This window comes from Geobacillus lituanicus, assembly GCF_050994965.1.
In the GTDB taxonomy this organism is placed as follows: domain Bacteria; phylum Bacillota; class Bacilli; order Bacillales; family Anoxybacillaceae; genus Geobacillus; species Geobacillus stearothermophilus.
On record NZ_CP194773.1, the window covers coordinates 1,290,041 to 1,402,910 of the forward strand.

A 112,870-nucleotide genomic window follows, 5' to 3' on the forward strand; every position below is an offset into this window, starting at 1 on the left:
AAAAAACGTTTAAAGTCGTTTCTGATTCCGGCATCCACGCTCGTCCGGCGACGATTTTGGTGCAAACGGCGAGCAAATTCAACAGCGAAATCCAGCTTGAGTACAACGGCAAAACAGTGAACTTAAAATCGATCATGGGCGTCATGTCGTTAGGCATTCCGAAAGGGGCAACGATCAAAATCACGGCAGAAGGGGCCGATGCGGCGGAAGCAATGGCGGCGTTAACGGATACGTTGGCGAAAGAAGGTCTTGCAGAATAATGGGAAACGCAATCCGTGAAAAAACGATCCATGGGATTGCTGCATCGAGCGGTATTGCCATCGCGAAGGCATACCGCTTAGAAACCCCTGATTTGGCAGCCGAAAAACGGGCTGTTGCCGATGTTGAAGCGGAAGTAGCGCGGCTTGAGGCGGCGGTGGCGAAAGCGAAAGAAGAGCTGGAAGCCATCAAGCAGCATGCCTTGGAAAAGCTTGGCGAAGATAAAGCGGCCATTTTTGCCGCCCACTTGCTTGTGCTTGACGACCCAGAATTGTTGAACCCGATTAAAGAAAAAATCCAAACGGAGCGCGTCAATGCCGAGTACGCTCTCGATGAAACCGCCTCGTTTTTCATCTCGATGTTCGAGGCGATGGACAATGAATATATGAAAGAACGGGCCGCTGACATCCGCGATGTGACAAAGCGCGTCCTCGCCCATCTGCTTGGCGTCACAATCTCGAACCCGAGCCTCATTTCTGAGGAAGTCGTGATCATCGCGGAAGACTTGACGCCATCCGATACGGCGCAGCTGAACCGCCAATATGTGAAAGGATTTGCCACCGACATCGGCGGGCGGACGTCGCATTCAGCAATTATGGCCCGTTCGCTCGAAATCCCTGCCGTCGTCGGCACGAAGACGGTGACGGCGGAAGTAAAAAACGGCGACATCGTCATTGTCGATGGGCTCGACGGCCAAGTAATCATCAATCCATCGCCGGAGTTGCTCGCCCAATATGAACAAAAACGGGCCCGCTATGAGGCGCAAAAGGCAGAATGGGCGAAACTCGTTCACGAGGCGACCGTGACGGCTGACGGCATTCATGTCGAGCTGGCCGCCAACATCGGCACGCCAGACGATGTAAAAGGAGCGTTGGCGAACGGAGCGGAAGGAATCGGATTGTATCGCACAGAATTTCTATACATGGGACGCTCGGAGCTGCCGACGGAAGACGAACAGTTTGCGGCTTACAAAACGGTGCTGGAACAAATGAATGGCAAACCGGTCGTTGTGCGGACGCTTGACATTGGCGGCGACAAAGAGCTGCCGTATTTGCAGCTGCCGAAAGAAATGAATCCGTTCTTAGGGTTCCGGGCGATCCGCCTTTGCCTTGAGATGCAAGACATGTTTCGGACGCAGCTGCGCGCCTTGTTGCGGGCGAGTGTGTACGGCAATTTGAAAATCATGTTCCCGATGATTGCGACGCTCGATGAATTCCGCCAAGCGAAAGCCATTTTGCTTGAAGAAAAAGAGGCGCTCCTCCGCCAAGGGGTTGCCGTTGCGGATGGAATTGAAGTCGGCATGATGGTGGAAATCCCGGCAGCTGCCGTCATGGCGGACCAGTTTGCGAAAGAAGTCGATTTCTTCAGCATTGGAACGAACGACCTGATCCAATATACGATGGCGGCCGATCGGATGAATGAGCGGGTTGCGTATTTGTACCAGCCGTACAACCCGGCGATTTTGCGGCTCATCAGCCACGTGATCGATGCCGCCCATCGCGAAGGAAAATGGGTCGGGATGTGCGGAGAAATGGCCGGCGACCCGATCGCGATTCCGATTTTGCTTGCCCTTGGCCTTGATGAGTTCAGCATGAGCGCCACCTCGATTTTGCCGGCGCGCGCTCAGTTGAAACAATTGTCGAAAGAAGAGGCGGCTCGCATCAAAGAGACGGTGTTGTCGCTCGGCACGGCTGAGGAAGTCGTGTCGTTTGTCAAACGAACATTTTCACTTGCCTGAATGAAAGCGCGGCGACGTTTACGTTCGCCGCGCTTTTTTCGTTTTGCGTTATGCCAACAGCGGCGTCGACGATTCATAGCCATACCGCTGCCGGACCGTAAGCGAAAGGCCGATAGCGATAACTTTCGCCATTTGGTAAACTATGTGCAAATTCGTATACGGAAGCGCGCTTACATCGGCCGTGTCCTCCATCATGACTCCCATGACGCTGATGTCTCCGACCGGTGGCAGCGATTTGCCGAGCGCCGTGCCAGGGGAAAGGGCGCCAGGGCGGATGGCGATCGTATGGACAAACGGCTGCGGCCCGACAATGCTGTCGATTGCCACCACATACGCTCCGCGCTCGTGTTGCAGCTGCTCGGAAACACGATGGATGTTCGTTGCATCGACAGGCTTCCTAAGTGTACCGATGACGGTCAAATGATCCGGATAAGCGTTTTCCAGCAGCGTGCCGACGAACGGCCCTAAGCTGTCGCCGTTGATGCGATTGCTGCCGATGCAAACGACGGTCAGATGCCGGATGTGCGCCGGCAGCAAGGAAAACAGTTCGTTGCGAATGAGCAAAGGAGCGAGCGGATCGCTGTAGGAAATCGTCCTCATCGATCGCGATTCCTTTCTGTCGATAGTCTCCTTTTCTTATTCGCGGCCGCTGCCGGCGATTCCTTTCTTTTCAGGGTTGCAAATTTTTCCTTATGTTTGCTTAAACGGGTTGCGCCATTCCATTAACACGGCATGGTTGAGCGATTCTTCGTCTTCTAAATAATTACGGACAACCGCAAGCGGCGTTCGCCCGCAACGGAGCAAAAATGTAATGACCGGATCGTTCAGCTCGCCGGCGACGACTTTGTCGATGTAGGCTTCCGGCGTCAGCTCGCTCGCATAACGGTGGTAGCCAGGCATCCGCCCGCCGCCGAGCAGCCGGTCAAGGCCGAGATGGACGACGACTTCATACATCGACTGCATGAGCCACTTGCCGAGGCCGAGCTTCCGGTATGGCGGCGAGACGCAAATGTCGACGACATACAGCGTGTTGCCATCCGGGCGGTGGTTGCGGATGTAGCCGCCGTCGGTGATCTCTTCCCATGTATGATCGGCATGGGCTGGATCAAAATCAACGATCAAGCCGGTCATCGATCCGACGATGCGCCCTTCGACTTCGACGCAAAGCGCTCCTTCGGGAAACAAGGTGACATGGTTGGTTAATTGTTCCTCGTTCCACCACAACTCCGATGGAAACGGGGGCGGAAAACTTTCTTGCTGCACGCGGATGAGATCAGCAAAGTCGTCTGTCGTATAGTTGCGGATGACCGCTTCGCGCGGAGTGTTGCCGTCAAAGACGTATAAACGTTTATCGTACATGCCGATCCCCCTTGCTTTTTTACCTTCATCATAACGGAAAACGCGAAAAAATGGAAAGAAAAACCCCCGACAACTAACAGCGGCCGGAGGTTTTTTGCTCGACATACTCGCTCACAAGCGCTTCAATTTGCTGTTCATCGGGCTTTTCGCCGCAAAATGCAAACTCAATTTCCTCAATCAATTCACCGTCGCGATAAACGTGCAGCGCCCCTTTTTGCAGCAAGACGCTGTATTCGATCTCAAATATATAGCCCTCATGTTCAATCGCGCCCATTGTGGTTCACCTGCCTACGTTTAATGTCCCACAGGCGCGGCTCTCTATGTATGAATAAGAAGCCCATCCTATAGACGTAGGACGATTGTCCTTTTATAATGGACGTGGTTCGACAAAAAGAGGAAACAGAGGGGAGAAATAGAGAGTGTTCCGGACATTGCGCAGTAAATTGATCGTCTTGATGGCTTTATTGTTAGTGATTTCATTGGCAGCGACACAACTCGTTGGGGTTGTGCAAATGCGGAAGATGGTGGATGCTGACGTGAAACAGCGGGCGCAGACGGCGCTTGACGGACTGCTTGGCGATATTCGCGACAGTTTTCAAAGTGAGGAGAATAGCTTAGTGCAATTCAGTGAATCGCCGTTGGCTTTGCAAATGGTTCAAGATGAAAAAATGTGGCTGCAGCTTGAGAAACAGTTCCGCACGTTTTTGCGCCTGCATGAGAATGTGCAATTCATCTATATTGGCACGGAGCAGAAGAAAATGTACATATCGCCGATGACAGAGCTCCCGGATGGATACGATCCGACAAGCCGCCCGTGGTATAAAGAAGCGATGAAGCGTCCGGATGAAGTGGTGTGGACCGAACCGTACGTCGATGCGATTACCGGCAAGCACGTTGTGACGTTGGCCAAAGCGGTGAGCGAAAACGGCCGCATTGCGGCGGTCATCGGCATCGATATGACGCTCGATGCGGTGACAAGAATCGTCAATGCGAGCGACGTCGGCTATCACGGCTATCCGGTGCTGTTTGACACGAAGGGAACGGCGGTTGTTCATCCGGAAGATAAAGGGAAAAATATGGCGAACAATGCGACAGTCCGCTACATGCTCGAGCATGAAAAAGGAATGCACGAATATGAGCAAGACGGCGAACGGCGGGTGATTTACTTCACTACGATTCCAGAGCTTGGCTGGAAAGTCGGCGCCGTCTATAAAGAAAAAGACTTATCAGTGATGAGCCGCTCGCTCGGAGCAACCATGCTTGTCATTACGGTGATTGCGTTCATCATCGCTTTGGTCGTCGTTTATTTCTTAGCGCGCTCGATCACCAAGCCGATTGTGGCGCTGCAAGAGCAAGTCGAAAAGGCGGCGGGCGGTGATTTGACCGTGCAAGTGCGCACCGCCAGCAAAGATGAAATCGGCCGCCTCGCTCGCCATTTTAACGAGATGATCGATCATATGCGCGCGCTGATCGGCGAAGTGAACCGATCGGTCAACGAGCTGGCCGCCTCGGCTGATCATTTAAGCGCCGTCTCAGAGGAAACGATGGCGACAAGCGAACAAGTGGCGAAAGCGATCGGCGAAATCGCCAAAGGAACAACCGATCAAGCAGGCAGCCTTGATACGATCAATGAGCGGACAACAGCGCTGTCGCAGCAAATCGAAGCGGTCACAGGAGCGACCGCTTCGATGGAATCGTTGTCAAATGAAACGAAAACGGCGAGCTACGATGGCTTGGAGCATTTAAATGTTCTGCAGCAAAAATCCGAAGAGGCGAACAACGAGCTGTCCGCCGTTGAAAACGTCATTAGCGACCTTGTGAGAAAAATGGGGGAAATCGATGACGTCATTCAAACGATTACCGCCATTTCCGGGCAGACGAACTTGCTCGCGTTAAACGCCAGCATTGAGGCGGCGCGCGCCGGCGAGCACGGCAAAGGGTTCGCCGTTGTCGCGGACGAAGTGCGGAAGCTGGCGGAACAATCGGCGAAAGCGACGGAAATGATCCGCGCAACGATCGCCGCGATTCAGCAGCAGGCCGGACTGGCGATCGAGGCGGTCGGCCGCTCGAAAGACGCTTACAACGAGCAACGGAAAGCGGTGCACACGACCGGCGATTCGTTCGTGAAAATTACGGGCATGATGGAGCAGTTGACCGACGCGCTCGCGAACATCATGGAAGAGGCGAAGCGAATGAACAGCGGCAAGGATGATGTGATCGGCGCCATGCAAAACATCGCCGCCATCGCTCAACAGTCGGCGGCAGCGGCGGAAGAAGTGGCCGCTTCCGCTGATGACCAGCTGCAGGCGCTGGCAACGGTGACCGAATCGGCGGAAACGTTAAGTGAGATGAGCCGGCAGTTGAAACAACTGGTGGAGAAGTTCAAAATTTCATAAAAGGCAGAGGACGCCCTGATGGCAGCGGGGTGTTCTTTTTATCGCCTCCAGCCGAGTGTATTCGTACAGTGATAATAAGTGAAATTTTTTCAGTTTCTTCGTCGATTTTAGTGAGCGATAGTGCTAAAATAAATAGTGAAAACGTTTATACCGTTATTTTGTTGTCCGTTCGGGCATAATGGCAGCTAAGCAGACAGTTGTCTATTGCGAGGAAACAAGCTGTCAACTCGAGGGAAACGAAAACTAGTTGGAGGTTTTTTCACGATGGCAAAACAGACAAACTACGCTCAACCGTGGAGCCAGTTTTACGGGCCGAACCTCGGTTATGTCATCGACATGTATGAACAGTATCTCGATGACCCGGACAGTGTCGACCCGGAACTGAAACGATTATTCGAACAGTGGGGGACGCCGGTTGTCGAAGAGCCGGTTTCACCGGCAGACGGCGGTGTGGCACAAACACACCAAACATTTCGGCTGCCGGAAACGCCGAACGCCTTCAGCAAGCTTGTCGCCGCTGTCAAGCTGGCGGACAGCATTCGCCATTATGGCCATCTGGCTGCCGACACGAATCCGCTCGTCAAAGAAGAGAAAAAGCTGCGCCGTCTCGAGCTTGACGAGTACGATTTGACGGAAGAGGACTTAAAGCGCATTCCAGTTGCGTTCCTTTGCCCGCATGCTCCGGCCCATGTTCAAAACGGCTGGGATGCCATCTTGCACTTGCGCAAAGTTTATACCGATAAAATCGCGTTTGAATTCTCGCAAGTACATAATCTAGAAGAAAGGAACTGGCTCATCCAGCAAATTGAGTCCGGAGCGTACTATCCGAGCCTGGCGAACAAAGAGCGGGTCGCCTTGTTGCGCCGCTTGACGGAAGTCGAAGGGTTTGAAAAATTCATCCATCGGACGTACGTCGGGCAAAAGCGGTTTTCGATTGAGGGGCTTGACGCCATGGTGCCGCTTTTGGATGAGCTTGTCAGGCAGGCGATCGAACATGAAATCGATGCCGTCAACATCGGCATGGCGCACCGCGGCCGGCTGAATGTGCTGGCTCACGTGCTCGGCAAGCCGTACGAAATGATTTTTGCCGAGTTTCAGCATGCAGAGAGCAAAAACTTTATTCCATCTGAAGGAGCGGTGGCCATCACCTACGGCTGGACGGGCGACGTGAAATACCATTTGGGGGCGGCGCGCCGTCTGCGCAATAAGAGCGCGCATACGATGCGGATCACGCTCGCCAACAACCCGAGCCACCTTGAAGTGGTCAACCCGGTTGTGCTTGGCTACACGCGCGCCGCGCAAGAGGATCGGACGAAACCGGGCGTGCCGGAACAAAAGACAGATGCTTCTTTTGCCATTTTAATTCATGGCGACGCCGCTTTCCCGGGGCAAGGCATTGTCGCCGAGACGTTCAACTTAAGCCAGCTGCGCGGTTATACGACCGGCGGGACGATCCATATCATCGCCAACAACATGATTGGCTTTACGACGGAAAGCTACGATTCACGCTCGACGACGTATGCTTCCGATATGGCGAAAGGGTTTGAGGTGCCGATTGTGCACGTCAATGCCGACGATCCGGAGGCTTGTTTGGCGGCCGCATGCTTGGCGTTTGCCTACCGCCAGCGGTTTAAAAAAGACTTTGTCATTGACCTAATCGGTTACCGCCGTTTCGGTCATAATGAAATGGATGAACCGATGGCGACGAATCCGACGATGTACGCGATCATCAACCAACATCCGACTGTGCGCAAGCTGTATGCGCAAAAATTGATGGAAAAAGGGATCATCACCGAGCGGGAAGTCGACGAAATGGAGCAAGAGGTGGCGGAACGGCTGAAAATCGCCTACGAGCGGGTGCCGAAAAACGAAGACGAGCTTGATTTCATCATGGATCCGCCCAAACCGGTCGTCGATCGGCTACCGGAAGTGAAAACAAGCGTGGCGAAAGACGTGCTCCATCGTGTGAACGAAGAATTGTTGCAGTTTCCGGACGGATTCAACGTCTTTAACAAGCTTGAGCGCATTTTAAAACGGCGAAGCGGCGTGTTTGCGCAAAACGGCAAAGTCGATTGGGCGCACGCGGAAATTTTGGCGTTCGCCACGATTTTGCAAGACGGGGTGCCGATCCGTCTGACTGGTCAAGATTCGCAGCGCGGCACGTTCGCACAGCGCCATTTAGTGCTGCATGACGTCAAAACCGGCAAAGAGTATGTGCCGCTTCACCATATCAGCGGCGCCAAAGCGTCATTTGTCGTGTACAACAGCCCGCTGACGGAAGCAGCCGTGCTCGGCTATGAATACGGATACAACGTGTACGCGCCGGAGACGCTCGTGCTGTGGGAAGCGCAATTTGGCGACTTCGCCAACATGGCGCAAGTAATGTTTGATCAATTCATTTCATCCGGCCGGGCGAAATGGGGGCAAAAATCTGGGCTTGTCATGCTCTTGCCGCACGGCTACGAAGGGCAGGGCCCGGAACATTCAAGCGGCCGCGTCGAGCGCTTTTTGCAGCTGGCGGCGGAAAACAACTGGACGGTCGCCAACTTATCGACGGCCGCGCAATATTTCCATATTTTGCGGCGGCAGGCGGCGCTGTTGACAAGGGAAGAAGTTCGCCCGCTCATCATTATGACGCCGAAAAGTTTGCTCCGCCATCCGCTGGCGGCATCGGATGCGGAAGCGTTCGTTGACGGTGCGTTCTCGCCGGTGCTGGAACAGCCGGGATTGGGCGCTGACGCTGGCAAAGTGGAACGCATCGTGTTTGGCACCGGCAAATTGATGATCGATTTAGCCGAACAGATCGGCAAAACCGAAGGGCTCGATTGGCTACACGTCGTGCGCATTGAAGAGCTGTACCCATTCCCGGAAGAAGCAGTGAGAGACATCATCGCCCGCTATCCGAACGTCAAAGAGCTCGTCTGGGTGCAGGAAGAACCGAAAAACATGGGCGCGTGGACGTATATGGAGCCGCACCTGCGTGCCGTTGCCCCAGACGGTGTCGATGTCAGCTATATCGGGCGGCGCCGGCGGGCGAGCCCGGCGGAAGGCGATCCGGTCGTCCACCGAAAAGAGCAGGAGCGCATCATCCGCTGTGCATTGACGAAGCATGAATGATGACTACGGAACATTTGAGGAGGGCATCAACGTGGCTGAGATCAAAGTCCCAGAGTTAGCAGAATCCATCACGGAGGGAACGATCGCCCAATGGCTGAAAAAACCGGGCGACTACGTGGAAAAAGGAGAATCGATTTGCGAGCTGGAAACGGATAAAGTGAACGTGGAAATTATGGCGGAAGAGTCGGGCGTTTTGCAACAGCTGCTTGCCAATGAAGGCGATACGGTTGCGGTCGGTCAAGCGATCGCCATTATCGGAGAAGGAGCGGCGTCGGCACCGCCTGCACCAGAGAAGGCGCCGCAGCTGGCCGAGGAGCCAAAACCGGCTGTGCCGGTCGACCGTGCTGAGCAGCCAGCGCCGCAGCCGGTTGCGGTTGCCCAAGCGCCAGGCCAACGACCGATTGCTTCGCCGGCTGCTCGGAAAATGGCGCGTGAAAAAGGGATCGACTTGACGCAAGTGCCGACCGTTGATCCGCTTGGACGCGTGCGCAAACAAGACGTCGCCTCGTTTGCCGCCCAGCCGGCCGCCGCTCCGCAGCCGGCGCCGCAAGCCGCGCCGACGTCGACGCCGGCCGCCGTTCCAACCGCTGAGGCCGGCAAGCCGGTCATCCGCGAAAAAATGTCGCGCCGTCGGCAAACGATCGCCAAACGGCTGCTGGAAGTGACGCAAACGACCGCGATGTTGACGACATTTAACGAAATTGACATGTCGGCGGTCATCGATTTGCGCAAGCGGAAAAAAGATAAATTTTTCGAAGATCATGACGTCCGCCTTGGCTTTATGTCGTTTTTCGTCAAAGCGGCTGTCGCGGCGCTGAAAAAATATCCGTACGTCAACGCGGAGATCCAAGGCGATGAGATTTTGCTGAAAAAATATTACGATATCGGCGTTGCCGTATCGACGGATGAAGGGCTTGTCGTTCCGGTTGTGCGCGACTGCGACCGGAAAAACTTCGCCGAAATTGAGCGCGACATTGCCGAATTGGCGGCGAAAGCACGCAGCAATAAGTTGTCGCTTGCCGATTTGCAAGGCGGCACGTTTACGATCACAAACGGCGGCGTCTTCGGCTCGCTTCTGTCGACTCCGCTTCTCAACGGCCCGCAAGTCGGCATTTTAGGGATGCATTCGATCAAACTGCGCCCGGTCGCCATCGACGAAGAGCGGATCGAAAACCGGCCGATGATGTACGTTGCTTTGTCGTACGACCATCGCATTATCGATGGCAAAGAGGCCGTCGGGTTCTTGAAAACGGTGAAAGACTTGATCGAAAATCCGGAAGACTTATTGTTGGAAAGCTAACCAAGGCAGGAACGGGGGGTGTCCCAAAAGGATCGGGACACCCTCTTTCGTTTCTATATATACACCGACCGCTTCTTCCGCACTATATTTTGTGTCTATACTGAAGACAGACAGCCTTTTGGGTCAGCCCCTTTTTTGGAAAAGAACAAAAAGAAAAGTGCAGTCACCTGTTTTTGAAGGAAAGCGCGATTCGGAACCGAAAAGGCATGATTGCGCGATGCGGTGGTACACTACAAGCAAAAAGGAGGGAACCATTGATGCCGGAACGCGGACGAAACGACCATCCACATTCCTTTCACCGTGACGGCGCCCGCGAAAGCATCATCAACGATGCAACTGCCGACGGCGCCAAGGCAATCGGTGTACGGATTGACGCCGATCCGATGCGGGCGGCCAACCCCGACCCGTTTCACGTCGACTCCCTTGCTGTCGAGGAAGGAATGAAGCGGTTTCGCTCTCTCATGGAAGGAAAAAAGTGATTCGCCCAGCGGCTCGCTTTTTTCGTGAACGAAAAAAGAAGGAAAACGGCGAACAAACGCGAATATTGTTTACTTGATATGACTATTTTTCGGGGGGGATGGCAATGGAGTACGGATTAGCCGGAAAAACGGCGCTGGTCGCCGCCTCAAGCCAAGGGCTCGGCAAAGCGGTCGCCCGGGCGCTTGTGCTCGAAGGAGCAAACGTGATGATCACGAGCCGGAACGAAGAAAAGCTGCAGGAAGCAGCCGAGGAGTTGAATGGGCTGCATAAGGGACGCGTCGCCTACACGCGTGCAGATGTGACGAAGGCGGAAGACATCCGCCAGCTGGTCGCCAAAACGGTCGAAACGTTTGGGACGATCGATTTGCTCGTCAACAACGCCGGCGGCCCTCCGGCGGGAACGTTTGAAACGGTGAGCGACGAAGACTGGCAATATGCGTTTGAGCTCAATTTATTGAGCTACATTCGGCTGATTCGTGAAGCGCTGCCATATTTAAAGAAAAACGGCGGCAAAATTGTCAACATCGCTTCGTCATCGATCAAAGAACCGATTCCGGGCTTGATTTTGTCGAACACGTTTCGCACCGGGATTGTCGGGCTGACGAAAACGTTGGCGACGGAATTCGCGCGGGACAACATTTTGATCAACACCGTCGCTCCCGGGCGGATTGCGACAGAACGCGTCGCCTTTTTAGATAAGGTGAACGCCGAAAAGCTTGGCATTACAAAAGAGGAAATGGAAGCGCGCATGAAAAGCGCCATTCCGCTCGGCCGCTACGGGACGCCGGAAGAATTTGCGAACGTCGTCGTCTTTCTATTGTCCGAAGCGAACTCGTACGTCACCGGACAAGCGTTGATCGTCGACGGCGGCATGGTCAAAGCGATTTAACGATTTTCGAAAGAAGCCTCCGCTGCTAAGCGAAGCGCAGGTGGTGGGCAGATCGCTGGGCGCTTGCGGCCAAACGGACAAGAAGGGAGAGGACAGCGTTGAAAACGATCGGGTTTATCGGCCTTGGCGTCATGGGAAAAAGCATGGCGCGCCATTTGCTGAAGGCGGGCTATCCGCTTCTCGTCTATACACGCACAAAAGAAAAGGCGGAAGACTTGCTTCAGGAAGGGGCGGTTTGGAAGGAAACGGTCGCTGATTTGGCGCGGGAGGCGGATGTCGTCATCACGATGGTCGGCTATCCTCACGATGTCGAGCAAGTGTATTTCGGCGAAGGCGGCATTTTGGAGAATGCGCGGCCGGGAACGTATGTCATCGATATGACGACGTCAACGCCGACGCTTGCAAAGTCCATTTATGAAGCAGCCAAGCAAAAAGGGATTCACGCGTTGGACGCCCCGGTGTCCGGCGGTGACATCGGTGCGCGCGAAGGAACGTTGACGATTATGGTCGGCGGTGATGAGGACGTCTTTTTGGCGTGCAAGCCGATTCTCGAGCGGCTTGGCACGAACATCGTGCGGCAAGGAGGAGCTGGAGCCGGCCAGCATACGAAAATGTGCAACCAAATTGCCATCGCCACCAATATGATCGGCGTTTGCGAGGCCATGGCGTATGCGAAGCGGGCTGGTCTTGATCCATTCAAAGTGTTGGAAAGCATCGCCAAAGGGGCGGCGGGCAGCTGGTCGCTGAGCAACTTGGCGCCGCGCATGTTGTCAGGCGATTTTGCTCCGGGGTTTTACATCAAGCATTTCATTAAAGATATGAAAATTGCGCTTGAAGAAGCAGAGCGCATGAACTTGCCGCTGCCAGGGCTGGCGCTCGCCAAACAAATGTATGAGGAGCTGGCGCAAGCCGGTGAGGAAAACAGCGGCACGCAAGCATTGTACAAACGCTATATCAGACAGTGACATGGGGGGGCGGATTCGTCCTCTCTTTTTTTGAATGTGAGATATATTTATCAAAAAATATTGAATATTTCTTTTGGTCGAGGTATAGTAGAAATAAAGGGCACATACTAACCGGTTAGTATACAGGGAGGGTATGACATGGACTTTTCCTATTCGCCGAAAGTCCAAGAGTTGATCAAAAAATTAAGCGCTTTCATGGAAGAGTACATTTATCCGAACGAAAGGGTGTATGAGGAGCAGCTGAACGCCCAAGAGTCAAGATGGTCAGGGGTGCCGCCCATCATCGAAGAGCTGAAGGAAAAAGCGAAAAAAGAAGGGCTCTGGAACTTGTTTTTGCCGGACAGCGAATACGGAGCCGGCTTAACGAACGTCGAATACGCGCCGCTTTGCGAAATTATGGGCCGTTCGCTCATCGCTCCGGAAGTGTTCAACTGCAATGCGCCGGATACCGGCAACATGGAAGTACTCGTCCGCTATGGAACAGAAGAACAAAAGCGGAAATGGCTCATCCCGCTCTTGAACGGAGAAATCCGCTCCTGCTTTTCGATGACCGAACCGGACGTCGCGTCAAGCGATGCGACGAACATTCGCGCTTCCATCGTCCGCGACGGGGACGAATACGTCATCAACGGGCGGAAATGGTGGTCGTCCGGCGCCGGCGACCCGCGCTGCAAAGTCGCCATTGTGATGGGGAAAACGAATCCGGATGCCCCGAAGCATGAGCAGCAGTCGATGATCATCGTTCCGCTTGATACGCCGGGGGTGAAAATCGAACGGATGCTGCCGGTGTTCGGCTTTGACCATGCGCCGCACGGGCATGCGGAGATTACGTATGACAACGTGCGGGTGCCGAAAGAGAACATCATTTGGGGAGAAGGGAAAGGATTTGCCATCGCCCAAGGGCGGCTCGGTCCGGGGCGGATCCATCATTGCATGCGCTTGATTGGAGCGGCGGAGCGGGCGCTTGAGCTTATGTGCCGGCGCGTGCAGTCGCGGGTCGCGTTCGGCAAGCGGCTTGCGGACCATGGCGTCATTCGCGATTGGATCGCTCAGTCGCGCATTGAGATCGAGCAAGCGCGCCTGTTGACAATGAAGGCAGCGTACATGATGGATACGGTCGGCAACAAAGCGGCGCGCAAAGAAATTGCCATGATTAAAGTTGTCGCTCCGAATGTCGCCTTAAAAGTGATCGACCGCGCCATTCAGGCGTTCGGAGCCGCCGGGGTGAGCAACGATTTTCCGCTTGCTGCCATGTGGGCGAACTCGCGCACGCTTCGGTTGGCCGACGGGCCGGATGAGGTGCATAAAGAGCAAGTAGCCAAGCTTGAGTTGCGTCCATATGAACAATAAAGGGAGAGGAAGTGGCGTTTATGCATGTGTTGGACTTGTTTAAAATCGAAGGAAAAACCGCCATCGTCACCGGCGGCGGGCGCGGGCTCGGCGAGCAAATCGCCGTCGGCCTCGCCGAAGCGGGGGCGAACGTTGTCGTCTGCTCGCGCAAAGTGGAGGCGTGCGAGCAAGTGAAAGAAAAGTTGGAACAGCTGGGCGTCCGTTCATTGGCGCTAAAGTGTGATGTGACGAACCCGGATGATGTCCAACATGTCGTCGAAACGACGGTGAAGGAGTTTGGCGGCATCGATATTTTGGTGAACAACAGCGGAGCGACGTGGGGAGCGCCGGTCGAAGAGATGCCGCTTGAAGCATGGCAAAAGGTGATGAACGTCAATGTAACCGGCACGTTTCTCATGAGCCAGGCGGCCGGCAAGGTGATGATTGAGAAGCAAACGGGCGGCGCCATCATCAACATCGCTTCCGTCGCCGGCCTCGGCGGCACGCACCCGGACATTTTAAATACGATCGGCTACAACACGAGCAAAGGGGCGGTCATTACGTTTACGAGGGACCTAGCAGCAAAATGGGGGAAGCACGGCATTCGCGTCAATGCGGTGGCGCCGGGCTTTTTCCCGACGAAAATGTCAAGAGTTGTCCTCGAGCAAGTGGGGCAAAAAGTGCTCGAGCATACGCCGCTTGGCCGCTTTGGCGGCGAGGATGACTTAAAAGGCGCCGTTCTGTTTCTCGCCTCGCCGGCGTCTGCGTTTGTCACCGGTGCGCTGTTAGTCGTTGACGGCGGCAGCCATGCGACCGGCATTTAACGAGAAAAGGGGGAGACGAAATGAGCGAAAAACGGGCTTTGCCTTTTTATCCGGAGCATGTGTCGTTTTACATCGATATTCCAGACAAAACGGTATGCGATGTGCTCCAAGAACGGGCGGGGGAATTCGGCTCCCAGCCGGCGTTGACATTTTACGATAAGACGATCACCTATGCCGAGCTCGCGGCCGCGGTCAACCGCTTTGCCTCAAGCCTGCAGGCGCGCGGCGTACAAAAAGGGGACCGCGTCGCGATTATGCTGCCGAACTGCCCGCAATATGTCATCGCCTATTACGGCATTTTGCAGGCGGGCGCTATCGTCACCCAAGTGAACCCGATGCTTGTTGAGCGCGAACTTGCCTATTTGCTCAAAGATTCCGGCGCCAAGATGATCGTCATTTATGAACCGCTTTATCCGCGCCTCGCCGCCGTCAGAGGGGAAACAGCCGTCGAGCAGGCGGTCACCGTCAGCCTTGGCGCGCCGCCGTCCGTTGCGCTCGCGGAAGGAGATGTCACGTTTGACAAATTTCTTGCCGCAGGAAGCGGAGTGGTGCGCCCGGTGCCGATCGAGCCGATGCACGACGTCGCTGTATTGCAATATACGGGTGGGACGACGGGGCGCTCCAAAGGGGCGATGCTCACCCACCGCAACATTTTCGCCAACGTCCTGCAATGCGCCGAGTTTTTCAAAGGAACGTTTGAGCTCGGCAAAGAGCGGTATTTAACCGTCATCCCGTTGTTCCATGTGTTCGCGATGACGTCGGGAATGAACTTGGCCATTTACCAGGGGGCGGAAAACATTTTGCTGCCGCGCTTTGAGCTGAAAGAAGTGCTCGAGACGATCCGCGACAAACAGCCGACCGTGTTTCCGGGAGTGCCGACGATGTACGTCGCGATTACCAATACGCCGGGCGTCGAACAGTACGGCATCAGCAGCATCAAAACGTGCAACAGCGGCAGCGCGCCGATGCCGCTTGAATTGATGCGCGATTTTGAATCGAAAACTGGGGCGGTCGTCCTTGAAGGGTACGGCTTGTCCGAAGCGTCGCCGGTGACGCATTGCAATCCGCCATTTGCGGCGCGCAAGCCAGGTACGGTCGGCATCGGCATGCCGTTGACGGAGTACAAAGTCGTCGACGTGGCGACCGGCACGCAGGAATTGCCGCCAGGAGAAGTCGGCGAGCTCATCATCCGTGGACCGCAAGTGATGAAAGGCTATTGGAACATGCCCGAGGAAACGGCGGCGGTGCTGCGCGATGGCTGGCTGTACACTGGCGATTTGGCTTCGATTGACGAGGAAGGGTATGTGACGATTGTCGACCGGAAAAAAGATTTGATCATCGCCGGCGGTTATAACATTTATCCGCGTGAAATTGAAGAGGTGTTGTACGAACATCCAGCGGTGAGAGAGGCGGCGGCGATCGGTGTGCCGGATCCATACCGGGGTGAAACGGTGAAGGCGATCATTGTGTTAAAAGACGGACAACAGGCGAGTGAAGAAGACATTCTCGCCCACTGCCGGAAAAACTTAGCGGCGTACAAAGTGCCGCGCATCATCGAGTTCCGCACTGAACTGCCGAAAACGAACGTCGGCAAAATTTTGCGCCGCGCGCTGCGTGAAGAGGCGTCGCGCCCGCAGTGACAGAGGAGGCTTGCGGCCAAGTCCCGAGCAGGCTTGGCCGTTTTATGATAAAATAGCTGGCAGTGATGACATTGAACATAAGAGGTGCAGATCGTGAAAGAAAAGATTATGACTGCCAGCGTCGAACTGTTTGAACGAAACGGATTCAGTGAAACATCGATCCAAGATATTGTGGACGCCCTCGGGGTGACAAAGGGGACGTTTTACTACTATTTTACAAGCAAAGAAGAACTGTTGATGGATATTCACCTTCGCTATATTGAATGGCTGCTGGACGAAGAGGAACGGATTATAAGCGATACACAGCGCTCGGTGCGGGAACGACTGTATGACATCGTCTTCATGCTTATCCATAATGTTGAACGGCAGGGACGGGAAGCGCGTATTTTTTTTCGTGAAATGAAGCATTTGAATGAAGAACATTTACAAAAGGTAAAAGAAAAGCGCGATTTGTTCCGCTATCGGCTGCAGTCGTTGATTGAGGAAGGAATGAAAAGCGGTGAACTGCGCTGCGATTTGTCGCCATCGATCGCCACGCTTACCGTTCTTGGGGCAGCCAACTGGAGCTATCAATGGTTTCGCCCGGATGGCGAGCTGACGGATGCCGAGGTGGCGAAGCAAATGGTGACTATTTTGCTTGATGGAATGAGCGGGCCGCGCGTCTCGAAAGCCGAGTGAAAAGAGAGACAAACAAGTTTGATCCGAGGTGTGTCGATGGATGCTGTTCGTGCGGCGGCAATGGCGCGCTTGAATTGTTGACCAAGGGGGAGAGGGAGATGACTGCCATCATTCCAGTGCGCAAGGGGGAAGAACTGCCGGCAGGGAAGCTGGCCAAGTTTTTGCGCACGGTGCTGCCGGACATGCCGGACGGGGAGCTTGAGATTCAGCAGTTTTCTGCCGGCCGGTCGAATTTGACCTATTTGCTTCGCTGTGGGGAGTGGGAGGCGGTGCTGCGCCGCCCGCCGTTCGGCCCGGTGCCGCCGAAAGCGCACGACATGAAGCGGGAGAGCACGTGGCTTGCGGAAATTCATCCGCTCTTCCCGCTAGCGCCGAAGCCGTTTTATTTTTGTGAAGATGAGTCTGTGATTGGCAGCCCGTTTTTCGTCATGGAACGGCGCCATGGTGTTGTGATTGACAGTGATTTTCCAGATGACATTCATCCGACGGAAGACGTCTGCCGCGGCATTTCCGAGACGATGGTCGAAACGCTTGTACAAATTCATCAAATTGACTATACGAAAACACGGCTCGTGCAGATGGTGAAACCGCAAGGATTTATGGAGCGGCAAGTGCACGGCTGGATCCAACGTTACGAACGGGCGAAAACGGATGATATCCCGGAGGCCGAAGCGCTTATGAAATGGCTGGCGTCCCATATTCCGCCGCAGCGAGAGGCGACGGTCATCCATTACGACTTTAAGCTGAACAACGCTTTGTTTGCCAAAGACGATGTGACGAAAATGGTCGGCTTGTTCGATTGGGAAATGTCGACCGTTGGCGATCCGCTGGCCGATTTGGCGGTGGCGATGAGCTATTGGATTGAGGAGGATGATCCGCCGCTTGTCAAACACGGGTTTGGCCGTGCGCCGGTCACCGTTCGGCCTGGTTTTTACACGCGCGAACAGTTTATTGAGGCATATGCCAAAAAAAGTGGACGTGATGTGTCCGATATACACGTTTATTTAACGTTTGCTTACTTTAAATTAGCGGTCATTTGCCAGCAAATTTATTACCGCTATCGCCGCGGCCAGACGAACGACGAGCGGTTTCGCTATTTCAACCAGTTTGTCGAGGCGCTCATTCAGCATGCATGGCAGCTGGCGGGGCGGGGAGGCGCATGATGACGAAAGTGCATGTCGTGCTGCGCAAAGAAGACATTGATGAGATGGCGCTTGCTGATCGAAAGGTGGCTGTCGTGTTCGATGTTTTGCTTGCCACCTCGTCGATTACAGCAGTTCTCGCTGCCGGCGCTCGTTCGGTGATCCCGGTGCGCGATGCCGAGGAGGCCAAGGAGATCGCGCTTCGCTTGCCAGAGGGCAGCTATGAGCTCGTCGGCGAATACGAAGGGCGGACGATCGCCGGCTTTCATCCGCCCGCGCCGCTGTTTTTGCAGACGGTATGCCCGGAGAAAACGGTCGTTTTGTCGACGACAAACGGCACCGTGGCGCTCCGCAAGGCAATGCCGGCCCGCGCGGTCTATGCGGCGAGCTTGCTGAACAGCCCGGCGGTCAGCGAACATATTGGCCGTTCGCACAAAGAAGAGACCGTTATCGCCATTTGCGCCGGTTCATCCGGGCGTTTTTGCCTGGAGGACTTTTATGGCGCCGGATATTTTGTCCATTGTCTAGTCGAGCAGGGGGTCGCCGCGGCGGAGCTGTCCGACAGCGCGATGGCTGCTTGGCTGTTTTACCGGCAATACGCAAGCGAGGAGAAGGCAAAAGAAGTGTTGTCCGCCTCGCGGGTCGGACGTTGGATGGCGGCTTATGGCCTCGAAAAGGAGATCGACTACATCAACCGGCACGGAGCGCTTTCCGTCATTCCGAAACTCGAGCCCGGGCCGTTGGCGGCGGAAGTGCGCGATATCGTGCAAATGAAGATGACGAAAGAGGGGAATGAGCGGTGAAAATCGTGCAATTTGCTGAGTACGGCGGTCCGGAAGTGCTGCAAGTAAAAGAGGCTGAGCGCCCGTTGCCATCGGGACGGCAAGTGGTGATTGAAGCTGAGGCGATCGGTGTGAACTACGCCGATACAGCGAGGCGGGAAGGGCGCTACGTTGTGCCGACGCCGCTTCCGTTCGTGCCCGGCACCGAGGTGGCCGGCATCGTCCGCGAAGTCGGTCCGGATGTGGAAGCCATCCGCCCGGGCCAGCGGGTTGTCGCGTTGATTGAATCAGGCGGCTACGCTGAGTTTGTCGCTGTCGATGAACGGGCGGTCGTGCCGCTTCCGGATGGAATGGATGCCCGCCAGGCGGCGGCCTTGCCGGTGCAAGGGCTAAGCGCCTACCATATTCTCAAAACGATGGGCCGCTTGGAAGAAGGGGAGACGGTGCTCGTTCATGCCGCAGCCGGCGGCGTTGGGACGATTGCCGTCCAATTGGCGAAACGGTTCGGGGCGAAAACGGTGATCGCCACCGCCAGCACGGAGGAAAAGCGAGCGTTGGCCGCGCGGCTCGGCGCCGACGTCACGATCGATTATACAAAGGACGGCTGGGCGGCGGAAGTGATGGAGGCAACAGATGGACGCGGCGTCGATGTCGCCTTGGAAATGGCGGGCGGCGATGTGTTCCATCAAACGCTCGACTGCCTTGCCCCGTTCGGCCGCTTGGTTGTATACGGGGCGGCGAGCGGGGAGATGACGCGCCTCAATCCGGTCCGTTTGATGGCGAAAAACTGGTCGGTCGTTGGCTTTTTCTTGCCGCAAGTCATGCGAAAACGGGCGCTATATGAACGAAGCTTGCGCGATCTGCTCGCTTGGGTGCGGGATGGAAGCCTTGAGTTGACCATCGGGGGCGTCTATCCGCTCGAGCGCGCGGCCGAGGTGCACCGCCTGCTGCAAGGGCGAAAAACGAGCGGCAAACTGCTGTTGGTGCCGTGAGCAACAAGGGGCTGACCCGAAAACACACTCTTGTTTTCGGTCAGCCCCCATAGCCATCAAGTGAAGCCTTGGAGCGAGTAGCTCCAAGGCTTCACTTTTCATCTTTGGAGGCTGTGACCGTGAGAATATATAAAGATAGGCATGCCAAATACACCTTCCCTATAGAAGGTTTTTTTCATGGTATATGAGGCGGGAATTTCTTATGACACCGGCATGATGACCAAACTCTCGATAATGTCTAAAGCGCTCTTTTTTGTATAACGCCTTGATTTTTTTCCGTGTTGAGCGATGATGTCACACAGTTTTAAAAGGAGTTGGACAACTAACTCCTCAGAACACCATAAGGCTTGAAAGAAATCCATACCGAACTCCTTGATCATACTCATCGCCTTATATTCGCTCAATTCCTTTTTCTGTTTTCGATAGAGCCATTCCCGCATTTTAAACATGACAGTGGAGCTGATCAATAAGGCAATCAACGTTCCATACAGGTGGCACTGAAAGCGAGCCCCTTTCATCGGTTTGAATCGATGAATGTGAAACAGGGATTTCCATGTCTTAAATACCACTTCAATTTGCCAGCGAAGAGAATACAGCGTATGAATTTCGTGCAAAGAGGTATAAATCGCTGGAATATTGGTGATATATACATATATTGAGTGGGGGCGTCGCGTCACGTACGCGGCCCCTTTTCGTTTCGCCTTCTGTTTCCATTGTCCTTCCTTCTGTCGCTCCTGTTCTTCGGTCAGCCGATACACAATGAGCCGCGGTTGATAAACTTTCTTTCCACTGACATACGCATGTTCCAGTTCCATGGTTTCTCCGGGTTGTAACACCGCAAGGAAATCCTCTGGTTCCCATTTTCGAAATCGGTCTCCTTCTTTTTGGTAAATCCCTACATTGTGTTTGAGCCGGGAAATATAAAAGGCTCCGGCGTCATGAATGGCTTGCAATCCCTCAAGCGAAAAATAGCCTAAGTCTTTCAAACAAAGGTCTCCCTCTTGGATGGTCGATAGAAGGGACGCTCCGTAGGCGGCGTCGTGATGACGGGCATCTTCGACATCCGCATGGAGAAACTTCCCTTCTAGCCATTCATATTCTAGCTGAATTTTCACCCCAGGCCCCGTACATCCCTCGTAAATCCCCCGGATTTCAGGAGGCAGTTGAAACGACGTGGAATCGAGAATGCGAATCCGGCGAAACAGTGAATGTCTTTGACATAAGTGACGGGCTTCCTGAGTCTGATGAATGAGCAGTTTTTCAAACACCGCTTTGAGGAAACTCACCGCTTTTTCATTAAACCGTTGATTGAGCCCTTCCGCACTCAGAAAGGTGTTTTGCTTGAGAGCTAGAGCACTGCAAAGCTGCACCAATGATTTTTGACCGCCTCCTTCCTGGAGAAATGTGCAAAGTGCCACAAAATCATGGGCGCGTAATTTCCCCTTTCGTTGAATAAATTGATGATCTCGGGCCATATGTTCAAGTTCTTCGCACGATAACACGCTTCTTAATCCGTCTAAAAAACAATGCCATTCTTCTCGGAGAGATAAGGACGTCTTCAAAAAAACCACCCTTTCTAAGACATTATGAGGTCTTCAAAAGGATGGTCAAATCAGGCATATATTTATTCCTGTTTTCTTAACTTGATGGCTATGCGGTCAGCCCCTTTTTCAATCTTGTATTTTACGGAAGGACAGACGGCTTTTGAGTTAACCCGGCGCAAAAAAGCGAAAGCCTGTCTTGCTCCGGTCTTAAGGGGCGCCATCAGCGTGCACTTGCCGCCTTTTTGTCGATATACCGCTCAAGACGGTCAAGCCCTTCTTTCAGGACATCGAGCGAATAAGCATACGACAGGCGGACATGGCCTTCGCCGTATTCGGAGAAGGCGCTGCCGGGGACGAGGGCGACACCGGCTTTTTCAACGACATCGAGGGCAAAGTCAAACGATGGCATGCCAAAGGCGGCGATTGATGGAAACAAGTAAAATGCCCCGTCCGGTTTTTCGACCGGCAGCCCCATCGCGGTTAGGCGGTTGTAAGCGTACTCGAGCCGTTCCGCATAGGCGGCGCGCATTGCCTCGGCGTCATGTTTGCCGGCGGTCAGCGCCTCAATGGCCGCCTTTTGACTGATCGACGAGGTGCATGAGACGCTGTATTGGTGCACCTTCACCATCTGTTCAATCACAAACGACGGGGCGAAGACAAATCCGATGCGCCAGCCGGTCATCGAGTGCGATTTGCTTAAGCCGTTGATGACGATCGTCTGCTCGGGCAGCCATTCGGCGATCGAACGATGGCGGCCGCGATAGACGAGTTCGCTGTAAATTTCGTCGGATACGATCCAAATTGGCTGCCCTTTCATGAGTGCCGCGATCTCTTCGAGCGTTTCGCCCGGCAGCGTCGTTCCTGTCGGATTGGACGGATACGGCAACACGAGGCAGCGCGTCCTGTCTGTTATATAAGGCGCGATCAGCTCGGCCGACAGACGAAAGCCGTTTTGTTTTGTGTCAATATACACCGGCCTCGCCCCGCACAGGCGGATGAGCGGTTCATAGCCGGGGTAGACCGGCGCGGGAAGGAGCACCTCTGTTCCTTCCTCTAAAATGGTGCGAAACGCAATATCAAGCGCCTGGCTGGCGCCGACGGTGGCGATGACTTCGTCCGGCGTGTAACGAAGGCCGTACTTGTCAGCGACGAATTGGCAAGCCGCCTGGCGCAGTTCCAGCAGGCCGGCGTTCGCTGTATACGTCGTGAAATCGGCGGCGATCGCCTCCTGAGCGGCTGCTTTCACATGTTCGGGTGTTGGAAAATCCGGCTGGCCGATCGTCAAGGAAACAAGTCCCGGCCGGTCGGCGACAAGGTTGAAAAATTGGCGGATGCCTGATAACTGAATGGCTTGAACACGTGGTTGAATGAGGTGTTTCACGGTTGTCCACCTTTCTTTTTTGTTTCTATTGTACCATTGGCGAGGAAAACGAAAAAACAAAAATGAGCCCCTTTCCGTCCGGATTGTTCCCACAAACGGAAATGGGGCTCACTTGGTCATCGACGATTCACTTTCCAACTTCGTTCGCTCCTTTTACGCGCCGTATTTTTTCAACAGGTCGTTATATTGGGCGGAAAGCTTGAAAAACAACGGCTTGTTGCCGGCTGCGAGCGCTTCATCAATTTGTTCCATCAGTTTTTTTCTTTGAAACTGGAAGATCGCTTCTTTCAGCACTTGTTCGGCCATCGGCCCGTAGCTGCTTTTTTCTTCCGGCTGGTTGAACAAAACGGCGCCTTCATTCGGGTATTGTTTTTCGTACATGATTCAGTCCCTCCCATATGGGAACGAAACAGTTCCCTTTCTTATATTATCGTCGTTTTTGATGCTAATGTAAAGAAAATTTAGATAAATATTTTTTGTCAATTTTTTCTCTACATGATTTTTATACCCGTTTTTTATTGGGACTTAACAGTTTTTCGGTTATGATAAGAGGAGAACAAGGCAAAGGTGATGGCGATGATTCGCACGTGTGTCGTGACAAAAGAATTTGAGATTTTGTATGATGTTGACGTAACGCTTGTCAACAGCCCGGACGTCTCATGGTATTGGGTTGACTTTCATGAGCCGACGGATGAGGAATCGGCGCTGCTCGCCTCCTTTTTCCGTTTTCACCCACTGGCGATTGAAGACTGTCTCGAATATGTGCAGCGGCCGAAGCTCGATTTTTATGACCGCTACTTGTTTGTTGTGCTTCATGCCATTGCCGGGATGACGCTGGAGGCTGAGGAAGTCGATTTGTTTGTCGGGCAAAATTTCATCGTTTCGTTTCATAAGTCGGCCATTCACGCGGTCGATGAGGTGTGGGAGCGATTGAAGCATGAAGAAGATGTTCAGCAGGGGCCGTTTCACGTCATGTACCGGCTGATCGACAAGCTTGTGGATGATTATTTTCCACCGCTTTACCATATTGAAGACGTGCTGAACGATTTAGAGGAGAATACGAACAATGAACCGATTCACGACATTATCGAAAAGGTGTTTGATATCCGCAGCGATTTGTCGAAGCTGCGCCGGACGATCGTGCCGATGCGCGATTTGTTGTACCGCATCATCCACTCCGATCGCCTGCAGCGCATGAAAGAACGACAGTTGTATTTTCACGACATTTACGACCATTTATTGAAGCTGTCGGAAATGATCGAGACCAACCGCGAGATTACAGCAGATATCCGCGACAGCTATTTGTCGCTGAACTCGAATCGAATGAACAACATTATGATGACGTTTACGGCCATTACGACGATTTTCATGCCGCTCTCCTTTATTGCCGGCATTTATGGGATGAACTTTGATTATATGCCTGAATTGCACTGGAAGTACGGATACTTTGTTGTATTGGCTGCCATGGCGGTGATCGGCATGACGATGTTTGTTTGGTTTAAGCGCAACGGCTGGTTTCAGTTGTTGAAAGGCGACTGGGCGAAGGAGGAACGGAAGCGCCGCCGGTAGCCGTATAAAACAAGCGCTCCCCCTCATATACATAACTATGGCAGCGTGACCGCAAAGGAGGGGGAAGGATGGTAAGAGGCATTTGGGGAGTCGATTCCGCGCAGGTGGTCACGGATCAGCTGTTTCAGTGCGTGCGAACCGAGCTCGGCTACCCGAAGTTTTGGGGCCGCTATTTGGTCGAGGTGCCGAACGTATCGGAAGGATTGACGCGGGAGGAGATCGCCCGCATCCGCAGCTATGGGGTGAAGGTGCTGCCGATCTACAACGCCTTCCGAGAGGCGGTCGGCTATGCAAACGGACAGGTGGCGGCGCGCAACGCGGTGTTCCATGCGCGGCGGCTTGGCATTCCGAAAAATAAACTGCTGTTTGCCAACATCGAAGACTTTTTCGCTGTGGATGCCGCTTGGATCGCTGCTTGGGTGGAAACGCTCTATCCGACCGGATACCGGCCGGGGCTGTACGCGGACCCGACGAAAGGGGATTTCGCCGTTGCCTATTGCGAGGCGGTCAGCCGGAACAACCAAGTGGCGGTGCAGGCGGTCATTTGGAGCGCCGCACCAAGGCCGGGAACGACGAAAGAGCAGAAAGCGCCGCGCTATCAGCCGGCTGCCCCGCCTTGCAGCGCGAATGTCTGGGTGTGGCAGTACGGGCGTGATGCAGAAGTCTGCCCGGTTGACACGAATTTAGCTGACCGACGCCTATTGGACTTTTTGTATTGAACAAAGCCGTTGCAAAAAGGCAGCGGCTTTTTTATGCGGCTGGGAAATTGTTGGCTGTTGCGCGTCTTTTCTTTTAATTTTTTTGCGGCTCTTCACCACAAGTTGTACTTGAGATTTTAAGAGTCAAACGAACAGACGAAATCATATCGTGCATTTTATCCCCTTATTCAAATGGGAAAATGGAGGGAACAAATAACAAGATCAAGCTGATGAAACGTCGGGGATACGGATACAGAAATATCCAGCGTTTTGCATGGCGGGTCCGTCTAGAAACAGCTAACATACTTTCATGACAGGCGCAAGTACAACTTTTGGTGATGAACCTTTTTTGCTTGGATCGATTATATTAGTAATAGGAAAAAAGGAGGATGTCAGTCGGTTGGGGAAAACGGAACGATGATCGAAAGGAGAGGGAATATGGATCGACCTGTCGCCTCACTGTTGGACCGCATCCATGAACAATACGAACGATGGAGGACGGAACCGCCGCTTGACGGTGTGGAATTGGCCCGATTTTTCAATGCTGTCGGCCGGACGGCGGCGGTGATTGGCCTTAGCGACATCGCTGCTGAAGCAGAGCGGCTCATTCACCGGTTGAACGGCCAAACGGAACGGCAATGGACAGCGGAGGAGGCGCTGATGGAGATGGTTCCTCTCCTTCGCTGCTTCTATGAAGCCGGGGAAGTGGCTTCTGCCACCATTCCCTCTTCGCACCGCCAAGGGCCGAAAGCAGCTATTCTCCTCTGTGGAAATGATCCCCTGTTTTTTGCTTACGTCCGCGGCGCCCTGCAAACCGTGCCATGGCGTTTCACGACGATTCCCTCCCTTGAGCAGGCGGCCGCGTCGATGTTTCGTCTCAGCCCGGATTGCATCATCGTCAGCGTGAAGGAGGGAGAGTGGGAGAATCCGGACTTGACGGTTTTGCTTGAGCGCGCCGGACAGCGCCCCTATCTTCCTGTTGTCATTGTGAGGAGAGACGAGGGCAAAGAGGGGCGGTTGAAAGGTTATGAGCTTGGCGCGGATGATGTCATCACCACCCCAGCGGCAGATGAGCTGTTCGTTCGCGTTCGCCGGCTCATTGAAAAAAAACGAAAAATCGATGACCTTGTGCTCATTGACGAATTGACAGGTGTGTATAACCGGAAGTATTTGCCGCGGGTATACGCCCGCCTTCGGAGCGACCTCGAGCGTTACGGAGCGCCAAGCTGTTTGGCGTTGCTTGATTTGGACCATTTCAAACAAGTCAATGACCGTTTCGGCCACCTTGCAGGCGATGCGGTATTGCAAAAGCTGGCTGCCTTTTTGCGCCAACATACACGTGGAGTGGATACCGTCGTTCGCTTTGGGGGCGAAGAGTTTGTCGTTTGGCTGGCCAAAACGTCCAAAAGCGAGGCTCGTGCAGTGCTTGAGCGGCTGCAACGCCAGTTCGCCGCCGAAAAAATCGCGGCGGATGGCGCACTTCTATCATGTACGTTTTCCGCCGGCCTGGTTGAGTGTGATGAACCGGATCGGCCGCTTGACTATTGGCTGCGTCTGGCCGACAAGGCGCTGTATGCGGCGAAACGAGGCGGTGGCAATCGGATCGAAGAGGCGGCGCGTGAGAAAAGCGGTTCTTCGGATGAGGCCCCAAGCCAAGCATCAACGGATCGGCGGCGATGGGCGATTGCCATCGTAGACGACGATGAACTCGTGCGGATGATGATTGCTCATCTTGTCCGCAAGCTCGTCAATGAGCAGGGGGGGAAAGCGGACATTTACGAGTTTGGCGACGGCCTTTCGTTTCTCGAATCTCCGTTTTATCAAAGCGGGCGGCAATCTGTCGTCATTTTGGATCGGGTGATGCCAAAAATGGACGGCCTTGAGGTGTTGAACCGCCTCCGTCAAGAGCGAAAGCCATACAAGGTGATGATGCTGACGTCGCGCCAAGATGAGCGGGATATTGCCCATGCGCTGAACCGAGGAGCGGACGAATATGTGACAAAGCCGTTTAAATGGCTTGAGCTTGAGGCGCGGCTGCGCCGGTTGTTGAAGGAGCTGGAGGAGTGATGGCGCTTTTTTCCGCCTTAGCCGCAACGATTGTTTTCCTTGCACTGTTAGTAAACCTATTTCTCTATTTGGTGGTGCGAAAATGGAGGGAAAATAGACGCCAGGCAGAGATCAGGGCTTTGAAAAAGCGGTTCCATCTTCCGCTGTTTCGTCATGTGCTCGGCGAAGAGGAAGAGCTGCCGTTGCCGTCTTCGCCGCTTGAGCGTGAGGCGATGATGGAGCTCCTTGACCATTTCGCTTCGCTCTTGAAAGGCGAACAGGTGCAGGAGAGAATCCGAACATTGGCGGAAAAGCATTTTCAAGGATGGCTGCGCCGCTGGTTGTCAAGTCGGGATTGGAGCGAGCGGATGAACGCACTGTTTTTGATAGAGGATTTGCAGATGAAGGCGATGTTGCCGGAGATGGAGCGATTGTACCGCTCCGACCGGGTGACGAGAGGAGAAGAAGCAAAACTGTTGACAATTTTTGCCCGATTTGACTATAGCCCAGTGGTGACCTACGTGCTTGAGCCGAAATACGAATTGACCGAGTTTGCGTACCGAGTTATTTTTGGCCATATGAGCGAGCGGCTGCTTCGACAGGTGGAACAGCGATTTGATGAACTGACGCGGGCGGGGAAGTGCGCGTTCGTGGATATGATCGGCATCCGCCGGCGCGAGGAGCGGTCGTTTTTGCTGGAGCTGTTGGCATCCGATGAGTCGGAACTTCGCGTTCGCGCGCTCAAGGCGATGGCGGAAATCGGCATGCCGCTTGAAGCGGAGAGGCTCAAGCAGCAGTTGTGCTCCTCCCATTGGCAAGAGCGGCTGATGGCTGCCCGCTTGGCGGGAAAATGCCGCGAAGAGCGGCTTCTTCCGTTGCTGTATGAGCGGCTTAGCGACCGTTCATTTGTTGTTCGTTCCGAAGCCGCCGCGGCCATCGCGCGTCTGCCGGGAGGCCGAACGGCGTTGCGCGCCGCGGCGCGCACAGCATCGGATCGTTATGCTCGTGATATGGCGAGGCAGTGGCTTGGAGGAGGAGAATGATAGTGGAAGCGTGGCGTTCGTTTCTTTGGGTCGCAGGACATATTGTACTGATTTACATGGTCATCGTTCTTCTTTTTTATGCCTTTTTGCTTGTTGTCTCGTTCATCCATTTGCGCCGCATTCATCGTCTTGATGACTGGGAGCCGTATGAAGAGCTGCTCGATGCGAGCTATGCCAAACCGGTGTCCATTCTTGTTCCCGCTTATAATGAGGAAGCGGGCATCGTCGGCTCGGTGCGGTCGCTGCTGGCTATTGAATATCCTGAGTACGAGGTCATTGTCATTAACGATGGATCGACTGACAAAACGCTTGAACGGCTGATTGAGCATTTTCATTTGCAGCTGGTCTATCGCGTCATTCGCCGCCAGCTGGACGCAAAGGAAATTAAGGCGGTTTATCAGTCGCTTAATTATCCCCATTTGTTTGTGCTGGATAAAGAAAACGGTGGGAAAGCGGATGCGTTGAACGCGGGAATCAACGCTTCTCGCTATCCATACATTTGCACGATTGACGGCGATTCGGTTTTGGAGCGGCGCGCGTTTTTGAAAGTGATGAAACCAATGCTTGAGTCCGACGGGGAGATCATCGCTTCTGGAGGAAGCGTCCACATCGCCAATGGCTGCCGGATTGAACGCGGTGAGATCGTCCAGGTTGGGTTGTCGCGGCGGCCGCTCGTCATTATGCAAACGATTGAATATTTGCGTGCGTTTTTGCTCGGCCGTCTCGGCTTAAGCCGCCACAACTTGCTGCTGATTGTGTCTGGGGCGTTCGGCGTCTTTTCCAAGCCTTGGGTGATTGAAGCAGGGGGATATGCTGATACAGTTGGCGAAGATATGGAGCTCGTCGTGCGTCTGCATCGACTGGCGCGGGAAAAAAACGAGGCGAAAAAAATCATCTACATCCCCGACCCGGTTTGCTGGACGGAAGCACCGGAAACGTATGGCGATTTGCGGAGGCAGCGGCGACGCTGGCATCGCGGGCTTTTGGAAAGCTTATGGATGCATCGATCGATGCTGTTCAATCCAAAATATGGCTCAATCGGCCTTCTTTCGCTGCCGTATTTTTGGTTCATTGAGCTTCTTGGTCCGATCGTTGAATTGATGGGCTATATTGTCGTTGTTTTCTCCTTATTTCTCGGAAACTTGTACGTCGAATTCGCTCTTTTGTTGCTGACGGTTTCGGTTTTGTACGGTTCGCTGTTATCAGCAGTAGCCGTCTTGCTTGAAGAGTGGACTGAGCGGGAGTTCCCGAGCATCTCTGATTTGGTGAAGCTGTTTTTCTTCGCGTTGACCGAGACGTTTTGGTACCGTCCGCTTACCGCTTGGTGGCGGTGCGAAGGGGTGATCGATGCCATTCGTCGAAAAAAACAATGGGGAAGCATAAAGAGGAAAGGGGTCTCAGCGTAGCCGACAGAACAGCGGCTGGCTTATTTGTTTTAGAAGGCCGGTGATTGAACAGGAAAGGCGGCCCAATCATGTTTCTCCTCAAATGGAGAAGCCTTACGGATATTGTTCTCCTCTTTATCCTATTTCGCGCAGGAGACTCCCACTTCAACGACCAAAGGGAGTAAGTGGGAGAGGAATGCGCGTTCCCCTTTTCTTTTGTGTATGATATAATAAAGGCGTGGAGAAAACCGTTTAATAAAGGCACTCCAATCACGGCTACTCGATGTATGGAGTTGGTTACAGGAAACGTTGTAACCGTAAAACATCGAGCGTAGATCCGTCTGTTGTGTGTGGAAGCCAAGTACTGCCAACAGACACACCGAGAGAATCGGTAACGATGCAGGCATGACCTGCGTCGTTGGGTAGTTGTCAACCTGCCCTGATGCAACCCCAAGTCAAGGAAGGAGGACGAAGTCCGCTTGTACTTCTGGGGAGTTGCAAGCCCCCACTTCAAGCGTTAGCTAAGTGGGGGTAGTTGACTCGAGAATCATCAATTTAGGGAAAATGGTTGCTTTTCACCGCCTCTTAGTGCAGCGAAAACGAGAGGGGACTTTCATTGCAAGACAGGGTGGGCGAAAAAGCAGGTTGAAGCAAAAGAGACATCGATGCCCCTGTTGCCGACCCGGCGCTAAGATGTGCCCACTGTTGAAAAAAACCGGCGTCCGCTTAATAGCGGTCGCCGAGCCGTTTAAATACGGGTCTTGTCAGCCGTTTCGGCTTTTGTTCCGGCTTTTCCTTCAGTCCGGTGTAGGCGATGAGAATGGCTTTTGCCTCTGACAGCGGCATCCGAGCTGGAGGGTTGCGGTATGAATCGTTGAGAGAGCCAAGGTGCGGAAGGGCGGCGAAATCCTGCTTTGTCGGAGGAATGTGGAAGTAGTAGTCGCCGACGGCGACAAGCACGTCGGATTGCTGTTGGCTGTATCTCGGATTGCGGGAAAAATGGAGGCCCACTTTTTTCGCCTTGCCCTCCTCAAGCAGCTTCTCGATCGCTTTTTTCTTCAGAAGATAAAGAAACGAAGGGTTCAATGCTGTTTTGGCATGGCGGTTGACGGTAAAAATCGCTTTGGCAATATTGTCGACCGTCAATTGCACCGGTTTCATCGGCATGTCTCCTTTTTTCTTTCTATTATAACATAGGAAGCGGTGTTGTTGCCCGGTTTGTCCTACTTCTATCCGGGGGTAAGCGAAAAAACGGTCAACTCCGGCGGAGCGAAGAAGCGAAGCGGCACCCTTGTTGTGCCAAGGCCGCGGTTGACGTACAACAAGAGTCCACCGACGTGGTAAAACCCTTCATAATACCGCTCAGACAACGGCGGCGTGATGAGCGGTCCGATAAACGGCAATTGAATTTGCCCACCATGGCTATGGCCGGACAGCTGCACGTGAATCGGGAGGCGGGATGTTTCCAAGGCGCCGTCCGGTTCATGGACGAGGGCGATCGTGTACGTTGCCGGCGGAATGCCATTTGTCATTTTCGACCAATCCGGACGGCCGAGCATCATATCGTCGCTGCCAGCGATGGCGATCGCGTGTTGGCCGCGGCGGATAAGCGCATGCTCGTTGACGAGGACGCGAAACCCAGCCCGCTCCATCAACCGGCGGTAAATGTCTGTTCCGTAACCGCCATGATCATGGTTGCCGTAGACGCTGAATTTTCCAAGCGGGGCCCGAAGGCGGGCGAGCGCTTCGGCGACCGCTTCTGTGTGCGGGTATCGGTTCGCCTCATGGAGCAGATCGCCGGTGAAGACGATCAAATCCGGCTCTAGCTTGTTAATTTGATCGATCACCTGGTCAAAGCGCTTTAATCCATAGTAATGACCGAGATGAAGGTCGCTGAATTGCAGCATCGTTGCGCCGGCAAACGACTTCGGGATGAGCGGGTGCGACAATGTATGGCGCGTTACAGACACGCAGGCCGGCTCGATCCAGCGGGCATAGCTGTACGCGGCCGTTGTGGCCAATGCGGCGGCTAGGCCGGTGCGCGCCAGCTTTTTTAAAAACGTGCGTCGGCTCATTTTTGCTGTCTCCATATGGTGCATCGTTCCGTCTGTCCTTTCATAAGCAGAATTATTATAACAAAAAACGGAAGATGAGGACAAGTAGAGAAAAAATAATGTTCGAATATTCGACCTTTTTATGATATGATGAAAAATGAATGAGTCATCAGTCATGTTAGGGGGAGAGAAAATGAATGGAAAAGTTGTGATCGTGACAGGCGGATCAAGCGGCATGGGCAAATATATGGCCAAGCGTTTTGTTTCCGAAGGGGCGAACGTTGTCATTACCGGAAGGAGAGCCGATGCGCTGGAAGAGGCAAAGCGAGAAATTGCTGCGCCTGATGGGGGGCGCGTGCTCACCGTGCCGATGGATGTGCGCAATCCGGAGCAAGTCGCCGAGATGGTGGGACGGGCCGATGCGGAGTTTGGCCGCATCGATGCTTTGGTGAACAATGCGGCCGGCAACTTTATTTGCCCGGCGGAAAAGTTGTCGATCAACGGCTGGAACAGCGTCATCAACATTGTGTTAAACGGCACGTTCTACTGCAGCCGGGAAGTCGGCAACTATTGGATTCAGCGTGGCCTGAAAGGAAATATCCTCAACATTATTGCGACGTACGCCTGGCACGCTGGCGCCGGGGTCATTCATTCAGCGAGCGCCAAGGCTGGAGTGCTGGCAATGACGCGCACGCTTGCTGTGGAATGGGGGAAAAAGTACGGCTTCCGCGTCAATGCGATCGCTCCCGGGCCGATTGAGCGGACCGGCGGGGCGGAGCGGCTTTGGGAATCAGAGGAAGCAGAGCGGATGACGTTGGAAAGCGTGCCGCTCGGGCGGCTCGGGACGCCGGAAGAAATCGCGGCGGTCGCTTCGTTTTTGCTTTCAGATGAAGCCGCTTACATTAACGGCGCTTGCATCACAGTTGACGGCGGCCAATGGCTGAACCGGCGGCCGTTTTAATCAAATTTGCCATAAAGCAAGATGGTCCTCACCCAAAAGGGATTGCAGGCGGTATTTCTTCATTTATCGCGGGCAACCGGCTCATTGCACGCAACGGCCTTTGTCACAAGCGGATTCCCTGCTGTCAGGGGAGCCGCTTTTTTTACGAGTCAGGAACGATTGGGCAATTATGCTATAATAAAGGCAAAGATGGTCGATGGGGATGAGGTGAACACGATGGATGCATTAGACGTGATGGCCAACTTGCCGCAAGTGATTCCGCACTATCAACCGATTTTCAGCGCCGATGAGCATGGGGTCGTCGGCTATGAAGTGCTCGGTCGGTTTCAAACGGAAACAGGGCCGGTCAGCCTTGGGCCGTTTTTTCACGATGAAACCATTCCAGAAGAATTTCGCATCGAAGTGGATGATGTGATCACGAAAAAAGCGCTCGATTATTTTTTGGCGCTTGCGGATCAGACGCCGCTCATTTTTTTTAACCGCGACGCCAATTTGTTGATGCTCGATCGCGGCGAGTCGTTTTTGCAGCTGCTTCTTGCCTATGAGGCGAAAGGACTGGCGCTTGGCCGCATCGTATTAGAAATTAACGAGCAACATTTTAAAGGGGATGTTGATCAGCTCAACCATTTATTGACATACATCCGTACGTACGGTGTGAAAGTGGCGGTCGACAACATCGCTGAACATAGCATCAACTTGGAGCGGATCGGGGTGTTGTCGCCTGACATTTTAAAAATCGATTTGCATGAATTGCGAAAAGCGTCCGTTCATCAGGCATACCAAGGAATCGTCCATTCCATCTCGCTGTTGGCCCGCAAAATCGGGGCGACGCTTTTGTACGAAGATATTGAAACATCCTTTCAACTTCAGTACGCTTGGCGGCATGGCGGCCGCTACTACCAAGGGTATTATTTGGCGAAGCCCGGACCGGAAGCCGTGCCGCGCGATTTGTTGAAAGACTTGCTGCGCCAGGAATGCCATCGCTTCATCCAGCAAGAAAAGAAAAAACTTGAAACGCTGTACCATATTTCTGAACAGTTTCAGCAGCGAATCACGGCGCTGCTTGGCAAATACAAAAAAGCAGGCAATTTCAACGAACTCATTTCATCGCTGGCGGCCGAGCTCGATGACGTTTGTTTCCGCATTTACGTTTGCGATGAGGACGGCTTCCAGCAGTCGGGCAACATGTTCAAGCGCGGCGGCCGCTGGGAGCTCGAACACGAATATTACATGAAAAACTGGAGCTGGCGGCCATATTTTTTGGAAAACATCATTCGCATGCGCTCGCGCCGGCGGGGGATTTTATCGGATTTGTACACAGACATTGAAACCGGGGAGACGATCCGGACGTATTCGTATCCGATCGATGAGCGCCACTATTTGTTTATCGACTTGTCCTACAGCTATTTGTTTGAACATGACGCCCATTATTGACCGTATAAAATCGCCGCGTTGCGGCAAAGTAAGCATGAGGTGAAACTTATGGCACAGCTCACTTTTGTGTTATCTGCCCTCTCTGTACTGATCGCAGTCATCGGGTTCGTCTATACGGTTCGCCTCGGACGCCAACAGCGTTGGCAAGGGGAGCTTGACGGGCCGATTCCGAAAACGGTCGAGGAGCATGCCTACTTGCGCAACCCGGTGTTCCTCGCTTACGTACTCGCTGTCTTGCTCGCCATTTTTGCCATTGGTTATTTGGCGTTGCGCTATTATTGAAAAAAGGCCATTCCATTCATATGGGTGGCCTTTTTGCCTGTCCGCAAATGACGCTTTTTTCCACGACTTTTTTCCTTTGCCGGCGAATATATATGGAAGCGGAAGAGGCAAAGGGGGAATGGAGATGACGAAGCGGCTGCCGACAAGGCTGTCGGGCGAGGAAGCGGCGTTATTGCTTGACGTTTTGTTCAGCCAGCAATATGCACTCGAGCTCATCCGCTCCGAGCTGGCGGATATCGAAAACGGAGACAAGGAGGTCGATGAACACCGGTACCGGCAGCTGTTGCGTTTATACGACCGACTGTTGACAGAGGAAGAGGAAGGATAAAAATTATTGTGCACTATCGCTATCGCAGGAAGCGATAGTCTTTTTTATGGTATGATAACAATGTGGAGAGGAGAAGATGCAGAAGAAAGGCGGAACATCGGCATGACATGGGAACACAATGAATTCATGCAAATGACTGTCAAGCCATTTCTGATTCCGGCGGATAAAGTGGCGCATGTGCAGCCGGGAAATTATTTGGATCATGCGCTGCTCGTCCTGACGAAAACCGGCTATTCAGCGATTCCAGTTCTCGATACATCGTATAAACTGCATGGGCTCATCAGCATGACGATGATGATGGATGCAATTTTAGGATTGGAGCGCATCGAATTTGAACGTCTCGAGACGATGAAGGTCGAAGAAGTGATGAACCGAAACATTCCGCGCCTGCGGCTTGACGACCGGCTTTGGAAAGCGGTGGGGCTCATCGTTAACCATCCGTTTGTGTGCGTTGAGAACGAGGATGGCTATTTTGAAGGGATTTTTACCCGCCGCGAAATATTGAAGCAATTGAATAAACAGCTGCGGCGGCCGAATCAGGGCCGAAAACTTTTATGAATTGATGCTTGTCACCAACATCTTTGTTTTGCTAAAGTAAAAAAGAATACAGCATGAAGGAGGAAATCGCCGATGAAGATGATGGACGCCAATGAGATCATTTCGTTTATTCAAAACAGCAAAAAATCGACACCGGTTAAAGTATACATAAAAGGGGAACTCGAAGGCATCGATTTCGGCCCGAGCGCGAAACCGTTCATCACCGGCAACACCGGGGTCGTGTTTGGCGAATGGCAAGACATTCAAGCGGCAATCGCGGCGAATCAAGACAAAATCGAGGACTACGTCGTCGAGAACGACCGTCGCAACTCGGCCATTCCGCTGTTGGACTTAAAAGGAATCAAGGCGCGCATCGAGCCGGGCGCCATTATCCGCGACCATGTGGAAATCGGCGACAACGCCGTGATCATGATGGGAGCGGTCATCAACATCGGTGCGGTTGTCGGTGAAGGAACGATGATCGACATGAATGCGGTGCTCGGCGGCCGGGCGACGGTCGGAAAAAACTGCCATATTGGCGCCGGAGCGGTGTTGGCCGGAGTCATTGAGCCGCCATCGGCGAAGCCGGTGATCGTTGAAGACGATGTCCTTGTCGGCGCGAATGCTGTCATTTTGGAAGGCGTCACCGTCGGCAAAGGGGCGGTCGTCGCCGCCGGGGCGGTCGTCGTCGAGGATGTGCCGCCGTATACCGTTGTCGCCGGCGTGCCGGCGCGCGTCATTAAGCAAATCGACGAACAAACGAGAGCGAAAACGGAAATTAAACAAGAGCTTCGCCAGTTATAATGACGGGAAAAAAGCTGTCCGCTCACGGGGCAGCTTTTTTCCAATGGAGGAGAGAGGATGGAAGCGATCAGCCCATTTGTCGCCATTCGCCGCGACTTGCATAAAATTCCCGAGCTCGGGTTTCAAGAGTTTAAAACACAGCAATATTTGCTTCACTATATTCGGTCGCTGCCGCAAGAGCGGCTTCAAGTCCGGACATGGAAAACCGGGATTTTTGTCAAAGTCAACGGAACATCGCCGCAAAAAACGATTGGCTACCGCGCCGATATAGACGGGCTGCCGATCCGCGAGGAGACCGGTTTGCCGTACCGCTCTGAACATGAAGGGTGCATGCATGCGTGCGGCCACGATGTGCATATGAGCATCGCTCTTGGCGTGCTCACCCATTTCGCACATCATCCGATTCAAGATGACTTGCTGTTTATTTTCCAGCCGGCCGAGGAAGGGCCGGGCGGGGCGAAGCCGATGATGGAAAGCGACATCATGCAGGAATGGAGGCCGGATATGATCGTCGCCTTGCATATCGCCCCGGAATATCCGGTCGGCACTATCGCGACGAAAGAAGGACTGTTGTTTGCCAATACATCGGAGCTGTTTATCGATTTAAAAGGAAAAGGCGGACATGCAGCCTTTCCCCATTTGGCGAACGATATGGTCGTCGCTGCCTGCACGCTCGTCGTTCAGCTGCAGTCGATCGTCGCCCGCAACGTTGATCCGCTCGACAGCGCCGTCATTACGATCGGGAAAATTGCCGGGGGGACAGTGCAAAACGTCATCGCCGAACATGCCCGGCTCGAGGGAACGATCCGGACGCTGTCGCCTGCGGCTATGGAGGCGGTCAAGCGGCGGATTGAGGCGATCGTGCGCGGAATCGAAGTGGCCTACGAATGCGAGGCGGCGATCGATTACGGCGCCATGTACTACCAAGTGTACAACGATCCGGCGCTGACAGCGGAATTTATGCGGTTTGCCGAAGCGCATCCCGGTATGAACGTCATTCGCTGCAAAGAGGCGATGACCGGCGAAGATTTTGGCTATATGCTGGCGGAAATCCCGGGATTGATGTTTTGGCTCGGCGTGGATTCGCCCCATGGGTTGCACCATGCAAAGCTCACCCCAAATGAAGAGGCTATTGACCGGGCGATCGCTTTTTTAATTGATTATTTTTCATGGAAAGGGAACGCCGAATGAAGTATAGTTCCACCTCCATCAAGACACATTATGTATATGAGGAGGTGGAGTGTGATGGCGAAAATCGGTGTTGAGCAATCGCTGACCGACGTGCAGGAGGCATTGAGAGAAAGAGGGTATGAGGTTGTTCCGCTTGGCGGGGAACAAGATGCCCGGGGCTGCGATTGCTGCGTCATTACCGGCTTGGATGCAAACGTTGCCGGCATTCACAACATCGTCACGTCCGGTCCGGTCATTGAAGCGAGCGGGCTTACCGCGGAAGAAATTTGCCAAAAAGTTGAAGAAAAACTTCGCTAACGACGAAATTCATCGGGCTGTGTGCGCAGGCAGCCCGTTTTTTTGCGGAAAGGCGCGGGCCGGCCGATTAGAAAAAGGCAGCATGAGGAAAAAGAAGCGGAAGAACGTTTTCGTTCTCCTTCTTTTTTGATAGAATAAGGAAAAAAGCAATGATGGGTAAGCGATGGAGGAATCACTGATGAAAAAGAAACAGTTTGCCGTCATCGGCCTCGGGCGGTTTGGCGGCAGCATTTGCCGCACGTTGAGTGAACAAGGGATGGAAGTGTTGGCCATCGATATTGACGAAGACCGGGTGAACGAATTTGCGGCGGTCGCCTCACACGCCGTCGTCGGTGATACGACGGACGAAAATGTGTTGAAAAGCTTAGGCATCCGCAACTTTGACCACGTCATTGTCGCGATTGGCGACAACATTCAGGCCAGCATTTTAACGACGCTCATTTTAAAAGAGCTTGGCGTCAATCATATTACGGTCAAGGCGACAAACGATTACCACGAAAAAGTGCTGAAAAAAATCGGCGCTGACCAAATCGTGCATCCGGAGCGCGATATGGGCGAGCGGATCGCCCACAATTTGATTTCCAACAACGTGTTGGACTATTTGGAGCTGTCGGACAAATACAGCATTGTCGAAATCGTGGCAAGCGAGCGGCTTGACGGCCATTCGCTTTTGGAGCTGGACATCCGCGCCCGCTATGGCATCAACATCGTCGCCATCAAGCGTGGAACAAGCGTCATCGTCTCCCCGCTCGCCTCGGAAATCATCCGCAAAGGCGACGTGTTGGTCGTCATCGGCGCTGACAGCGACATTGACCGGTTTGAGGAAAAAGTGGTCGGTTGACGGCTGGCAGGCGGCCTGTGCATGATGATGACGGAAAAAGGGCATCCTTTTGCAAGGACGCCCTTTTTTCTTTAGATTTCCATGATGATCGGCAAAATCATTGGCCGCCGTTTCGTTCGCTCGTACAAGAACGGGGCGAGCGTTTCGGTGATTTCATTTTTAATTTCCGACCATTGATTCGTTTTCCGCTCAAGCACTTTTTCGAGATGTTTCGCAATGAGCGCCTGCGCCTCGCTGATCAAGTCGCCTGACTCGCGCATGTAGACGAAGCCGCGGGAGATAATATCTGGCCCGGCAGCGATTTTGAATTCTTTCATGTTGATGCTGACGACAACGATAACGAGTCCTTCCTCTGACAAAATGCGGCGGTCGCGCAAGACGATGTTGCCGATGTCGCCGACGCCGCTGCCGTCAATATAAACGGAGCCGGACGGAATTTTGCCGACGATGCGCGCCTCGTGTTCACTGATGCCGAGCACCTCGCCATTGTCCATAATAAAGCAGTTTTCCTCCGGCACGCCGCAGTCAATGGCGAGCTTGGCGTGCATTTTTTGCATCCGGTATTCGCCGTGGATCGGCATGAAATATTTTGGCTTCATGAGCCGGATCATCAGTTTTTGCTCTTCTTGCCCGCCGTGGCCGGACGTATGGATGTCGTTAAGCGGGCCGTGGATCACTTCCGCACCGGCTCTGCACAGCATGTTGATCGTCCGGTTGACGCTCACGGTGTTGCCCGGAATTGGCGATGAGGAGAAAACAACCGTGTCGCCTGGGATGATTTGAATTTGCCGGTGCGTGCCGTTGGCGATGCGCGACAACGCCGCCATCGGCTCGCCTTGGCTGCCGGTGCACAAAATCGTCACCCGATTGGCCGGCAGGCGGTTGATTTCGTTAGCGTCAACAAACGTGCCTTTTGGGCATTTGATGTAACCGAGTTCTTGGCCGATTTCAATCGCCGCTTCCATGCTGCGGCCGAAGACAGCGATTTTCCGGTTGTTGGCGACCGCCGCTTCGGTCACTTGTTGAAGCCGATGGATGTTGGACGCAAACGTTGCAAAAATAATCCGGCCGTTCACTTTGCGGAAAATGTCGTGGATGCTCTCGCCGACGCGCCGCTCGGACATCGTGAAATGCGGAATTTCACTGTTCGTGCTGTCCGAGAGCAAGCAAAGCACGCCTTCCTTACCTATTTCTGCCATTTTTGTCAAATTTGCCGGTTCGCCGACCGGTGTAAAGTCGAATTTAAAGTCTCCTGTGTGGACGATTTGGCCAACCGGCGTTTTAACGACGATGCCGTAGCTGTCCGGAATGCTGTGCGTCGTCCGGAAAAAAGTGACCGCTGTTTTTTGGAAGCGAATGACATCCTCTTCGCGAATTTCAATGAGTTTTGCCTGACGCAGCAACCCGTGCTCTTCGAGTTTATTGCGGATGAGCCCGAGCGCCAGCTTGCCGCCGTAAATCGGGATGTTCACCTGCCGGAGCAAATACGGAATGCCGCCGATATGGTCTTCATGCCCATGGGTAATGAACAGCCCTTTCACTTTTTCCGCGTGCTTGACTAAATACGAATAGTCCGGGATGACGTAGTCAATGCCGAGCAATTCGTCTTCTGGAAACTTGATGCCCGCGTCAATCACAATAATTTCGTCTTGAAATTGTACGCCATATGTATTTTTCCCGATTTCACCCAGTCCGCCGAGGGCAAACACACCGACTTGCTGATCCGTTAATAGTTTCATGATGAGATCTCCAATACTTGAAAATTAGCGCTTTTCTTTTCGTACTCCAAATGCGCCCCCTCTAACGGCTGAATATACTCGATATTGATCGGACGGTTTTGCAGCTTTTGGCGTACTTCCCGCTCTGATTCTGCTTCAATGTAGAGCGTTTTCGTTTTTTCTCTCACGGGCACCTCTTCCGCGTTGTCTTGGTAAAACACTTTGAAAATCATGACCGAATCTCTCCTTATCGTACAATGATTGCTTTTCCATTATATAAAAATGCAACCCCGTTTTCATGTTTTTTGTCGTTCAAAAGCAAAAAAACAGGCGGGAGGTTTGCCGACGGTACGTATCATCTTTGACGGATTTTGGCCGTTTCATTCGCCAAAGTGGGAAAGAAGCCCTTCCGTCCGAAGGGCTGTTGTTGGAACAGTTAGGCGATCAATTTTTTCCGGAGCAAATCTTTCCACTGTTGAAGCAGCTTTTTTTTCAGCTTTTTCAACATTTTTCATCACTCCTTACTTTTTATTGTACTCAATTTGCGACGAAAGTAAATGTTTCTATTATATATGTTATGTTAGGTAGAGGCTTGTTTTTCATGGGGAAAAATGGAACGAACCGTGTCTTTCGGTTGACATTCCAATTGTTTTTCAGTACGGTAAACAGTGAATACATTTTCGGCAAGGAGAAGAGAACGTGGGCAGAAAAATCGTGTTTTTCGACATTGACGGCACGTTGCTTGATGAACAAAAACAGCTGCCGCCATCAACCGTTGAGGCGGTCCGCCAGCTAAAACAGGCCGGCGTCTATGTCGCCATCGCCACCGGCCGGGCGCCGTTTATGTTTGCGGATGTACGCCGCCAGCTTGGGATCGACTCGTTCGTCAGCTTCAACGGGCAATACGTCGTTTTTGAAGGAACTGTCCTGCATAAGCGTCCGCTCCGCCGCGAGAAAGTGCGGACGTTGGCTGAGGACGCCCATCGCAACGGTCATCCGCTCGTCTTTATGGACGCGGAGGAAATGAGGGCGAGCGTCGGCGACCATCCGCACATTCATGTCAGCATGGGAAGCTTGAAGTTTTCCCACCCGCCTGTCGATCCCCTTTATTACGAAAACAATGACATTTACCAAGCGCTGCTGTTTTGCCGCGCCGCAGAAGAAGAACCGTACGTGCGCAATTATCCAGAATTCCGTTTTGTCCGTTGGCACGATGTGTCGACCGATGTGCTGCCGGCAGGGGGATCGAAAGCGGAGGGGATCCGCCTGATGATTGAGAAGCTCGGGATTGACAAAGGCGATGTGTATGCGTTCGGCGATGGGCTGAACGACATTGAAATGTTGTCGTTCGTCGGAACAGGAGTGGCGATGGGAAATGCCCATGAGGAAGTGAAACGGGTCGCCGATTTTGTAACGAAACCGGTCAGTGAAGAAGGCATATGGCACGGATTGAAACAATTGCAATTGATTCCATAAACAGCCGCCCCGCCGCTCATTCGGCGGGGCGGCTGTTTGGCATGGCCGGCCACGGTTCAGCGCCCGATCGGGATCGCCCCGTCTGGTACTTGGAACGGGTCGTCCGGATTGATGCGGTCATAAAACATAATGCCGTTTAAATGGTCGATTTCATGCTGGAAGACGATGGCCGGCAATCCTTTGAGGCGCAAGGTGACTTCCTCGCCGTCGAGCGTCGTGCCGGTGACCGTGATGCGGGCATAGCGCGGTACGTATCCGGGCACATCACGGTCGACCGACAGGCAGCCTTCCCCCGTCGTCAAATAACATTGCTGCACAGAGTGGCTGACGATTTTCGGATTGAACAAGGCATAGCTGTACAGCGTTCCGTTTTCATCAGTGACATGGACGGCAATCATCCGTTTGGAGACGTTGATTTGCGGAGCGGCGAGGCCGATGCCGGGCCGCAGGCCGTATTTGGCCGCCAGTTCCGGATCTTGGCTCATTTTCACATAGTCAAGCAAGCTTTGCAAAATGCGTTTGTCTTCCTCTGAAGGCGGCAGCGGAACGGGCTCAGCCACTTTCCGCAGCGTCGGATGCCCTTCTTTAATGATATCTTTCATGGTGATCATTCGCCTTTTCACTCCTGTCTCTCGCATCGCGGTCTACAGTGTTAGTCTAACAAAAATGCCTGTGCGCCGTAAATGAAAATGCGGCCGTCTGGAGATATTATCGGCGTATAAGGAATAATCGGAAAAGAAACTTAAGAAAGCGCTGTCAATAACGTGAACGGACATTGCGTTTTGCATTTCCCGAAAAATATAATACAGAATTAATACAGTGTTGTTTCGATGTAATATAACAGATGTTTTCAGGAATGTTCCTGATTCCAAATACAACCAGAAGACAAAAGGGAAAGCAACGGAAAATCAAAGTCGTTGACGGCGTGAAAAATAAAGTGTAAACTAAAACTTGCGAACAGACGCTGTGTTAATGAGGATATAAAAAATAGTAATACAGATGTCGGCGCCGTTTTCGGTTTCCGTTGCGCCAAGCGGCGGCTGCTTTTTATTTCTTCTTTCTTTTGGGTACATTAATAGTATATGGATGAAGACAGCCTGATTTCCAAATTTCTTGATGAAAGGCAGAGGTGAACAAGATGGGTGTAAAGACCTTCCAATTCCCATTTGCGGAGCAGCTCGAGAAAGTGGCCGAGCAGTTCCCGACATTTCAAATTTTGAATGAGGAAGGAGAAGTCGTCAATGAAGAGGCGATGCCGGAGCTGAGCGATGAGCAGCTGAAAGAGCTGATGCGCCGCATGGTGTATACGCGCATTCTTGACCAGCGCTCCATTTCGTTGAACCGCCAAGGGAGACTCGGGTTTTATGCGCCGACCGCCGGGCAGGAAGCGAGCCAAATTGCCAGCCATTTTGCATTGGAAAAAGAAGATTTTATTTTGCCGGGATACCGCGACGTTCCGCAAATCATTTGGCATGGGCTTCCGCTGTATCAGGCGTTTTTGTTCTCGCGCGGCCATTTCCATGGCAACCAAATTCCAGAAGGCGTAAACGTCCTGCCGCCGCAAATCATTATCGGCGCCCAATACATCCAAGCAGCTGGTGTGGCGCTCGGCTTGAAAATGCGGGGCAAAAAAGCAGTGGCGATTACATATACGGGCGACGGCGGCACGTCGCAAGGCGATTTCTACGAAGGGATCAACTTTGCGGGGGCGTTTAAGGCGCCGGCCATCTTTGTCGTGCAAAACAACCGCTTTGCCATCTCGACGCCGGTCGAAAAGCAAACCGTTGCCAAAACATTGGCGCAAAAAGCAGTCGCCGCCGGCATTCCGGGCATTCAAGTTGACGGCATGGACCCGCTTGCGGTCTACGCAGCGGTCAAAGCTGCTCGCGAGCGCGCCATTAACGGCGAAGGGCCGACGCTCATTGAAACGCTCTGCTTCCGCTATGGCCCGCATACGATGTCCGGTGACGATCCAACGCGCTATCGTTCGAAAGAGTTGGAAAACGAATGGGCGAAGAAAGACCCACTCGTGCGTTTCCGCAAGTTTTTAGAGGCGAAAGGCTTGTGGAGCGAAGAAGAAGAAAACAACGTTATTGAACAGGCAAAAGAAGAGATTAAAGAAGCGATCAAGAAAGCGGACGAAACGCCGAAGCAAAAAGTAACCGACTTGATCAGCATCATGTTTGAAGAGCTGCCGTTCAATTTGAAGGAGCAGTATGAAATTTACAAAGAGAAGGAGTCGAAGTAAGCCATGGCGCAAATGACAATGGTTCAGGCGATCACCGATGCGCTGCGCATCGAGTTGAAAAATGATCCGAACGTGCTCATTTTCGGGGAAGACGTTGGGGTCAACGGCGGCGTATTCCGGGCGACGGAAGGGCTGCAGGCCGAATTTGGCGAAGATCGCGTTTTTGACACGCCGCTCGCCGAATCAGGAATCGGCGGCTTGGCGATCGGTTTGGCGCTGCAAGGGTTTCGCCCGGTGCCGGAAATCCAGTTTTTCGGCTTCGTGTATGAAGCGATGGATTCGATTTGCGGGCAAATGGCGCGCATCCGCTATCGTACGGGCGGACGCTACCATATGCCGATTACGATCCGTTCTCCGTTTGGCGGCGGCGTCCATACGCCGGAGTTGCACTCAGACAGCTTGGAAGGGCTTGTCGCCCAACAGCCAGGCTTGAAGGTTGTCATTCCGTCGACGCCGTATGATGCGAAAGGGCTGCTCATCTCGGCGATTCGCGACAACGACCCGGTCATTTTCCTTGAACATTTGAAGCTGTACCGTTCGTTCCGTCAGGAAGTGCCGGAAGGGGAATACACGATTCCGATCGGCAAGGCGGACATTAAGCGGGAAGGAAAAGACATCACGATCATCGCGTACGGCGCCATGGTGCATGAATCGTTAAAAGCGGCGGCAGAATTAGAGAAGGAAGGCATTTCTGCCGAAGTCGTCGACTTGCGCACCGTGCAGCCGCTCGATATTGAAACGATCATCGGTTCGGTCGAAAAAACGGGCCGCGCCATTGTCGTTCAAGAAGCGCAACGGCAGGCTGGCATCGCCGCCAACGTCGTGGCGGAGATTAACGAACGCGCCATCTTAAGCCTTGAGGCGCCGGTGTTGCGCGTGGCCGCTCCGGACACGGTCTATCCGTTTGCTCAGGCGGAATCGGTATGGCTGCCGAACTTTAAAGATGTAATCGAAACGGCGAAAAAAGTGATGAACTTCTAACAGCGGACAAATTCGGGGGAGCGGAACGCCTTCCCCCGCCCATTTTCGGCAAACGATAGGAGGTAGACAGACAGTGGCTTTTGAATTTAAGCTGCCGGACATTGGCGAAGGCATCCACGAAGGTGAAATTGTCAAATGGTTTGTGAAACCGGGCGATGAAGTGAACGAAGACGATGTATTGTGCGAAGTGCAAAATGACAAGGCGGTTGTCGAAATTCCCTCCCCGGTCAAAGGGAAAGTGCTTGAAATCCTCGTCCCGGAGGGAACAGTGGCAACGGTCGGGCAAACGCTCATCACGCTCGATGCGCCGGGTTATGAAAACATGACGTTTAAAGGACAAGAGCAAGAAGAAGCGAAAAAAGAGGAAAAAACGGAAACGGTGTCGAAAGAGGAAAAGGTTGACGCTGTCGCTCCCAATGCACCGGCAGCTGAAGCGGAGGCTGACCCGAACCGCCGCGTCATCGCCATGCCGTCCGTGCGCAAGTATGCGCGCGAAAAAGGCGTCGATATTCGGCTTGTCCAAGGAACGGGCAAAAACGGCCGCGTCCTGAAAGAAGATATTGACGCTTTCCTTGCCGGCGGCGCAAAACCGGCACCGGCCGCAGCGGAGGAAAAAGCGGCGCCGGCGGCAGCGAAACCGGCGGCGCCAGAAGGCGAATTCCCGGAAACGCGCGAGAAAATGAGCGGCATCCGTCGGGCGATCGCCAAGGCCATGGTGCATTCGAAACATACGGCCCCGCACGTGACGCTCATGGACGAAGCCGATGTGACGAAGCTGGTTGCTCACCGGAAAAAATTCAAGGCCATTGCCGCAGAAAAAGGCATCAAGCTGACGTTCTTGCCGTATGTCGTCAAAGCGCTTGTTTCCGCGCTGCGTGAATACCCAGTGTTGAATACGTCCATTGATGATGAGACGGAAGAAATCATCCAGAAGCATTATTACAATATCGGCATCGCCGCTGATACGGACCGCGGCTTGCTTGTGCCGGTCATTAAACATGCCGATCGCAAGCCGATTTTCGCCTTGGCGCAAGAAATCAATGAGCTCGCCGAGAAAGCGCGCGACGGCAAACTGACGCCGGGAGAAATGAAAGGCGCTTCGTGCACGATTACAAACATCGGTTCGGCCGGCGGGCAATGGTTTACGCCGGTTATCAACCATCCGGAAGTGGCGATTCTTGGCATCGGCCGCATTGCCGAAAAACCGATCGTCCGCGACGGGGAAATTGTCGCCGCACCGGTGCTGGCGCTCTCGCTCAGCTTTGACCACCGGATGATCGACGGAGCGACGGCGCAAAAAGCGCTCAACCATATCAAACAGCTGTTAAGCGATCCAGAATTATTATTAATGGAGGCGTAAAACGATGGTAGTTGGCGATTTTGCAATTGAAACGGAAACGCTTGTCGTCGGCGCCGGTCCTGGCGGCTATGTCGCCGCCATCCGCGCCGCGCAGCTCGGACAAAAAGTGACGATTGTGGAAAAGGGCAATTTAGGCGGCGTCTGCTTAAATGTTGGCTGCATCCCGTCAAAGGCGCTGATCTCCGCAAGCCACCGCTATGAGCAGGCGAAGCATTCCGAAGAAATGGGCATTAAGGCGGAGAACGTCACCGTCGATTTTGCCAAAGTGCAAGAATGGAAAGCAAGCGTCGTGAAAAAATTAACGGGCGGCGTCGAAGGGCTGTTAAAAGGAAACAAAGTAGAGATCGTCAAAGGGGAAGCGTATTTTGTCGACGCCAATACGGTGCGTGTCGTCAACGGCGACAGCGCGCAGACGTATACGTTCAAAAACGCGATTATCGCCACCGGCTCGCGCCCGATTGAGCTGCCGAACTTCAAGTTTTCCAACCGCATTCTTGACTCGACGGGAGCTCTCAACCTTGGGGAAGTGCCGAAATCGCTCGTGGTCATCGGCGGCGGCTATATTGGCATCGAACTCGGTACGGCTTACGCCAACTTTGGGACGAAAGTGACCATTTTAGAAGGGGCCGGCGAAATTTTGTCCGGTTTTGAGAAGCAAATGGCCGCCATCATCAAGAAGCGCCTGAAGAAAAAAGGCGTTGAAGTCGTGACGAACGCATTGGCGAAAGGGGCCGAAGAACGCGAAGACGGCGTCACGGTCACGTATGAGGCGAATGGCGAAACGAAAACGATTGACGCCGACTATGTGCTCGTCACCGTCGGCCGCCGGCCGAATACGGACGAGCTTGGGCTCGAGCAGCTCGGCGTGAAAATGACAGACCGCGGCTTGATCGAAGTCGATCATCAATGCCGCACGAGCGTGCCGAACATTTTTGCGATCGGCGACATCGTTCCAGGTCCGGCGCTCGCCCATAAAGCGTCGTATGAAGGAAAAGTGGCTGCGGAAGCCATCGCCGGCCATCCGTCGGCAGTCGATTACGTGGCCATTCCAGCCGTTGTCTTCTCCGATCCGGAATGCGCGTCGGTCGGCTATTTTGAGCAGCAGGCGAAAGACGAGGGCATTGACGTCATTGCCGCGAAATTCCCGTTTGCTGCCAACGGCCGCGCCTTGGCGCTGAACGATACGGACGGCTTCTTGAAGCTCGTTGTCCGCAAAGAGGACGGCGTCGTCATTGGTGCGCAAATCATCGGTCCAAATGCTTCTGACATGATCGCCGAGCTTGGGCTCGCCATTGAAGCCGGCATGACGGCGGAAGACATCGCTTTGACGATCCATGCCCATCCGACGCTTGGCGAAATCGCCATGGAAGCGGCGGAAGTGGCGCTTGGCACACCGATTCATATCATTACGAAGTAACTGTGAAACGACCGGGCTTGGCCCGGTCGTTTTTCTTATCATGCGGGAATGGCGCATTTCTTGTCCTGTTTTTCATACTATTTTCCGCTTTCGTTTCATATCGTTATGGTAAAGAAAAGCGGGAGATGGAAATGATGAAAGCGTATGTCGCCTTTTTGCTGCAAATGATGATTTGGAGCAGTTTTTCCTTGATCGAGTGGCTGTCGGGGCGGGACCGGCCATTTTTCCGCGGCTTGATGTTGTGCGTCTTCATGTACATAGCGTTTTTACTGGCGCGCCAGCTCGGCTTGGCGACGCGCAAAGCGCTCCTTACAACAGCTGCCACGGCGGCGGTGTATTTTGCCGGCCAGCATTTCATATGGCAATCTATTCCATGATCTGCCCCTTGGGTGCGGAAGCGGCGCTGTTCGGCGAACAAAAAAACAGCGGTCCCATGCCGCTGTTTACGCGCGGCCGAACGACATCGTCCGGCCGCTGAATAAACGCAGTTCGCCGCCAAGCGTTTTGGCCATCCATTTGCTGAATTCGTTTGCTTTTCCTTTGTCCCCGTGCGTTGCTCCCGGCGCCAATGCCAGCTCAATCCATGTTTCTTCTCCGGCTGTCCGCACGGCAATGGCCATCCCTTTGTATAAGCGGCCGTCGCCTTGCAAATAAAGAACGTGGTCGCGTTCATGCACCGTGTATGGAAAGGCTGCCTGCTCGTACGCCCATCCAAGTTGCTCCCCCGTTTTGCGCAGCGCGGCTCGGTAACGTTCGAGCAACTGTTTGATTTCCTCGATGCTGATCGATTTTCCCCCCGGCAGCTTTAGGCTTGCATTCAACGCCCTTCTCTCCTTTCGCCATCTTTTTGTCTCTCTCGTCTTCATTGTACCATGTTTTTCCGGACTGCGGTGAAAAAGTTTGGTGTCATAAAAGAGCCGTCATAATCCGAAATGTGACATACAAATTTGGATTGACAATCTAAATATGATATATTATTATAAAACCAACAACAACATTTATCATCATAAAGGGGTTTTGGGGATGGGCACGATCGTATGCCAAACGTGTGAAGCGACAATTGCGTATTTTGAAGATGAAAAAGTGACAACGCTTTACGGGAAATGCGATTGCTGCGGTCATGACCGCGAGGACGGAGAAAAAGAATAAGGCGGGCAAACAAACGGGGGAAGGAACGGATAGGCGCGCATGTGGGGCAAAGCACATGCGCGCCGTTGATTTTGGCCCAAAAAAACAAGCCGGGAAAACCGGCTTGTGCATTCAACGAATCGGCTTATATTCTTTGATGACGCGAAACGTCTGCAGCGTATCGTCCTCAGGGCCTTGCACCGGCAGGCCGGCGGCCAAGTTTGTCTCGATATACTTCAAATTTTCCTCCGTAATGATTTCACCGGGAATAAAAATCGGGATGCCCGGCGGATACACCATCACAAATTCCGCGATGATCCGTCCGGCTGACTCGTGAAACGGCACGACTTCTGTTTCAGCATAAAACGCGTCGCGCGGCGTCAAGGCTAAGGCCGGGATATCTGGAAGCAGCACTTTCGGTTTGACTCCTTTTTCCGCCTGATGGCTGAACTCGTCCGACAGGCGGCGGAGCGCTTCAACGAGCAGGCTCGCCTCCCGTTCGGTATCGCCTGGCGTGATGATGCACAAAATGTTATACAAATCCGAAAGCTCCACTTCGATGTTATACGTTTCGCGGAGCCATTGTTCGACATCATGGCCGGTCAAGCCGAGCTCCTTGACGGAGATGATCAGCTTCGTTGGATCGTAGTCGTACGTCGCTTCCGTGCCTAAAATTTCTTCACCGACGCAGTACAAATATGGAATTTCGTTGATTTGCCGCCGCGTCCATTCCGCGAGGCGGATCGCCTTGTCAATGAGCTCCCGCCCTTTCGTCGCCAGCTGTTTGCGGGCGACATCGAGCGAAGCGAGCAACAAATACGACGTCGACGTCGTCGTCAACATGCTTAAGATCGCTTGCACGTGCTTCGCGGAGACGAGCCCTTCGCGCACATTTAAAATCGAGCTTTGCGTCAGCGATCCGCCGAGCTTATGGACGCTTGTCGCCGCCATATCGGCCCCGGCTTGCATTGCGGAGAGCGGCAAGTCCTCATGAAAATGAATGTGAACGCCGTGCGCTTCGTCGACAAGCACCGGAACGTTGTACGAGTGGGCGATCTCGACGATTTTTTTCAAATCGCCGGCAATGCCAAAATACGTCGGGTTGATGACGAGCACCCCTTTGGCATCCGGGTGTTGGTGGAGCGCTTTTTCCACTGCCTGTGGCGTAATGCCGTGGGAAATACCGAGCTCCTTGTCAATTTCCGGATGGATGAAAATCGGCGTCGCCCCAGAAAAGACGATTGCAGACATGACCGATTTATGGACGTTGCGCGGCACAATAATTTTATCGCCCGGTCCGGCGACCGACATGACCATCGTCATGATCGCCCCGCTCGTCCCTTGCACCGAGAAAAACGTGTAATCGGCGCCGAACGCTTCGGCGGCGAGCTCCTGTGCACGTTTGATCATCCCTTTCGGATGATGCAAATCGTCGAGCGGACTGATGTTGATTAAATCGATCGCCAAGGCGTTTTCTCCGATGAAGGCGCGAAACTCCGGATCCATGCCGGCCCCTTTTTTATGGCCGGGGATGTGAAATTGAACCGGATTTTTTTTCATATGCTCCAACAGTCCGGTAAACAACGGTGTTTCGAGTTGCGACAATGGTTCCCCACACCTCTTTACCTTAAAAATAAAACAAATGCATTATAGCATTTATTTGTTCGTTTGCAAAGAAGAAAAGAATGTTGCACCAAAAAAGGAGAATGGCGATCAAAACAAGAAGTAAAAGAAGGACAACATCAAAAGGGGGAATGAATCGATGGAATGGAGCACGAGAGTGACCGAGCTGCTCGGCATTACATATCCAATCATTCAAGGGGGACTGGCCTATCTGGCGTACGCCGACTTGGCCGCCGCCGTCTCCAACGCCGGTGGGCTCGGCCAAATTACGGCGATGTCGCTTGAAAGCCCGGAGCGCTTGCGCGAGGAAATCCGCAAAGTGAAAGAAAAGACGGACCGGCCGTTTGGAGTTAATTTTGCCATCGGCCAGCACGGCCGCCCGTTCGCTCATATGCTTGAGGCGGCGCTTGATGAGGGCGTGCCGGTCGTCTCGGTCACAGGCGGCAATCCGGCGCCGTTTTTTGAACTGCTGAAAGGAACGAACGTCAAAACATTAGTGCTTGTCGCAGCTGTTCGCCAAGCGGTCAAAGCGGAAGAGCTTGGCGCCGATGCGGTGATGGTCGTCGGGCAGGAAGGGGGCGGCCACCTTGGCAAATATGATACCGGCACGTTCGTCCTCATCCCGAAAGTCGTTGATTCCGTATCGATTCCGGTCATCGCTTCGGGCGGGATCGCCGACGGGCGCGGGCTTATGGCGGCGCTGGCGCTTGGAGCGGAAGGAATTGAAATGGGCACGCGGTTTATCGCCACGAAAGAATGCGTTCACGCCCATCCGATATACAAAGACATGATCGTGAACGCCAGTGAGCATGACACAGTGGTCATCAAACGGTCGCTCGGAGCGCCGGGGCGGGCAATTGCCAACAAGTGGACAGAAAAAATATTGGAAATTGAGCGCCAAGGCGGCACGTATGACGATTTGAAAGAATACATTAGCGGAGAGGCGAATCGGCGCTTTATTTACGAAGGGAAGGTGGATGAAGGGTTCGCTTGGGCTGGACAGGCGATTGGGCTCATTCACGACATTCCGTCGGTTGCTGAACTGTTTGCCCGCATGATCGGCGAGGCGGAACAAATTCGGCGCCGTTGGGCAAACTAACGGCGGAGGTGAAACAATGGGCTATTCGTACCCGTTTTCGTATGATTGGTCGACGCAAGAAATCATCGATGTCATTAAATTTTTTACGGCGGTCGAAACGGCGTATGAGCGGGGGATGAAACGCGAAGAATTAATGGAGATATACCGCCGTTTCAAAGAGATCGTCCCGTCCAAAAGCGAGGAAAACCGGTTGTACGCCGAGTTTGAAAAGGAAAGCGGCTATTCATCGTACGCGGTCATCAAGCAGGTGAAAGAGGCAAAAAACGGCGACTGGATTCAAATCGGGCCAAGCGGGCGAAACGCGGTAGGTAAACGCACAAATTAGTTGCATACACCCCTTTTTCCACATAATATAATATAAAACAAAACGAAGCAGCACATTCCGTGAGGGGCGCCGGAAGTTTAGCGGATGATCGAGAAAGGGGTGCGGACGAAGATGAAAAAAACCGCCAATTCGCTGAAACGGCCAGACGGAGACAAACGCATGGCGGTGTTGCGGCTCGAACTTGATTATGAATTGGCGACGCTGTATGAAGCCATGATGGAAAACGATGAAGAAAAGAAAAGAGAATGCAAACGGCGGCTTGAAAAGCTGCGCCAAGAACTGATGCGCCTTCAAGTATGACCATTTTTAAGGCGAACCATCTTTGCGGTTCGTTTTTTTCTTGAGCGGTGCCCACCCCTTTCCGGCTGCTGCGTACATAATGAAAGCGGGAGGAATAGACATGGAAGGAAAATGGGAAGAGATCGACCAGTATGCCCGGCAATGGATTGCAGAAGCGGGACAGCGCATCCGCGCCTCGTTTGCGGAGCCGCTGACTGTGGAAACGAAGGAAAACCGCAACGACTTGGTGACGAACGTCGACCGCGGCATTGAGCAGTTTTTCGCCGAGCACATCCGCCGCCAATTTCCCGGCCATCGCCTGTTGGGCGAAGAAGGGTTCGGCGATGAGCTGGCCGCATTGGACGGCGTTGTATGGGTCATTGACCCGATTGACGGAACGATGAACTTTGTCCATCAGCGGCGCCACTTTGCCGTGTCGGTCGGCATTTTCGAAGATGGCGTCGGCCAGCTTGGCTATGTGTATGACGTTGTCTTTGACGAGCTGTATACCGCGCAAAAAGGGAAGGGGCTGTTTTTGAACGGCGAGCCGCTCGGCCGCTTGCAGCCGGCACCGGTGGCGGAATCGATCATCGCCATTAATGGCACATGGCTCATGGAAAATAAACGTCTCGACCATCGTCCACTCGTGAGGCTGGCCAAAGATGCGCGCGGCACGCGTTCGTACGGGTCGGCGGCGCTCGAGCTCGCCTATGTCGCAGCCGGCCGCTTGGACGCCTACATTTCGCCGCGCCTGTCGCCGTGGGATTTTGCCGGCGGGATGATTTTAATTGAAGAGGCGGGCGGAATCATGACGAACCTCGACGGAAAGCCGATCGATCTGCTCAACCGCAGCTCTGTGCTTGCCGCCAAGCCGGGCGTGCATGAGGAAATTTTGCAGCGCTACCTTCGGGGCTGACGAGAAGGAGGCTGCGGCAAGAAAAGGGGCTGATCCAAAATGCGAGTGCGTTTTCGGATCAGTCCCGTTTTTTTATTCGCGCATCCGCTTTTTGCGAACGAACCCGGCGCCCATGATGGCGATAAACGTGAGCGTCGAGACGGCGATGCCGGTTGCGCTTTGCTCAGCGATGAAAACGCCGATCGCCATGACGGCGGCGACAGCGAGGATGGCGAGTAGCAGCGGCACAGGTTCGATGCGTTTCATCCGCTTGACTCCTTTCTCGGAAAATGAGGCGTCTTTTTCTAGTGTACCGGAAAATATGCTGATTTTCTATGTTTTGTGATATAATAGACGAGCAGCTTGTCTAACAGGAGTGACCAACATTGACCAAGAAACGAATGGATCTTCGCAATATTGCGATTATCGCCCACGTCGACCATGGAAAAACGACGCTCGTCGACCAACTGCTCCGGCAGTCGGGGACATTCCGCGAAAACGAACAAGTCGAGGAGCGGGCGCTTGATCGCAACGATTTGGAGCGTGAGCGCGGCATTACGATTTTAGCCAAAAATACTGCTGTGTTGTATAAAGGGACGCGCATCAACATTTTGGATACACCGGGGCACGCCGATTTCGGCGGGGAAGTGGAGCGGATCATGCGCCTTGTTGACGGCGTCTTGCTTGTCGTCGATGCGTACGAAGGCTGCATGCCGCAAACGCGGTTTGTGCTCAAAAAAGCGCTTGAGCAGCAGCTTGTGCCGATTGTCGTCGTCAACAAAATCGACCGCGAGTTTGCCCGTCCGGCGGAAGTCGTCGATGAAGTGATCGACTTGTTTATTGAACTCGGCGCTTCGGAGGAGCAGCTTGAGTTTCCGGTCGTGTACACATCGGCGCTGCGCGGAACATCAAGCCTTGACCCGGACCGGCAAGGCGGGGACATGACCGCCTTGTTTGAGACGATCATCGAGCATATTCCGGCGCCGGCGGACAATCGCGATGAACCGTTGCAATTCCAGGTGGCCCTGCTCGATTATAACGAATACGTGGGCCGCATCGGCATCGGGCGCATTTTCCGCGGCACGATGAAAACCGGCCAGCAAGTCGCCTTATTGAAGCGCGACGGCACCGTGAGACAGTTCCGCGTCACAAAGTTGTTCGGCTTTATTGGCTTAAAGCGGATCGAGATTGAAGAAGCCCACGCCGGCGACATCGTGGCTGTTGCGGGAATGGAAGACATTAACGTCGGCGAGACCGTTTGTCCGCCGGACCGCCAGGAACCGTTGCCGCCGCTTCATATTGATGAGCCGACGCTGAAAATGACCTTTCTTGTCAACAACAGCCCGTTTGCCGGGCGCGAAGGCAAATATGTGACGGCACGGAAGTTGGAAGAGCGGCTGCTCACCCAGCTTGAGACCGATGTCAGCCTGCGCGTCGAGCCGACCGATTCGCCGGATGCATGGATCGTTTCCGGACGCGGCGAGCTTCATTTAGCCATTCTAATTGAAAGCATGCGCCGAGAAGGGTATGAACTGCAAGTATCGAAGCCGGAAGTCATTGTCAAAGAGATCGATGGCGTTTTGTGCGAACCGATTGAACGAGTCGTGATCGACGTTCCGGAAGAGTATACCGGCGCCGTTATGGAATCGCTTGGCAGCCGCAAAGGCGAACTCGCCGATATGGTGCATGGAGACAACGGACAAGTGCGCCTCGTCTTTCTTGTGCCGTCGCGCGGGTTGATCGGCTATCGAAGCGAATTTATGTCGCTGACGCGTGGGTATGGCATTTTAAACCATTCATTTGACCATTACGCTCCCATGCAGGCTGGCGCGATTGGAGGCCGCCGCCAAGGGGTGCTCGTCTCGATGGAAACCGGCAAGGCGACAGCGTACAGCATTATGCAGCTTGAGGACCGCGGCACGATTTTTGTCGAGCCGGGCACAGAAGTGTACGAAGGAATGATCGTCGGCGAGCACAACCGGGAAAACGACCTTGTCGTCAACATTTGCCGCGAGAAGCATGTTACGAATGTGCGCTCATCGACGAAAGAGCAGACGGTGACGATGAAAAAGCCGCGCCTGCTGACGTTGGAAGAGGCGCTTGAGTATTTGAACGACGATGAATATTGCGAAGTGACGCCGGTTTCCATTCGTTTGCGCAAAAAAATCTTAAGCAAAAGCGAGCGCGAAAAAGCGGAGAAGAGAAAGAAAGCGGCGCAACAGGCAAAATAGAAGCGGCATGCCTTTGGCTAACCGGGAAAGCCCTGGATGCGCCGGCGTGTGCATGCTTCTGCCGCGCGGCGCTTGAGAGGAAACAAAACAGGGCTGCGTTTTGGCGGGCCATTCGGGTGAACGGGAGGGAACAGTATGAACGTGCTGGAACGGCTGACGTTTTTCGCCTCGCTTTATGACGTTGACGGCAATCCCGAGCGCGGCATGTGGCTGCTGTACGCCACGGTTTTGCTGCTGGCGGCGCTTGTTTACCGTCTCGGTTTTGCCCGCCGGCTGCCGCTGTTGAAAAGCGCCGTCATTTACGTCTTGCTGGCGCTCGGCTGCACGGTGTTAACGTTTTTCGCTGTTTTTTTGCCTGTGGCGGAAGGATTGGCGGTCGCCGCGCTCGTATTGCTCATTTATAAAATCCGCCTCAGGCAGGCGAAAGAGGGAGAAAAGCCATGAAATCGGTGCAAGACGCTCTTTACAACTGGCTGACAATCGAAATTGTCGCCGCCGCCCGCCCGCACGATGAGGCGGCGCGCGACACGGCGTCGTTTTTTCTGGCTATCTTGGAAAACAACTTCGGCGTGACGGCGGTGAAGGCCGCCAAAGACGAAGCGAGCGGGCGGTACGTTGTTGAATATAGGTGCGGCGGGGAAACAAAGACGGCTCATTTCCCTGTGGAGCTGGCGGAAGCGATATGGCGGCAGATCGAAGCCGAGCCCGAGAAGTACGGATCATAAAGAAATAAAAAAGCAAAACCGGCACTGGAAAGCGGCCGCTTCTCAGTGCCGGTTTTTGGTTACCAATCGTCATCGGTGCGGTTGCCGCGATAGAAGCGGAATTTTCCTGTCGCCAGCCGCATCCGTGTTTTTTCCGCAATGCGGTCATGGCAGCGGCGGCACATGTACGTATGGATCGGGCGGTTGCGAAGCCGTTTGGCGAGCGGCGATTCGTCGTCGATCGTGTCAATTTGTTCGCAAAGCACGCATTTGACTCTCATTGTTCACCTCAGCAACTAGAAAATGCCCCTCCCGATCCATTATACCACAGCGCAGCGGAATCGTTCAGCGGTTTAAGTGGTGGTTGGACTGCTTTTCTTGACGTTCGTTCAACTGCCGTTCCTCTTGGTTGTTCAACTGCCCGTCGTTTTCTTCGGTCGGATTTGGCGTCGTTTCAAACAGGTCGCTTGGCACTTCCGGCATCACCCGTCCAACGATGTCGGCGATTTCGTTCATGAATGCCTGCACCGGCCGCCCCTCATCAATTTGCCGGCCGATGTTGCGCACGCGCGTGTAAAGGTCCGGATCGGCGATAATAATTGCGTTGGCGCCGTACGGGTCTTTTTGCAGCGCTTCTGCAACGGAATATTTGATCGTGCCGACGCGTGAGGCGTCGACATTGGCGCCGACGTCAATGCCGACGATGGCGTACTTGCCCACAACGATCGCGGTAGCATCGTGAACGTTCGGCACACGGTTCGCGATCTCCGCAATCCGGCGGGCGATCTCCTGGCCCGATTTATTTTCTACCTGCTCATCAACCGTATTTCTGACGCGCACAAGCGAACGGTCCCCATCGTTTGCTTCATTGCTGTTTCCAACATTGCATCCGCCTAAAAGAAGAAGGGAGAAGGCGGCCAGCCATCCGAGTGTTTTCTTCATCTTTGCTCACCTCTGCTTTTTTGACTTTATTTTGCAAAAATCCTTCTATCTTTATACATTTTTTCATATGCTATACCACAGCCATTCCCATCCGGTATACAAGGCGAAAAACGGACGCTAGGGGGAAGCGGAATTTGGGAAAGAAAATCTATGTGCTTGATACAAACGTCCTCTTGCAAGACCCGTATTCAATTTTTTCGTTCGAGGACAACGAGGTCGTCATTCCGGCTGTCGTCCTGGAGGAAGTGGATTCGAAAAAGCGGTATATGGATGAGGTCGGGAGAAACGCCCGCCAGGTGTCGAAGCTGATCGACCGCCTGCGCGAGAACGGCAAGCTGCACGAGAAAATTCCGCTTGAAAACGGAGGGGTGCTGCGCATTGAACTGAACCACCGTTCATTCCATCAGCTTCAGGAAATTTTTGTCGAAAAAACGAACGACAACCGCATTTTGGCGGTGGCGAAAAACTTATCGCTTGAGGAACAAGCGAAAGAGGACGGACGTTCGGTCATTTTGGTGAGCAAAGATGCGCTCGTGCGCGTGAAAGCGGATGCCATCGGGCTGCAGGCCGAAGACTTCTTAAGCGACCGCGTCGTTGACGTCGACCATATTTACACCGGGTTTTTGGAACTGTACATAGGGAGGGATCACCTGCAACGGTTTTATGATAAAGGGGAGCTCGTGTTGGCCGATATCGCTGATCACCCGTTTTACCCGAATCAGTTTATTATTATGAAAGACGCATTCGGCAGTTCAGCTTCGGCGATTGGCATCGTCGACCAAAACGGCAAAAAGGTGAAGAAGCTGATTTTTCATCATGAGCATATATGGGGCATTCGCCCGCGCAACGTGCAGCAAACGATGGCGTTTGAGCTGCTTATGCGCGACGATATTCCGCTCGTGACGTTAATCGGCAAGGCTGGAACCGGGAAAACGCTGCTCGCGCTTGCTGCCGGGCTCATGCAGACTGAAGACTTGCGCACGTACAAAAAGCTGCTTGTCGCGCGCCCGATCGTGCCGATGGGGAAAGACCTCGGCTTTTTGCCCGGGGAAAAGGAAGAAAAGCTGCGCCCGTGGATGCAGCCGATTTTTGACAACCTTGAGTATTTGTTCAACACGAAAAAGCCGGGGGAATTGGACGCCATTTTAGCCGGCATGAGCTCGATTGAAGTCGAGGCGCTCACCTACATTCGCGGCCGCAGCCTGCCGGAGCAGTTCATCATTATTGATGAGGCGCAAAACTTGACAAAGCATGAAGTGAAGACGATTTTGACGCGCGTCGGCGAAAAAAGCAAAATCATTTTAATGGGCGATCCGGAACAGATCGACCATCCATATTTGGATGAATACAACAACGGCTTGACGTATGTGGTCGAGAAATTCAAAGACCAAAAAATCGCCGGTCATATCCGCCTTGTCAAAGGAGAGCGTTCCGCGCTCGCCCAGCTCGCTGCCGACTTGCTTTAGCCCTCGTCTTCCAACCGGCCGCTTGGGAGGCTGCCAATCCTGCGTCACGCGAACGAACAGGAATGGCGGCCCCTCACGGCCGACCGAAAACCGGACGTCCTCTTGACGGAGCGTCTGGTCAGCGGACGATGAGCTGGCGCACATGGGTAATCGGCGCTTCGCGGTTCGAGCCGTCGCCGAAATAAATGTGCACCGGACCGTCATCGCGCAGCGGCTTTCCGTTTTTAGAAAAAGCAAAAATCAAATCGTATGCTTTGTCGAGCGGGATCACCGTTTCCCCGCTTTCCGTCACGACGACAAGTTCGGAAGCGTCTTCGTGCGGTTCAGCGTTTTGCAAAAACGGAGCAAACGGCATGCCGAACGAACCGGTGATGATTTTCTCCTTCAAAAAGCGCCGCTCGGTTTTCAATGTGGGCGGAAAGACGGCCCCCTCCTGAATTTCCCGGTCCCAAAACGCCGACCACTTTTTGATTTCTTCTTCCTCTTGCCCTGCCTCGGCCTGATCCGGTTTCGGATGCGAAAAATACGTGTCCAAATCGACTTTTCGGTCATCGAAAATCCAGACGCCAGGGTCGAGCGTAATCGTAAAGTTGACCTTTCCCGTCAGCATGATAATATCGCTCATCAAGACACCCTCTCCTCTGCATGTTGCCGCTGTTTTTAGTATAATAATAAATAAAGCGTTTGTCATGTTCCAAGCCGGATTGCTGTCAATGGTTTCAACTTGCAAAATGGCTTGTTTCACGTTAAGATTTAAAGAAGGATAGGGGAGAGAACGGAGGGATCGATGTGACGGACGAATCGATGGGCTATCGCGAAAAGGCGTACGCGCTGCTGCAAGCCGATGCGGAAAAAATTATTCAGCTCATCCGCGTGCAAATGGATCATTTGACGATGCCGCAATGTCCGCTCTATGAGGAAGTGTTGGACACGCAAATGTTCGGCTTGTCGCGGGAAATCGACTTTGCGGTGCGCCTCGGGCTTGTGGAGGCCAAAGACGGAAAGGCGCTCCTTGACCGGCTTGAGCGCGAGCTTTCCGCGTTGCATGAAGCAGTGACAAAAAAGCGCGTACGATAACGATACATGGCAACTCAAACGATTGGCCTGCCGTCGTTTGAGTTTTTCTGTTTTTGGGCAGGAAATCGGCGCGCTGCTGCGAATGATTTATGTACATACGTGCAAACAGGGAAGAGGGACGATGGATCGACAATTACGGAAGAAAGTGTTGAAATGTTACGATTATCCGCTCATGGCCGCGGTCATTATGCTGTCGTTGTTCGGCCTGATTATGGTGTACAGCGCGAGCATGGTGACGGCCGTCATCCGTTTTGAGGTGCCGAGCGACTATTTTTATGAGCGGCAAAAGCATTGGCTCATCGCCGCGCTCGCTGCCTTTGCCATGATGGCTATTATTCCGTATAAAGTGTGGCGAAAAGAACGATTCGTGAAATTCGTTTTCTTCGCTTCCCCGCTGATGCTGATCGCGGTTGCGTTCCTTGGCCATACGGCCAACAATGCGACAAGCTGGTTTCGCGTTGGGGCGCTTTCCATCCAGCCGGCGGAGCTGGCCAAGCTCGGCCTGATTTTGTACTTGTCGGCGGCGTTTGCCAACAAGCGGAAACGGCTGGCTGAGCCGGTGAAAAGCAATTTATTCCCCATTTACTATACGCTGTTTATTTGTGCGTTGATCGCCATTCAGCCGGACTTCGGCACGGCGTTTATCGTTTTTGTCATCGCGGTGTGCATCATTCTTTCGTCTGGACTGCGCCTCACGTTGCTTTTCAAGCAGCTGCTCTTTTTCGCTTTGATCGCCGTGATGCTGTCGCCGCTTTGGCTTCCGTTCATGGGCAAAAAGATTTTTTCGGACGAACGGTTGTCGCGCCTTTACAGTTTTTTGGATCCGTTTCAATATGCGGATACGGACGGCTATCAGCTCGTCAATTCGTATTTGGCGATCGGGATCGGCGGGCTGAAAGGGCTTGGGCTCGGAAAAGGCATCCAAAAGTACGGCTATTTGCCGGAGTCGCACACCGACTTTATTATGGCCGTCATTGCCGAAGAGCTCGGTTTGTTCGGCGTCATGTTCACGCTTGGGCTATTGGCGTTTATCGTGCTGCGCGGATTGTGGATCGCCCGCCGCTCGACTGATGCGTTCGGCAGCTTGCTCGCCATCGGCATTTCCGTCATGATCGGCTTCCAGACGTTTATTAACGTCGGCGGAGTCGTCGGGCTCATTCCCATCACCGGGGTGCCGCTGCCGCTCGTCAGCTACGGGGGGACATCGCTCGTCCTGATGATGGCCTCGCTCGGCTTGCTGGTGAACATTTCGATGTTTACAAAGTATGAACAGCGATACAAAAAAAGCGAAAAACAAGCCGTGAACGCGTCAAAAAAAGGTCTGACTTTTTAGAAAGTGTATTTACAAAACGGCAAAACTTTTATAGTTTAATTAGAAAGGAGGAGAGACGATGAGGACAAGACGAATTCACAAAGTGCTTGTAGCCAACCGCGGGGAGATCGCCATTCGCGTCTTCCGCGCCTGCACGGAGCTCGGCATCCGCACTGTAGCCATTTACTCGAAGGAAGATGCCGGTTCGTACCACCGCTATAAGGCGGATGAAGCGTATTTGGTCGGCGAAGGGAAAAAGCCGATTGAAGCGTATTTGGACATCGAGGGCATCATCGAAATCGCCAAAGCTCACGACGTTGATGCCATCCATCCGGGGTACGGGTTTTTGTCGGAAAATATCCAATTTGCGAAACGGTGCCGCGAGGAAGGGATTATTTTCATCGGCCCAAACGAGGATCACCTCGACATGTTTGGCGACAAGGTAAAAGCGCGCCATGCGGCCATGAAAGCGGGCATTCCGGTCATCCCGGGCAGCGACGGACCGGTCGGCGGCCTTGAGGATGTCGTCCGCTTTGCCGAAACGCACGGATATCCGATCATCATCAAGGCGGCGCTGGGCGGCGGCGGACGCGGCATGCGCATCGTCCGTTCCAAGTCTGAAGTGAAAGAAGCGTTTGAACGCGCCAAATCAGAGGCGAAGGCGGCATTTGGCAGCGATGACGTCTATGTCGAAAAGCTAATCGAAAAGCCAAAGCACATTGAAGTGCAAATTTTGGGCGACCATGAAGGAAACATTGTCCATCTTTACGAACGTGACTGCTCGGTGCAGCGCCGCCACCAAAAAGTCGTTGAGGTTGCGCCGAGCGTCTCGCTGTCGGACGAGCTGCGCCAGCGCATTTGTGAAGCGGCGGTCAAACTGATGAAAAGCGTCGGCTACGTCAACGCCGGTACGGTTGAGTTCCTTGTCTCAGGCGATGAATTTTATTTCATTGAGGTCAATCCGCGCATCCAAGTCGAGCATACGATCACCGAAATGATCACCGGCATTGACATCGTCCAGTCGCAAATTTTGATTGCCGACGGTTTTCCGCTTCACAGCCATGAAGTCGGCATTCCGAAGCAGGAAGACATCCGCATTAACGGCTATGCCATTCAGTCGCGGGTGACGACTGAGGACCCGCTCAACAACTTTATGCCGGATACCGGGAAAATTATGGCGTACCGCTCAGGCGGCGGCTTTGGCGTGCGTTTGGACGCCGGCAATGGCTTCCAGGGGGCGGTCATTACGCCGTATTACGATTCCTTGCTCGTCAAGTTGTCGACATGGGCGCTGACGTTTGAGCAGGCGGCAAGAAAAATGCTGCGCAACTTGCGCGAATTCCGCATTCGCGGCATTAAAACGAACATCCCGTTTTTGGAAAATGTCGTGCAGCATCCGAAGTTTTTGTCAGGGGAATATGATACATCGTTCATTGACACAACGCCGGAATTGTTTGTGTTTCCGCGCCGGAAAGACCGCGGGACGAAAATGCTCACCTACATCGGCACGGTGACGGTCAACGGCTTCCCTGGAATCGGCAAAAAGAAAAAGCCGGTGTTTGACAAGCCGCGCGTGCCGAAATTGAGCGAAACCGAACCGATCCCGGCCGGAACGAAGCAAATGTTGGACGAACGCGGCGCCGAGGGGCTCATTCGCTGGATTCAAGAACAGCCGCGCGTCCTGCTCACTGATACGACGTTCCGCGACGCCCATCAGTCGCTGTTGGCGACGCGCGTGCGCACGATCGACATGCTGCGCATCGCCGAACCGACGGCGCGCCTGCTGCCGAATTTGTTCTCGCTTGAGATGTGGGGCGGAGCGACGTTTGATGTGGCGTACCGCTTTTTGAAAGAAGATCCGTGGGACCGGCTGCTCAAGCTGCGCGAGCGCATCCCGAACGTGCTGTTCCAAATGCTGCTTCGTTCGGCCAACGCCGTGGGGTATAAAAACTATCCCGACAACGTCATCCGCGAGTTCGTCGACAAATCAGCGCAAGCCGGCATCGATGTCTTCCGCATTTTTGACAGCTTAAACTGGGTGAAAGGAATGACGGTGGCGATCGACGCCGTCCGGCAAAGCGGTAAAATCGCCGAGGCCGCCATTTGCTACACCGGCGACATTTTGGACCCGAGCCGGCCGAAGTACAATTTGGACTATTACAAGTCGCTCGCCAAAGAGCTCGAGCAAGCCGGAGCGCACATTTTGGGCATTAAAGATATGGCAGGGCTTTTGAAGCCGCAGGCGGCGTACGTGCTCATTTCCGCGCTTAAGGAAACGGTCGATATTCCGATCCATTTGCATACGCACGATACGAGCGGCAACGGCATTTACACGTACGCCAAAGCGATTGAAGCGGGTGTGGACATTGTTGATGTCGCCGTCAGCTCGATGGCCGGCTTGACGTCGCAGCCGAGCGCCAATACGCTCTACTATGCGTTGGAAGGAACAGAGCGGGCGCCGGAAGTTGACATTTATGGCTTGGAGCAGCTGGCTCGCTATTGGGAAGATGTGCGCAAGTTTTATCAGGAGTTTGAAAGCGGCATGAACGCCCCGCATACGGAAGTATACATGCACGAGATGCCGGGCGGCCAATACAGCAATTTGCAGCAGCAAGCGAAAGCGGTCGGCCTCGGCGACCGCTGGGATGAAGTGAAAGAAATGTACCGCCGTGTGAACGACTTGTTCGGCGATATCGTCAAAGTGACGCCATCATCGAAAGTCGTCGGCGACATGGCGCTGTATATGGTGCAAAACAACTTGACCGAACAAGACATTTTTGAGCGCGGCGAAACGCTCAACTTCCCGGATTCGGTCGTCGAGTTTTTCGAAGGCTATTTAGGCCAGCCGCACGGCGGATTTCCGAAAGAGCTGCAGCGCATCATTTTGAAAGGGCGCGAACCGATCACCGTCCGCCCGGGTGAGCTTCTTGAGCCGGTTGACTTCGAGCAAATCAAGCGGGAGCTGCATGACAAGCTCGGCCGCGAAGTGACCGACTTTGACGCCATTGCCTATGCGCTTTATCCGAAAGTGTTTTTAGAATATGCCGACACGGTCGAAAAATACGGCGATATTTCCGTGCTCGATACACCGACGTTCCTGTACGGCATGCGCCTCGGCGAGGAAATTGAAGTGGAGATTGAACGCGGCAAAACGCTCATCGTCAAGCTCGTGTCGATCGGCCAGCCGCAGGCCGATGGCACGCGCGTCGTCTACTTCGAGCTGAACGGCCAGCCGCGCGAAGTCATCATCCGCGATGAGAGCATCAAAGCGGCCGTTGCTGAGCGCATCAAGGCCGACCGGACGAATCCGAACCATATTGCGGCGACGATGCCGGGTACGGTTGTGAAAGTGCTTGTCGAAAAAGGGGAGAAAGTGGATAAAGGCGACCATTTGATGGTCACGGAAGCGATGAAAATGGAAACGACGGTGCAGGCGCCGTTTGCTGGCATTGTCAAAGACATTTACGTCAAAAGCGGCGATGCCATTCAGGCGGGCGACTTGCTGATTGAGCTATCCAAATAATGAAAAAGGGATGTCCGTGTTTTTGTGGGCATCCCTTTTTCTCTGCAGCGGATTACCGCCATTTCAGCACGGTTGGCGCTGTTTCCTCGGGCGGGTGAGCCATCGTTTTTCCCGGCGCACGGCGGGTGCGCAGCGCCAAGAGCAGCAAGTAGCTGAGCACGCCGAACAGGCAGGAGATAAAAAACGCGTGCGCCAGAGCCACGTATAAGTTCAACTGAGTGAACACAACGAGCGCCCCAGTTGTCATCTGGGCGAGGACGAGAAAAAGAGCAATGATCCATCCATAGTAGATAACCGGTTGGCTTCGGTAATGACGGATGGCGTGCAGCGCCGCGATGGCGATCCAGATGACGATCAGCCCCGCCGCCAGCCGATGGCCCATTTGCACCCATTCGTGAAACTGCACCGGGAAAGGACGCGTTTTCGCGCACAGCGGCCAGCTTGGACAGGCGAGGCTGGCGTTCGTATGGCGGACGAGCGCCCCGGTATAGACGACAATGTACGAGTAAATAATGATCCCGTAAATATGAACGCGCATCGGCCTGTCAAGCGTAAGCGAGACGGCGGAAAACGTTTTGTCCGCTTCAAAAATGAGCAGCGTCAACAGCAGCACAGCGGCAAATGAGATGAGCGAAATGCCGAAATGCAGGGCCAACACAAAATCGGACTGCCCCCAGACGACCGCGGCGGCGCCGATTAATCCTTGCAGGACGAGAAAAACGAATGAGACGACTGCCAAAAACTTTGTCTCCCGCATATGGCCGATGACCCGCCATGCCCAAACGGAAAGAATGAGCACCATGATGCCGGCAAGCCCGGAGACAAGGCGATGGCTCAGCTCAATGACCAGTTCAGGCGTAATGTCATCCGGCACCCACTGGCCGTTGCACAGCGGCCATGATCGGCCGCACCCCATGCCGGAGCCGGTTTTCGTCACGAGCGCTCCGCCGATCAGCACAAACAGCATGGCCACGGTTGTCGCGGCCGCAAACCATTTTAATGAACGTTGCAAAATCTTCACCTTCTTGTATTGAGGAATTATGATTTTGTCCATATTAGTAAAAAGTGGTGCAGTTGATGACGGCCAACGATGTTCCAAACCAAATCTATTTTACACGATGACCACCGGAAACACAAAATGACGTTTGCATATTGAATAAGTCGATTAAGTTTGCTAGAAATATTAATGGGATAGGCAAACGGGCCGGTTTCGCCTAACGGATTCAAAAATTTGACACAAATTATTCAAAAAAAGTTCACATGATGAGAAAAAAATGTGATTTAATATAATAGAGAGATGGGGTTGCTTTTGTTCTTTTTTGCTTTTTTGTTTTTGCATTTTCGGACATCAGAGCTAAGATCACGGCGCCTGCTGGGCGGCGCAATGAGGAGGAACAGGAGAAATGGCCGATTTGAAAGCGGTGCATGGGGCCGCGGCCGATGCTCGCCATCGTTCGCAGGCAAGCGCAAAGGCGATTTGGAGAGAATTGTCGGCAGTTGTCAAAATCGGGATTGTTAATTCGAACTTGATCACGACGTTTGCCGGAATGTGGCTGGCGTTTTATTTTACTGGAGAGCACTTTTTGGAGAATTTGCATCTTGTGTTTTTTACGCTGTTTGGCGCCGCGTTCGTCATCGCAGGTTCATGCGCCATTAACAACTACATTGACCGCGACATCGATCAATATATGGAGCGGACGAAAGTGCGGCCGACGGTAACTGGAACGATGGAGCCGCGGCGCGTGCTTTGGCTCGGAGTTGCCCTAGTCGCCGTCGGCACGATGAGCTTGCTTATGACAACGGTTACGGCGGCGGTGGTCGGGCTCATTGGCATGGTGACGTACGTCTTTTTCTATACGCTTTGGACGAAGCGCCATTATACGCTCAACACTGTCGTCGGCAGCATTTCCGGCGCCGTGCCGCCGGTGATCGGCTGGACCGCGGTTGACCCAAGTTTCCATGTCGTCCCGCTTGTTCTCTTTTTGATCATGTTTTTATGGCAGCCGCCGCATTTTTTGGCGTTGGCGATGAAGAGGTGCGAGGAGTACCGGGCTGCCGGCATTCCGATGCTGCCGGTCGTTCACGGCTTCGCCATGACGAAGCGGCAAATCATCGTCTGGGTGGCCTGTTTGCTGCCGTTGCCGTTTTATTTGTTCTCGCTCGGCGTGCCGTTTTTAACGGTCGCGACGCTGCTGAACATCGGCTGGCTGTTTTTGGGGCTGTGGGGCTTGAAAATGAAAGATGACTTAAAGTGGGCGAAATGGATGTTCGTCTATTCGCTCAACTATTTGACAATTCTATTCGTGGCGATGGTGATCGCCACCTTATGGTAAACGTTTGAAATTCTTTCATCATGAAAGAATTTGTATATATTTCTACATCAAAGAAAGAGGGGTTTGATTAGGCTATGAACAAAGGGCTGCGTAACTGGCGCTTACTTTCCTTGTTTGGAATGATGGCGCTGTTGCTCGCCGGCTGCGGCAAGCCGTTTTTGTCGACGCTCCAGCCTGCCGGCGAAGTAGCGGACATGCAGTACTCGCTCATGTTGCTGAGCACGTCGATCATGGTGCTCGTCATTGTCGTTGTAGCGATCATTTTCGTCTATGTTGTCATCCGCTTCCGGCGGCGCAAGGGGGAAGAAAACAAAATTCCGAAGCAAGTGGAAGGAAGCCATAAACTAGAAATTATTTGGACTGTCATTCCAATCATCCTCTTGCTGATTTTGGCGGTGCCGACGGTATCGGCGACGTTTAAGCTGGCGGATGTCAAGCCGATGAATGACAAGAACCGTGATAAAGACACGGTTGTGGTAAATGTGCGCGCCAACTTGTATTGGTGGGAGTTTGAGTACCCGGATTACGGCATTATTACGAGCCAAGATTTAGTTGTACCGACGGACGAAAAAGTCTATTTTAACTTGATTGCGTCAGACGTCAAACACTCGTTCTGGATTCCGGCGGTCGGCGGAAAAATGGATACAAATACGGACAACAAAAACCAGTTCTGGCTTGTCTTTGACCAAGAAGCGACAGATAAAGCCGGCGGCGTCTTTTACGGCAAATGTGCGGAGCTTTGCGGGCCGTCGCATGCCTTGATGGATTTCAAAGTGCGTCCGTTGCCGCGCACGGAGTTTGATGCTTGGGTCGAAAAAATGCAAAATGCAAAAAAACCGGTTGTGACGGATCCGGTTGCCAAACAAGGCGAGGCGATTTTCAACAAAAGCTGTATCGGCTGCCATGCCGTGTCGCCGGTAGACAAGCGTCCGGAACAGGCACGCACAGCGCCGAACTTGGCGAACTTTGGCGATCGCGAACGAATTGCCGGCATTTTAGAACACAATGAAGAAAACTTGAAAAGATGGCTGCGTGATCCCGAAAGCATAAAGCCTGGAAACAAAATGACAGGTACATATGGCGAACTGACAGAAGAGCAGATTGATGCGTTGACGAAATATTTAATGAGCTTAAAAGTGGAATAAGGCATAAAAGGGAGGTTTCACTGTGAGTACGATCACTCGCAAAAAGGGTGTCGGCGCCGTTTTATGGGATTACTTGACAACAGTCGATCATAAAAAAATCGCCCATCTGTATCTAATCGCCGGAGGATTTTTCTTCCTGCTTGGCGGTCTTGAGGCGCTGTTCATCCGCATTCAGCTCGCGAAGCCGAACAGTGATTTTCTTGTCGGTGGTTTGTACAACGAAGTGCTGACAATGCACGGAACAACAATGATTTTCCTAGCTGCGATGCCGCTTCTTTTCGCGTTCATGAACGCCGTCGTTCCGTTGCAGATCGGCGCGCGCGACGTTGCGTTCCCGTTCTTGAACGCGCTCGGATTTTGGCTCTTTTTCTTCGGCGGCCTGTTTTTAAACTGTTCGTGGTTTTTAGGCGGCGCGCCGGACGCCGGTTGGACGTCGTACGCATCGCTAGCGCTCGATTCGAAAGCGCACCACGGTGTCGACTTTTACACGCTCGGATTGCAAATTTCCGGTATTGGAACGTTGATAGGCGGGATTAACTTCCTTGTCACGATCATCAACATGCGCGCCCCGGGCATGACATTTATGCGCATGCCGATGTTCACATGGGCGACGTTTGTAACGTCGGCGCTTATCTTGTTTGCATTCCCGCCGCTGACGGTTGCTTTGATTTTCATGATGATGGACCGGTTGTTTGGCGGCAACTTCTTTAACCCCGCTGCCGGTGGTAATACGATTATCTGGGAGCACTTATTCTGGGTGTTTGGACATCCGGAAGTTTACATTCTTGTTTTGCCGGCATTCGGTATTTTCTCGGAAATTTTCGCGACGTTCTCGCGCAAACGCCTATTCGGTTATTCGTCAATGGTGTTTGCGACCGTGCTCATCGCGTTCTTAGGCTTCATGGTGTGGGCGCACCATATGTTCACCGTCGGGATGGGACCGATTGCGAACGCCATCTTTGCTGTCGCAACGATGACGATTGCGGTGCCGACCGGGGTGAAAATTTTTAACTGGCTGTTTACGATGTGGGGCGGAAGCATCAAGTTTACGACGCCGATGTACTATGCGGTCGCCTTCATCCCGTCGTTCGTCATGGGCGGGGTGACCGGAGTCATGTTGGCGGCGGCGGCGGCAGACTACCAATACCATGACAGCTATTTCGTCGTCGCTCACTTCCATTACGTCATTGTCGGCGGGGTTGTGTTCTCCTTGCTGGCCGGAACCCATTATTGGTGGCCGAAAATGTTTGGCCGCATGTTGAACGAGACGCTTGGCAAAATGACGTTCTGGCTGTTCTTTATCGGTTTCCATTTGACATTCTTTATCCAGCACTTCCTCGGCTTGATGGGGATGCCGCGCCGCGTCTTTACGTATTTGCCGAACCAAGGATGGGAAACCGGCAACTTGATCAGCACGGTTGGGGCATTCTTTATGGCAGCCGCGACGGTTATTTTACTTATTAACATTGTGATTACGACGGTAAAAGGCGAAAAAGCGGCGGGGGATGCATGGGGCGACGGCCGCACGCTCGAATGGGCGATCGCTTCGCCGCCGCCGGTGTACAACTTCGCTCAAACGCCGCTCGTCCGCGGGCTTGATGCTTTCTGGATCGAAAAAATGGAAGGCAAAAAAGAATTGACGCCGGCTGAACCGCTTGGTGACATTCATATGCCCAATTCGTCGTTCTTGCCGTTTGTCATTTCGTTTGGACTGTTTGTTGCAGCATTCGGCTTTACGTACCATAATGACGCCGGATGGGGCTTGCCGGTCGGCATTCTCGGCCTGCTGATCACACTCGGTTCGATGTTGCTGCGTTCGGTGATCGATGACCATGGCTTCCATATCCATAAAGAAGAAGTGCTTGAGCTTGAGAAGAAGGGGGCGAACGCCTGATGCATGCGGAAGAAAAACTGACAGCCGAGACGTTTCCGGCGGCGCCGGAACGCGCCACCCTTGAAGGGAAAAACAAGTTTCTCGGTTTTTGGCTGTTTTTAGGCGGAGAGACGGTTTTGTTCGCCTCTCTCTTTGCCACCTATTTGGCGCTCAAAGACAAAACGAACGGCGGCCCTTCGGCGGAGGAGCTGTTCCAAATGCCGATCGTATTTATGGCGACCATGCTGTTGTTGACAAGCAGCTTGACGAGCGTGTATGCCATTTACCATATGAAAAACTTTGACTTTAAAAAAATGCAGCTTTGGTTGGGCATCACTGTTTTGCTTGGCGCTGGGTTTTTGGCCTTGGAAATTTATGAGTTTTATGAGTATGTTCATGAAGGCCATAAGTTTACGACGAGCGCCTTCGCGTCCGCCTTTTACACGCTCGTCGGCACGCACGGGAGCCACGTGGCGTTCGGGTTGCTTTGGATTTTGACGCTCATGATTCGCAATGCGAAGCGCGGGTTGACCTTGTACAACGCCCCAAAATTTTACGTCGCGAGCCTTTATTGGCACTTTATCGACGTCGTCTGGGTGTTCATTTTTACCGTCGTATATTTAATGGGAATGGTGGGGTGAACGTATGGCGAATCAAACGAACTCCGGAAATGAACGCGTCGATTTGGCATACCGCCGCCGCAAAAATGCGGAAGACATGCGCCATCAACTCATCGCCTTCGTGCTGATGATTTTGTTGACGCTCATCTCTTTCGCCGCGGTCGGCTACGAAGAGTTTTCCCATTGGTTTGTCGTTCCGTTTATTTTGTTGCTTGCCGCTGTGCAAGTGGCGTTCCAGCTTTATTATTTCATGCATATGAGCCATAAAGGTCATGAGTTTCCGGCTATGTTTATTTATGGAGGCGTGTTTGTCATGCTTCTGCTTGTGTGGGCGTTTACGACGGTCATTTGGTGGTAAGCAAAGGGGGGATCGGTGTTGCAGCACCGGTTTCCCCTTTTTTTAATAGCGCTCATGCGGCGGCATGTAGTATAATGGGGAAAGGACAAGGCAGGAGGGAATCAGTATGTTTCAGTCGTTGCAAATGTTTGGTCCCGTTGCGCTTTGGAGTCCGTTTTTTCTGTTGGCGTTGGCGGCTGTTGCTTTATTATACCTTGGAGCTACCGGACCGTTGCGGCAACGGTTTGGCCTCGATGCCCCCGTTTCGGGAAAACAAAAAGTGTATTTTTTGACAGGAATAGTGCTTCTTTACGTATGCAAAGGCTCCCCGCTCGACTTGCTGGGCCATTTGACGTTCACCGCCCATATGGTGCAAATGGCGTTGCTTTACTTAACAGTGCCGCAATGTTTTATTTTAGGGATTCCGGAGCAGTTTTATGAGCGGATGTTCCGGATTGCAGCGGTTCGCCGTTCGTTTCAGCTGTTGACAAAGCCGATTGTGTCTTTGCTTTTGTTTAATGGGTTATTTTCCTTGTACCATGTCCCAATGGTTTTTGACGTTGTGAAAACGAACATGTTTTTGCATGCGTTTGTCACAACGGTCATTTTTATTGCAGCCTTCCTCATGTGGTGGCCGCTTGTGAATAAACTTTCCGGATGGACGACATTATCCGGATTAAAAAAAATGGGCTATATTTTTGCCGACGGCATGCTCCTTACACCGGCTTGTGCACTTATTATTTTCGCCGGCACCCCGCTTTATGAGACGTACACGGATCCGGAAGCATGGATGACCGGGTTGGCGCTTTGCGTGCCGCAGGGGGTGTTGGCGTCGCTTGATTTGACCGGACCGCAAATGTTTTTGTCGATGTCCCCGCTTCATGATCAGCAGCTCGGCGGAGTATTGATGAAAATTATTCAAGAAATTGTATACGGAGTGATGTTGTTCTTTATTTTTAGCGAGTGGTATCGGAAAGAACGAGAAAAAGAACCGAGCATGGATATGGCGCCGCGGCCGACGAAACTGTAAGGCGCCATACGCCATAAAGAGACGAAGGAAAGGGGGAGAAGCCATGGCGATTTTACCGACGATCAGCACAAGCTGCATCGTGATCAGCGCTTTGCTTGTTGCTTACGGCTGGTATTTGATCAGCCGCAAACGGACGGAAGCGCATAAAAAGGTGATGTTGGCCGCCGCCGTCTTTGCGCTGTTGTTTTTCATCATTTACATGTCGCGGACGTTGTTTATTGGCAATACGAGCTTCGGCGGACCGGAGAATGTCAAAGTCTATTATACGGTGTTTCTTATTTTCCATATCATGTTGGCGACAGTGGGAGCCGTATTTGGCCTTGTGACGATCTGGACGGGGCTGAAAGACAGCCGCTCCCGCCATCGCCGGCTTGGGCCGGTGACGAGCATTATTTGGTTCGGCAGCGCTTCGACGGGGGTCATCGTGTATTTGCTTCTTTACGTCCTGTACCCGGGTGGGCAGACGACCTCGCTGATTAAAGCAGTGCTCGGATTTTAGAGGCAAGTGGCATCGGCCGGCCGGATCGCATAACATAACAAAAATAGCTCATACGCTGCGGGGGGGAGTGCGGTGAAGACGTCCCGGCATCGGAAGCGGAGCGCCGTAGAAGCGACGCTGTTGACGATTGTCATGATGTGTGTGCGGGAATGGGAAGACGTTGTAATGGACGATTGCGAAATATTTGTAGCTGTTTCACAAGAGGACCGCTGCCGCATCAGCGTGAAGCTATCCGTCCGGTATGGGGCGTCGGTGCTCGCGGTTTGCCGGCAGCTGCAGCAGCAAATTGCCGAGGAGATCGCCGCGATGACGCCATACAGCGCCGAGTCGGTCGATGTGACGGTCAAACGGCTTGTCGCGACGTAAAAACGCATGAGAAAAGAGCTCTCATGCGTTTTTTCTTTACTCTTTCGTCTTTTCAATTTCGCGTTTGACTTGCTCCAATACTTTTTGGCATTGGCCGACAAGGGAAGATGGAAAATGCTCATCTTCGCCATATTCAACGCCATGCGGATAGTAATGTTTCCCTAAAATCGGTGTGAGCAGTTTAATGAGTGCATAGCGCGAGTCGACATCCCCTTCGATCGCGTACCCTTGAACACGCAAATAGTATGTTCCCTCTTTAATCACGTATTTCCGGTCGTATGTGACCCGTTCGTAATCCCACTGCGCCGCGCGTACAAAACCGTGGCGCGCCATGATGTCATCAAGACGGGACAGTTCAACCGTTTGATTTTCAAGACCGCTATTGTCAAATTTCATGTTTCTTCCTCCTAACAACGCAGGTATGTAAAGCGCCAAAAAGGAAATCGTCCCCTCATTTATAATAGTACGAAAACGGTTTGCATTTCAACGAATTGTTTGCCATTGTTTCCGTTTTGCTTGCATTTTTTCTCGCTGCCGGATGCACAATAAAAGCAGAAAGGAGAGACGGACAATGCAAACGGTGCGGGACATCATGTCGACGGATGTGCAATATTGCACCCCGCTTGACAACATGTATGAAGTGGCTGTAAAAATGCGTGAATTTAATGTTGGCGCCATTCCGATCGTCGATCAAGGCCGCCTCGTTGGAATGATTACGGACCGCGATTTAGTCGTGCGCGGCATCGCGGAAAAACATCCGGGTTCAACGGCGGTGACCGAAGTGATGAGCCGCGAGCTGGTGACGGTGTCGCCGGACGATTCCGTGCAAAAAGCGGCGGACATCATGGCGCGCCATCAAATTCGCCGTCTCCCGGTCGTTGAAGGCGGCCGTTTAGTCGGCATCGTTGCCCTCGGCGACTTGGCGACGAACCGTTATTCGGATGAGAGCGCCGGCCGTGCGCTGAGCGAGATTTCTGAACAACATCGCGTCCATTGACTGAATACGGACAGACATTGTTTCTTGAAGGGAAGGGCGGTCTTTTTGGACGCCCTCTTTTTTTTGCCTGTGAAAAACGGCTATAATGGCAATAAGGAGATTGTTGCAGAAAGCGGGAGTTGCCGTGTGAAATGGTTTTTTCTTTTTTTGTTCTTATTGATCGGGTTTTACTATTTTGTGCCGAGTCCGCCGCCGCAAAGCCCTCCGGAGCAGCCCAAAACAAATGGATACACGCTGAAAGAACCGAAAGCAACCGCCGGCGTCGCTGCGTTGATCGGCCGGCCGGCGCAAGAGGCGAAAAAGCAGTTCGGCGCGCCGGATCGAATTGATCCGTCAGCTTATGGCTACGATTGGTGGGTGTACAGCCGCCGCCCTGAATCGTATTTCCAAATCGGGGTGCTTGGCGGCAAAATCGTCACGGCTTTAGTCGGCGGGGAAAAGGTGAACGTCGAGCCGTTTGCGATTGGCCAGCGTCTGCAGACGATTTTCCAAACGATGCCCGTCCTGTCCAACATTAAGATTACACTAAGCAGCGGGACGTACCGGTTTGAGCTGTCGGAACAAGATTATTCCTCAAGACCGGTCGTTAAAGTGGGAGAGGCGTATGCCCAGCTGTACATCGACCGGTTTACCGGCCGTGTGGCCGCTGTTCGCCTCATGGACGCAGAAACGTTTGTGAAACTGCGGCCGTATGAGCTTGTGTACCGCGGCCGCCTGCCCGCGGCTGCCCCGTTGTCAGAGAAAGAACAGCGGCAGGTCGATGCGGCCAATGCGAAGCAAATTTTTGACTGGACGAACTTGATCCGCCGCCGTCATGAGCTTCCCCCCCTTGTCTGGGACAGCAAAGCCGCCATGGCTGCCGCCAAGCATAGCCAGGATATGCATGACCACCAGTTCTTCTCCCATGAATCGCCGCAATACGGCGATTTATCCAAACGGCTTGGCGCCTTGGGCGTTTCATTTCAGCTCGCTGGGGAAAATATTGCCGCTCATCAAGTAGATGGCGTCGAGGCGACGGTTGGGTGGCTGAACAGCCAAAAGCACCGGGAAATTATGCTGAATGCGGAATTTACCCACCTTGGCGTCGGCGTTTATGCCGATTATTATACGCAAAATTTCCTGACGCCGCTATGAAAATTTGGGCGCACCTTTGCCTGCTGGGCGCGATATGATATGGCAGATAGGCATGAGTGGATGAAAGGGATGAAAACGGTTATGGCCAAGCCTCTGCATCCTTCCGTTGAACAGTTCAAACAGTTTGTCAAAAAACACCCGAAACTCATTCAAGAGGTGCGCAGCGGCAAAAAGACGTGGAAGCAAGTGTATGAGGACTGGTACTTGTTCGGAGAGGATGACGACATATGGGAACCGTACCGAGACGCAGGCGGCAAGGAGAAAAGAGAGGAAAAGGGAGCAAGCAAATGGCTTGATAAGCTCGCGGCGATGCTTGGACAGCTTGACGCGGCAGAAGTGCAAAAACACTTGGCAAGCGTCCAACAGGCCCTCGCTGCGATCCAGGGCATTCTGTCTGAATTTCAAGGAGCCAGTCCGCAACGGCCTAACAAAGAGGAGCATCCGTTTTCGTTTCGCCAAGACTAAAGGGTGGTAGCAATGAGAAGAGATGTATGGCAATATGTGCAGGCAAACCCGATGTTGCGCGCGTTTGTGCGTGAACAGCCGCGCTGGTACCGGCTGCTCGCTCGCCGTCCGCACGAGCTGTCGGCGCTCCAGTTGGCCGCCTTGCGCCATTACGGGCAGACGATCCCCGATAAAGTAGAAAAAATTTCCCAATCGTTGCAGATGGCCTCTCTCATGTGGCAAATGTTTAAAGCGCTGCGCGACTAATTTGGCGGCAAACGGCAAAGACTAGCTCTGAAAGGGAGTGATGCCTTTGCCGAAATGGCTTGTATGGTTCGGGTGTGTGGTGCTGTTATGGGCGTATGCCGGCGGACGGCCGGAGACGGCAGCGGCCGCTGTTCATGCGCCGACAGCGAATCACCCATGGCATGTCAAATATGAAGTGAAAGGGCATGACGTGCTCGTGGAATGTTTGGCCGCGCAATTTCCGTTTCGCAAAGGAGAGGGGGGCGGCCATATCAACGTGTATCTCAATGGACAGAAAATGACGGAAGTGTATACGGCCGCCTTTATCGTGCGCGGCCTGCCAAGCGGAAAGCATATGATCCGCCTTGAGCTCGTCTATAACGATGGAAAGATGACCGGCATGATGCATGAATTTGAAGTGACGATCCCGTAAAGCTCGACAGGAGACAAGGCTATCCGGCAGAGTCTCTTTCTGCCTTCGGATAGTCTTTTTTTTTTGCGCTCTTCTTTTCCTTCATGATCTCCTCCCTTTCCATTTTCCTTTTATTCATGGTATGATGAAAGATGGAGGTGCTATATTTGTGAGGATCGCTACTCTCGAGCGCATCGAGATTTTGGATAAAGCAGAATCGTTGGCGAAAATGGTTGTCGAGTCGGAGGTGGCGGATGAATACCGCCGCGCGTTTCGGCGGCTCAAACAAGACCGCCGCGCTCAGCAGCTGATCGCCCGTTTCGTCAAGCTGAAAGAGCGGTATGAGGAGGTGCAGCGCTTCGGCAAATACCATCCCGATTACCGCAACGTGATGAAAGAAGTGCGTGAGGCGAAACGGGAGCTTGATTTGCATGAGACGGTGGCCGCCTTTAAAGAGTCGGAAAAAGCGCTGCAACAGCTGCTTGATGACATTAGCGTGTTGATCGGCAAGGCTGTCTCGGAACATGTCAAAGTGCCGACCGGGAACCCGTACTTCCTGTCAGCCGGCTGTTCCGGCGGCTGCAGATCCGGCGGAGGCTGCGGCTGCCGAGCATAGAAAAAGGGGAAAGGACTATGTTTCCAAAACGGCAAGGGATTATCGTTTGGCTTCATTCATTGAAATACGGGAAGCAGCTGCGCAAATTCGGCAACATTCACTATATTTCAAAGCGGCTGAAATATGCCGTTCTGTACTGCGACATGGAGCAAGTCGACCATGTGATGAAAAAACTGGCGGCGCTCCCGTTCGTCAAACGCGTTGAGCCGTCGTATCGTCCGTTTTTAAAGCTGGAGTTTGAATCGAAAGGGGAGAAAGAGAAAGACTCCCCGTATCCGCTTGGATGAAAGAAAAGAGCGGGCCTTAGCCCTGCTCTTTTTTTGGCTATTGGAGCGGCGGGATGAAGCGGTTCATTCGCATAATGCCGATTAAGTGCTGATAATATAAGTCGAGTTCCGCGAACATCGTTGACGGCTTGACGTCGAGATGGATGACGCCAAAGCCAAGCTCTTTCGCGGTTTCCGCAAACAAATCGTACCGTTTGTTCGGTTTGACGGAGGGATCGGGAACACCTTCACGGCAAATGTAAAGCGGTTGAAAGTCGCCCGGGTCGGTTGGGTGGAGCACAACAACCAAGGAGACGACCGCCTGGCCTTTTTTCACCGTATGGAAAGCAAAAAAGCCGGATAAACGGTGGCGGTTGGCGCGCGCCAGCTCCATCAGCTCATATATATCGGAATAGCCTTCGCCAAGTTCGATAAAACGCTGGATCATGTACGGTCCTCCTTGCGATCATCGTCCATTCATAACTTTACCGGTCCATTGCAGAAATTGCAATCAAAAAAAAAACCTTGCGGACAAACGATCCGCAAGGCCCTTTCCAATTCCTTGCCTCCGCGCGGGGCGGAACAGGGAACGGAAAGAAAAAGAAAAGGGAGAGGAGAAACCGGAGGAAGAACTTATGGGGAAACGTAAGTCTTCTCCGTCATTGGCAACAACGCCATCTACGGTGTTGCCATTACTCATTATGGACGGTTTTCTGATTTCTATACACGCGGCTATGAAAAATTCTCAAGTTTGACTATAATAAACATGATAAGACGACCATGAAAACAACGAATTAGGTGAACGCAATGAGAGTCATTTCCGGAACATGCAAAGGCCGGCATCTGCAAGCGGTTCCAGGATTGTCGACGCGGCCGACGACCGACAAGGTGAAAGAAGCGGTTTTTAATATGATCGGCCCGTATTTCGCCGGCGGCATCGGCCTCGATTTGTTCGCCGGCAGCGGCGGCTTGGGCATCGAAGCGCTCAGCCGCGGGCTTGAGCGCGTCATTTTCGTCGATCATGACGGAAAGGCCGTGCAGACGGTCCGAAAAAACGTTGCCGCCTGTGGACTTGAGCGCCGGGCGGAAATTTACCGCAACGACGCCGAGCGGGCGTTGAGGGCGGTGGCGAAGCGAGGCCTGCGCTTTTCCGTCATCTTTCTCGATCCTCCGTACAAGGAGAAAAAGTGGCCGGCGCTGTTATCGTTTATCGCCAGCCACGATTTGTTGGAGGACGATGGCGTTGTCGTTGCCGAACATTTGGCTGAGGCCGAGCTGCCGGAAGAAGTCGGCCGCTTGAAGCAGTGGAAGCGGGAAACATACGGCATCACCGGCGTCACTATTTACCGCCGGACTGACGAACAGAAAGGGGACGAACGCGATGGCGAGCATTGCCGTTTGCCCGGGGAGCTTTGATCCGGTGACATACGGGCATTTGGATATTATCAAACGGGGGGCAAAAGTATTTGACAAAGTTTATGTGGCGGTGTTAAACAATTCCTCGAAAAAGCCGCTGTTTACGGTTGAGGAGCGGATGGAGCTGCTGCGCGAGGTGACGCGGACGCTAGAAAACGTGCATGTCGAATCGTTTCACGGCCTGCTTGTCGACTATGCCCGCAGCAAAAACGCCAACGCCATTTTGCGCGGTTTGCGCGCGGTGTCTGACTTCGAGTATGAAATGCAAATTACATCGATGAACCGCGTCTTGGACGAGAACATTGAAACGTTTTTTATGATGACGAACAGCCAGTATGCGTTTTTGAGTTCAAGCATCGTCAAGGAGGTCGCTAAATATAACGGCGACATCTCCGAACTTGTGCCGCCGGTTGTCGAGGCGGCCCTGAAGCGGAAATTCGCCTCGATGGCCGCCGATTGACGGCTAGGAAAAGGCTGTTCTGTCCAAGGGCGGAACCGATCCGCCGATCCCTTATTTTGCCGGCGGAGAAGCGGGATGCAAAAGCATCGAGAGCCGCCCCGGCGACCGGATGGCGCCGCGGGGCCGGCAGCGCGGGCAGTCACAAGCGTCCGCGCGTTTTGTTGCTTGCGTTGGCGGCGAGCCATATATAAAGGCACAGAAACAGCATCGTGGCCAGCGGCCCATAGTGCTGCAGCCATTGCCATCTTTCGTGCCAGACGCTCTCTGCGGCGGCGTGCCAAAACACCGGAATGTTGCCGGTTTCGTTGCCTGCCGCCCGAAGGTACAACGGCTCCCAAAGCAAATATGTAAATGAAGCCGCAAAAACTCCATGCAGAAAACGGGCGATGAAAAACGGTTGAAAGCGGATGTTGGCCTCAGCGAGAATGCTGGCCACTTGCGCTTGAACGGAAAAGCCACCGAAAGCCAAGACGAAGCTGACGGCCACCGCCTTTTCCAGCAGCTCGGCTTCATCTGTCTGGCTGATCATTTGGCTGCCGAGCGTAATTTCAAACAACCCGGAAAAAATCGGAATATCAAGCTGCTCCGGAAGCTGGACGAGCCGGAGCAGCTGGCGCAGCAAGGGGGCGAGCTGCTCGGTCAAGTGCATCATATACAACAATTGGTTGACGACGGAAAAGAGAATAATAAAGCCGCCGATCATCAACAACGTTTGAACGGAAGAGCGGACGGCATCGCCGAGCAGCTTGCCAAGCGGCTGTTCATTCTTCAGCCGCGTTTTGTGGAGCGTGCGCAGCGCATACGGGAGCGAAAACGAGCGCGGCCGCCGCTTCGGCTGCCCCCGTTCTTTCCGGATGCCGTGAAAGCGCATCACTAGTCCGACGGCAATGTTCCCTAAATAATGGGAGGCGGCCAGCAACAAACCAAGCTGCGGATTGTTAAAAAACCCAGCTGAAACAGCCCCAAATATAAATAGCGGGTTGGAAGAATTGGTGAACGAAGAGAGCCGCTCGGCCTCGATGGTCGACAGTTGTTTTTCTTGATACAGGCGGGCGGTCAGCTTCGCCCCCGACGGGTAGCCGGATGCCATCCCCATCGCCCAGGCAAACCCGCCGACGCCTGGGACGCGAAAAAGCGGGCGCATCAGCGGCTCCAGCAAGACGCCGAGAAAGCTAACGACGCCAAAGCTGATGAGCAGCTCCGAGACAATGAAAAACGGCAGGAGCGACGGGAACACGACTTCCCACCACATATTTAACCCGCGAATGGATGCTTGGAGCGACTGTTTTGGATAACAAATGAGCGAAAAGGCGAATAACGTCACAGCGGAAGCGAGCAGCGCCGTTTTCAGTTTCGCTCCCCAGTTTCGCTTCAATGTTCTCCCCCCCTTTTTTTGCCGTGCGGCCTTGCGCGGTACAACCTCATATAACCTAATATACGAGCATAGGGGGGCGGTTTAGACCATAAGATGAAAGCGAGGGAGCGCCGCAGCAAAGGGGGGAGAATCGTGCCGCCGAAGATCGGATTGGCGCTCGGGTCAGGGGGCGCGCGCGGATTTGCTCACCTCGGCGTATTGAAAGTGCTACAGGAGGAAGGAATCCCTATTTCTTATTTGGCGGGCAGCAGCATCGGCGCGCTTGTGGCTGTCCTTTATGCGAGCGGCCACGGCCTCAGCCGCCTTTATCGGCTCGCCAAGTCGTTCCGGCGCAACGATTTTCTCGATTGGACGGTGCCGAAAATGGGGCTGATCGCCGGTGAGCGCATCACCGAATTCATTCGTTTGTTGACGAAAGGGAGGCGGATTGAAGAGCTTTCTCCGCCGGTGGCGGTCATCGCCGCTGATTTGCAGACGGGGGAAAAAGTCGTGTTTCGGCAAGGGGATGCGGCCCAGGCTGTGCGGGCGAGCATCTCGATCCCCGGCATTTTTGTGCCCGCGGCGGTGGACGGGCGGCTGCTTGTTGATGGCGGTGTCGTGGACCGCGTGCCGGTATCGGTCGTTCGGGCGATGGGGGCTGATCTTGTCATCGCGGTCGATGTCGCCCCGTTGAACAAAGAGGCGGAAATTGCCTCGATTGTGGATGTCATTTGGCAGAGCCTTGATATTTTGCAAGCCGAGCTCGTCGCCCATCGGGAACTCGCCTCGGACGTGATGATCCGGCCGCGCGTAGAGCAATACAGCTCGCGGGCGTTCACCCATATCGAAGACATTATTGCCCGCGGCGAAGAGGAAGCGCGGAAACAAGCCGGGGCGATCCGCCAAGCGATTGAACAGTGGAAGGAGCCAAAGCACCAATGAAGAAACGGACGTATATAGCGGCGTTTTTCTTTGGCGCCGTCCTTGCCGTTTTGCTTATTTTTATGAAATTGCCGTATTACGTGACGATGCCGGGAAGCGCGCAAAAGTTAACGCCGCTTGTTCATGTCGAGCACGGCGACCGCGATGCGGGGGCGTTCATGTTGACGACGGTCCGCATGGGGCGGGCGAACGTCATCGCGTACTTGCTCGCCCATATCCGCCCGTTTTATGAGCTGCATCCGGTTGAAGAGATTAAACAGGAAGGGGAAAGCGACAAAGAATATACGATGCGTCAGCTAGAACTGATGGAACAGTCAAAGGAAGCGGCGATTGTCGTCGCTTACCGACACGCTGGAAAGCCGGTTTCATATGAGCCGAAAGGTGTGTATGTGATGAACGTTCTCCCTGACATGCCGGCGGAGGGACGCTTGCAGGCCGGCGACCGCCTCGCCGCGGTCGACGGCCGGCCGTTGACAACGTCGGAGCAAATCATCGACTACATTCGGAAGAAAAAAGAGGGAGACCGCGTCCGCATCGCGTTTGTCCGCGAGGGGGAGCGGCGGGAGGTCGAGCTCTGGCTGAAGCCGTTCCCGCACCATCCAAACCAAATCGGCCTTGGGGTGACGCTCATGACTGATTATGACGTCCGCACCGACCCGCCGGTTGACGTTGACTCGGAACAGATCGGCGGTCCGTCGGCGGGGCTGATGTTTTCGCTTGAAATTTACAATCAGCTCGTTGAAGAAGATATGACGAAAGGCCATAACATTGCCGGCACCGGAACGATCGACATTCATGGGCAAGTCGGCCCGATCGGCGGTGTTTCACAAAAAGTCGTGGCCGCTGACCGCGCGGGGGCGGAAGTGTTTTTCGCTCCGAATGAACATGGCTCCCCGTCATCGAACTACCGGGAGGCGGTGCAGACCGCGAAAAAAATCGGGACGAACATGAAAATCGTCCCGGTCGATACGTTTGAAGATGCGATCCGTTATTTGCGCTCCATGCCGGAAGCGTAAATGGGGGTCGTTGCGTATTCTTCTTTGAGCGCGGCGCTGTACAGCGGCTCAGGAAGGGCGGCTGCATAGACGGCGGCCGCCCTTTTTTCTTGCTCGTAAAGCGGATCGCCGTTCAATTTAGCCGCTTTCGTAATCAGCGGCAGCGCCAGCTCTTTTTTCACCCGCTGCAAGTAGCGGCGGCCGGTTTCGCTCATGCCGAGCAGCCTGATGTATGTAGGATCGGATGTCTTCGTTTGTTCTTCCTTTGTGAAGTTGGTCAGCACGTGCGCGCACATTCGCTGCAGCCTTGTCCACGTGTACCGTTTCGTTTTGACGGCGGCGATGAAAGAAGCGAACGTTTCGGCAACGGTAATTTTTTCCTTCAACCGGTGCTCCACGCCTTCCTCGATTCCGGCCGTGCGGCGCAGTTCCTCCTTGGTTGCCGTCAGCAGCCGATACTTCAAGAGCGGAAAATACGCTTCCCAATCATGCCAGCGCCCATACGTTTGCCGGTATTGGCGCAGCTGCTCGAGCGTCGTTGGAGGGACGTATGGCGCAATCGACGCAAGCTGCCCAGTTTGTCGCAGCGTCTTTCGCACGCTTGTGGCGCTGGCGATCGATGGATGGGAAAACGACTCGTCATGATAGCCAGCGGCGAGGCGGGGAATCGTGCGCGGCATGATGGAGAGCTTGTGCCGCCAAATGGCTTTCACGTAGGCTAATCCGAGCACGTTGTTTGGCTGCGCCAAATCAAGTGGGACGGAGCGGAGCTGATCCCACGCCTTGGCATTCGCTTTCGGAAAGCTTTGCCCACGCTGAAGTTCGGCGCGGACGAGGGCGTCAAACTCCTCTTTTTGCGCAAACAACGTCTTCGCGGCGGCTAAAAAAGCAGCAATGTCGCCGGATTCGCTCCCAAAGCAAAGCTCTTCGCAGCCGAGGGCATCGAGCAGCCGCACCGCTCCATCGGCAAATCGCTCCGCCGCCTGAACGGCGAAGGCATATGGCAGTTCAATGACGAGATCGACGCCGGCTGCCAGCGCCATTTTGGCCCGTGCCCATTTTGAAACAATGGCCGGCTCGCCGCGTTGCAGAAAATTTCCGCTCATGACGGCGACGAGGCAGTCCGCTCCTGTCTTTTCACGCGTCTCTTGCAAGTGATATCGATGGCCGTTATGAAATGGATTGTACTCGACGATCACGCCAACAGCTTTCATGGCCGCTTCCCCCCATGGAACAGACGTCGTTCGGCGCTGAAACGATGGCTCGTCATAAGCGCACCTCCTGTCTCTCATCTAGTATGGAACATGCGGCGGCAAAGATCAACCTAGGAAGGGCGTCGTGATGTTGTCGTCCGGTTTTGGCGGAACGCGTCGAGCCGCCGGAGGCATATGTGCATGCAAGCAACGGAATTTGGAAATGATGGAAGTATGCCTTTCCTGTTGCCTCTTCTTTTTTCAGGCGTCCGGATGGTTGTAAAGAAAAAACATTGACAAAAATAGAAAAGGAACGTATAATTTTACTCGTTGCCTTGAGGTGATTGTATGAAATGGACGGTTCAACAGCTTCGCCGTTTTCAGCACAAGGAAATGGCGATTGACGAGGCGGTTGACGTGTCTGATTTGAAACAAATCGACACGTTGATCCGCGATATTTCGCTTGTCCGCGTTCAAGGGAAAGCGGACGTCGGTTCGACAAAGTTTACATTTCATTTGACGCTGTCAGGAACGATGGTATTGCCGTGTTCGCGGACGCTCGTCGACGTGACACACCCGTTTTCCATCAAGACGACGGAAACGTTTTTTGTTGATGGCGGCGACGTCGCTGAAACGGATGAAGACACCCATATCGTAACTGGAAACACGGTTGATTTAAACCCAATTATTCGCGAGCTCATCCTGCTTGAAATCCCGTTGCAGCTCATCGCCGACAACCCGGGGGCTGACGGGGCGCCGCAACACGGGGAAGGATGGGACGTTCTCACGGAAGAACAATGGGAAAAAACGCTGGAAGAGCGGGCGGCGAACAAGGTCGACCCTCGTCTGGCAGGATTGGCTAAGTTTTTTGATGGAACGAAAGAAACTGATGGCTGACCGGCGTTGCCGGCCGATGGCGCCGACCAGAACGCGCACCGTCCGGCAGCTGCCTTGCCTGCCGGCGGACTGCCTTGAACAAGCGGCTGCCCGTCGGCAGCGATACGCTGAATGTGCCGGACAAGGAGGTGGAAAACGATGGCAGTACCTTTTAGAAGAACATCGAAAACGAGAAAACGACTGCGCCGTACACACTTTAAACTGCAAGTGCCGGGCATGGTGCAATGCCCGAACTGCGGCGAATGGAAATTGGCGCACCGCGTCTGCAAAGCATGCGGTACGTACAAAGGAAGAGATGTCGTCAACAAATAATGGCCGACATCAAGCGACAGGCTGTCCGAAAAGCGGGCAGCCTTTTTTATTGGCAGTGAACAATCGACAACGTACGTCCACGCGTTTGTTTTTTTCGCTGCTGGCAGGAAAAAGGGGGGACGATGACCAATTGTCATAAAATAAAGGAGGAGTGCTGATGGAAGCGATGATGGAGCAGCGTGACGGCGTCGCCTTGTTTACGATTTGCCGTCCCGAAAAACGGAATGCAGTCAATTTTGCAGTGATGGAGGCGCTTGAGGGAGCGCTGAGCGAGGCAGAAGCGGATGAGCGGGTCAAAATATTTGCCATCACGGGCGCTGGCGATGAGGCTTTTTGCTCGGGCGGCGATTTACACGAGTTCGGGCCTTTGCGCGGCGCTGAGGCGAAACAGATGCTGACGCGCATGGGGGAGGTGCTCTACCGGCTGCTGACGTTTCCGAAACCGACGGCCGCGCTCGTCAATGGCGCCGCGATGGGAGGGGGCTGCGAGCTGGCGACGGCCTGCGATTTCCGTTTTGTCAAAGAAGGAAGCCGAATCGGGTTCATTCAAGGGCGGCTCGGCATCACAACCGGCTGGGGCGGCGCCTCGATGCTGTTCGGCAAACTGCCGTACGCGCGGGCCCTCGATCTATTGCTGCGCGCTGAACCGATGACAGCGGAAGATATGGAAGCGTGCGGGTGGGCTGATGCGGTCTTGGCGGCTGACCACTGGCGCGAGCAATGGCAGGCGCGGCTCGCCCTTTATGCCGCGCGGTCGCTCGCTGTTTTAGAAGCCTATAAGGCGGCAGCGGGCGAAAAATGGCGAACAGCTTGGTTTCGTGAGCAATTTTTCGCTGAAATCGACCGCTGCGCCGCACTATGGGGGTCGGTTGAACATGAACAGGCGTTGCGTCCTTTTTTTCGCAAGCAGTAATTTTTTCCTTCTACTGTTTCTATTAGCCGCATACATATAATGACAAAGCGGCGATGAGGAGGGAAGGGAGATGACTGGAGTACGCCAGGACGCTTGGACGAAAGAGGAAGATGAACTGTTGGCCAACGTTGTGCTTCAATATATTCGCGAGGGCGGCACCCAGCTAGAAGCGTTTGCTGAGGTGGGGCGGCGCTTGTCGCGGACAGCGGCAGCGTGCGGGTTCCGCTGGAATTCGTACGTTCGCAAGCAGTATAAAGAGGAAATTGAACAGGCAAAGCAAGAACGGAAAACGCGAAAAAAAGAGGCGGCATCGGTAAAAGAAGGCGGGGGACAAACGGAGATGGAAGCGGCAGCAGAGAGCAAACTGTCATGGACGGAAGTGCTCGCTTTTTTGCAAGCGGAAGGGCAAAAAGCGCGCGACGCCCGGCGGACAGCGGATGAAAATCGGGCGTTAAAAAACGATATGGAGCAGCTGCAACAAATGGTGACAAAGCTGCAAATGGAAAAGGAAGCGTTGCAAAAGCAGCTGGCGGCCGTCCAAGAGGAGTATAAAACGTTGCTCGCCATTATGGAGCGGGCGCGGAAAATGGTGGCGGGCGCCGAAAAACAAACGGAGCCGGCGGCTGAGGGCGTCGGGGAAGGATAAAAGCTGGCCTTTGGGCCGGCTTTTTTTTCTTAACGGATGACGGGGACATTTGCTAAAATAAGGCTAACGCAATTTGGCGGGAAAGCGGGGGAGACATGTGAACATTGGCATTGTCGGCGGCGGGGCGGTCGGCCTGCTTCTTGCCGCTTATCTCGGGCGGCGCCATAAGGTCACGGTGTATACAAGGCGCTTGTCTCAGGCGAGGCAGCTTGCTGAATGCGGCGTCGCCCTGAAAAAAGAAGGAAAAACAACGGAGACTGCCGTTCAAGCAAGGCCGTTTGCCGGGGCGGAACTCGTTGAGCCGCTTGTGTTTGTGACGGTTAAACAATATGATGTGGCGGATGTCTGCTCCCGGCGTGATTCGTTCCGCCGCGTCGGCACGATTGTTTTTTTGCAAAACGGGATGAGCCATCTCGAACAGCTGTCTGTTTTTGCTGACAAAAACATCGTCGTCGGTGTTGTGGAGCATGGCGCGTTCAAGCTTGACGATCGGACGGTTGCGCACACAGGCGCCGGCAAACTGACGCTCGCCCCCTTCTATGGGTCGCCTGCTGCGGCCGCCGGGCTGGCTGGAGATCGAGAGTTTCCCATTGAATGGGCGGACGATTGGGAGCGCATTCTTGTCGACAAACTTGTCGTCAATGCGGTCATCAACCCGTTGACGGCGCTGTTGCAAGTGAAAAACGGCGAGCTTCTTGAGGTGGCGCCGTATCGGGACATGATGGCGCAGCTGTTTGATGAAGTGCGGCGGGTGTTGCCGCTTCGTGACGCCGGACGGGCGTGGGAGCGGATCGTTCATATATGCCGGAACACGGCGGACAATTATTCGTCGATGTATATGGATGTGGCCAACGGGCGTCGGACGGAAATTGACGCCATTTTAGGCTATGTGCTGAAGCAAGGGGAAGCGCGCGGCGTTGCGTTGCCGCTCGTCCGCTTTGTGTATTGCGCGCTGAAAGGGAAGGAAGGGGGGAGCCGCGATGGGTGACTGGCTCGCGCCGGTGTTGGCGACATTCGTCACACTGCCGCTGCTGCTGTTTTGGCTCGTCTATGCGGCCATGCGCCTGTTTGGCGGGCGGAAACGGGCGGCGTTTTACGCGGCGGTCAACGCGGCGACCGCGTTTTTCATCGCCGCCGTCTATTTTTTGCTTGCCGTGCTGTTCGGAAAGTCATATTTTGTCCATCTTCTTCTCTTTTTGCTCGGATTGCACGCCGCCATCGCACTCGGCTACTGGCGGAAAAAGGCGGATTTTCACCTGGCGGCGGTGTTTCGTCTATTTTGGCGGGCCAGTTTTCTCATTTTTGCGTCCCTTTACGCCGGCCTGCTCGTCTATGGCATGATGGCGCGCATCGCTGCCGTCCTTTGAGCAATCGTTTTTTCCTCTTGGCGCCGAACGTGCTATACTCATGAAAGAATACATAAGAAAGGGAGTTTTCGCCATGGAGGTTCACGAAATTCCGCTGCCGGCGGCGACAAAGCTGGCGGCCGATTACATAACCGGCGCGTTTCCGGCTGAGAAAGGGTTTGACTACGTTTGGGCTGATGATCAGGCGTTTCGCCGCCGGTTGTCTCATTTGCAAAAACGGACATACGACCGGAGCGGGATTGCCGATTATTTAGACGCCTATCACCGTCGGTTCTCGGCAAGCAGGGCGACGATGCACAATATCGACAAGCTGCGGCAGGAGAACAGCGTCGTTGTTGTCGGCGGACAGCAAGCCGGGCTGTTGACCGGTCCGCTTTATACGATCTATAAAATCATCACCATCATCCAGCTCGCCAAAGAACAGGAACGGAAGCTTGGCGTGCCGGTCGTGCCGCTGTTTTGGATCGCCGGCGAGGATCATGACATCGCGGAAATCGACCATGTGTATGTGGTAGAGGGCGGCGAAGTGAGGAAAGCGCTATATCCGCACAAGCGGAAGGAAAGGCGGATGGCAGCCGACGTCCCGCTTGATCATGAGCTTGCCGGCGCGTGGATCGAACGTGTCGTGAAAACGTACGGGGAGACGGACGCGACGAACGAACTGCTTTCCTTTCTCAAGACATGTTTGGATGAGGCGCGCACGTTTGTCGACTTTTTTGCGGCGATTGTCTTGCGCCTGTTTGCTGCTGACGGATTGGTTGTCTTGAATGCCGGCGATGCGGCGGTGCGCCTTCTTGAGCGCCGTTTTTTCGCCGCGCTCATTGACCGCCATCGCAGCGTGACATCGGCCGTGTTGGCGCAGCAAGAGGCGCTGCGCGCGCTCGGGTATGCGCCGCTCATTGAGATAGCGCCCAACGCGGCCAACTTGTTTTATTACAACGGCCATGAGCGCCTGCTTTTGCACTATGACGAAGAGCGCGGCGCGTTCCGCGACAAGGCCGGGCATATCGTCTTTGCGAAACAGCAGCTGCTTGAGCTTGCCGAGACGAAGCCGCACTGTTTAAGCAACAATGTTGTCACTCGTCCGCTTATGCAAGAGTATTTGCTGCCGACGCTCGCTTTTGTCGCCGGCCCGGGAGAAATCGCCTATTGGGCGGAGTTGAAGGAGGCGTTTTCGCTGTTCGGATTCGAAATGCCGCCGGTGGCGCCGCGCCTGCAGGCGACGATCGTCGGCCGTTCGCTGCAAACCGATCTCGCTGATCTCGGTCTCGAAGCCGCCGACGTATTGGCCGGGCGGCTCGAAGCGGCCAAGGAGCGATGGCGGAAGGAGACGGCTGAAGTTCCGCTTGCCAAGGCGTTTGCGAAAGCGAAAGCCGACATCGAGGCGGCGCATCAGCCGTTGCGCGCGCTTGGCATGGAGATTGACCGCGGATTGGAAGGATTGGTGGCGAAAAATGCCGCCATCATTCAGTCACAAATCGAGTTTCTTCAGCAAACGTTGGAGCGGGCGCTTTTGCGCAAACATGAGACGACATGGCGCAAGTTTTGGCGCGTCGAAACGGCGCTGCGGCCGAACGGAGCGCCTCAGGAACGGGTTTGGAACGTGTTTTACTACGTGAATCGTTACGGATTTGATTTTGTAAAAAAACTTTCGCTGATCGACGCCCCTGGAAACGGAATGCATAAAATTGTATATATATAAAGCTTTTTCAAAGAAAAAGTCGAAAAGAAAAATCCTGTTTCGAGCAGGATTTTTTTTGTGTGGAATGAAATAGTAACAAAACAATCGCCACAGGTTTGGAAATAAAAGTAAAAGGAGGTTGGAACTAATGGCTCCATCTGGGGATGTCCGACAAAAATAAACAAAAAGGGACGTTTTTTTACAAAAAAAGCTAAAATTTTGTCCGTCTTTGCGATATAATAAGGAAGCAGCGTTTGGAAGCAGCAAAGGTGGTGGACATGTGTTTGAACATACAACGGTGCTGTTAAAAGAAGCGGTTGACGGACTGAACATCCGCCCGGACGGCGTCTATGTCGATTGTACGTTGGGCGGCGGCGGCCATAGCGACTATTTGCTTTCCCGCCTCTCAAAGCGCGGAAAGCTGTTTGCCTTTGATCAAGACGAAACCGCCATTTCGTATGCGCGTGAACGGCTCGCCCGTTATGGCCAGCAAGTGCAGTTTGTGCACCGCAACTTCCGGTTTTTGCAAGAGGAGCTTTCCGCCCGCGGCGTCGCTGCCGTCGATGGCGTGCTGTTTGATTTGGGCGTTTCATCGCCGCAGCTCGATGAGCCGGAGCGCGGCTTCAGCTACCAGCACGACGCGCCGCTTGACATGAGGATGGACCGCAAGCAGCAGCTGACGGCGGCGGAGATCGTCAACCGTTGGCCATATGAGGAGCTTGTGCGCATTTTTTTCCGGTACGGCGAAGAAAAATTTTCAAAGCAAGTGGCGCGCAAAATCGAGGAGGTGCGGCGCGAGAAGCCGATTGAAACGACCGGGGAGCTCGTTGAGGTCATTAAGGAGGCGATTCCAGCGCCGGCGCGCCGCAGCGGCGGACATCCGGCCAAACGCATTTTCCAGGCGCTCCGCATCGCAGTCAACGATGAGCTCGAGGCGTTTCGCGAAGCGCTTGAGCAGGCGATTGACTTGTTGGCGCCGGGAGGACGGGTGAGCGTCATTACGTTTCATTCGCTCGAAGACCGCATTTGCAAGGAGACGTTTAAAAAAGCAAGCGAGAACCCGCCATTGCCTCCAGGGCTTCCAGTTCCCCCCAATGACTACCGCCCTGTGTTGAAAATTATTACAAAAAAACCGGTCGTTCCTTCTGCTGAAGAGGTGGAACGGAACCGCCGCGCCCGTTCAGCCAAACTCCGCATTGCTGAAAAACTGCCGCGCGGCTGAGAAAATAGGTGAGGAGAAACAGGAGGGAAACGCTGTGAACCATTTGGCAGTCAAAGTAGCACGCGAACAAAAGCATCCGGCCGCGCCGCCGAGCCAGAAGCCGCAGCGAAAACGGCGCCTTCGGCTGACGCTGGCTGAGAAGCTGTTGATCGTTTCGTTTTTGCTGTTTGTCTTTTACGCGGCGGTCCATACCGTCTCAACCCAAGTGCAAATTTATGAGCTTAATAAAGATGTCCAAAAGTTGGAATCGGCCATTGATGAACAAAAGAAAGAAAATAATGACTTGTACGTCGAAGTGCAGCGGCTGAGCGCGTACGAGCGCATTTTGCAAAAGGCGAAAGAGCTCGGTTTGTCGCTCAACGAAAACCACGTCAAAGTCGTACAGGACTGATGGGCGATGGAGGCAAAAAAGCATCGCAACACCCATCGCGGGGCGTTTATTTTGTTTTGCGTGTTCAGCTTTGCCTTTTTTCTTTTGTTTGCCCGCTTTGTGCAAGTGCAGTGGACGGGAAAAGCGGAAGGCGAAGCGCTGGCAGAGATCGCGCAGCAGCAGCATAAGCAGACGCGCACGATTGAAGCGAAACGCGGGACGATTTTTGACCGCAACGGCGCCATTTTAGCCCAAGACGTGCCGTCGTATACAGTCGCCGCGATTGTGGACCCGGATGATCCGCGCCGTGTCGCCGATCCAGAGGAAACAGCGGAAAAGCTCGCTCCGCTGCTTGGCATGGACGTCGAGCAAATGGAGCGCATTTTGACCAAAAAGGCGAAACAAGTCGAGTTCGGCTCCTATGGCCGCAATATCAGCTTCGAGCTGAAGCGGAAAATTGAAGCGCTCCATTTGCCGGGCATCATCTTTACCCGCGACACTGCCCGGTTTTACCCGAATGGCGTGTTCGCCTCGCACGTCATCGGCTACGCGCAAAAAAATGCGAAAAACGAAACGGTCGGCAAAATGGGAGTAGAAAAATCGTTTGACCGTTATTTGCGCGACAAAGACGGCTATGTGTCGTTTGCCAGCGATGTGAAGGGGTTCCGTCTGCCGGAGGCGAGAGAGCGCACGATTGCAAAGCCGGACAACGGCGCGAACGTGTATTTAACGATTGACGCGAAAATCCAGACGTTTTTGGAAGACGCCATGAACGGCGTAGAAAAGCAGTACAAGCCGAAAAAGATCATCGCCATCGTGGCTGATCCGAAAACAGGAAAAATTTTAGCGATGGCGACTCGCCCGAGTTTTGACCCGAACAAACGCGATATTGCGAACTTTTTAAATGACGCTATTTCCTACCCGTATGAGCCGGGGTCGACGATGAAGGTGTTTACGCTTGCTGCCGCCATTAATGAAGGAGTGTACAACGGCAATGAAACGTACCGTTCCGGCTCATACAAAGTCGGGCCGAACACCATCCGCGACCATAACGATGTCGGTTGGGGGACGATTACGTTCAATGAAGGGGTGCAGCGCTCTTCGAACGTCGCTTTTTCCATTTTGGTGAAAGAAAAGCTCGGGGAAGACCGGTTTTTGCAGTATTTGCATCGTTTCCATTTCGATCAGAAAACGGGCATTGATTTGCCGAATGAGGCGACAGGACAAATTCGTTACCGTTATCCGATCGAACGGATTACGACCGGGTTCGGGCAAGGGACGTCAGTGACCCCGATTCAGCAAATCCAGGCGGCGACAGCGATCGCCAACGACGGAAAAATGATGAAGCCGTACGTCATTGAAAAGGTGGTCGATCCAGACAGCGGCAAAGTCGTTCTCGACCACGAGCCGACTGTCGTCGGTGAACCGATTACGGCTGAAACGGCGCGGAAGGTGAGGGGAATTTTGGAAACGGTTGTCACCTCAGAGCACGGCACCGGCCGCCCGTACCAAATTGACGGCTACCGCGTCGCCGGCAAAACGGGGACGGCGCAAATTCCATCCGCTTCCGGCGGCTATTTGACCGGACGGGAAAATTATATTTTCTCGTTTTTAGGCATGGCGCCGGCGGATGATCCGCGCCTTCTCATGTATGTAGCTGTTCAGCAGCCGCGGTTGGATGTGACGGAAACCGGAGCGGCGCCTGTTTCGCAAATTTTTACAACGGTGATGAAAAGCAGCCTGCAATATTTGCATATTGAACCGAGCAAAGAAAAATCGGTGGAAACGAAACTAGCGGCGCAACGCGCGCTCGATTCGCTGGTCGGCGAGGCGGCCGTCACGGCGGCGGAGCAGTTGAAGAAAAACGGCTATGTGCCGGTCGTCATCGGCACCGGCCGGTACGTTGAGCGGCAGCTTCCGCGTGGCGGAGATCGTCTTCTTCCCGGCGAGCGGGTCGTGTTGAAAACGGATGGAGCGGCGACGATGCCGGACTTGCGCGGGTTTTCGCTGCGGGACGCCATGAAAGTGGCTCATATACTCGGTCTGCGGCCAAGCACGAAAGGAACCGGCTATGTCGTCAGCCAAAACATCCGCCCGGGAGCGCGAGTGCGGCAAGGGGATTATTTGATCCTCGAACTGGCTCCGCCGCGCCAGTGGGAAGAAACGGCGGCAAAGAAAGAACAAGAGGCGGCTGAACGGAAAGAGGCCGGGCCTCACGAGTGATTTTTTGCCGTTCTATAACGGGGCGTACAAGCATATAGTGGAACGAGCCCATCATGAAGGAGGTTCCGCCATATGCGCGTATCGTACGTGACCGTGCGCAAACGGTTGACGATCGTCTTTTTGATCGGCGTTTTGGTTTTTGCCATTATCGATCTCCGTCTCGGCTATGTCCAATTTTGGCTCGGCGATCTATTAGCGGAACGGGCGAAAGGGCTGTGGGGTCGGAACATCCCATTTGAGCCGAAGCGCGGCGAAATTTTGGACCGCAACGGCGTCCCGCTGGCGACGAATATGAGCGCGCCGACGGTGTATGTCATCCCGCGGCAAGTGAAAAATCCGGCGGAAGCGGCAGAAAAGCTGGCGGCGGTTTTGGGCGCTTCGGTCGAATCCGTTTATAAACAAATGACAAAAAACACCTCGATCGTCCGCTTGAAAGAAGGGCGGAAAATTTCCGACGAGAAAGCGGCGGACGTGCGCGCGCTCGATTTGGACGGGGTGTACATTGCTGAAGACACGAAGCGCTACTATCCGTTTGGCAGCTACTTATCGCATGTGCTTGGTTTTACTGGCATTGACAACCAAGGGCTCACAGGGCTTGAACTGTATTATGACAAAGAACTGAGCGGAGAACGCGGTTCGGTGCAGTTTTACTCCGATGCAAAAGGGCGGCGCATGCCCGATATGGCGGATGACTATACGCCGCCGACCGACGGCTTGAACTTGGTGCTCACGATTGACTCACGCATTCAGACGATCATAGAGCGGGAGCTCGATATTGCTGAGGCGAAATACAATCCAGACGGCATCATCGCCATTGCCATGAACCCGAATACGGGGGAAATTTTGGCGATGGCGAGCCGGCCGACGTTTGACCCGGCCGATTACCGCAGCGTCCCTCCGGAAATTTACAACCGCAATTTGCCGATTTGGAGCACGTATGAACCGGGGTCGACGTTTAAAATCATTACGTTGGCTGCAGCGCTTGAGGAGCATAAAGTCAACCTCCTTAAAGATCACTTCTTTGATCCGGGCTACGCTAAAGTGGCCGGCGCTACGCTCCGCTGCTGGAAAAAGGGCGGCCATGGGGAGCAAACGTTTTTGGAAGTCGTACAAAACTCGTGCAACCCGGGATTTGTCGCTTTGGGGGAGCGGCTCGGAAAGGAAACGCTGTTTCGTTATATTAAGCAGTTTGGCTTCGGTGAGAAAACCGGCATTGACCTGCAAGGGGAAGGGACTGGCATTTTGTTTGACTTAAAGCGGGTCGGGCCGGTCGAATTGGCGACGACCGCGTTCGGCCAAGGGGTGTCGGTGACGCCGATCCAGCAAGTCGCCGCCGTATCGGCCGCGATCAACGGCGGCACTCTATACACCCCGTACATCGCCAAAGAATGGATCGACCCGGAAACAGGGGAAGTCGTACGCCGCAATACACCAAAGGCGAAACGGCGCGTCATTTCCGAGGAAACGTCGAAACAAGTCCGCTATGCGCTTGAGAGCGTTGTCGCCCAAGGCACAGGGAAAAAGGCGTATGTCGAAGGCTACCGCGTCGGCGGGAAAACCGGAACGGCGCAAAAAGCGCAAGGCGGCCGCTATTTGCAAAACAACCATATCGTGTCGTTCATCGGTTTTGCGCCGGCGGACGACCCGCAGCTCGTCGTGTACGTCGCTGTTGACAATCCGAAAGGCACGGTCCAATTCGGCGGCACGGTTGCGGCGCCGATCGTTGGCAAGGTCATAGAAGACAGCCTGCGGGTGATGGGCGTGAAGCCGCGCAAAGACCAACTTGAGAAGGAACGGGGCTGGGATGAGCCGAGAGTCATTGAGGTGCCGAATTTGATCGGACTGACAAAAAAAGATTTGCAAGAACAGTTTTTTGACTTAAAATTAGATGTTAGTGGCGAGGGCGATGTCATTGTCGAACAATCGCCGGAGCCCGGGGTGAAAGTAAAAGAAGGCTCGACGATTCGCATTTATTTGGCGAAACGCGAAGCGGCAGAGGAGCGGTAAACGATCTTGCAAGGGGCGGCCGATGCGATGACTCATCGGGTTGGTTGCGCCCCTTTTTCCGCTGTCCGCTCATAGGGCGAGCTATTTATAAGCGAAAGGGATGACTAAGGATGAAATTGCAAACGTTGCTGTCGCGCTTGCCCGGTTTTTGGGTGCATCGCGGGGGCAATCCGGATATTGTCGCGCTCGAAATGGATTCGCGCCATGTCACGCCCGGTTCGCTGTTTTTTTGCCTTAAAGGATTTACGGTGGACGGGCATGACTTTGCGGAACAAGCGGTGGCGCGCGGAGCAGCGGCGGTCGTGGCTGAGCGTCCGCTCGCGGTGGACGCGCCGCTTGTCCTTGTGCCGGACAGCCGGCGGGCGATGGCGATTTTGGCTGATGCGTTTTACGGGCACCCGACCCATCGACTTCATTTAATTGGCGTGACGGGCACAAACGGAAAAACGACGACGACTCATATCATTGACCAGATCGCGAGAAAGGCCGGCAAAAAAACGGGGCTGATCGGCACGGTCGGGATCAAAATCGGCGCCCGTTCTTACCCGGCGGCGAATACGACGCCGGAGTCGCTCGTCTTGCAACGCACGTTTAAACAGATGATCGACGAGGGCGTGGAGTTTGCGGCCATGGAAGTGTCGTCGCATGCCCTTCACCAAGGACGGGTGCATGGCTGCGATTACGATGTGGCCGTGTTTACGAACTTGACGCAAGATCATCTTGACTATCACGGAACGATGGACGAGTATCGGAACGCCAAAGGGCTGTTGTTTGCCCAGCTCGGCAACCGCTACGACGAGCGGCGGCCGAAATTTGCCGTTTTGAATCATGATGATCCTGTTTCGCAATATTATAAACATATGACAGCAGCACCAATCATCACTTACGGTATTCGCACGAAGAGCGATGTGATGGCGGAAGAGATTGCCATGACCCCGTCCGGCATGGCCTTTCGGCTGTGCACGCCGCACGGATCGGCAGTGGTGGAAACGAAGCTCGTCGGCTTGTTCAACGTCTATAACATGCTTGCGGCGGCCGCTGCCTGCCTTGCCTCCGGGTTTTCGCTTGAAACGATTGCGGCGGCTTTAAGGGATGTCGAGCCGGTGTCCGGGCGGTTTGAAACGGTCGATGAAGGGCAAAATTTTACTATCATTGTAGATTATGCCCATACGCCGGACAGTTTGGAAAACGCGCTGAAAACGGTGCGCCAATTTGCGAAGCGGAACGTCTATGTCGTCATTGGCTGCGGCGGCGACCGCGACCGGACGAAGCGGCCGCTTATGGCGCAGGTGGCGGTGCGCCACGCGGATGTCGCCGTGTTCACCTCCGACAATCCGCGCTCGGAAGACCCGCAGCAAATTTTGCGGGATATGGAAGCGGGGGTAAGTGATCAAGATGGAAGGTACGTGACGATTCCTGACCGGGAAGAGGCGATCCGCTACGCCATCCGGCAAGCGCAAGAAGGAGATGTTGTGTTGATTGCCGGTAAGGGGCATGAAACGTACCAAATCATCGGCGGCAATGTGATTGAGTTTGACGATCGCGCTGTCGCCCGAGCGGCGGTGAGGGAGAGAACATGACGATGGTTACGTACGGAATGGTGCAGAAAATTGCGAACGAAGCGCGCGGCATTGTGGACGAAACGATTCGTTTTCACGCGGTGTTTGTCAATCCGGCCAAACAGGTGAAAAAAGGGCTGTTCGTGCCGCTTGAAGATGCGGCGGAAACGCTGAAAACGGCCATCGAGCACGGGGCGATCGCTTCGTTTTGGCCGATCGGAGAGCCGTTGCCGCGCTACATTCCTAATCAGTTTCCGCTCTTTTTCGTCCCGTCGCCGCTTGCGGCGGCCGCCGCGCTGCTTGAGCGGTATTTGCGGGAAGGCGGCCGGGGAACGGAATTTTCGTTTTCGTTCCCGGAAGAAGGCGGGGAGTATGTCCCGGCTGATGAAGCAATCCCCCTCCGGCTCGCCGAGTTGCAGAAACGGTGGCTGGACGCGCGGCAGGCAAAAGGATGTGACGATTCATGCCAGAACAAATAATTGTCATTGCGATGGCTGTTTCCTTTTTGGTCACCGTCATTTTGTCGCCGCTGTTCATCCCGTTTTTGCGGCGGTTAAAATTTGGGCAAAGCATTCGCGAGGAAGGGCCGAAGTCGCATCAAAAAAAATCGGGCACCCCGACAATGGGCGGCATTATGATTTTGCTTTCGATCGTGGCGACAACGTTATGGATGACATCGAGATTGGCCGTCCTGTCGGTGGAAACATATTTATTGCTGCTTGTTACGGTTGGCTACGGGGTGCTCGGCTTTTTGGACGATATGATCAAAGTGGTGATGAAGCGGAACCTGGGGTTGACGAGCCGGCAAAAATTTATCGGCCAGCTCATCATTGCCGTTGTTTTCTTTTTTGTCTACCGGCAAAGCGGCTTTTCGACGGAAGTACATATCCCCGGGACCGGCTGGTCGTTTGACCTTGGCTGGGCTTATGGGGTGCTGCTTTTGCTCATGCTTGTCGGCGGCTCCAACGCTGTCAACTTGACCGACGGGCTCGATGGGCTTTTGGCCGGCACGGCGGCGATCGCCTTTGGCGCGTATGCCGTGTTGGCTTGGAATCAAGGTCAGTACGATGTGGCGGTGTTTTGCGTCGCCGTTGTCGGCGCTGTGCTCGGCTTTTTAGTGTTTAATGCCCATCCGGCAAAAGTATTTATGGGGGATACCGGATCGCTCGCGCTTGGCGGGGCGATCGCTGCGGTCGCTGTCTTAACGAAACTCGAGCTGCTGCTGATCATTATTGGCGGCGTCTTTGTCATTGAAACGCTGTCTGTCATCATTCAAGTCGCCTCGTTCAAAACGACCGGCAGGCGTGTTTTCCGCATGAGCCCGCTCCATCATCATTATGAGCTCGTCGGTTGGTCGGAATGGCGCGTTGTCGTGACGTTTTGGGCCGTCGGCCTGTTGTTTGCCATGCTAGGAATTTATATCGAGGTGTGGATGTAATTGAAACCGACTCTTTTCTATCAACATCGTCGTGTGCTTGTGATTGGATTGGCGAAAAGCGGGGCGGCAGCGGCCCGCCTGCTCGTTGAATTAGGGGCGGAAGTCGTCGCCAACGATCAAAAACCGTTGGCGGAAAACGCGGAGGCGAAGCAGCTTGAAGAGCTCGGCGTCCGCGTCGTTTGCGGCGGCCATCCGCTCGAACTGCTCGATGAGCCGTTTGACCTCGTCGTGAAAAATCCGGGCATCCCGTATACGAATCCGTTAGTGAAAAAAGCGCTTGAAAAAGGGCTTCCGGTCGTGACCGAGGTGGAGCTGGCTTATCACATTTCCGAAGCGCCGTTTATCGGCATTACCGGATCGAACGGGAAAACGACGACAACGACATTGATTTATGAAATGTTAAAGGCGGATGGCCAAGACCCGTTGCTTGCCGGCAATATCGGCTTAGTCGCCTGCGAGGTGGCCAAGGAAGCGAAGCCGGGCCAATGGCTCGTCACCGAACTGTCTTCGTTCCAGCTTGCCGGCATTGATCAATTCCGTCCTACGATCGCCGTCTTGCTTAACATTTTTGATGCCCATTTGGACTACCATGGCACAAGAGAAGCATACGCGGCGGCGAAGGCGAATATTTTCCGCAACCAAACAGAACAAGATTATGCGGTCGTCAACGCGGATGACCAGACCGTGATGGACATCGCCGCCTCGATTCGATCGCAAAAGGTGCTGTTTTCGGCGACGAAGCCGCTCGGTGAAGGGGCGTACGTCGACAATGGCGCCGTTTGCTGGAACGGAGAGCCGATCATCAAGACAGCAGACATTGTCCTCCCCGGCCAGCACAACGTCGAAAACATTTTGGCGGCGGTGGCGGCTGCCAAGCTGGCCGGCGCCAGCAACGAGGCGATCGTTCAAGTGTTGATGACGTTTGCCGGCGTAAAACATCGGCTTCAATATGTAGCCGAAGTCGACGGCCGGCGGTTTTACAACGACTCGAAGGCGACGAACATTTTGGCGACGCAAAAGGCGCTTTCGGCGTTCGCCGGCGAACCGGTGATTTTGTTGGCCGGCGGGCTTGACCGCGGCAATGAGTTTGACGAGCTTCTTCCGTACTTGCGGCAGGTGAAAGCGGCGGTATTGTTCGGGCAAACGGCGGAGAAAATCGGGCGCATCGCCCGGGAGGCGGGAATAGAAACGATCGAATATGTCGATAATGTGGAAAAAGCTGTCCCGGTTGCCTTCCGGCTTTCCGAGCCGGGCGATGTTATTTTGCTCTCTCCGGCCTGCGCCAGCTGGGATCAATACAAAACTTTCGAGGAGAGAGGGGACATTTTTATCGACGCCGTGCATAAGTTGAAATAGAGGGAAAGGGACAGCCCTTTCCTTCTAGTTTACAAAATAGAGGTGTTGGGCATTGCCGCGGAAAAGGTCTGCGCCGGATTTTTTGTTGATTCTTTTAACGTTTTCGCTCTTGGCCATCGGGCTTATTATGGTGTACAGCGCGAGCGCCATTTGGGCGGAATACAAGTTTCACGATTCGTTTTTCTTTGCCAAGCGCCAGCTGTTGTTTGCCATCGTCGGCATTATCGCCATGTTTTTTGTGATGAACATCGATTATTGGACGTGGCGCGACTGGTCGAAAGTGTTGCTCATCGTTTGTTTCGGGCTGCTTGTACTCGTGTTGATCCCGGGCGTCGGCATGGTGCGCAATGGGTCGCGCAGCTGGATCGGCGTCGGGGCGTTTTCCATCCAGCCGTCCGAATTTATGAAGCTGGCGATGATCGCGTTTTTGGCCAAATATTTATCCGAAAACCAAAAGAAGATTACATCGTTTAAACAAGGATTGCTGCCGGCGCTGGCGCTCGTGTTTGCGGCGTTCGGCATGATTATGCTGCAGCCGGACTTAGGGACGGGCACCGTGATGGTCGGCACATGTGTGGCGATGATTTTTGTCGCCGGCGCCCGCCTCAGCCATTTTGTGGGCCTTGGGGTGTTGGGGCTTGCCGGGTTTGCCGCCCTCGTTTTATCGGCGCCGTATCGAATCAAGCGGATTACATCGTTTTTGAATCCGTGGGAAGACCCGTTGGGGAGCGGATTTCAAATCATCCAGTCGCTGTACGCCATCGGTCCGGGCGGGCTGTTTGGCCTGGGGCTCGGGCAAAGCCGGCAAAAGTTTTTTTATTTGCCGGAGCCGCAAACTGATTTTATTTTCGCCATTTTGGCCGAGGAGCTCGGTTTTATTGGCGGATCGCTCGTCCTTCTTTTATTCAGCCTTCTTCTTTGGCGCGGCGTGCGCATCGCCCTTGGCGCCCCCGATTTGTACGGCAGCTTTTTGGCGCTTGGCATCATTTCGATGATTGCCATCCAAGTGATGATCAACATCGGCGTTGTCACCGGGCTGATGCCCGTCACCGGCATTACTCTCCCGTTTTTGAGCTACGGCGGATCGTCGTTGACATTGATGCTGATGGCGATCGGCGTGCTGCTCAATATTAGCAGACACGCCCGCTATTAGGCAGGCGGCGGCGTCCGCTGTTTTTGTTTGTTCGGGCGGCTTGCCGTCGAACAGTGCCGGCAAATGTTATAAAAAACGGTCTCTCTCGCGATCTATTTGTGATATAATGAAAACAAATGCAAAGAACAAGAAAACGGCAGCGGATGCCGTTTGTTTTTATTCGAGCGCAGCCATGGAGCTGCCCGCGGGCAGGAAAGCGGGGAAGGCAATGGAAAAGGGAAAGGTTGTTGTTCTTGAAGACCGCGTCCCAAAACTGAAAGAGCGTCGCCGCCAAAAAGCGAACCGTCGGCTGATTTTGTATTTGTCCTTCTTTTTTCTGTTTATTTTGTGCGTTCTTTACTTCCAATCGCCGTTAAGCGCCGTCAGGCATGTGGAGGTGAGCGGAAACCGCCATTTGCCGGCGGAGCGCATCATCAGCTTGAGCGGCATTACGAAGCGGACAAGCTTTTGGAAAGTGAACGAACAAAGTGTGGCAACGAGGATCGCCCGCCATCCGGAAATTAAAGAGGCAACCGTGGAAAAGAGGCTGCCGAACACGATTGTCATCCGCGTCCACGAATGGCGGCGGGTCGCTTATGTCTACGACCGGCAAACATTTTTCCCGCTGCTTGAGAACGGACGGCTGTTAAAGCAAGAAGCGGTGAAAACAGCCCCGAGCGATGCGCCTGTGCTCGTCGGTTGGAAAAACGGCGACGCCATCGCCGAGATGACTGGACAGCTGGCGGAACTGCCGGCGCCGGTGCTTGGCGCCATGTCGGAAATTCACTACAAGCCGAACAGCGAGTATGAAGACCGCGTCATCGTCTACATGAACGACGGGTATGAGGTAAGTGCGACGATTCATCGTTTTGCGGACAAGCTGTCGCATTATCCGGCGATTGTCGCCGAGCTTGACCGAAATGTCAAAGGGGTCATTCACCTCGAAGTCGGCAGCTACTTTGTCCCGTACGAGCCGCCGAAAAAGGAGGACGACGATGAGACAACAAGCCCATAGCCGCATCCTCCTTACTTTTATTTGCTTTTTATTCGGCGCCATGCTCGGGTTTTCCTACCAACATGCCAAAAACGATCCATCCCGCCGCGAATGGAGCGACAGCGAGTGGAAAAGGGAATACGAGTTTCGCTCGGCGCTGATCGCTTTGCAAAAGGAAAACCGGTCGTTAAAGCAACAGCTTGTCGAAAAGCAAGACGAACTGGCCGCTTGGGAAAAAAAACTGGCCGACCGGCAGACGAACGAAGCCGGGCTGGCGAAAGAAGCAGAACAGCTGCGCATGTATGTTGGAAAGGCGAGGGTGAAAGGAAAGGGTGTAGCAGTCACGCTTTCCGACTCCTCTTACATCCCCTCTGAAGCAAGTGCTACTGATTATATCGTTCACGAACAGCACGTATGGAAAGTCGTTCACGAGCTGCTTATTTCCGGCGCTGAAGCGGTCGCCATTAACGGGCAGCGCATTTCCCATCGCTCCTACATTGTGTGCAACGGTCCGGTCATTGAGGTTGACGGGACGCAACATGCCGCTCCGTTTGTCATTTCGGCGATCGGCGACCCAGATGTGCTGTCGTCTGCGCTCGTCCTGCCAGGCGGCGTCGTCGACGAGCTTGTTCAAGACCATATCGATGTAAAAGTGGAAAAACAAGAGGCGATTACGCTCGATCCGGTATTCGCGCCCAGACCGTAAAATGGGCAGGAAGGAGCGGTGAAGCGCATTGGAGCGAAAAAGACAGCTGTATTTTGCCGGGATTGCCGGCGTGTTCGGATTGATGCTGGCCGTCGGGATGCGGACGACGCTGCCTTCGGAAGAGCGCGATACGCGCGACATTTGGGAACTGCGCGCCGATTTGACAAAGGAGCAGAAGCTTGAACAGCAGCTGCTTGAGGAGCTGGAACGCTACGAGGCGAAATTGCGCCATTACCGGCGCGAGGAGCAGGAAGACGGTGAGGCGGCGCTCGAGGAGACGGTCGCCGAGCTTAGGGAAGAAGCCGGACTGACCGAGGTGAAAGGGCGCGGCGTGGTGCTGACGATCGCGCCGTTTGCGGCGGGCGGCTACGTCGGTCCGGTCGCCCAAACGGTGTCGCCGGAGCTGCTGCAGCGGTTGGTAAATGAATTGAACAAATATGGAGCAAAGGAAATCGCCATTAGCGGCGAGCGGCTGACGAACCGGACGGCGATTCGCGATGTCAACGGGGTGACGAAAGTCGATCGCCGGCCGCTTCAGCTGCCGGTTGAGGTGAAGGCGATCGCGGACGATGCGGACAAGCTGTATAGCGGGTTGACGGTTTCGCCGATTCGGGATGATTTCATCGTCGAAAACTTGGAGCTTTCGATTTCCAAGCCGAAACCGATGATCGCCATTCCGCCGTCAACCGAGCGGCTGGAGGTAAAATACATGGAGACGGCGAGCGCCGGCAAGGAGGAGAAATAGCATGTGGCTTCCGCTTCTCGGATTGTTGCTCGGGTTTGCCGTCGGCGTCCTGGCCGGCTGGGAAGTTCCCGATCAGTATTCCAGTTATTTGTCGATTGCCATTTTGGCCGCCTTTGATACATTAATAGGGGGATGGCGCGCCCATTTACAAGGAACGTACGACGAAACAGTATTTATAACCGGATTTTTTTTCAATATCATCCTTGCCACAACTTTGACTTTTCTTGGGGTGCATCTTGGTGTAGACTTGTATTTGGCGGCCGTCTTCGCGTTTGGCGTCCGCCTGTTTCAAAACATTGCCATCATCCGTCGCCTTTGGCTTGCCGAATGGGCGGAGCGGCGGGAAAATCGCGAAAAAAGTTAAGCGGAAGACAGGAAAGTGTCTTCCTGTGTTGAATTATATGGAGTAAAACAAAATGCGATGTTCTTGCGAAAATCGCGAGCTGGATATAGACGAAGAGATGGACAGGGAAATTTCAGCCGAAAAAGGAGGTGTCGCTGCTTACTGAAACGCCGGCTGACATCGGCGCGTTTTTAGTAGGCAGATGCCAAAAGATGAGCAGCAATGAGATCGTCGTTAGCCTGGATGTCGGAACATCGAGCGTCAAAGTCATCATCGGGGAAATGTTGGGCAGCTCGATTAACATTATCGGAATCGGCAATGTGAAATCAGAAGGGCTCAAAAAAGGCGCGATTGTTGATATAGATAAAACGGTGCAATCGATCAAGCGCGCGGTCGAACAAGCGGAACGGATGGTCGGCCTTTCGATCCGCCGCGTGATTGTCGGGGTGGCGGGAAGCCATATTCAGCTGCATGACTGCCATGGCATCGTTGCGGTTGCCAGCGAAAACCGCGAAATCAGCGATGAAGACATTGCCCGCGTCATCGATGCGGCGCAAGTCGTTTCCATCCCGCCGGACCGGGAAATTATCAGCGTCGTTCCGCGCCAGTTTATCGTCGACGGCTTAGACGGCATCCACGACCCACGCGGCATGATCGGCGTCCGCTTGGAGATGGAAGGGACGATGGTGACCGGAGCGAAGACGATTTTACATAATCTCCTTCGCTGTGTGGAACGCGCCGGTTTGGAAATCAGCGACATTTGCCTCCAGCCGTTAGCGGCCGGTTCACTGGCATTATCCGACGATGAGCGGCACTTGGGTGCCGCGCTCGTCGATCTGGGCGGCGGTTCGACAACGGTCGCTGTCTTTGAGCAAGGGGCGTTGCAAGCTGTCTCTTCACTGCCGGTCGGCGGGGAGCATATTACAAAAGATTTGGCCATCGGGCTGCGGACAACAACGGAGGATGCGGAAAAAATCAAATTGAAGCACGGGTATGCGTTTTACGACTACGCTTCGGACGAAGAAGTGTTCAGCGTGCCGGTCATGGGCAGCGATCAACACCAGCAGTTCAGCCAGCTTGAGATCGCCGATATTATTGAGGCGAGGATGGAGGAAATTTTGCAAATGGTTCAACATGAAGTGCGCCGGCTTGGCTTTCGCGACCTTCCGGGCGGCTATGTGCTGACCGGCGGCGTGGCGAATATGCCGGGAGTGTTGGAGTTGGCTCACGTCGTCCTAGGGACGAGCGTCCGTGTTGCCATGCCGGATTACATCGGCGTGCGCGACCCGCAATACACGATCGGCGTCGGCCTGCTCAAGTTCGCCTACCGGCAGGCGCAGCTGCAAGGGAAAACCGTCCCGGCGGCGGCCGCGGCGGAGCCGGCCGAGCGCCCGGCGCCAAAACAACCATCGAAACCGAAAAAGAAAGAAGACCATTTCGGGAAGAAGGTCAAGAAATTTTTCGGTTCTTTCTTTGAATAGAGATTGAAATTTTAGGAGGATTTGGCCATGTTGGAGTTTGAGACAACAGTCGATCAGTTGGCAACGATCAAGGTGATTGGGGTCGGGGGCGGCGGCAACAACGCCGTCAATCGGATGATTGAACACGGAGTGCAAGGCGTTGAATTTATTGCCGTCAATACCGATGCACAGGCGCTCAATTTGTCGAAGGCGCCGACGAAACTGCAAATCGGGGCGAAGCTGACACGCGGCTTGGGTGCGGGAGCGAACCCAGAAGTTGGAAAAAAAGCAGCTGAGGAGAGCAAAGAGCAAATTGAAGAAGCGCTTCGCGGCGCCGATATGGTGTTTGTCACCGCTGGCATGGGCGGCGGCACGGGAACTGGGGCGGCGCCCGTCATCGCCCAAATCGCCCGCGAATTAGGAGCGCTCACGGTCGGTGTCGTCACGCGCCCGTTTACGTTTGAAGGGCGGAAGCGGGCGACGCAGGCCGCAAGCGGCATCGCCGCCATGAAAGAGGCGGTCGATACGCTCATCGTCATTCCGAACGACCGGTTGCTTGAGATTGTTGACAAAAATACGCCGATGCTTGAGGCGTTCCGCGAAGCGGACAATGTGCTGCGTCAAGGGGTGCAAGGCATTTCCGATTTGATCGCTGTGCCGGGGTTGATCAACCTTGACTTCGCCGATGTGAAAACGATCATGTCCAACAAAGGCTCGGCGCTGATGGGCATCGGGATTGCCAGCGGCGAAAACCGAGCGGCGGAGGCAGCCAAAAAAGCCATTTCCAGCCCGCTGTTGGAGACGTCGATCGACGGGGCGCAAGGCGTGCTCATGAACATCACCGGCGGCATGAACTTAAGTTTGTACGAAGTGCAGGAGGCCGCCGACATCGTCGCTTCGGCGGCCGATCAAGAAGTGAACATGATTTTCGGCTCGGTCATCAACGAAGACTTAAAAGACGAAATTGTCGTCACTGTCATCGCGACCGGGTTTAACGAAAACGTTGCTTCGCAGCCGCGGCCGCCGCGCGCCGGCATCGGGACGGCGCCGAAAGTGACGCCGGCGCCGAAGCGGGAAAAGCGCGAAGAACCGGCGCAAGATTATGCGGCGCTCCGGTCCGGGCAGGCGGAAGACCCGCTCGATATTCCGGCGTTCTTGCGTAACCGCAACCGTCGCCGTTGAGGAGCTATCGGGCATGAACAAGCCGTGTTCATGCCTTCTTTTTTTGCCCTCGCCCCGCGCTTCAAAGGGCGGTTTTCCTCGTTCGCACGTTTCCCCTCGCTTTGACAAAACATTCTGTTTTTCACCACCACCGATTGACAGACTTTCCAACGGGATATGCTATATACTTGTTTCAGACAAAAGCCGATGGGGCGGGGGAGGGGCTTGCCGGTTGGTTGTGTATCTTGATGTCATTTGGCTTTTGAACGTCTGTTTTGATGCAATGCTTCTTTGGCTGACAGCGCTCATGCTTAAGCGCCCGATCGTCTGGTGGCGGCTGTTGGCCGGAGCGTTGATCGGGTCGCTGCTTGTGGTGCTGCTGTTCACCCCGTTGTCCGCCATCGCCCAGCACCCGCTTGCCAAAATGGCCGCCTCGATCTTGATTGTGCTCGCCGCTTTTGGCTTTAAGCGGCCGCGCTATATGATCGAGAACATGCTGGCGTTTTACTTTGCCACGTTCGCTGTCGGGGGCGGCATGCTGGCGGTTCATTATTTTTTCGCCGAGCAACTGTCCGTGCAGAACGGATTATTGATGATGCATCCCCCCGGGGCGGGCGACCCGGTGAGCTGGCTGTTTGTCCTCGTCGGGTTTCCGGTGTTGTGGCTTTTTTCCCGCCGCCGTGTGGAACAGATTCGCGAGAAAAAATTGCGCTTCGAACATATTGTGGATGTCATTGCGGTTTGGGAAGGCCGGCCCCTTGCCCTAAGAGGGCTCATCGACAGCGGCAACCAGCTGTTTGACCCAGTGTCCAAAACGCCGGTGATGATCGTGGACCGGGAAAAAGCGAAGGACGTGCTGCCCGAAGAGCTGATGACCTATATGGCAGCCATGACGGTTGACGACCCGCCCGAACAGTGGGCCCATCGTCTTCGTCTCATTCCATACCGCGCAGTGGGCAGCGGCCCGCAAATGATGATGGCGGTAAAACTAGACCGCATCGCGCTGTCATACGAAAACGAGTGGCTTGAGGTGAAACATGGGCTTATGGCCTTAAGTGCAGACCCGCTTTCAGCCGACGGAGAATACGATTGCATCATCCACCCGAAAATGGTGCAGGCGGGAAGAAAGCTGACCGCTTCATAGGTCGTTACTATATCATACTCGCGTTTTATCCGTTTAGAAGGGGGATTTTGATGAAAAGATGGAAACTTCGGTTCATGTATTGGCTGTATAAGCTGCTGGCCAAACTTGGGTTGAAGGCCGACGAAATTTACTATATCGGCGGCAGCGAGGCGCTTCCGCCGCCGTTGACGAAAGAAGAGGAAGAGCAGTTGATCGAACGGCTGGCCACCGGTGATGAGACGGCGCGGTCGCTGCTCATTGAACGCAATTTGCGGCTTGTCGTCTACATTGCGCGCAAGTTTGAAAACACCGGCATTCACATCGAAGATTTGATCAGCATCGGAACGATCGGCTTAATCAAAGCGGTCAATACGTTTAACCCGGAGAAAAAAATCAAGCTGGCGACTTATGCATCACGCTGCATTGAAAACGAAATTTTAATGTATTTGCGCCGCAACAATAAAGTGCGGGCGGAAGTGTCGTTTGACGAACCGCTCAATATCGATTGGGACGGCAATGAGCTGCTGCTGTCCGATGTGCTGGGAACGGAAGACGACGTCATTACAAAGGATTTGGAGGCGGACGTCGACCGGCGGCTGCTGCTAAACGCCTTGCACCAGCTGAGCGACCGTGAAAAGCAGATTATGGAATTGCGCTTTGGTTTGTCAGGAGGGGAGGAAAAAACGCAAAAAGATGTCGCTGACTTGCTCGGCATTTCGCAATCGTACATATCGCGGCTCGAGAAGCGGATCATTAAACGGTTGCGCAAAGAGTTCAACAAAATGATGTAGCAAGCGGCGGGAGTGGACGCTCCGCCGCTTTTTTTTCGCTCGGACAGGCTGTGCATATTTTTCCCTCCCAGGGAGATACTGAAAACTGACGACTTAGCATCTCCTGATGGGAGGGAACAACTTGACGAGGAACAAAGTCGAAATTTGCGGCGTCGACACTTCAAAGCTTCCCGTCCTCAACAACGAGGAAATGCGGGAGCTGTTTCGCCGGATGCATGAAGGGGATTTGGAAGCAAGGGAAAAATTGGTAAACGGAAACTTACGCCTCGTGTTAAGCGTCATTCAACGCTTTAACAACCGCGGCGAGTTTGTTGATGATTTATTTCAAGTTGGCTGCATCGGACTCATGAAATCGATTGATAATTTTGACCTTAACCAAAATGTGAAATTTTCCACTTATGCGGTGCCGATGATCATTGGCGAAATCCGCCGTTACTTGCGCGATAACAATCCAATTCGCGTCTCGCGCTCGCTGCGCGACATCGCTTACAAAGCGCTGCAAGTGCGGGAACGGCTCATGAGCGAGACGGCGAAAGAGCCGTCGACGGAAGATATTGCGCGGGAACTCGGCGTCGCCCACGAGGAAGTGGTGTTTGCCCTTGATGCCATTCAAGACCCTGTTTCCTTATTTGAACCGATATACAACGACGGCGGCGATCCGATTTATGTGATGGACCAGCTTAGCGACGAGCGCAACCGCGACAGCCAATGGATCGAAGAAATCGCTTTAAAAGAAGGGCTGCGGCGGTTGAATGAGCGAGAGAAAATGATTATCCGCAAACGGTTTTTCCAAGGAAAGACGCAAATGGAAGTCGCCGAGGAAATCGGCATTTCCCAGGCGCAAGTGTCCAGGCTTGAAAAGGCAGCGATCCGGCAAATGAATAAAAACATCCAAGTGTGAACGGCTGCTCGGGCAGCCTTTTTTCTTTGGCACATAACCGGTTGGGCGGCGTCATATAGATGAAAAAGAGGAGAGGAAAGGCGGGGGACTGAACCGTGATGAGAATTTCTGAGTTTCAAACGAAAGATGTCGTCAATGTGGCCAACGGGAAGAAGCTTGGCAACATCGGGGATATTGACATCGATTTAGATACAGGCAAAATCCGTTCGCTCATTATTTTAGGCTCCGGAAAGATGCTCGGGTTGTTCGGGCGTGAAGAAGCGGTCGTCATTCCGTGGCAAAACATCGTCAAAATCGGAGCGGATGTCATTTTAGTCCGCCTGCATGATGCCGACTGAGCGGCCCGCGCAATGAGCGGCATATTGAGTGGCGGGATTGCACCAATGTTTCGACAAAATCGCAAATAAAGGTTATCACAAACAAACAAACTATGATAAAATAGGAAAAAAAGTGATAAAAACCTACAAAAACAGCGTGAGGTTGACGCGAATGCCGGACATTTTTCAACAAGAAGCTCAAGGATGGCTCCGCTGCGGGGCGCCCCCGTTTGCCGGAGCAGTCGCCGGGTTGACAACGAAACAAGGCGGAGAAAGCGAAGGGCCGTTCGCCTCGCTGAATATGGGGCTGCATGTCGGCGACGATCGCATGCATGTCGTCAACAACCGCCGCCGTCTGGCTGAATGGCTTTCTGTTCCGCTCGATCATTGGGTGTGCTGTGAGCAAGTGCACGGCGCCGTGATTCGGAAAGTGACGAAAGGCGATCGGGGGAGCGGGGCGCACGACTTCGCTGCAGCGGTCCGGGGGGCCGACGGGCTGTATACGGATAAGGCGGGGGTATTGCTCGCACTTTGTTTTGCCGATTGTGTGCCTGTCTATTTTATCGCGCCATCGGCGGGCCTAGTCGGCCTTGCCCACGCCGGCTGGCGGGGGACGGCGGGCGGCATTGTCCAAAACATGGTGCGGCTTTGGCAGGAGCGCGAACACATTGCCCCGTCCGACATCTATGCCGCGATTGGACCGGCCATTGGCCCATGCTGTTACACGGTTGATGACCGGGTGATCGATGGCCTGCGTCCGACTCTTCCTGCGGGCGGCCCGTTGCCGTGGCGCGAAACAAGCCAAGGGCAGTATGCGCTTGATTTAAAAGAGGCCAACCGGCTGCAGCTTGCGGCCGCCGGGATTCCAGACTGCCATATTTATGTGTCGGAACGCTGTACAAGCTGTGAGGAGACGTTGTTTTTTTCCCACCGCCGCGACCGTGGGACGACAGGGCGGATGTTGGCGTTTATCGGCCGAAGGGAGGAAACAGCATGACCGTACGCGACAACTTGGCAGCCGTTCGCCAGCGCATCGAGGCGGCTTGCGCTCGCGTCGGCCGCAATCCGGCCGATGTACGCATCGTTGCTGTCACGAAATATATTGATGCCGAAAGGGCGCTTCATGTGCTTGACGCCGGCATTGCCGACCTCGGCGAAAACCGCGCTGGCCAGCTGCTTGAAAAGTATGAACGGATCGGGGACCGGGCGGTGTGGCATTTTATCGGGACGCTTCAGTCGCGCAAGGTGAAGGACATTATCGATAAAGTCGATTACATCCATTCGCTTGATCGCCTGTCGCTGGCGAAAGAAATTGAAAAGCGGGCGGTGCGGCCGGTGAAATGTTTTGTGCAAGTGAATGTATCGGGAGAAGCGACGAAGCACGGCCTCTCTCCTGACGAGACCGTCCCGTTCATCGATCAGCTCCGTTCGTTTTCGCACCTTGAGGTCGTCGGATTGATGACGATGGCCCCGCATACGGATGACGAGGCGGTATTGCGCGCCTGCTTCCGGCAATTGCGGGTCTTGAAAGAGCGCGTTCAGGCGCTCCGCTGGCCGCATGCGCCGTGCACGGAGCTGTCGATGGGCATGTCGAACGATTACGAGATCGCCATTGAGGAAGGGGCGACGTTTGTGCGCATCGGCAGCGCGCTTGTCGGATCATTGTAGGAGGTGAACTTGATGGGGTTGATGAAAAAATTTCGCGATTATTTTTTAGAAGAAGATTACGAAGACTATGAAGAAGAATACGAAGCGCCGCAGCCGGAAGAGGAGGCGCCGCTGCTGAAGGCGGCAAACAAGGCGAACGTCGTCAGCTTGCAAAGCGTGCAAAAATCGGCGAAAGTCGTGCTCGCTGAGCCGCGGGTGTATGCGGAGGCGCAGGAAATCGCCGATCATTTAAAAAGCCGGCGGGCGGTCATCGTCAATTTGCAGCGCATCCAGCATGAGCAGGCGAAGCGGATCGTCGACTTTTTAAGCGGCACGGTGTACGCCATTGGCGGCGATATTCAGCAAGTTGGCACGAAAATTTTTTTGTGCACCCCGGACAACGTCGACGTCAGCGGCGCGATTTCGCTTGACGGCGAGGATGACAGACCGATAAAGAGGTGGTAGCTGTTGGATTATGTGCTTACGTTTTTAACGACCTTGATTCAAGTATATTCGTACGCTTTGATCATTTACATTTTGATGTCTTGGTTTCCGAATGCGCGCGAAACGCGGTTCGGACAAATGCTTGCCGCCATTTGCGAGCCGTATTTGGAACCGTTTCGGCGTTTCATTCCGCCGCTTGGCATCATTGACATCTCTCCGATCATCGCCTTTATTGTCCTTGAATTTGCGACAAGAGGGCTGTATGCGTTGTTTGACATCCTCGAAGCGCAGTTTTAGCAGCCGGACGGAGCGCGCGTCGTTTGGCCCGGCGCAGGCGGGCGGAATAGCGGGAGGAATCCGTTCCGGGTTCCTTTCTTTATGAGGCAAGGTGAATGGGTATGGAGCTGTATCAGCACTTCCGCAAAGAGGAACATCAATTCATCGATCATGTAATGGAATGGAAGGAAGTGGTAGAACGTCAGTACGCTCCGAAGCTGACCGATTTTCTTGATCCGCGCGAGCAGCAAATCGTGCAAAGCATCGTCGGCAGCGACGGAGACGTGCGCGTGTCCTTTTTCGGCGGCGCTTTGTTTGTCGAGCGGAAGCGGGCGCTTTTGTATCCGCCGTATTTCGAACCGAATGAGGAGGATTATGACATCGCCTTGTTCGCTGTCCGCTATCCAGGCAAATTCGTTTCCCTTGAACACCGCGACGTCTTAGGAGCGCTCATGTCGCTCGGCTTGCGGCGGGGCAAGTTCGGCGACATTCTCGTCCAAGGAGGAGAGATCCAATTTTTTGCCGCCGCCGAGGTGGCCGATTACATTCGCCTCCATGTCGGGACGATCGGCAAAGCGCCGGTTTCGCTTGAGCTGTTGCCGCTGTCAGCTGCCATGTCGCTTGCCGAAACGTGGGAGGAAGGAACGGTCACGGTGTCTTCTCTAAGGCTCGATGCGGTGCTTGCCCAGGCGTTCCGCCTCGCGCGCGAGAAAGCGAAGACGCTCATTGAAAGCGGGCTCGTCAAAGTGAACTGGAAGGTGGTGGACAAGCCCGATTTTGTATGCGGGCCGGGCGATGTCCTGTCGGCGCGCGGGTTTGGTCGCTGCAAGCTGTTTTCCGTCGAGGGGATGACGAAAAAAGAACGCTGGCGCATCCGGCTGGGCCGTCAAAAATAATCGAATCGCAGCAGGAAATGGGCTGATCGTGTCGAATGAAGGAAGAAAAGGAATGATGGAGACGGAGGTGGCCATTGTGCCGTTGACGCCATTGGATATTCACAATAAGGAATTCAGCCGCGGATTTCGCGGGTATGACGAAGATGAAGTGAATGAGTTTTTGGATCAAATTATTAAAGATTACGAAATGCTCATCCGTGAAAAAAAGCAGCTGGAAGAAAAAGTGGCCGAACTGACGGAAAAATTGAATTACTTTTCCAACATTGAAGAAACGTTAAATAAGTCGATTCTTGTGGCTCAGGAAGCAGCGGAAGAAGTGAAGCGCAACGCACAAAAAGAGGCGAAGCTGATCATTAAAGAAGCGGAGAAAAACGCGGAGCGCATCATCGGCGACGCGTTGGCCAAATCGCGGAAAATCGCGCTGGAAATCGAAGAACTCAAGCGGCAGTCGAAAGTGTTCCGCGCTCGCTTCCGCATGCTCGTTGAGGCGCAGCTCGATATGATCAACAGCCGTGACTGGGACGAGTTGATGGAATACGAGACGCCTGATCTCGAAGAAGAGGTGAAAGAGCCGTTGTCTCAGCCTTGACGAACCGAGGCCATGTCGGGTATAATCATTGGCAAAAATCACTGCACCAGCCGCCGTGGGAGGCGGTTGGCTTTTTTCCGGATGAATAGTGAAATAGTCATCGACGATGAAAGGGACAGTAGCTCTTGAACGGCCGGTCGCAGCGAGCCGGGGATGGTGGAAGCCTGGCATCGGCGCAAGAGTGAACATCACCCTGGAGTTCCATGCCGAACATCCAGTAGGCCATGGCGCGTCATTCCCGTTACGAATGAAAAGTGGGCTGTGCGTCGTTTGCATGGCCAAGAAGGGTGGTACCGCGAGACCGTTCTCGTCCCTTGCCGGGGGAGAACGGTTTTTTATTTGGAATCTAGCGTTCGAAGGAGGAGCGAAGATGGACTACAAAGAGACGCTGCTTATGCCGCAAACCGAGTTCCCGATGCGCGGCAACTTGCCGAAGCGGGAGCCGGAGATGCAAAAAAAATGGGAGGAAATGGACATTTACCGGAAAGTGCAGGAGCGGACGAAAGGGCGTCCGTTGTTCGTGCTGCATGACGGCCCGCCGTATGCCAACGGGGATATTCATATGGGCCATGCGCTGAACAAAATTTT

121 protein-coding genes, 2 pseudogenes and 1 other annotated feature (2 of these 124 cut by a window edge) are annotated in these 112,870 nt (G+C 53.9%); of the genes and pseudogenes, 100 read left to right on the top strand and 23 right to left on the bottom strand.

Features of this window, described 5'->3' with window-relative positions:
• Together ACR1UW_RS06515 and ptsP are read left to right on the top strand one after the other, a co-directional pair.
• A protein-coding gene (locus ACR1UW_RS06515; RefSeq protein ID WP_011230496.1) for a phosphocarrier protein HPr crosses the window boundary here: on the top strand, positions 1-260 show its 3' portion. 7 nt of this gene lie to the left of the window's left edge; 260 of the gene's 267 nt are visible here — the last part of the coding sequence; the start codon falls outside the window, past its left edge; the stop codon is at positions 258-260.
• Complete coding sequence (gene ptsP / locus ACR1UW_RS06520; RefSeq protein WP_498934990.1) at positions 260-1,996, top strand: phosphoenolpyruvate--protein phosphotransferase; 1,737 nt, start codon at positions 260-262, stop codon at positions 1,994-1,996. Before ACR1UW_RS06515 ends, ptsP begins: the two co-directional genes overlap by 1 nt.
• A 48-nt stretch (positions 1,997-2,044) precedes the next feature.
• Here ptsP and yyaC read toward each other — a convergent pair whose 3' ends face one another.
• The 3 genes from yyaC to ACR1UW_RS06535 form a co-directional block, all read right to left on the bottom strand.
• Positions 2,045-2,596, bottom strand: coding sequence for a spore protease YyaC (yyaC, locus tag ACR1UW_RS06525; RefSeq protein WP_498934992.1), 552 nt, complete (start codon positions 2,594-2,596; stop codon positions 2,045-2,047).
• A 90-nt stretch (positions 2,597-2,686) separates the two neighbouring features.
• Positions 2,687-3,355 (bottom strand): GNAT family N-acetyltransferase, encoded by a 669-nt coding sequence (locus tag ACR1UW_RS06530; protein WP_498934994.1) that lies wholly within the window; start codon positions 3,353-3,355, stop codon positions 2,687-2,689.
• A 73-nt stretch (positions 3,356-3,428) separates the two neighbouring features.
• Positions 3,429-3,629, bottom strand: coding sequence for a YbxH family protein (locus ACR1UW_RS06535; protein WP_014195319.1), 201 nt, complete (start codon positions 3,627-3,629; stop codon positions 3,429-3,431).
• A gap of 145 nt (positions 3,630-3,774) precedes the next feature.
• Between ACR1UW_RS06535 and ACR1UW_RS06540 the strand changes: the two genes are divergently transcribed.
• From ACR1UW_RS06540 to ACR1UW_RS06600, 13 genes and pseudogenes are all read left to right on the top strand, one after another.
• A complete protein-coding gene (locus ACR1UW_RS06540) occupies positions 3,775-5,751 on the top strand; it encodes a methyl-accepting chemotaxis protein (protein WP_498934996.1) in 1,977 nt (658 codons plus the stop codon).
• A 264-nt stretch (positions 5,752-6,015) separates the two neighbouring features.
• Positions 6,016-8,868, top strand: coding sequence for a 2-oxoglutarate dehydrogenase E1 component (locus ACR1UW_RS06545; RefSeq protein ID WP_498934998.1), 2,853 nt, complete (start codon positions 6,016-6,018; stop codon positions 8,866-8,868).
• 31 nt (positions 8,869-8,899) lie between these two features.
• The gene (odhB, locus tag ACR1UW_RS06550; protein ID WP_498935000.1) at positions 8,900-10,168 is read left to right on the top strand and encodes a 2-oxoglutarate dehydrogenase complex dihydrolipoyllysine-residue succinyltransferase; all 1,269 of its coding nucleotides are present in this window, start codon (positions 8,900-8,902) and stop codon (positions 10,166-10,168) included.
• 257 nt (positions 10,169-10,425) lie between these two features.
• Positions 10,426-10,647, top strand: coding sequence for a hypothetical protein (locus tag ACR1UW_RS06555; protein ID WP_015374317.1), 222 nt, complete (start codon positions 10,426-10,428; stop codon positions 10,645-10,647).
• A gap of 104 nt (positions 10,648-10,751) precedes the next feature.
• On the top strand, positions 10,752-11,537 hold the full coding sequence (locus ACR1UW_RS06560; protein ID WP_015374318.1) for an SDR family oxidoreductase: 786 nt from the start codon (positions 10,752-10,754) through the stop codon (positions 11,535-11,537).
• Between the two features lie 59 nt (positions 11,538-11,596).
• Positions 11,597-12,502 (top strand): annotated as a pseudogene (locus ACR1UW_RS06565) (NAD(P)-dependent oxidoreductase); the annotation flags it as partial.
• Positions 12,503-12,640: 138 nt separating this feature from the next.
• Positions 12,641-13,852, top strand: coding sequence for an acyl-CoA dehydrogenase (locus tag ACR1UW_RS06570; protein WP_015374320.1), 1,212 nt, complete (start codon positions 12,641-12,643; stop codon positions 13,850-13,852).
• A 20-nt stretch (positions 13,853-13,872) separates the two neighbouring features.
• Positions 13,873-14,655: an SDR family oxidoreductase gene (locus ACR1UW_RS06575; RefSeq protein WP_094239832.1), complete on the top strand. Its 783-nt coding sequence runs from the start codon at positions 13,873-13,875 to the stop codon at positions 14,653-14,655.
• Positions 14,656-14,675: 20 nt separating this feature from the next.
• A complete protein-coding gene (locus ACR1UW_RS06580; RefSeq protein WP_498935003.1) occupies positions 14,676-16,295 on the top strand; it encodes a long-chain-fatty-acid--CoA ligase in 1,620 nt (539 codons plus the stop codon).
• Positions 16,296-16,388: 93 nt separating this feature from the next.
• Positions 16,389-16,973: a TetR/AcrR family transcriptional regulator gene (locus ACR1UW_RS06585; protein WP_498935005.1), complete on the top strand. Its 585-nt coding sequence runs from the start codon at positions 16,389-16,391 to the stop codon at positions 16,971-16,973.
• Positions 16,974-17,071: 98 nt separating this feature from the next.
• Complete coding sequence (locus ACR1UW_RS06590) at positions 17,072-18,136, top strand: phosphotransferase family protein (protein WP_498935007.1); 1,065 nt, start codon at positions 17,072-17,074, stop codon at positions 18,134-18,136.
• Positions 18,136-18,918, top strand: coding sequence for a 2-phosphosulfolactate phosphatase (locus ACR1UW_RS06595; protein WP_498935009.1), 783 nt, complete (start codon positions 18,136-18,138; stop codon positions 18,916-18,918). The genes ACR1UW_RS06590 and ACR1UW_RS06595 overlap by 1 nt, the downstream gene beginning before the upstream one ends.
• Positions 18,915-19,889, top strand: a complete 975-nt coding sequence (locus tag ACR1UW_RS06600) for a quinone oxidoreductase family protein (RefSeq protein ID WP_498935011.1) — start codon at positions 18,915-18,917, stop codon at positions 19,887-19,889. The genes ACR1UW_RS06595 and ACR1UW_RS06600 overlap by 4 nt, the downstream gene beginning before the upstream one ends.
• A gap of 200 nt (positions 19,890-20,089) precedes the next feature.
• On the opposite strand, the gene ACR1UW_RS06605 is transcribed toward ACR1UW_RS06600, so the two are convergent.
• The 3 genes from ACR1UW_RS06605 to ACR1UW_RS06615 form a co-directional block, all read right to left on the bottom strand.
• Positions 20,090-21,451: an IS4 family transposase gene (locus ACR1UW_RS06605; protein WP_498935013.1), complete on the bottom strand. Its 1,362-nt coding sequence runs from the start codon at positions 21,449-21,451 to the stop codon at positions 20,090-20,092.
• 202 nt (positions 21,452-21,653) lie between these two features.
• Complete coding sequence (locus ACR1UW_RS06610) at positions 21,654-22,814, bottom strand: aminotransferase A (protein WP_498935015.1); 1,161 nt, start codon at positions 22,812-22,814, stop codon at positions 21,654-21,656.
• Positions 22,815-22,967: 153 nt separating this feature from the next.
• Positions 22,968-23,195: an IDEAL domain-containing protein gene (locus tag ACR1UW_RS06615; protein WP_011230536.1), complete on the bottom strand. Its 228-nt coding sequence runs from the start codon at positions 23,193-23,195 to the stop codon at positions 22,968-22,970.
• Positions 23,196-23,384: 189 nt separating this feature from the next.
• Between ACR1UW_RS06615 and corA the strand changes: the two genes are divergently transcribed.
• The 6 genes and pseudogenes from corA (at position 23,385) to ACR1UW_RS06645 (ending at position 29,576) form a co-directional block, all read left to right on the top strand.
• The gene (gene corA / locus ACR1UW_RS06620; RefSeq protein WP_237421041.1) at positions 23,385-24,383 is read left to right on the top strand and encodes a magnesium/cobalt transporter CorA; all 999 of its coding nucleotides are present in this window, start codon (positions 23,385-23,387) and stop codon (positions 24,381-24,383) included.
• Between the two features lie 68 nt (positions 24,384-24,451).
• Positions 24,452-25,102, top strand: a complete 651-nt coding sequence (locus tag ACR1UW_RS06625; RefSeq protein ID WP_498935018.1) for a glycoside hydrolase domain-containing protein — start codon at positions 24,452-24,454, stop codon at positions 25,100-25,102.
• A 119-nt stretch (positions 25,103-25,221) separates the two neighbouring features.
• Positions 25,222-25,395: pseudogene (locus ACR1UW_RS06630) on the top strand (transposase); the annotation flags it as partial.
• Positions 25,396-25,519: 124 nt separating this feature from the next.
• Positions 25,520-27,148 (top strand): diguanylate cyclase, encoded by a 1,629-nt coding sequence (locus tag ACR1UW_RS06635; protein WP_498935020.1) that lies wholly within the window; start codon positions 25,520-25,522, stop codon positions 27,146-27,148.
• A 119-nt stretch (positions 27,149-27,267) separates the two neighbouring features.
• Positions 27,268-28,170, top strand: a complete 903-nt coding sequence (locus ACR1UW_RS06640) for a HEAT repeat domain-containing protein (RefSeq protein WP_235607739.1) — start codon at positions 27,268-27,270, stop codon at positions 28,168-28,170.
• Positions 28,167-29,576: a glycosyltransferase family 2 protein gene (locus ACR1UW_RS06645; protein WP_063211122.1), complete on the top strand. Its 1,410-nt coding sequence runs from the start codon at positions 28,167-28,169 to the stop codon at positions 29,574-29,576. The genes ACR1UW_RS06640 and ACR1UW_RS06645 overlap by 4 nt, the downstream gene beginning before the upstream one ends.
• 705 nt (positions 29,577-30,281) lie before the next feature.
• On the opposite strand, the gene ACR1UW_RS06650 is transcribed toward ACR1UW_RS06645, so the two are convergent.
• Positions 30,282-30,716 (bottom strand): YkyB family protein, encoded by a 435-nt coding sequence (locus ACR1UW_RS06650; protein ID WP_014195334.1) that lies wholly within the window; start codon positions 30,714-30,716, stop codon positions 30,282-30,284.
• 68 nt (positions 30,717-30,784) lie between these two features.
• A complete protein-coding gene (locus tag ACR1UW_RS06655; protein ID WP_050368460.1) occupies positions 30,785-31,654 on the bottom strand; it encodes a metallophosphoesterase in 870 nt (289 codons plus the stop codon).
• A 148-nt stretch (positions 31,655-31,802) separates the two neighbouring features.
• Here ACR1UW_RS06655 and fadH point away from each other — a divergent pair, with 148 nt between their 5' ends.
• From fadH to ACR1UW_RS06700, 9 genes are all read left to right on the top strand, one after another.
• On the top strand, positions 31,803-32,570 hold the full coding sequence (gene fadH / locus ACR1UW_RS06660) for a 2,4-dienoyl-CoA reductase (protein WP_050368775.1): 768 nt from the start codon (positions 31,803-31,805) through the stop codon (positions 32,568-32,570).
• Between the two features lie 216 nt (positions 32,571-32,786).
• Complete coding sequence (locus ACR1UW_RS06665; RefSeq protein WP_050368776.1) at positions 32,787-34,004, top strand: EAL domain-containing protein; 1,218 nt, start codon at positions 32,787-32,789, stop codon at positions 34,002-34,004.
• A gap of 48 nt (positions 34,005-34,052) precedes the next feature.
• The gene (locus ACR1UW_RS06670; protein ID WP_011230546.1) at positions 34,053-34,286 is read left to right on the top strand and encodes a hypothetical protein; all 234 of its coding nucleotides are present in this window, start codon (positions 34,053-34,055) and stop codon (positions 34,284-34,286) included.
• A gap of 124 nt (positions 34,287-34,410) precedes the next feature.
• Entirely contained in the window at positions 34,411-34,614 is a 204-nt protein-coding gene (gene abbA, locus ACR1UW_RS06675; RefSeq protein WP_013145903.1) for an antirepressor AbbA, read from the top strand.
• A 102-nt stretch (positions 34,615-34,716) separates the two neighbouring features.
• Positions 34,717-35,172 carry a cyclic-di-AMP-binding protein CbpB gene (cbpB, locus tag ACR1UW_RS06680; RefSeq protein ID WP_063211124.1) on the top strand — a complete coding sequence of 152 codons (456 nt, stop codon included), beginning with the start codon at positions 34,717-34,719 and terminating at the stop codon, positions 35,170-35,172.
• Positions 35,173-35,244: 72 nt separating this feature from the next.
• Positions 35,245-35,955, top strand: a complete 711-nt coding sequence (gene dapD, locus ACR1UW_RS06685; protein WP_033008474.1) for a 2,3,4,5-tetrahydropyridine-2,6-dicarboxylate N-acetyltransferase — start codon at positions 35,245-35,247, stop codon at positions 35,953-35,955.
• A gap of 57 nt (positions 35,956-36,012) precedes the next feature.
• The gene (locus ACR1UW_RS06690; protein ID WP_033008475.1) at positions 36,013-37,146 is read left to right on the top strand and encodes an N-acetyldiaminopimelate deacetylase; all 1,134 of its coding nucleotides are present in this window, start codon (positions 36,013-36,015) and stop codon (positions 37,144-37,146) included.
• Positions 37,147-37,200: 54 nt separating this feature from the next.
• Positions 37,201-37,443 carry a YkuS family protein gene (locus tag ACR1UW_RS06695; protein WP_033008477.1) on the top strand — a complete coding sequence of 81 codons (243 nt, stop codon included), beginning with the start codon at positions 37,201-37,203 and terminating at the stop codon, positions 37,441-37,443.
• A gap of 178 nt (positions 37,444-37,621) precedes the next feature.
• Entirely contained in the window at positions 37,622-38,284 is a 663-nt protein-coding gene (locus ACR1UW_RS06700; protein WP_050368461.1) for a potassium channel family protein, read from the top strand.
• A gap of 71 nt (positions 38,285-38,355) precedes the next feature.
• Here ACR1UW_RS06700 and rnjA read toward each other — a convergent pair whose 3' ends face one another.
• The 3 genes from rnjA to ACR1UW_RS06715 all read right to left on the bottom strand — a co-directional run bounded on the left by rnjA (position 38,356) and on the right by ACR1UW_RS06715 (position 40,517).
• Positions 38,356-40,023, bottom strand: a complete 1,668-nt coding sequence (gene rnjA / locus ACR1UW_RS06705; protein ID WP_237420031.1) for a ribonuclease J1 — start codon at positions 40,021-40,023, stop codon at positions 38,356-38,358.
• Complete coding sequence (locus ACR1UW_RS06710; protein ID WP_033008480.1) at positions 40,020-40,235, bottom strand: DNA-dependent RNA polymerase subunit epsilon; 216 nt, start codon at positions 40,233-40,235, stop codon at positions 40,020-40,022. The genes rnjA and ACR1UW_RS06710 overlap by 4 nt, the downstream gene beginning before the upstream one ends.
• 147 nt (positions 40,236-40,382) lie before the next feature.
• Positions 40,383-40,517 (bottom strand): hypothetical protein, encoded by a 135-nt coding sequence (locus ACR1UW_RS06715; RefSeq protein ID WP_255350129.1) that lies wholly within the window; start codon positions 40,515-40,517, stop codon positions 40,383-40,385.
• Between the two features lie 184 nt (positions 40,518-40,701).
• On the opposite strand from ACR1UW_RS06715, the gene ACR1UW_RS06720 reads away from it, so the two are divergent.
• On the top strand, positions 40,702-41,478 hold the full coding sequence (locus tag ACR1UW_RS06720) for a Cof-type HAD-IIB family hydrolase (protein WP_033016218.1): 777 nt from the start codon (positions 40,702-40,704) through the stop codon (positions 41,476-41,478).
• A 56-nt stretch (positions 41,479-41,534) separates the two neighbouring features.
• Here the strand turns inward: ACR1UW_RS06720 and def are convergent, their stop codons facing one another.
• Complete coding sequence (gene def, locus ACR1UW_RS06725) at positions 41,535-42,089, bottom strand: peptide deformylase (protein ID WP_033008484.1); 555 nt, start codon at positions 42,087-42,089, stop codon at positions 41,535-41,537.
• Positions 42,090-42,616: 527 nt separating this feature from the next.
• On the opposite strand from def, the gene pdhA reads away from it, so the two are divergent.
• From pdhA to ACR1UW_RS06750, 5 genes are all read left to right on the top strand, one after another.
• A complete protein-coding gene (pdhA, locus tag ACR1UW_RS06730; RefSeq protein WP_033016215.1) occupies positions 42,617-43,726 on the top strand; it encodes a pyruvate dehydrogenase (acetyl-transferring) E1 component subunit alpha in 1,110 nt (369 codons plus the stop codon).
• Between the two features lie 3 nt (positions 43,727-43,729).
• Positions 43,730-44,707 (top strand): pyruvate dehydrogenase complex E1 component subunit beta, encoded by a 978-nt coding sequence (gene pdhB / locus ACR1UW_RS06735; RefSeq protein ID WP_033008487.1) that lies wholly within the window; start codon positions 43,730-43,732, stop codon positions 44,705-44,707.
• Positions 44,708-44,780: 73 nt separating this feature from the next.
• Entirely contained in the window at positions 44,781-46,067 is a 1,287-nt protein-coding gene (locus ACR1UW_RS06740; protein WP_063211132.1) for a dihydrolipoamide acetyltransferase family protein, read from the top strand.
• 4 nt (positions 46,068-46,071) lie between these two features.
• Positions 46,072-47,484 (top strand): dihydrolipoyl dehydrogenase, encoded by a 1,413-nt coding sequence (gene lpdA / locus ACR1UW_RS06745; protein WP_050368463.1) that lies wholly within the window; start codon positions 46,072-46,074, stop codon positions 47,482-47,484.
• Between the two features lie 134 nt (positions 47,485-47,618).
• Positions 47,619-47,861, top strand: a complete 243-nt coding sequence (locus ACR1UW_RS06750) for a hypothetical protein (RefSeq protein WP_033008528.1) — start codon at positions 47,619-47,621, stop codon at positions 47,859-47,861.
• 66 nt (positions 47,862-47,927) lie between these two features.
• On the opposite strand, the gene ACR1UW_RS06755 is transcribed toward ACR1UW_RS06750, so the two are convergent.
• On the bottom strand, positions 47,928-48,305 hold the full coding sequence (locus ACR1UW_RS06755) for a DUF1885 family protein (RefSeq protein ID WP_033008491.1): 378 nt from the start codon (positions 48,303-48,305) through the stop codon (positions 47,928-47,930).
• 202 nt (positions 48,306-48,507) lie between these two features.
• On the opposite strand from ACR1UW_RS06755, the gene ACR1UW_RS06760 reads away from it, so the two are divergent.
• Positions 48,508-48,633, top strand: a complete 126-nt coding sequence (locus ACR1UW_RS06760) for a GapA-binding peptide SR1P (RefSeq protein ID WP_033008492.1) — start codon at positions 48,508-48,510, stop codon at positions 48,631-48,633.
• A gap of 111 nt (positions 48,634-48,744) precedes the next feature.
• Here ACR1UW_RS06760 and ACR1UW_RS06765 read toward each other — a convergent pair whose 3' ends face one another.
• Positions 48,745-50,217 carry an aminotransferase class I/II-fold pyridoxal phosphate-dependent enzyme gene (locus ACR1UW_RS06765; protein WP_498935029.1) on the bottom strand — a complete coding sequence of 491 codons (1,473 nt, stop codon included), beginning with the start codon at positions 50,215-50,217 and terminating at the stop codon, positions 48,745-48,747.
• Positions 50,218-50,374: 157 nt separating this feature from the next.
• On the opposite strand from ACR1UW_RS06765, the gene ACR1UW_RS06770 reads away from it, so the two are divergent.
• The 4 genes from ACR1UW_RS06770 (at position 50,375) to ACR1UW_RS06785 (ending at position 52,854) form a co-directional block, all read left to right on the top strand.
• Entirely contained in the window at positions 50,375-51,334 is a 960-nt protein-coding gene (locus ACR1UW_RS06770; RefSeq protein ID WP_498935031.1) for an NAD(P)H-dependent flavin oxidoreductase, read from the top strand.
• Between the two features lie 16 nt (positions 51,335-51,350).
• On the top strand, positions 51,351-51,659 hold the full coding sequence (locus tag ACR1UW_RS06775; RefSeq protein WP_498935033.1) for a UPF0223 family protein: 309 nt from the start codon (positions 51,351-51,353) through the stop codon (positions 51,657-51,659).
• A gap of 111 nt (positions 51,660-51,770) precedes the next feature.
• Positions 51,771-51,959, top strand: coding sequence for a YkzI domain-containing protein (locus ACR1UW_RS06780; protein ID WP_020959194.1), 189 nt, complete (start codon positions 51,771-51,773; stop codon positions 51,957-51,959).
• A 100-nt stretch (positions 51,960-52,059) separates the two neighbouring features.
• Complete coding sequence (locus ACR1UW_RS06785; RefSeq protein ID WP_033008500.1) at positions 52,060-52,854, top strand: inositol monophosphatase family protein; 795 nt, start codon at positions 52,060-52,062, stop codon at positions 52,852-52,854.
• Between the two features lie 72 nt (positions 52,855-52,926).
• Here the strand turns inward: ACR1UW_RS06785 and ACR1UW_RS06790 are convergent, their stop codons facing one another.
• Positions 52,927-53,100, bottom strand: coding sequence for a DUF5325 family protein (locus ACR1UW_RS06790; RefSeq protein WP_158236218.1), 174 nt, complete (start codon positions 53,098-53,100; stop codon positions 52,927-52,929).
• Between the two features lie 119 nt (positions 53,101-53,219).
• Between ACR1UW_RS06790 and typA the strand changes: the two genes are divergently transcribed.
• From typA to ACR1UW_RS06805, 3 genes are all read left to right on the top strand, one after another.
• Positions 53,220-55,064: a translational GTPase TypA gene (gene typA, locus ACR1UW_RS06795; RefSeq protein WP_033008501.1), complete on the top strand. Its 1,845-nt coding sequence runs from the start codon at positions 53,220-53,222 to the stop codon at positions 55,062-55,064.
• A gap of 135 nt (positions 55,065-55,199) precedes the next feature.
• The gene (locus tag ACR1UW_RS06800) at positions 55,200-55,508 is read left to right on the top strand and encodes a YlaH-like family protein (RefSeq protein ID WP_033008502.1); all 309 of its coding nucleotides are present in this window, start codon (positions 55,200-55,202) and stop codon (positions 55,506-55,508) included.
• Positions 55,505-55,789 carry a hypothetical protein gene (locus ACR1UW_RS06805; protein ID WP_033008503.1) on the top strand — a complete coding sequence of 95 codons (285 nt, stop codon included), beginning with the start codon at positions 55,505-55,507 and terminating at the stop codon, positions 55,787-55,789. Before ACR1UW_RS06800 ends, ACR1UW_RS06805 begins: the two co-directional genes overlap by 4 nt.
• A gap of 59 nt (positions 55,790-55,848) precedes the next feature.
• Here ACR1UW_RS06805 and ACR1UW_RS06810 read toward each other — a convergent pair whose 3' ends face one another.
• Entirely contained in the window at positions 55,849-56,049 is a 201-nt protein-coding gene (locus ACR1UW_RS06810; RefSeq protein ID WP_498935037.1) for a YlaI family protein, read from the bottom strand.
• 64 nt (positions 56,050-56,113) lie between these two features.
• Complete coding sequence (locus ACR1UW_RS06815) at positions 56,114-56,710, bottom strand: YhcN/YlaJ family sporulation lipoprotein (RefSeq protein ID WP_044742650.1); 597 nt, start codon at positions 56,708-56,710, stop codon at positions 56,114-56,116.
• A gap of 134 nt (positions 56,711-56,844) precedes the next feature.
• Between ACR1UW_RS06815 and ACR1UW_RS06820 the strand changes: the two genes are divergently transcribed.
• Positions 56,845-58,176 carry a PhoH family protein gene (locus tag ACR1UW_RS06820; protein WP_033008508.1) on the top strand — a complete coding sequence of 444 codons (1,332 nt, stop codon included), beginning with the start codon at positions 56,845-56,847 and terminating at the stop codon, positions 58,174-58,176.
• 118 nt (positions 58,177-58,294) lie between these two features.
• On the opposite strand, the gene ACR1UW_RS06825 is transcribed toward ACR1UW_RS06820, so the two are convergent.
• Positions 58,295-58,801 carry a hypothetical protein gene (locus ACR1UW_RS06825; RefSeq protein ID WP_044742651.1) on the bottom strand — a complete coding sequence of 169 codons (507 nt, stop codon included), beginning with the start codon at positions 58,799-58,801 and terminating at the stop codon, positions 58,295-58,297.
• A 164-nt stretch (positions 58,802-58,965) separates the two neighbouring features.
• Between ACR1UW_RS06825 and ACR1UW_RS06830 the strand changes: the two genes are divergently transcribed.
• From ACR1UW_RS06830 to pyc, 3 genes are all read left to right on the top strand, one after another.
• On the top strand, positions 58,966-59,253 hold the full coding sequence (locus ACR1UW_RS06830) for an Fpa/YlaN family protein (RefSeq protein ID WP_033008511.1): 288 nt from the start codon (positions 58,966-58,968) through the stop codon (positions 59,251-59,253).
• Positions 59,254-59,374: 121 nt separating this feature from the next.
• Complete coding sequence (locus tag ACR1UW_RS06835; protein WP_160269102.1) at positions 59,375-60,586, top strand: FtsW/RodA/SpoVE family cell cycle protein; 1,212 nt, start codon at positions 59,375-59,377, stop codon at positions 60,584-60,586.
• 58 nt (positions 60,587-60,644) lie between these two features.
• On the top strand, positions 60,645-64,088 hold the full coding sequence (pyc, locus tag ACR1UW_RS06840) for a pyruvate carboxylase (RefSeq protein ID WP_498935040.1): 3,444 nt from the start codon (positions 60,645-60,647) through the stop codon (positions 64,086-64,088).
• A gap of 52 nt (positions 64,089-64,140) precedes the next feature.
• Here the strand turns inward: pyc and ACR1UW_RS06845 are convergent, their stop codons facing one another.
• Complete coding sequence (locus tag ACR1UW_RS06845) at positions 64,141-65,100, bottom strand: COX15/CtaA family protein (protein ID WP_033008517.1); 960 nt, start codon at positions 65,098-65,100, stop codon at positions 64,141-64,143.
• 391 nt (positions 65,101-65,491) lie between these two features.
• Here ACR1UW_RS06845 and cyoE point away from each other — a divergent pair, with 391 nt between their 5' ends.
• From cyoE to ACR1UW_RS06885, 8 genes are all read left to right on the top strand, one after another.
• A complete protein-coding gene (gene cyoE / locus ACR1UW_RS06850) occupies positions 65,492-66,421 on the top strand; it encodes a heme o synthase (protein WP_498935042.1) in 930 nt (309 codons plus the stop codon).
• Positions 66,422-66,495: 74 nt separating this feature from the next.
• Complete coding sequence (gene coxB / locus ACR1UW_RS06855; RefSeq protein WP_050368472.1) at positions 66,496-67,566, top strand: cytochrome c oxidase subunit II; 1,071 nt, start codon at positions 66,496-66,498, stop codon at positions 67,564-67,566.
• Positions 67,567-67,588: 22 nt separating this feature from the next.
• Positions 67,589-69,460: a cytochrome c oxidase subunit I gene (gene ctaD, locus ACR1UW_RS06860; RefSeq protein ID WP_498935044.1), complete on the top strand. Its 1,872-nt coding sequence runs from the start codon at positions 67,589-67,591 to the stop codon at positions 69,458-69,460.
• Positions 69,460-70,080: a cytochrome c oxidase subunit III gene (gene ctaE, locus ACR1UW_RS06865; RefSeq protein WP_498935046.1), complete on the top strand. Its 621-nt coding sequence runs from the start codon at positions 69,460-69,462 to the stop codon at positions 70,078-70,080. Before ctaD ends, ctaE begins: the two co-directional genes overlap by 1 nt.
• A 4-nt stretch (positions 70,081-70,084) precedes the next feature.
• Entirely contained in the window at positions 70,085-70,417 is a 333-nt protein-coding gene (ctaF, locus tag ACR1UW_RS06870) for a cytochrome c oxidase subunit IVB (RefSeq protein ID WP_160269113.1), read from the top strand.
• Between the two features lie 106 nt (positions 70,418-70,523).
• Positions 70,524-71,426: a cytochrome c oxidase assembly factor CtaG gene (gene ctaG / locus ACR1UW_RS06875; protein WP_094239854.1), complete on the top strand. Its 903-nt coding sequence runs from the start codon at positions 70,524-70,526 to the stop codon at positions 71,424-71,426.
• Positions 71,427-71,469: 43 nt separating this feature from the next.
• Positions 71,470-71,925, top strand: a complete 456-nt coding sequence (locus ACR1UW_RS06880) for a DUF420 domain-containing protein (RefSeq protein ID WP_033010275.1) — start codon at positions 71,470-71,472, stop codon at positions 71,923-71,925.
• A gap of 72 nt (positions 71,926-71,997) precedes the next feature.
• Positions 71,998-72,291 (top strand): Asp23/Gls24 family envelope stress response protein, encoded by a 294-nt coding sequence (locus tag ACR1UW_RS06885; RefSeq protein WP_033010274.1) that lies wholly within the window; start codon positions 71,998-72,000, stop codon positions 72,289-72,291.
• A gap of 36 nt (positions 72,292-72,327) precedes the next feature.
• Here ACR1UW_RS06885 and ACR1UW_RS06890 read toward each other — a convergent pair whose 3' ends face one another.
• The gene (locus ACR1UW_RS06890) at positions 72,328-72,687 is read right to left on the bottom strand and encodes a YugN family protein (protein ID WP_033010273.1); all 360 of its coding nucleotides are present in this window, start codon (positions 72,685-72,687) and stop codon (positions 72,328-72,330) included.
• Between the two features lie 175 nt (positions 72,688-72,862).
• On the opposite strand from ACR1UW_RS06890, the gene ACR1UW_RS06895 reads away from it, so the two are divergent.
• The 7 genes from ACR1UW_RS06895 to ACR1UW_RS06925 all read left to right on the top strand — a co-directional run bounded on the left by ACR1UW_RS06895 (position 72,863) and on the right by ACR1UW_RS06925 (position 76,427).
• Positions 72,863-73,288 carry a CBS domain-containing protein gene (locus tag ACR1UW_RS06895; RefSeq protein WP_033010272.1) on the top strand — a complete coding sequence of 142 codons (426 nt, stop codon included), beginning with the start codon at positions 72,863-72,865 and terminating at the stop codon, positions 73,286-73,288.
• A 126-nt stretch (positions 73,289-73,414) separates the two neighbouring features.
• Positions 73,415-74,422 (top strand): CAP domain-containing protein, encoded by a 1,008-nt coding sequence (locus ACR1UW_RS06900; protein ID WP_033010282.1) that lies wholly within the window; start codon positions 73,415-73,417, stop codon positions 74,420-74,422.
• A gap of 81 nt (positions 74,423-74,503) precedes the next feature.
• Positions 74,504-74,887: a YlbD family protein gene (locus tag ACR1UW_RS06905; protein WP_033010270.1), complete on the top strand. Its 384-nt coding sequence runs from the start codon at positions 74,504-74,506 to the stop codon at positions 74,885-74,887.
• Positions 74,888-74,899: 12 nt separating this feature from the next.
• Positions 74,900-75,133 (top strand): YlbE-like family protein, encoded by a 234-nt coding sequence (locus ACR1UW_RS06910; protein WP_033010269.1) that lies wholly within the window; start codon positions 74,900-74,902, stop codon positions 75,131-75,133.
• Positions 75,134-75,173: 40 nt separating this feature from the next.
• Entirely contained in the window at positions 75,174-75,545 is a 372-nt protein-coding gene (locus ACR1UW_RS06915; protein WP_033010268.1) for a hypothetical protein, read from the top strand.
• A gap of 148 nt (positions 75,546-75,693) precedes the next feature.
• Complete coding sequence (locus ACR1UW_RS06920) at positions 75,694-76,140, top strand: YlbF/YmcA family competence regulator (protein WP_033010267.1); 447 nt, start codon at positions 75,694-75,696, stop codon at positions 76,138-76,140.
• A gap of 17 nt (positions 76,141-76,157) precedes the next feature.
• Positions 76,158-76,427, top strand: coding sequence for a YlbG family protein (locus tag ACR1UW_RS06925; protein WP_050368475.1), 270 nt, complete (start codon positions 76,158-76,160; stop codon positions 76,425-76,427).
• 37 nt (positions 76,428-76,464) lie between these two features.
• Here ACR1UW_RS06925 and ACR1UW_RS06930 read toward each other — a convergent pair whose 3' ends face one another.
• On the bottom strand, positions 76,465-76,854 hold the full coding sequence (locus ACR1UW_RS06930) for a DUF7147 family protein (protein WP_033010264.1): 390 nt from the start codon (positions 76,852-76,854) through the stop codon (positions 76,465-76,467).
• A 359-nt stretch (positions 76,855-77,213) separates the two neighbouring features.
• Between ACR1UW_RS06930 and rsmD the strand changes: the two genes are divergently transcribed.
• Positions 77,214-77,822: a 16S rRNA (guanine(966)-N(2))-methyltransferase RsmD gene (rsmD, locus tag ACR1UW_RS06935; protein WP_044742664.1), complete on the top strand. Its 609-nt coding sequence runs from the start codon at positions 77,214-77,216 to the stop codon at positions 77,820-77,822.
• Entirely contained in the window at positions 77,788-78,282 is a 495-nt protein-coding gene (gene coaD / locus ACR1UW_RS06940; RefSeq protein ID WP_033010262.1) for a pantetheine-phosphate adenylyltransferase, read from the top strand. The genes rsmD and coaD overlap by 35 nt, the downstream gene beginning before the upstream one ends.
• Before the next feature lie 139 nt (positions 78,283-78,421).
• Here the strand turns inward: coaD and ylbJ are convergent, their stop codons facing one another.
• Positions 78,422-79,657, bottom strand: a complete 1,236-nt coding sequence (gene ylbJ, locus ACR1UW_RS06945; RefSeq protein WP_033010260.1) for a dipicolinic acid transporter SpoVV — start codon at positions 79,655-79,657, stop codon at positions 78,422-78,424.
• A gap of 132 nt (positions 79,658-79,789) precedes the next feature.
• Here ylbJ and ACR1UW_RS06950 point away from each other — a divergent pair, with 132 nt between their 5' ends.
• Together ACR1UW_RS06950 and ACR1UW_RS06955 are read left to right on the top strand one after the other, a co-directional pair.
• On the top strand, positions 79,790-80,578 hold the full coding sequence (locus ACR1UW_RS06950; protein WP_050368476.1) for a patatin-like phospholipase family protein: 789 nt from the start codon (positions 79,790-79,792) through the stop codon (positions 80,576-80,578).
• Entirely contained in the window at positions 80,575-81,594 is a 1,020-nt protein-coding gene (locus ACR1UW_RS06955) for a SepM family pheromone-processing serine protease (RefSeq protein ID WP_498935052.1), read from the top strand. Before ACR1UW_RS06950 ends, ACR1UW_RS06955 begins: the two co-directional genes overlap by 4 nt.
• On the opposite strand, the gene ACR1UW_RS06960 is transcribed toward ACR1UW_RS06955, so the two are convergent.
• On the bottom strand, positions 81,567-82,787 hold the full coding sequence (locus tag ACR1UW_RS06960; protein ID WP_047818092.1) for a nucleotidyltransferase: 1,221 nt from the start codon (positions 82,785-82,787) through the stop codon (positions 81,567-81,569). The two genes, ACR1UW_RS06955 and ACR1UW_RS06960, sit on opposite strands and share 28 nt — an antisense overlap.
• 327 nt (positions 82,788-83,114) lie before the next feature.
• Here ACR1UW_RS06960 and ACR1UW_RS06965 point away from each other — a divergent pair, with 327 nt between their 5' ends.
• From ACR1UW_RS06965 to ileS, 33 genes are all read left to right on the top strand, one after another.
• Positions 83,115-83,663, top strand: coding sequence for a YceD family protein (locus ACR1UW_RS06965; protein WP_237420053.1), 549 nt, complete (start codon positions 83,115-83,117; stop codon positions 83,661-83,663).
• A gap of 138 nt (positions 83,664-83,801) precedes the next feature.
• A complete protein-coding gene (gene rpmF, locus ACR1UW_RS06970; protein ID WP_011230605.1) occupies positions 83,802-83,975 on the top strand; it encodes a 50S ribosomal protein L32 in 174 nt (57 codons plus the stop codon).
• Positions 83,976-84,132: 157 nt separating this feature from the next.
• Positions 84,133-84,888, top strand: coding sequence for an enoyl-CoA hydratase/isomerase family protein (locus ACR1UW_RS06975; RefSeq protein WP_033010253.1), 756 nt, complete (start codon positions 84,133-84,135; stop codon positions 84,886-84,888).
• Between the two features lie 70 nt (positions 84,889-84,958).
• Positions 84,959-85,534 (top strand): RsfA family transcriptional regulator, encoded by a 576-nt coding sequence (locus ACR1UW_RS06980; protein ID WP_063330432.1) that lies wholly within the window; start codon positions 84,959-84,961, stop codon positions 85,532-85,534.
• A gap of 97 nt (positions 85,535-85,631) precedes the next feature.
• Complete coding sequence (locus tag ACR1UW_RS06985; RefSeq protein ID WP_033010251.1) at positions 85,632-86,522, top strand: 2-dehydropantoate 2-reductase; 891 nt, start codon at positions 85,632-85,634, stop codon at positions 86,520-86,522.
• The gene (locus ACR1UW_RS06990; RefSeq protein ID WP_033010250.1) at positions 86,515-86,901 is read left to right on the top strand and encodes a DUF3397 domain-containing protein; all 387 of its coding nucleotides are present in this window, start codon (positions 86,515-86,517) and stop codon (positions 86,899-86,901) included. The genes ACR1UW_RS06985 and ACR1UW_RS06990 overlap by 8 nt, the downstream gene beginning before the upstream one ends.
• A 73-nt stretch (positions 86,902-86,974) precedes the next feature.
• A complete protein-coding gene (bshC, locus tag ACR1UW_RS06995) occupies positions 86,975-88,603 on the top strand; it encodes a bacillithiol biosynthesis cysteine-adding enzyme BshC (protein ID WP_498935056.1) in 1,629 nt (542 codons plus the stop codon).
• A gap of 259 nt (positions 88,604-88,862) precedes the next feature.
• Positions 88,863-89,804: a 16S rRNA (cytosine(1402)-N(4))-methyltransferase RsmH gene (gene rsmH, locus ACR1UW_RS07000; RefSeq protein WP_033011333.1), complete on the top strand. Its 942-nt coding sequence runs from the start codon at positions 88,863-88,865 to the stop codon at positions 89,802-89,804.
• Between the two features lie 34 nt (positions 89,805-89,838).
• A complete protein-coding gene (gene ftsL, locus ACR1UW_RS07005) occupies positions 89,839-90,195 on the top strand; it encodes a cell division protein FtsL (protein WP_033011332.1) in 357 nt (118 codons plus the stop codon).
• A 6-nt stretch (positions 90,196-90,201) separates the two neighbouring features.
• On the top strand, positions 90,202-92,397 hold the full coding sequence (locus ACR1UW_RS07010) for a penicillin-binding protein (RefSeq protein WP_498935058.1): 2,196 nt from the start codon (positions 90,202-90,204) through the stop codon (positions 92,395-92,397).
• Between the two features lie 72 nt (positions 92,398-92,469).
• On the top strand, positions 92,470-94,404 hold the full coding sequence (locus tag ACR1UW_RS07015; protein ID WP_498935060.1) for a stage V sporulation protein D: 1,935 nt from the start codon (positions 92,470-92,472) through the stop codon (positions 94,402-94,404).
• A 110-nt stretch (positions 94,405-94,514) separates the two neighbouring features.
• Entirely contained in the window at positions 94,515-95,984 is a 1,470-nt protein-coding gene (locus tag ACR1UW_RS07020; RefSeq protein WP_033011329.1) for a UDP-N-acetylmuramoyl-L-alanyl-D-glutamate--2,6-diaminopimelate ligase, read from the top strand.
• On the top strand, positions 95,981-96,442 hold the full coding sequence (locus ACR1UW_RS07025; RefSeq protein WP_498935062.1) for a hypothetical protein: 462 nt from the start codon (positions 95,981-95,983) through the stop codon (positions 96,440-96,442). Before ACR1UW_RS07020 ends, ACR1UW_RS07025 begins: the two co-directional genes overlap by 4 nt.
• The gene (mraY, locus tag ACR1UW_RS07030) at positions 96,427-97,401 is read left to right on the top strand and encodes a phospho-N-acetylmuramoyl-pentapeptide-transferase (RefSeq protein WP_033011325.1); all 975 of its coding nucleotides are present in this window, start codon (positions 96,427-96,429) and stop codon (positions 97,399-97,401) included. The genes ACR1UW_RS07025 and mraY overlap by 16 nt, the downstream gene beginning before the upstream one ends.
• Positions 97,402-98,757 carry a UDP-N-acetylmuramoyl-L-alanine--D-glutamate ligase gene (murD, locus tag ACR1UW_RS07035; protein ID WP_498935064.1) on the top strand — a complete coding sequence of 452 codons (1,356 nt, stop codon included), beginning with the start codon at positions 97,402-97,404 and terminating at the stop codon, positions 98,755-98,757.
• Between the two features lie 52 nt (positions 98,758-98,809).
• Positions 98,810-99,910, top strand: coding sequence for a stage V sporulation protein E (spoVE, locus tag ACR1UW_RS07040; protein WP_171697961.1), 1,101 nt, complete (start codon positions 98,810-98,812; stop codon positions 99,908-99,910).
• Positions 99,911-100,118: 208 nt separating this feature from the next.
• Positions 100,119-100,904: a cell division protein DivIB gene (gene divIB / locus ACR1UW_RS07045; RefSeq protein WP_033011316.1), complete on the top strand. Its 786-nt coding sequence runs from the start codon at positions 100,119-100,121 to the stop codon at positions 100,902-100,904.
• Positions 100,885-101,589 (top strand): DUF881 domain-containing protein, encoded by a 705-nt coding sequence (locus ACR1UW_RS07050; protein WP_033011314.1) that lies wholly within the window; start codon positions 100,885-100,887, stop codon positions 101,587-101,589. Before divIB ends, ACR1UW_RS07050 begins: the two co-directional genes overlap by 20 nt.
• A gap of 28 nt (positions 101,590-101,617) precedes the next feature.
• Positions 101,618-102,334 carry a DUF881 domain-containing protein gene (locus ACR1UW_RS07055; RefSeq protein ID WP_498935067.1) on the top strand — a complete coding sequence of 239 codons (717 nt, stop codon included), beginning with the start codon at positions 101,618-101,620 and terminating at the stop codon, positions 102,332-102,334.
• A gap of 1 nt (position 102,335) precedes the next feature.
• Entirely contained in the window at positions 102,336-102,698 is a 363-nt protein-coding gene (locus ACR1UW_RS07060; protein WP_033011310.1) for a small basic family protein, read from the top strand.
• A gap of 191 nt (positions 102,699-102,889) precedes the next feature.
• Complete coding sequence (gene ftsA, locus ACR1UW_RS07065; protein WP_498935069.1) at positions 102,890-104,158, top strand: cell division protein FtsA; 1,269 nt, start codon at positions 102,890-102,892, stop codon at positions 104,156-104,158.
• A 27-nt stretch (positions 104,159-104,185) separates the two neighbouring features.
• Complete coding sequence (ftsZ, locus tag ACR1UW_RS07070) at positions 104,186-105,319, top strand: cell division protein FtsZ (RefSeq protein WP_033011308.1); 1,134 nt, start codon at positions 104,186-104,188, stop codon at positions 105,317-105,319.
• 211 nt (positions 105,320-105,530) lie between these two features.
• Positions 105,531-106,442 (top strand): sigma-E processing peptidase SpoIIGA, encoded by a 912-nt coding sequence (gene spoIIGA, locus ACR1UW_RS07075; protein WP_498935071.1) that lies wholly within the window; start codon positions 105,531-105,533, stop codon positions 106,440-106,442.
• Positions 106,443-106,492: 50 nt separating this feature from the next.
• Positions 106,493-107,212, top strand: a complete 720-nt coding sequence (gene sigE / locus ACR1UW_RS07080; protein WP_033011303.1) for an RNA polymerase sporulation sigma factor SigE — start codon at positions 106,493-106,495, stop codon at positions 107,210-107,212.
• 121 nt (positions 107,213-107,333) lie between these two features.
• Entirely contained in the window at positions 107,334-108,113 is a 780-nt protein-coding gene (gene sigG / locus ACR1UW_RS07085) for an RNA polymerase sporulation sigma factor SigG (protein WP_044742639.1), read from the top strand.
• Positions 108,114-108,208: 95 nt separating this feature from the next.
• A complete protein-coding gene (locus ACR1UW_RS07090) occupies positions 108,209-108,451 on the top strand; it encodes a YlmC/YmxH family sporulation protein (RefSeq protein ID WP_033011301.1) in 243 nt (80 codons plus the stop codon).
• 151 nt (positions 108,452-108,602) lie between these two features.
• The gene (gene pgeF, locus ACR1UW_RS07095) at positions 108,603-109,427 is read left to right on the top strand and encodes a peptidoglycan editing factor PgeF (protein WP_033016140.1); all 825 of its coding nucleotides are present in this window, start codon (positions 108,603-108,605) and stop codon (positions 109,425-109,427) included.
• Positions 109,424-110,098: a YggS family pyridoxal phosphate-dependent enzyme gene (locus ACR1UW_RS07100; protein WP_033011299.1), complete on the top strand. Its 675-nt coding sequence runs from the start codon at positions 109,424-109,426 to the stop codon at positions 110,096-110,098. Before pgeF ends, ACR1UW_RS07100 begins: the two co-directional genes overlap by 4 nt.
• Before the next feature lie 12 nt (positions 110,099-110,110).
• Entirely contained in the window at positions 110,111-110,542 is a 432-nt protein-coding gene (locus tag ACR1UW_RS07105; RefSeq protein WP_033011296.1) for a cell division protein SepF, read from the top strand.
• A gap of 3 nt (positions 110,543-110,545) precedes the next feature.
• Positions 110,546-110,818, top strand: a complete 273-nt coding sequence (locus ACR1UW_RS07110) for a YggT family protein (RefSeq protein ID WP_328213147.1) — start codon at positions 110,546-110,548, stop codon at positions 110,816-110,818.
• Positions 110,819-110,919: 101 nt separating this feature from the next.
• Positions 110,920-111,693 (top strand): YlmH family RNA-binding protein, encoded by a 774-nt coding sequence (locus ACR1UW_RS07115; protein WP_498935273.1) that lies wholly within the window; start codon positions 110,920-110,922, stop codon positions 111,691-111,693.
• 76 nt (positions 111,694-111,769) lie between these two features.
• Positions 111,770-112,282 carry a DivIVA domain-containing protein gene (locus tag ACR1UW_RS07120; protein ID WP_237421042.1) on the top strand — a complete coding sequence of 171 codons (513 nt, stop codon included), beginning with the start codon at positions 111,770-111,772 and terminating at the stop codon, positions 112,280-112,282.
• A 97-nt stretch (positions 112,283-112,379) separates the two neighbouring features.
• Positions 112,380-112,600, top strand: a binding site (T-box leader).
• 52 nt (positions 112,601-112,652) lie between these two features.
• Positions 112,653-112,870, top strand: partial view of an isoleucine--tRNA ligase gene (gene ileS, locus ACR1UW_RS07125; RefSeq protein WP_498935076.1) — the 5' portion only. The gene runs 2,557 nt beyond the window's last position; only the first 218 of its 2,775 coding nucleotides appear in the window; the start codon lies at positions 112,653-112,655; its stop codon lies off the right edge, out of view.

What these genes read in the sequence shown, in the direction of transcription:
- coxB (WP_050368472.1), top strand. Translation starts at nt 66,496, where the DNA reads ATGAACAAAGGGCTGCGTAACTGGCGCTTACTTTCCTTGTTTGGAATG.
- ACR1UW_RS06810 (WP_498935037.1), bottom strand. Translation starts at nt 56,049, where the DNA reads ATGAGAGTCAAATGCGTGCTTTGCGAACAAATTGACACGATCGACGAC.
- pdhB (WP_033008487.1), top strand. Translation starts at nt 43,730, where the DNA reads ATGGCGCAAATGACAATGGTTCAGGCGATCACCGATGCGCTGCGCATC.
- corA (WP_237421041.1), top strand. Translation starts at nt 23,385, where the DNA reads ATGGCGATGATTCGCACGTGTGTCGTGACAAAAGAATTTGAGATTTTG.
- ACR1UW_RS06775 (WP_498935033.1), top strand. Translation starts at nt 51,351, where the DNA reads ATGGGCTATTCGTACCCGTTTTCGTATGATTGGTCGACGCAAGAAATC.
- lpdA (WP_050368463.1), top strand. Translation starts at nt 46,072, where the DNA reads ATGGTAGTTGGCGATTTTGCAATTGAAACGGAAACGCTTGTCGTCGGC.
- ACR1UW_RS06710 (WP_033008480.1), bottom strand. Translation starts at nt 40,235, where the DNA reads ATGATTTTCAAAGTGTTTTACCAAGACAACGCGGAAGAGGTGCCCGTG.
- ACR1UW_RS06665 (WP_050368776.1), top strand. Translation starts at nt 32,787, where the DNA reads ATGGATGCATTAGACGTGATGGCCAACTTGCCGCAAGTGATTCCGCAC.
- pdhA (WP_033016215.1), top strand. Translation starts at nt 42,617, where the DNA reads ATGGGTGTAAAGACCTTCCAATTCCCATTTGCGGAGCAGCTCGAGAAA.
- ACR1UW_RS06625 (WP_498935018.1), top strand. Translation starts at nt 24,452, where the DNA reads ATGGTAAGAGGCATTTGGGGAGTCGATTCCGCGCAGGTGGTCACGGAT.
- ACR1UW_RS06700 (WP_050368461.1), top strand. Translation starts at nt 37,622, where the DNA reads ATGAAAAAGAAACAGTTTGCCGTCATCGGCCTCGGGCGGTTTGGCGGC.
- ACR1UW_RS06575 (WP_094239832.1), top strand. Translation starts at nt 13,873, where the DNA reads ATGCATGTGTTGGACTTGTTTAAAATCGAAGGAAAAACCGCCATCGTC.
- ACR1UW_RS07050 (WP_033011314.1), top strand. Translation starts at nt 100,885, where the DNA reads ATGAGACAACAAGCCCATAGCCGCATCCTCCTTACTTTTATTTGCTTT.
- rsmD (WP_044742664.1), top strand. Translation starts at nt 77,214, where the DNA reads ATGAGAGTCATTTCCGGAACATGCAAAGGCCGGCATCTGCAAGCGGTT.
- ACR1UW_RS06980 (WP_063330432.1), top strand. Translation starts at nt 84,959, where the DNA reads ATGACTGGAGTACGCCAGGACGCTTGGACGAAAGAGGAAGATGAACTG.
- ACR1UW_RS06670 (WP_011230546.1), top strand. Translation starts at nt 34,053, where the DNA reads ATGGCACAGCTCACTTTTGTGTTATCTGCCCTCTCTGTACTGATCGCA.
- abbA (WP_013145903.1), top strand. Translation starts at nt 34,411, where the DNA reads ATGACGAAGCGGCTGCCGACAAGGCTGTCGGGCGAGGAAGCGGCGTTA.
- ACR1UW_RS06890 (WP_033010273.1), bottom strand. Translation starts at nt 72,687, where the DNA reads ATGAAATTTGACAATAGCGGTCTTGAAAATCAAACGGTTGAACTGTCC.
- ACR1UW_RS07020 (WP_033011329.1), top strand. Translation starts at nt 94,515, where the DNA reads ATGAAATTGCAAACGTTGCTGTCGCGCTTGCCCGGTTTTTGGGTGCAT.
- ACR1UW_RS06615 (WP_011230536.1), bottom strand. Translation starts at nt 23,195, where the DNA reads ATGTACGAAAAACAATACCCGAATGAAGGCGCCGTTTTGTTCAACCAG.
- bshC (WP_498935056.1), top strand. Translation starts at nt 86,975, where the DNA reads ATGGAGGTTCACGAAATTCCGCTGCCGGCGGCGACAAAGCTGGCGGCC.
- def (WP_033008484.1), bottom strand. Translation starts at nt 42,089, where the DNA reads ATGATCACCATGAAAGATATCATTAAAGAAGGGCATCCGACGCTGCGG.
- cbpB (WP_063211124.1), top strand. Translation starts at nt 34,717, where the DNA reads ATGACATGGGAACACAATGAATTCATGCAAATGACTGTCAAGCCATTT.
- ACR1UW_RS06650 (WP_014195334.1), bottom strand. Translation starts at nt 30,716, where the DNA reads ATGAAACCGGTGCAATTGACGGTCGACAATATTGCCAAAGCGATTTTT.
- ACR1UW_RS06915 (WP_033010268.1), top strand. Translation starts at nt 75,174, where the DNA reads ATGCCTTTGCCGAAATGGCTTGTATGGTTCGGGTGTGTGGTGCTGTTA.
- dapD (WP_033008474.1), top strand. Translation starts at nt 35,245, where the DNA reads ATGAAGATGATGGACGCCAATGAGATCATTTCGTTTATTCAAAACAGC.
- ACR1UW_RS06815 (WP_044742650.1), bottom strand. Translation starts at nt 56,710, where the DNA reads ATGAAGAAAACACTCGGATGGCTGGCCGCCTTCTCCCTTCTTCTTTTA.
- ACR1UW_RS06925 (WP_050368475.1), top strand. Translation starts at nt 76,158, where the DNA reads ATGTTTCCAAAACGGCAAGGGATTATCGTTTGGCTTCATTCATTGAAA.
- ctaG (WP_094239854.1), top strand. Translation starts at nt 70,524, where the DNA reads ATGTTTCAGTCGTTGCAAATGTTTGGTCCCGTTGCGCTTTGGAGTCCG.
- ACR1UW_RS06635 (WP_498935020.1), top strand. Translation starts at nt 25,520, where the DNA reads ATGGATCGACCTGTCGCCTCACTGTTGGACCGCATCCATGAACAATAC.
- ACR1UW_RS06590 (WP_498935007.1), top strand. Translation starts at nt 17,072, where the DNA reads ATGACTGCCATCATTCCAGTGCGCAAGGGGGAAGAACTGCCGGCAGGG.
- ACR1UW_RS06530 (WP_498934994.1), bottom strand. Translation starts at nt 3,355, where the DNA reads ATGTACGATAAACGTTTATACGTCTTTGACGGCAACACTCCGCGCGAA.
- ACR1UW_RS06760 (WP_033008492.1), top strand. Translation starts at nt 48,508, where the DNA reads ATGGGCACGATCGTATGCCAAACGTGTGAAGCGACAATTGCGTATTTT.
- ACR1UW_RS06770 (WP_498935031.1), top strand. Translation starts at nt 50,375, where the DNA reads ATGGAATGGAGCACGAGAGTGACCGAGCTGCTCGGCATTACATATCCA.
- ACR1UW_RS06960 (WP_047818092.1), bottom strand. Translation starts at nt 82,787, where the DNA reads ATGAAAGCTGTTGGCGTGATCGTCGAGTACAATCCATTTCATAACGGC.
- ACR1UW_RS06750 (WP_033008528.1), top strand. Translation starts at nt 47,619, where the DNA reads ATGAAAGCGTATGTCGCCTTTTTGCTGCAAATGATGATTTGGAGCAGT.
- ACR1UW_RS06930 (WP_033010264.1), bottom strand. Translation starts at nt 76,854, where the DNA reads ATGATCCAGCGTTTTATCGAACTTGGCGAAGGCTATTCCGATATATAT.
- ACR1UW_RS06785 (WP_033008500.1), top strand. Translation starts at nt 52,060, where the DNA reads ATGGAAGGAAAATGGGAAGAGATCGACCAGTATGCCCGGCAATGGATT.
- cyoE (WP_498935042.1), top strand. Translation starts at nt 65,492, where the DNA reads ATGGCCGATTTGAAAGCGGTGCATGGGGCCGCGGCCGATGCTCGCCAT.
- fadH (WP_050368775.1), top strand. Translation starts at nt 31,803, where the DNA reads ATGAATGGAAAAGTTGTGATCGTGACAGGCGGATCAAGCGGCATGGGC.
- pgeF (WP_033016140.1), top strand. Translation starts at nt 108,603, where the DNA reads ATGCCGGACATTTTTCAACAAGAAGCTCAAGGATGGCTCCGCTGCGGG.
- ACR1UW_RS06905 (WP_033010270.1), top strand. Translation starts at nt 74,504, where the DNA reads ATGGCCAAGCCTCTGCATCCTTCCGTTGAACAGTTCAAACAGTTTGTC.
- ACR1UW_RS06780 (WP_020959194.1), top strand. Translation starts at nt 51,771, where the DNA reads ATGAAAAAAACCGCCAATTCGCTGAAACGGCCAGACGGAGACAAACGC.
- ACR1UW_RS06805 (WP_033008503.1), top strand. Translation starts at nt 55,505, where the DNA reads ATGAAATCGGTGCAAGACGCTCTTTACAACTGGCTGACAATCGAAATT.
- divIB (WP_033011316.1), top strand. Translation starts at nt 100,119, where the DNA reads ATGGAAAAGGGAAAGGTTGTTGTTCTTGAAGACCGCGTCCCAAAACTG.
- ACR1UW_RS06895 (WP_033010272.1), top strand. Translation starts at nt 72,863, where the DNA reads ATGCAAACGGTGCGGGACATCATGTCGACGGATGTGCAATATTGCACC.
- ACR1UW_RS07010 (WP_498935058.1), top strand. Translation starts at nt 90,202, where the DNA reads ATGGAGGCAAAAAAGCATCGCAACACCCATCGCGGGGCGTTTATTTTG.
- ACR1UW_RS07025 (WP_498935062.1), top strand. Translation starts at nt 95,981, where the DNA reads ATGACGATGGTTACGTACGGAATGGTGCAGAAAATTGCGAACGAAGCG.
- ACR1UW_RS06645 (WP_063211122.1), top strand. Translation starts at nt 28,167, where the DNA reads ATGATAGTGGAAGCGTGGCGTTCGTTTCTTTGGGTCGCAGGACATATT.
- ACR1UW_RS07015 (WP_498935060.1), top strand. Translation starts at nt 92,470, where the DNA reads ATGCGCGTATCGTACGTGACCGTGCGCAAACGGTTGACGATCGTCTTT.
- ACR1UW_RS06695 (WP_033008477.1), top strand. Translation starts at nt 37,201, where the DNA reads ATGGCGAAAATCGGTGTTGAGCAATCGCTGACCGACGTGCAGGAGGCA.
- rpmF (WP_011230605.1), top strand. Translation starts at nt 83,802, where the DNA reads ATGGCAGTACCTTTTAGAAGAACATCGAAAACGAGAAAACGACTGCGC.
- ACR1UW_RS06800 (WP_033008502.1), top strand. Translation starts at nt 55,200, where the DNA reads ATGAACGTGCTGGAACGGCTGACGTTTTTCGCCTCGCTTTATGACGTT.
- ACR1UW_RS06790 (WP_158236218.1), bottom strand. Translation starts at nt 53,100, where the DNA reads ATGAAACGCATCGAACCTGTGCCGCTGCTACTCGCCATCCTCGCTGTC.
- ctaF (WP_160269113.1), top strand. Translation starts at nt 70,085, where the DNA reads ATGGCGAATCAAACGAACTCCGGAAATGAACGCGTCGATTTGGCATAC.
- coaD (WP_033010262.1), top strand. Translation starts at nt 77,788, where the DNA reads ATGGCGAGCATTGCCGTTTGCCCGGGGAGCTTTGATCCGGTGACATAC.
- ACR1UW_RS06555 (WP_015374317.1), top strand. Translation starts at nt 10,426, where the DNA reads ATGCCGGAACGCGGACGAAACGACCATCCACATTCCTTTCACCGTGAC.
- ACR1UW_RS06825 (WP_044742651.1), bottom strand. Translation starts at nt 58,801, where the DNA reads ATGAGCGATATTATCATGCTGACGGGAAAGGTCAACTTTACGATTACG.
- ACR1UW_RS06690 (WP_033008475.1), top strand. Translation starts at nt 36,013, where the DNA reads ATGGAAGCGATCAGCCCATTTGTCGCCATTCGCCGCGACTTGCATAAA.
- ACR1UW_RS06975 (WP_033010253.1), top strand. Translation starts at nt 84,133, where the DNA reads ATGGAAGCGATGATGGAGCAGCGTGACGGCGTCGCCTTGTTTACGATT.
- ACR1UW_RS07060 (WP_033011310.1), top strand. Translation starts at nt 102,336, where the DNA reads ATGTGGCTTCCGCTTCTCGGATTGTTGCTCGGGTTTGCCGTCGGCGTC.
- ptsP (WP_498934990.1), top strand. Translation starts at nt 260, where the DNA reads ATGGGAAACGCAATCCGTGAAAAAACGATCCATGGGATTGCTGCATCG.
- pyc (WP_498935040.1), top strand. Translation starts at nt 60,645, where the DNA reads ATGAGGACAAGACGAATTCACAAAGTGCTTGTAGCCAACCGCGGGGAG.
- ACR1UW_RS06595 (WP_498935009.1), top strand. Translation starts at nt 18,136, where the DNA reads ATGACGAAAGTGCATGTCGTGCTGCGCAAAGAAGACATTGATGAGATG.
- ctaE (WP_498935046.1), top strand. Translation starts at nt 69,460, where the DNA reads ATGCATGCGGAAGAAAAACTGACAGCCGAGACGTTTCCGGCGGCGCCG.
- mraY (WP_033011325.1), top strand. Translation starts at nt 96,427, where the DNA reads ATGCCAGAACAAATAATTGTCATTGCGATGGCTGTTTCCTTTTTGGTC.
- ACR1UW_RS06965 (WP_237420053.1), top strand. Translation starts at nt 83,115, where the DNA reads ATGAAATGGACGGTTCAACAGCTTCGCCGTTTTCAGCACAAGGAAATG.
- ACR1UW_RS06570 (WP_015374320.1), top strand. Translation starts at nt 12,641, where the DNA reads ATGGACTTTTCCTATTCGCCGAAAGTCCAAGAGTTGATCAAAAAATTA.
- yyaC (WP_498934992.1), bottom strand. Translation starts at nt 2,596, where the DNA reads ATGAGGACGATTTCCTACAGCGATCCGCTCGCTCCTTTGCTCATTCGC.
- ACR1UW_RS06580 (WP_498935003.1), top strand. Translation starts at nt 14,676, where the DNA reads ATGAGCGAAAAACGGGCTTTGCCTTTTTATCCGGAGCATGTGTCGTTT.
- rnjA (WP_237420031.1), bottom strand. Translation starts at nt 40,023, where the DNA reads ATGAAACTATTAACGGATCAGCAAGTCGGTGTGTTTGCCCTCGGCGGA.
- sigE (WP_033011303.1), top strand. Translation starts at nt 106,493, where the DNA reads ATGAAAAGATGGAAACTTCGGTTCATGTATTGGCTGTATAAGCTGCTG.
- ACR1UW_RS06535 (WP_014195319.1), bottom strand. Translation starts at nt 3,629, where the DNA reads ATGGGCGCGATTGAACATGAGGGCTATATATTTGAGATCGAATACAGC.
- ftsA (WP_498935069.1), top strand. Translation starts at nt 102,890, where the DNA reads ATGAGCAGCAATGAGATCGTCGTTAGCCTGGATGTCGGAACATCGAGC.
- ACR1UW_RS06990 (WP_033010250.1), top strand. Translation starts at nt 86,515, where the DNA reads ATGGGTGACTGGCTCGCGCCGGTGTTGGCGACATTCGTCACACTGCCG.
- ACR1UW_RS07105 (WP_033011296.1), top strand. Translation starts at nt 110,111, where the DNA reads ATGGGGTTGATGAAAAAATTTCGCGATTATTTTTTAGAAGAAGATTAC.
- ACR1UW_RS07115 (WP_498935273.1), top strand. Translation starts at nt 110,920, where the DNA reads ATGGAGCTGTATCAGCACTTCCGCAAAGAGGAACATCAATTCATCGAT.
- ACR1UW_RS06910 (WP_033010269.1), top strand. Translation starts at nt 74,900, where the DNA reads ATGAGAAGAGATGTATGGCAATATGTGCAGGCAAACCCGATGTTGCGC.
- ACR1UW_RS07100 (WP_033011299.1), top strand. Translation starts at nt 109,424, where the DNA reads ATGACCGTACGCGACAACTTGGCAGCCGTTCGCCAGCGCATCGAGGCG.
- ACR1UW_RS06955 (WP_498935052.1), top strand. Translation starts at nt 80,575, where the DNA reads ATGAAGAAACGGACGTATATAGCGGCGTTTTTCTTTGGCGCCGTCCTT.
- ACR1UW_RS06560 (WP_015374318.1), top strand. Translation starts at nt 10,752, where the DNA reads ATGGAGTACGGATTAGCCGGAAAAACGGCGCTGGTCGCCGCCTCAAGC.
- ACR1UW_RS06880 (WP_033010275.1), top strand. Translation starts at nt 71,470, where the DNA reads ATGGCGATTTTACCGACGATCAGCACAAGCTGCATCGTGATCAGCGCT.
- ACR1UW_RS06835 (WP_160269102.1), top strand. Translation starts at nt 59,375, where the DNA reads ATGGATCGACAATTACGGAAGAAAGTGTTGAAATGTTACGATTATCCG.
- ACR1UW_RS06715 (WP_255350129.1), bottom strand. Translation starts at nt 40,517, where the DNA reads ATGAAAAATGTTGAAAAAGCTGAAAAAAAAGCTGCTTCAACAGTGGAA.
- ACR1UW_RS06545 (WP_498934998.1), top strand. Translation starts at nt 6,016, where the DNA reads ATGGCAAAACAGACAAACTACGCTCAACCGTGGAGCCAGTTTTACGGG.
- ftsZ (WP_033011308.1), top strand. Translation starts at nt 104,186, where the DNA reads ATGTTGGAGTTTGAGACAACAGTCGATCAGTTGGCAACGATCAAGGTG.
- ACR1UW_RS06655 (WP_050368460.1), bottom strand. Translation starts at nt 31,654, where the DNA reads ATGCACCATATGGAGACAGCAAAAATGAGCCGACGCACGTTTTTAAAA.